The organism is Pelagibius litoralis (genome assembly GCF_011683915.1).
Lineage (GTDB): Bacteria > Pseudomonadota > Alphaproteobacteria > Kiloniellales > Kiloniellaceae > Pelagibius > Pelagibius litoralis.
The window spans coordinates 1-111931 of the sequence record NZ_JAAQPH010000008.1 but is presented as its reverse complement, the minus strand read 5'-3'; the positions used below and the strand labels follow the sequence as shown (position 1 = coordinate 111931).

Annotated in this window: 109 protein-coding genes and 1 riboswitch (1 of these 110 cut by a window edge); of the genes, 78 read left to right on the top strand and 31 right to left on the bottom strand. The window is 63.6% G+C overall.

The features are described 5' to 3' along the window. Positions 1–259, top strand: the end of a protein-coding gene (locus HBA54_RS12105) for an ABC transporter substrate-binding protein (protein ID WP_322096032.1). 539 nt of this gene lie to the left of the window's left edge; the window shows 259 of its 798 coding nt (coding positions 540–798); its start codon lies beyond the left edge, outside the window; the stop codon is at positions 257–259. On the opposite strand, the gene HBA54_RS12100 is transcribed toward HBA54_RS12105, so the two are convergent. Beyond that, positions 256–1164 (bottom strand): substrate-binding domain-containing protein, encoded by a 909-nt coding sequence (locus tag HBA54_RS12100; protein ID WP_167224817.1) that lies wholly within the window; start codon positions 1162–1164, stop codon positions 256–258. The two genes, HBA54_RS12105 and HBA54_RS12100, sit on opposite strands and share 4 nt — an antisense overlap. 253 nt (positions 1165–1417) lie before the next feature. Between HBA54_RS12100 and HBA54_RS12095 the strand changes: the two genes are divergently transcribed. Then, positions 1418–1603: a hypothetical protein gene (locus HBA54_RS12095; protein ID WP_167224815.1), complete on the top strand. Its 186-nt coding sequence runs from the start codon at positions 1418–1420 to the stop codon at positions 1601–1603. A gap of 11 nt (positions 1604–1614) precedes the next feature. On the opposite strand, the gene HBA54_RS12090 is transcribed toward HBA54_RS12095, so the two are convergent. Continuing rightward, positions 1615–2061: a carboxymuconolactone decarboxylase family protein gene (locus tag HBA54_RS12090; RefSeq protein ID WP_205944600.1), complete on the bottom strand. Its 447-nt coding sequence runs from the start codon at positions 2059–2061 to the stop codon at positions 1615–1617. A gap of 319 nt (positions 2062–2380) precedes the next feature. Continuing rightward, a riboswitch (guanidine-I (ykkC/yxkD leader) is annotated at positions 2381–2488 on the top strand. Positions 2489–2579: 91 nt separating this feature from the next. Between HBA54_RS12090 and HBA54_RS12085 the strand changes: the two genes are divergently transcribed. From HBA54_RS12085 to ureG, 17 genes are all read left to right on the top strand, one after another. Continuing rightward, entirely contained in the window at positions 2580–3668 is a 1089-nt protein-coding gene (locus HBA54_RS12085) for a putative urea ABC transporter substrate-binding protein (RefSeq protein ID WP_167224813.1), read from the top strand. 29 nt (positions 3669–3697) lie between these two features. After that, positions 3698–4519 (top strand): ABC transporter permease, encoded by an 822-nt coding sequence (locus HBA54_RS12080; RefSeq protein ID WP_167224811.1) that lies wholly within the window; start codon positions 3698–3700, stop codon positions 4517–4519. Beyond that, complete coding sequence (locus HBA54_RS12075; RefSeq protein ID WP_167224809.1) at positions 4516–5334, top strand: ABC transporter ATP-binding protein; 819 nt, start codon at positions 4516–4518, stop codon at positions 5332–5334. Before HBA54_RS12080 ends, HBA54_RS12075 begins: the two co-directional genes overlap by 4 nt. A gap of 34 nt (positions 5335–5368) precedes the next feature. Beyond that, positions 5369–6550, top strand: coding sequence for an agmatinase family protein (locus tag HBA54_RS12070; RefSeq protein WP_167224807.1), 1182 nt, complete (start codon positions 5369–5371; stop codon positions 6548–6550). Then, the gene (locus HBA54_RS12065; RefSeq protein ID WP_167224805.1) at positions 6550–6993 is read left to right on the top strand and encodes a hypothetical protein; all 444 of its coding nucleotides are present in this window, start codon (positions 6550–6552) and stop codon (positions 6991–6993) included. Before HBA54_RS12070 ends, HBA54_RS12065 begins: the two co-directional genes overlap by 1 nt. A gap of 395 nt (positions 6994–7388) precedes the next feature. Continuing rightward, a complete protein-coding gene (gene urtA / locus HBA54_RS12060; protein WP_167224803.1) occupies positions 7389–8678 on the top strand; it encodes an urea ABC transporter substrate-binding protein in 1290 nt (429 codons plus the stop codon). Between the two features lie 78 nt (positions 8679–8756). Further along, the gene (gene urtB / locus HBA54_RS12055) at positions 8757–10400 is read left to right on the top strand and encodes an urea ABC transporter permease subunit UrtB (protein WP_167224801.1); all 1644 of its coding nucleotides are present in this window, start codon (positions 8757–8759) and stop codon (positions 10398–10400) included. 3 nt (positions 10401–10403) lie between these two features. Continuing rightward, positions 10404–11549, top strand: coding sequence for an urea ABC transporter permease subunit UrtC (urtC, locus tag HBA54_RS12050; RefSeq protein WP_167224799.1), 1146 nt, complete (start codon positions 10404–10406; stop codon positions 11547–11549). An 85-nt stretch (positions 11550–11634) separates the two neighbouring features. Next, positions 11635–12354 carry an urea ABC transporter ATP-binding protein UrtD gene (urtD, locus tag HBA54_RS12045; RefSeq protein WP_167225012.1) on the top strand — a complete coding sequence of 240 codons (720 nt, stop codon included), beginning with the start codon at positions 11635–11637 and terminating at the stop codon, positions 12352–12354. Between the two features lie 7 nt (positions 12355–12361). Then, complete coding sequence (gene urtE / locus HBA54_RS12040; RefSeq protein WP_167224797.1) at positions 12362–13057, top strand: urea ABC transporter ATP-binding subunit UrtE; 696 nt, start codon at positions 12362–12364, stop codon at positions 13055–13057. Next, a complete protein-coding gene (locus HBA54_RS12035) occupies positions 13032–13925 on the top strand; it encodes an urease accessory protein UreD (RefSeq protein ID WP_167224795.1) in 894 nt (297 codons plus the stop codon). The genes urtE and HBA54_RS12035 overlap by 26 nt, the downstream gene beginning before the upstream one ends. Positions 13926–13959: 34 nt before the next feature. After that, complete coding sequence (locus HBA54_RS29035) at positions 13960–14262, top strand: urease subunit gamma (RefSeq protein ID WP_167224793.1); 303 nt, start codon at positions 13960–13962, stop codon at positions 14260–14262. 14 nt (positions 14263–14276) lie between these two features. After that, positions 14277–14588, top strand: a complete 312-nt coding sequence (locus tag HBA54_RS12025) for an urease subunit beta (protein ID WP_167224791.1) — start codon at positions 14277–14279, stop codon at positions 14586–14588. Positions 14589–14592: 4 nt separating this feature from the next. Next, positions 14593–16302, top strand: a complete 1710-nt coding sequence (gene ureC, locus HBA54_RS12020; protein WP_167224789.1) for an urease subunit alpha — start codon at positions 14593–14595, stop codon at positions 16300–16302. Between the two features lie 10 nt (positions 16303–16312). Continuing rightward, positions 16313–16777: an urease accessory protein UreE gene (locus tag HBA54_RS12015; RefSeq protein WP_167224787.1), complete on the top strand. Its 465-nt coding sequence runs from the start codon at positions 16313–16315 to the stop codon at positions 16775–16777. Further along, on the top strand, positions 16770–17456 hold the full coding sequence (locus HBA54_RS12010) for an urease accessory protein UreF (RefSeq protein ID WP_240932645.1): 687 nt from the start codon (positions 16770–16772) through the stop codon (positions 17454–17456). The genes HBA54_RS12015 and HBA54_RS12010 overlap by 8 nt, the downstream gene beginning before the upstream one ends. Continuing rightward, complete coding sequence (gene ureG / locus HBA54_RS12005) at positions 17453–18094, top strand: urease accessory protein UreG (RefSeq protein ID WP_167224785.1); 642 nt, start codon at positions 17453–17455, stop codon at positions 18092–18094. The genes HBA54_RS12010 and ureG overlap by 4 nt, the downstream gene beginning before the upstream one ends. Here ureG and recQ read toward each other — a convergent pair. The 6 genes from recQ to HBA54_RS11975 form a co-directional block, all read right to left on the bottom strand. Next, positions 18091–19896, bottom strand: coding sequence for a DNA helicase RecQ (gene recQ / locus HBA54_RS12000; protein ID WP_167224783.1), 1806 nt, complete (start codon positions 19894–19896; stop codon positions 18091–18093). The genes ureG and recQ overlap by 4 nt on opposite strands. A 190-nt stretch (positions 19897–20086) precedes the next feature. Then, complete coding sequence (locus HBA54_RS11995) at positions 20087–21292, bottom strand: HD domain-containing phosphohydrolase (protein ID WP_167224781.1); 1206 nt, start codon at positions 21290–21292, stop codon at positions 20087–20089. Then, complete coding sequence (locus HBA54_RS11990; protein ID WP_167224779.1) at positions 21289–22497, bottom strand: HDOD domain-containing protein; 1209 nt, start codon at positions 22495–22497, stop codon at positions 21289–21291. The genes HBA54_RS11995 and HBA54_RS11990 overlap by 4 nt, the downstream gene beginning before the upstream one ends. After that, positions 22498–23874: a two-component system sensor histidine kinase NtrB gene (locus HBA54_RS11985; protein ID WP_167224777.1), complete on the bottom strand. Its 1377-nt coding sequence runs from the start codon at positions 23872–23874 to the stop codon at positions 22498–22500. It abuts the gene before it with no gap. 4 nt (positions 23875–23878) lie between these two features. Further along, the gene (locus tag HBA54_RS11980) at positions 23879–24424 is read right to left on the bottom strand and encodes a heme NO-binding domain-containing protein (RefSeq protein ID WP_167224775.1); all 546 of its coding nucleotides are present in this window, start codon (positions 24422–24424) and stop codon (positions 23879–23881) included. Between the two features lie 271 nt (positions 24425–24695). Continuing rightward, positions 24696–25577, bottom strand: coding sequence for a LysR family transcriptional regulator (locus HBA54_RS11975; RefSeq protein ID WP_167224773.1), 882 nt, complete (start codon positions 25575–25577; stop codon positions 24696–24698). A gap of 126 nt (positions 25578–25703) precedes the next feature. Between HBA54_RS11975 and HBA54_RS11970 the strand changes: the two genes are divergently transcribed. From HBA54_RS11970 to HBA54_RS11935, 8 genes are read left to right on the top strand one after another with little or no spacing between them, the layout of a single operon-like run. Beyond that, positions 25704–27332, top strand: a complete 1629-nt coding sequence (locus tag HBA54_RS11970) for a thiamine pyrophosphate-binding protein (protein ID WP_167224771.1) — start codon at positions 25704–25706, stop codon at positions 27330–27332. Further along, on the top strand, positions 27329–28051 hold the full coding sequence (locus HBA54_RS11965) for a succinate dehydrogenase/fumarate reductase iron-sulfur subunit (protein ID WP_167224769.1): 723 nt from the start codon (positions 27329–27331) through the stop codon (positions 28049–28051). The genes HBA54_RS11970 and HBA54_RS11965 overlap by 4 nt, the downstream gene beginning before the upstream one ends. Continuing rightward, the gene (locus HBA54_RS11960) at positions 28048–28377 is read left to right on the top strand and encodes a succinate dehydrogenase/fumarate reductase transmembrane subunit (RefSeq protein WP_205944597.1); all 330 of its coding nucleotides are present in this window, start codon (positions 28048–28050) and stop codon (positions 28375–28377) included. Before HBA54_RS11965 ends, HBA54_RS11960 begins: the two co-directional genes overlap by 4 nt. Before the next feature lie 3 nt (positions 28378–28380). Next, positions 28381–28728, top strand: a complete 348-nt coding sequence (gene sdhC, locus HBA54_RS11955) for a succinate dehydrogenase, cytochrome b556 subunit (protein ID WP_205944596.1) — start codon at positions 28381–28383, stop codon at positions 28726–28728. Between the two features lie 3 nt (positions 28729–28731). Beyond that, positions 28732–30480, top strand: coding sequence for an L-aspartate oxidase (locus HBA54_RS11950; protein ID WP_167224767.1), 1749 nt, complete (start codon positions 28732–28734; stop codon positions 30478–30480). Positions 30481–30495: 15 nt separating this feature from the next. Further along, positions 30496–31461 (top strand): fumarate hydratase, encoded by a 966-nt coding sequence (locus HBA54_RS11945; protein ID WP_205944595.1) that lies wholly within the window; start codon positions 30496–30498, stop codon positions 31459–31461. Further along, positions 31422–32102, top strand: coding sequence for a fumarate hydratase C-terminal domain-containing protein (locus HBA54_RS11940; protein WP_167224765.1), 681 nt, complete (start codon positions 31422–31424; stop codon positions 32100–32102). Before HBA54_RS11945 ends, HBA54_RS11940 begins: the two co-directional genes overlap by 40 nt. 21 nt (positions 32103–32123) lie before the next feature. Further along, complete coding sequence (locus HBA54_RS11935) at positions 32124–32876, top strand: sulfite exporter TauE/SafE family protein (RefSeq protein ID WP_167224764.1); 753 nt, start codon at positions 32124–32126, stop codon at positions 32874–32876. 3 nt (positions 32877–32879) lie between these two features. On the opposite strand, the gene HBA54_RS11930 is transcribed toward HBA54_RS11935, so the two are convergent. The 5 genes from HBA54_RS11930 to HBA54_RS11910 form a co-directional block, all read right to left on the bottom strand. After that, a complete protein-coding gene (locus HBA54_RS11930; RefSeq protein WP_167224762.1) occupies positions 32880–33713 on the bottom strand; it encodes a nitroreductase family protein in 834 nt (277 codons plus the stop codon). A gap of 72 nt (positions 33714–33785) precedes the next feature. Further along, entirely contained in the window at positions 33786–35330 is a 1545-nt protein-coding gene (locus HBA54_RS11925) for an ABC transporter permease (protein WP_167224760.1), read from the bottom strand. Further along, positions 35327–36397, bottom strand: coding sequence for a quaternary amine ABC transporter ATP-binding protein (locus tag HBA54_RS11920; RefSeq protein ID WP_167224758.1), 1071 nt, complete (start codon positions 36395–36397; stop codon positions 35327–35329). The genes HBA54_RS11925 and HBA54_RS11920 overlap by 4 nt, the downstream gene beginning before the upstream one ends. A gap of 91 nt (positions 36398–36488) precedes the next feature. Next, positions 36489–37451, bottom strand: coding sequence for an ABC transporter substrate-binding protein (locus HBA54_RS11915; RefSeq protein ID WP_240932644.1), 963 nt, complete (start codon positions 37449–37451; stop codon positions 36489–36491). Positions 37452–37535: 84 nt separating this feature from the next. Then, on the bottom strand, positions 37536–39881 hold the full coding sequence (locus HBA54_RS11910) for a DUF1989 domain-containing protein (RefSeq protein ID WP_167224756.1): 2346 nt from the start codon (positions 39879–39881) through the stop codon (positions 37536–37538). A gap of 154 nt (positions 39882–40035) precedes the next feature. Here HBA54_RS11910 and HBA54_RS11905 point away from each other — a divergent pair, with 154 nt between their 5' ends. From HBA54_RS11905 to HBA54_RS11870, 8 genes are all read left to right on the top strand, one after another. Then, on the top strand, positions 40036–41067 hold the full coding sequence (locus tag HBA54_RS11905; RefSeq protein ID WP_167224754.1) for a LacI family DNA-binding transcriptional regulator: 1032 nt from the start codon (positions 40036–40038) through the stop codon (positions 41065–41067). Continuing rightward, a complete protein-coding gene (locus HBA54_RS11900) occupies positions 41064–42341 on the top strand; it encodes an NAD(P)/FAD-dependent oxidoreductase (RefSeq protein ID WP_167224752.1) in 1278 nt (425 codons plus the stop codon). Before HBA54_RS11905 ends, HBA54_RS11900 begins: the two co-directional genes overlap by 4 nt. Positions 42342–42392: 51 nt before the next feature. After that, positions 42393–43358, top strand: coding sequence for a 2-hydroxyacid dehydrogenase (locus HBA54_RS11895; protein WP_167224750.1), 966 nt, complete (start codon positions 42393–42395; stop codon positions 43356–43358). A 252-nt stretch (positions 43359–43610) separates the two neighbouring features. Further along, a complete protein-coding gene (locus tag HBA54_RS11890; protein ID WP_167224748.1) occupies positions 43611–44759 on the top strand; it encodes an ABC transporter substrate-binding protein in 1149 nt (382 codons plus the stop codon). 84 nt (positions 44760–44843) lie between these two features. Then, positions 44844–45764, top strand: coding sequence for a branched-chain amino acid ABC transporter permease (locus HBA54_RS11885; RefSeq protein WP_167224746.1), 921 nt, complete (start codon positions 44844–44846; stop codon positions 45762–45764). Further along, positions 45765–46769 (top strand): branched-chain amino acid ABC transporter permease, encoded by a 1005-nt coding sequence (locus HBA54_RS11880; RefSeq protein WP_167224744.1) that lies wholly within the window; start codon positions 45765–45767, stop codon positions 46767–46769. It abuts the gene before it with no gap. Beyond that, the gene (locus HBA54_RS11875; protein ID WP_167224742.1) at positions 46762–47514 is read left to right on the top strand and encodes an ABC transporter ATP-binding protein; all 753 of its coding nucleotides are present in this window, start codon (positions 46762–46764) and stop codon (positions 47512–47514) included. The genes HBA54_RS11880 and HBA54_RS11875 overlap by 8 nt, the downstream gene beginning before the upstream one ends. Next, positions 47508–48194, top strand: coding sequence for an ABC transporter ATP-binding protein (locus tag HBA54_RS11870; RefSeq protein ID WP_167224740.1), 687 nt, complete (start codon positions 47508–47510; stop codon positions 48192–48194). Before HBA54_RS11875 ends, HBA54_RS11870 begins: the two co-directional genes overlap by 7 nt. 2 nt (positions 48195–48196) lie before the next feature. Here the strand turns inward: HBA54_RS11870 and HBA54_RS11865 are convergent, their stop codons facing one another. The 4 genes from HBA54_RS11865 to HBA54_RS11850 all read right to left on the bottom strand — a co-directional run bounded on the left by HBA54_RS11865 (position 48197) and on the right by HBA54_RS11850 (position 51711). Further along, positions 48197–49513, bottom strand: coding sequence for a TRAP transporter large permease (locus HBA54_RS11865; protein WP_167224739.1), 1317 nt, complete (start codon positions 49511–49513; stop codon positions 48197–48199). A gap of 3 nt (positions 49514–49516) precedes the next feature. Continuing rightward, positions 49517–50008, bottom strand: a complete 492-nt coding sequence (locus HBA54_RS11860) for a TRAP transporter small permease (RefSeq protein WP_167224738.1) — start codon at positions 50006–50008, stop codon at positions 49517–49519. Positions 50009–50021: 13 nt separating this feature from the next. Further along, positions 50022–51074, bottom strand: coding sequence for a TRAP transporter substrate-binding protein (locus HBA54_RS11855; protein WP_167224736.1), 1053 nt, complete (start codon positions 51072–51074; stop codon positions 50022–50024). Positions 51075–51198: 124 nt separating this feature from the next. Continuing rightward, on the bottom strand, positions 51199–51711 hold the full coding sequence (locus HBA54_RS11850) for a MarR family winged helix-turn-helix transcriptional regulator (RefSeq protein ID WP_167224734.1): 513 nt from the start codon (positions 51709–51711) through the stop codon (positions 51199–51201). Positions 51712–51864: 153 nt separating this feature from the next. Here HBA54_RS11850 and hmgA point away from each other — a divergent pair, with 153 nt between their 5' ends. Together hmgA and HBA54_RS11840 are read left to right on the top strand one after the other, a co-directional pair. Further along, the gene (hmgA, locus tag HBA54_RS11845) at positions 51865–53163 is read left to right on the top strand and encodes a homogentisate 1,2-dioxygenase (RefSeq protein ID WP_167224732.1); all 1299 of its coding nucleotides are present in this window, start codon (positions 51865–51867) and stop codon (positions 53161–53163) included. A gap of 52 nt (positions 53164–53215) precedes the next feature. Beyond that, entirely contained in the window at positions 53216–54229 is a 1014-nt protein-coding gene (locus HBA54_RS11840) for a fumarylacetoacetate hydrolase family protein (RefSeq protein WP_167224730.1), read from the top strand. Between the two features lie 17 nt (positions 54230–54246). Here HBA54_RS11840 and HBA54_RS11835 read toward each other — a convergent pair whose 3' ends face one another. Further along, positions 54247–56439 (bottom strand): tetratricopeptide repeat protein, encoded by a 2193-nt coding sequence (locus HBA54_RS11835; protein ID WP_167224728.1) that lies wholly within the window; start codon positions 56437–56439, stop codon positions 54247–54249. Between the two features lie 206 nt (positions 56440–56645). Here HBA54_RS11835 and HBA54_RS11830 point away from each other — a divergent pair, with 206 nt between their 5' ends. Then, positions 56646–58214 carry an arylsulfatase gene (locus HBA54_RS11830; RefSeq protein WP_240932643.1) on the top strand — a complete coding sequence of 523 codons (1569 nt, stop codon included), beginning with the start codon at positions 56646–56648 and terminating at the stop codon, positions 58212–58214. Positions 58215–58245: 31 nt separating this feature from the next. Then, positions 58246–59232, top strand: coding sequence for an HAD family hydrolase (locus tag HBA54_RS11825; RefSeq protein ID WP_167224726.1), 987 nt, complete (start codon positions 58246–58248; stop codon positions 59230–59232). 15 nt (positions 59233–59247) lie between these two features. Here the strand turns inward: HBA54_RS11825 and HBA54_RS11820 are convergent, their stop codons facing one another. From HBA54_RS11820 to HBA54_RS11790, 7 genes are all read right to left on the bottom strand, one after another. Continuing rightward, complete coding sequence (locus HBA54_RS11820; RefSeq protein ID WP_167224724.1) at positions 59248–59982, bottom strand: gamma-glutamyl-gamma-aminobutyrate hydrolase family protein; 735 nt, start codon at positions 59980–59982, stop codon at positions 59248–59250. Then, positions 59979–60626: a cysteine hydrolase family protein gene (locus HBA54_RS11815; protein ID WP_167224722.1), complete on the bottom strand. Its 648-nt coding sequence runs from the start codon at positions 60624–60626 to the stop codon at positions 59979–59981. Before HBA54_RS11815 ends, HBA54_RS11820 begins: the two co-directional genes overlap by 4 nt. A gap of 2 nt (positions 60627–60628) precedes the next feature. Further along, positions 60629–61660, bottom strand: coding sequence for an isopenicillin N synthase family dioxygenase (locus tag HBA54_RS11810; protein WP_167224720.1), 1032 nt, complete (start codon positions 61658–61660; stop codon positions 60629–60631). Between the two features lie 20 nt (positions 61661–61680). Then, positions 61681–62487 (bottom strand): ABC transporter permease, encoded by an 807-nt coding sequence (locus HBA54_RS11805; RefSeq protein WP_167224718.1) that lies wholly within the window; start codon positions 62485–62487, stop codon positions 61681–61683. Next, complete coding sequence (locus tag HBA54_RS11800; RefSeq protein WP_167224717.1) at positions 62480–63397, bottom strand: ABC transporter permease; 918 nt, start codon at positions 63395–63397, stop codon at positions 62480–62482. Before HBA54_RS11800 ends, HBA54_RS11805 begins: the two co-directional genes overlap by 8 nt. Further along, entirely contained in the window at positions 63394–64452 is a 1059-nt protein-coding gene (locus HBA54_RS11795; RefSeq protein WP_322096031.1) for an ABC transporter ATP-binding protein, read from the bottom strand. The genes HBA54_RS11800 and HBA54_RS11795 overlap by 4 nt, the downstream gene beginning before the upstream one ends. 106 nt (positions 64453–64558) lie before the next feature. Further along, positions 64559–65701 (bottom strand): ABC transporter substrate-binding protein, encoded by a 1143-nt coding sequence (locus HBA54_RS11790; protein ID WP_205944593.1) that lies wholly within the window; start codon positions 65699–65701, stop codon positions 64559–64561. A gap of 241 nt (positions 65702–65942) precedes the next feature. Between HBA54_RS11790 and HBA54_RS11785 the strand changes: the two genes are divergently transcribed. After that, the gene (locus tag HBA54_RS11785; RefSeq protein WP_205944592.1) at positions 65943–66635 is read left to right on the top strand and encodes a beta/alpha barrel domain-containing protein; all 693 of its coding nucleotides are present in this window, start codon (positions 65943–65945) and stop codon (positions 66633–66635) included. Continuing rightward, complete coding sequence (locus tag HBA54_RS11780; protein ID WP_167224715.1) at positions 66632–67462, top strand: DeoR/GlpR family DNA-binding transcription regulator; 831 nt, start codon at positions 66632–66634, stop codon at positions 67460–67462. The genes HBA54_RS11785 and HBA54_RS11780 overlap by 4 nt, the downstream gene beginning before the upstream one ends. Positions 67463–67524: 62 nt before the next feature. On the opposite strand, the gene HBA54_RS11775 is transcribed toward HBA54_RS11780, so the two are convergent. Then, on the bottom strand, positions 67525–68346 hold the full coding sequence (locus tag HBA54_RS11775) for a sulfotransferase (RefSeq protein WP_205944591.1): 822 nt from the start codon (positions 68344–68346) through the stop codon (positions 67525–67527). Between the two features lie 127 nt (positions 68347–68473). Between HBA54_RS11775 and HBA54_RS11770 the strand changes: the two genes are divergently transcribed. Further along, on the top strand, positions 68474–68692 hold the full coding sequence (locus tag HBA54_RS11770; protein WP_167224713.1) for an SDR family oxidoreductase: 219 nt from the start codon (positions 68474–68476) through the stop codon (positions 68690–68692). Here the strand turns inward: HBA54_RS11770 and HBA54_RS11765 are convergent. Further along, positions 68652–69104, bottom strand: a complete 453-nt coding sequence (locus HBA54_RS11765) for a type I glutamate--ammonia ligase (RefSeq protein ID WP_167224711.1) — start codon at positions 69102–69104, stop codon at positions 68652–68654. The two genes, HBA54_RS11770 and HBA54_RS11765, sit on opposite strands and share 41 nt — an antisense overlap. Here HBA54_RS11765 and HBA54_RS11760 point away from each other — a divergent pair. Continuing rightward, complete coding sequence (locus tag HBA54_RS11760; protein ID WP_167224709.1) at positions 69075–69263, top strand: DeoR/GlpR family DNA-binding transcription regulator; 189 nt, start codon at positions 69075–69077, stop codon at positions 69261–69263. The genes HBA54_RS11765 and HBA54_RS11760 overlap by 30 nt on opposite strands. Before the next feature lie 6 nt (positions 69264–69269). Then, a complete protein-coding gene (locus tag HBA54_RS11755; RefSeq protein ID WP_167224990.1) occupies positions 69270–69548 on the top strand; it encodes a DeoR/GlpR family DNA-binding transcription regulator in 279 nt (92 codons plus the stop codon). A 10-nt stretch (positions 69549–69558) separates the two neighbouring features. Here the strand turns inward: HBA54_RS11755 and HBA54_RS11750 are convergent, their stop codons facing one another. From HBA54_RS11750 to HBA54_RS11740, 3 genes are all read right to left on the bottom strand, one after another. Next, on the bottom strand, positions 69559–70272 hold the full coding sequence (locus HBA54_RS11750; protein WP_167224707.1) for a hypothetical protein: 714 nt from the start codon (positions 70270–70272) through the stop codon (positions 69559–69561). A 12-nt stretch (positions 70273–70284) separates the two neighbouring features. Then, positions 70285–70869, bottom strand: a complete 585-nt coding sequence (locus tag HBA54_RS11745; protein ID WP_167224705.1) for a hypothetical protein — start codon at positions 70867–70869, stop codon at positions 70285–70287. 155 nt (positions 70870–71024) lie between these two features. Further along, a complete protein-coding gene (locus HBA54_RS11740; RefSeq protein ID WP_205944590.1) occupies positions 71025–71888 on the bottom strand; it encodes a LysR substrate-binding domain-containing protein in 864 nt (287 codons plus the stop codon). Positions 71889–72019: 131 nt separating this feature from the next. Between HBA54_RS11740 and HBA54_RS11735 the strand changes: the two genes are divergently transcribed. After that, entirely contained in the window at positions 72020–72724 is a 705-nt protein-coding gene (locus HBA54_RS11735; protein WP_167224703.1) for an SDR family oxidoreductase, read from the top strand. A 19-nt stretch (positions 72725–72743) separates the two neighbouring features. Here the strand turns inward: HBA54_RS11735 and HBA54_RS11730 are convergent, their stop codons facing one another. Next, positions 72744–74072, bottom strand: coding sequence for a glutamine synthetase family protein (locus HBA54_RS11730; protein ID WP_167224701.1), 1329 nt, complete (start codon positions 74070–74072; stop codon positions 72744–72746). Between the two features lie 199 nt (positions 74073–74271). Here HBA54_RS11730 and HBA54_RS11725 point away from each other — a divergent pair, with 199 nt between their 5' ends. From HBA54_RS11725 to HBA54_RS11565, 33 genes are all read left to right on the top strand, one after another. Further along, positions 74272–75063: an SDR family oxidoreductase gene (locus tag HBA54_RS11725; protein WP_167224699.1), complete on the top strand. Its 792-nt coding sequence runs from the start codon at positions 74272–74274 to the stop codon at positions 75061–75063. Further along, positions 75060–76577 (top strand): xylulokinase, encoded by a 1518-nt coding sequence (gene xylB, locus HBA54_RS11720; RefSeq protein ID WP_167224697.1) that lies wholly within the window; start codon positions 75060–75062, stop codon positions 76575–76577. The genes HBA54_RS11725 and xylB overlap by 4 nt, the downstream gene beginning before the upstream one ends. A 104-nt stretch (positions 76578–76681) precedes the next feature. Continuing rightward, positions 76682–78052, top strand: coding sequence for a glutamine synthetase family protein (locus HBA54_RS11715; RefSeq protein ID WP_167224695.1), 1371 nt, complete (start codon positions 76682–76684; stop codon positions 78050–78052). A gap of 100 nt (positions 78053–78152) precedes the next feature. Continuing rightward, complete coding sequence (locus tag HBA54_RS11710; protein WP_322096030.1) at positions 78153–79178, top strand: LacI family DNA-binding transcriptional regulator; 1026 nt, start codon at positions 78153–78155, stop codon at positions 79176–79178. Between the two features lie 84 nt (positions 79179–79262). After that, complete coding sequence (locus tag HBA54_RS11705; protein WP_167224691.1) at positions 79263–80318, top strand: sugar phosphate isomerase/epimerase family protein; 1056 nt, start codon at positions 79263–79265, stop codon at positions 80316–80318. 14 nt (positions 80319–80332) lie between these two features. Continuing rightward, positions 80333–81505: a Gfo/Idh/MocA family protein gene (locus tag HBA54_RS11700; protein WP_167224689.1), complete on the top strand. Its 1173-nt coding sequence runs from the start codon at positions 80333–80335 to the stop codon at positions 81503–81505. 240 nt (positions 81506–81745) lie between these two features. Continuing rightward, the gene (locus HBA54_RS11695) at positions 81746–83077 is read left to right on the top strand and encodes an ABC transporter substrate-binding protein (protein ID WP_167224687.1); all 1332 of its coding nucleotides are present in this window, start codon (positions 81746–81748) and stop codon (positions 83075–83077) included. A gap of 128 nt (positions 83078–83205) precedes the next feature. After that, complete coding sequence (locus HBA54_RS11690; RefSeq protein WP_167224685.1) at positions 83206–84174, top strand: carbohydrate ABC transporter permease; 969 nt, start codon at positions 83206–83208, stop codon at positions 84172–84174. Next, on the top strand, positions 84171–85121 hold the full coding sequence (locus HBA54_RS11685; protein WP_167224683.1) for a carbohydrate ABC transporter permease: 951 nt from the start codon (positions 84171–84173) through the stop codon (positions 85119–85121). The genes HBA54_RS11690 and HBA54_RS11685 overlap by 4 nt, the downstream gene beginning before the upstream one ends. Continuing rightward, entirely contained in the window at positions 85118–85330 is a 213-nt protein-coding gene (locus HBA54_RS11680; RefSeq protein ID WP_167224681.1) for a hypothetical protein, read from the top strand. The genes HBA54_RS11685 and HBA54_RS11680 overlap by 4 nt, the downstream gene beginning before the upstream one ends. 9 nt (positions 85331–85339) lie before the next feature. Further along, positions 85340–86437, top strand: a complete 1098-nt coding sequence (locus tag HBA54_RS11675; RefSeq protein ID WP_167224679.1) for an ABC transporter ATP-binding protein — start codon at positions 85340–85342, stop codon at positions 86435–86437. Further along, positions 86430–87452 carry an ABC transporter ATP-binding protein gene (locus HBA54_RS11670; RefSeq protein WP_167224677.1) on the top strand — a complete coding sequence of 341 codons (1023 nt, stop codon included), beginning with the start codon at positions 86430–86432 and terminating at the stop codon, positions 87450–87452. Before HBA54_RS11675 ends, HBA54_RS11670 begins: the two co-directional genes overlap by 8 nt. 7 nt (positions 87453–87459) lie before the next feature. Then, positions 87460–88074 carry a dihydroxyacetone kinase subunit DhaL gene (dhaL, locus tag HBA54_RS11665; RefSeq protein WP_167224675.1) on the top strand — a complete coding sequence of 205 codons (615 nt, stop codon included), beginning with the start codon at positions 87460–87462 and terminating at the stop codon, positions 88072–88074. Next, positions 88071–88466: a dihydroxyacetone kinase phosphoryl donor subunit DhaM gene (gene dhaM, locus HBA54_RS11660; protein WP_167224673.1), complete on the top strand. Its 396-nt coding sequence runs from the start codon at positions 88071–88073 to the stop codon at positions 88464–88466. Before dhaL ends, dhaM begins: the two co-directional genes overlap by 4 nt. A 41-nt stretch (positions 88467–88507) precedes the next feature. Then, positions 88508–88804 carry an HPr family phosphocarrier protein gene (locus tag HBA54_RS11655; RefSeq protein WP_167224671.1) on the top strand — a complete coding sequence of 99 codons (297 nt, stop codon included), beginning with the start codon at positions 88508–88510 and terminating at the stop codon, positions 88802–88804. Further along, entirely contained in the window at positions 88797–90431 is a 1635-nt protein-coding gene (ptsP, locus tag HBA54_RS11650; protein WP_167224669.1) for a phosphoenolpyruvate--protein phosphotransferase, read from the top strand. Before HBA54_RS11655 ends, ptsP begins: the two co-directional genes overlap by 8 nt. Further along, a complete protein-coding gene (locus HBA54_RS11645; RefSeq protein ID WP_167224667.1) occupies positions 90424–90849 on the top strand; it encodes a hypothetical protein in 426 nt (141 codons plus the stop codon). The genes ptsP and HBA54_RS11645 overlap by 8 nt, the downstream gene beginning before the upstream one ends. 57 nt (positions 90850–90906) lie before the next feature. Next, a complete protein-coding gene (dhaK, locus tag HBA54_RS11640; protein WP_167224665.1) occupies positions 90907–91896 on the top strand; it encodes a dihydroxyacetone kinase subunit DhaK in 990 nt (329 codons plus the stop codon). A 191-nt stretch (positions 91897–92087) separates the two neighbouring features. Then, the gene (locus HBA54_RS11635) at positions 92088–92777 is read left to right on the top strand and encodes a GntR family transcriptional regulator (RefSeq protein ID WP_167224663.1); all 690 of its coding nucleotides are present in this window, start codon (positions 92088–92090) and stop codon (positions 92775–92777) included. A 68-nt stretch (positions 92778–92845) separates the two neighbouring features. Beyond that, complete coding sequence (gene oxc, locus HBA54_RS11630; protein ID WP_167224661.1) at positions 92846–94588, top strand: oxalyl-CoA decarboxylase; 1743 nt, start codon at positions 92846–92848, stop codon at positions 94586–94588. A 43-nt stretch (positions 94589–94631) separates the two neighbouring features. Then, complete coding sequence (gene frc / locus HBA54_RS11625) at positions 94632–95909, top strand: formyl-CoA transferase (RefSeq protein WP_167224659.1); 1278 nt, start codon at positions 94632–94634, stop codon at positions 95907–95909. 97 nt (positions 95910–96006) lie between these two features. Beyond that, complete coding sequence (locus tag HBA54_RS11620; protein ID WP_167224657.1) at positions 96007–96921, top strand: methionyl-tRNA formyltransferase; 915 nt, start codon at positions 96007–96009, stop codon at positions 96919–96921. A 72-nt stretch (positions 96922–96993) separates the two neighbouring features. Further along, on the top strand, positions 96994–98667 hold the full coding sequence (locus HBA54_RS11615) for a formate--tetrahydrofolate ligase (protein ID WP_167224655.1): 1674 nt from the start codon (positions 96994–96996) through the stop codon (positions 98665–98667). A gap of 34 nt (positions 98668–98701) precedes the next feature. Continuing rightward, on the top strand, positions 98702–99562 hold the full coding sequence (locus tag HBA54_RS11610; RefSeq protein ID WP_167224653.1) for a universal stress protein: 861 nt from the start codon (positions 98702–98704) through the stop codon (positions 99560–99562). Positions 99563–100130: 568 nt separating this feature from the next. Beyond that, the gene (locus tag HBA54_RS11605; RefSeq protein WP_167224651.1) at positions 100131–101120 is read left to right on the top strand and encodes a Bug family tripartite tricarboxylate transporter substrate binding protein; all 990 of its coding nucleotides are present in this window, start codon (positions 100131–100133) and stop codon (positions 101118–101120) included. Between the two features lie 52 nt (positions 101121–101172). After that, complete coding sequence (locus tag HBA54_RS11600) at positions 101173–101670, top strand: tripartite tricarboxylate transporter TctB family protein (RefSeq protein ID WP_167224649.1); 498 nt, start codon at positions 101173–101175, stop codon at positions 101668–101670. Between the two features lie 91 nt (positions 101671–101761). Beyond that, a complete protein-coding gene (locus HBA54_RS11595; RefSeq protein WP_167224647.1) occupies positions 101762–103279 on the top strand; it encodes a tripartite tricarboxylate transporter permease in 1518 nt (505 codons plus the stop codon). A gap of 178 nt (positions 103280–103457) precedes the next feature. After that, complete coding sequence (gene sucC, locus HBA54_RS11590) at positions 103458–104633, top strand: ADP-forming succinate--CoA ligase subunit beta (protein ID WP_167224645.1); 1176 nt, start codon at positions 103458–103460, stop codon at positions 104631–104633. Continuing rightward, positions 104633–105511 (top strand): succinate--CoA ligase subunit alpha, encoded by an 879-nt coding sequence (gene sucD / locus HBA54_RS11585; protein WP_167224643.1) that lies wholly within the window; start codon positions 104633–104635, stop codon positions 105509–105511. Before sucC ends, sucD begins: the two co-directional genes overlap by 1 nt. Positions 105512–105746: 235 nt before the next feature. Beyond that, positions 105747–107450 carry an NAD(P)H-dependent oxidoreductase subunit E gene (locus tag HBA54_RS11580; RefSeq protein ID WP_167224641.1) on the top strand — a complete coding sequence of 568 codons (1704 nt, stop codon included), beginning with the start codon at positions 105747–105749 and terminating at the stop codon, positions 107448–107450. Then, positions 107447–110230, top strand: coding sequence for a formate dehydrogenase subunit alpha (fdhF, locus tag HBA54_RS11575; protein WP_167224639.1), 2784 nt, complete (start codon positions 107447–107449; stop codon positions 110228–110230). Before HBA54_RS11580 ends, fdhF begins: the two co-directional genes overlap by 4 nt. A gap of 103 nt (positions 110231–110333) precedes the next feature. Beyond that, a complete protein-coding gene (locus HBA54_RS11570; RefSeq protein ID WP_167224636.1) occupies positions 110334–111053 on the top strand; it encodes an alanyl-tRNA editing protein in 720 nt (239 codons plus the stop codon). Continuing rightward, a complete protein-coding gene (locus tag HBA54_RS11565) occupies positions 111050–111808 on the top strand; it encodes an SDR family NAD(P)-dependent oxidoreductase (protein ID WP_167224635.1) in 759 nt (252 codons plus the stop codon). The genes HBA54_RS11570 and HBA54_RS11565 overlap by 4 nt, the downstream gene beginning before the upstream one ends. Positions 111809–111931 lie beyond the last annotated feature (123 nt).

The following is a 111931-nucleotide window of genomic DNA, read 5'->3' as shown; positions in this document are numbered from 1 at the left end:
CGCCTATGCGATGACCGACCGGGCGACCTGGATCGCCTTCGCCAACAAGGGCGACCATAAGATCGCCGTTGAGGGCGATGAGCGGATGTTCAATCAGTACGGCGTGATCCTGGTCAATCCCGAGATCTGCGACAACGTGAAGGCGGATCTCGGCCAGCAGTTTATCGACTGGATCCTTTCCGACGACGGCCAGTCCGCCATCGCCGACTACACCCGCGACGGCCAGCAGCTTTTCTTCCCCAACGCCCGGATGAGCTAAGCCCCATTCCAGTGCACCTTGCCGAGCCCGGTAATGTCGTAGCCGCCTAATCCGGCTGCCTTCTCGGCGAAGGCGGTCGTACGACTGAACGCCAGCAGTTTCTGCAGGGGGGGGTCAAACCAGCTTCGCCGGTCGACAACCAGATCGAAGCGTTCTTCGATGGTCGCAACAAAGGGCAAGCCGAATTGCCGGGCCATGGACTGAAGGCCCAGGGCGGCATCGGCCTGGCCGCCGGCCACCGCGGCGGCGGCATCGGTTTCGGTGCGGGCCAGTTCGGGAAGCAGGGTAATCTCGTTCTCGCCGATGCCTGCGGTTTTCAGGAGATGGCGCATCAACAGGGCGGTGCCCGCCGTTGCCTGGCGCTGGACCAGACGGCGGCCACGCAGGTCTGCAACCTCGGAGATTTCCTGTGCCAGGCCGGGCGCAACGATCAGGCCGCGCTGGCGCTTTGCCCATTCCACCAGGACCACCGGACGGCCGGCGAGTTCCGAGGCAACGTGGTCGCGGTTCCAGCCGTCTCGTTCCGGTTCGAAGACATGAATGCCGGCGGCAGCAGCTTCGCCGGAGGCCACGCGCGCCAAGCCGTCGAGGGAGCCGTCAAAGAAGCTCGCCATGCCGGAGCCGGACTCCCGGATCGCCCAGTCCAACAGCGGATCGTGGCTGCCGGCGATGACATTGGCGGTGCCGGTGTTGGCACCGGTTATGGTTGTCTCGGGCTGGGGGGCGGGGGCGCCGGCCAGCCAGGCTTCCAGCTCAACCCTTGGAAAAAGCAGCTTGCCGGTCAGGCGGCGGCAGGGAATATCGCCCTCAGCCGCCATGTCGTAGACCTTGCGCTCCTTCACGCGCAGCAGTGCCGCCACTTCCTTGGTGGTCAGAAAAGCCGGGGAATCCTCAAGCTCGCTCATAAGAACACCATTAGACCGATCCACCCTGTAAGGGAAGGGGCCTGGGTAATGGAAGGAGGGACCTGGGCCGCTTCGTTTGAATGAAGCCGGATTCGGTGATAGGAAGCGGTGGCAAGTCACATTCAGCAGAGATTGCCGCCGTGATGACCCCTGCGACCGCCGAACCGCTTGATCGAAGCGCCGTCCCCATCGTCGACGTCGGCGACCTTCTCGCCTGCTGGACCAACGATGCTACCGTTCGACACCGCACCGGGTGATCAACACCTCAGGCCGTGAAAGGCTTTCGCTGGTGCTGGCTTACGATCCGGCGCCGCAGATCCTGGTCGATCCGCGACAGGTGTTCGGTACGGGGGTCGAAACCGACTATGAGCCGATCACCTGCGGCGACTATCTTACCTGGCGTTTCGGCAGGTCCTTTGCGTATCGCAACGAGGCCTGAATGGCGGGCCGCTAGGTTGTTTCCGGCTTTGCGTAATAACCGACGACATCACCCTCGGTCGTCACGCCAAGGCCGTTCAACAGTCGGTTGACGTAGTTGAAGTCGCCGACGATCTGGTTGACCTCGAGAATTTGGCCGTCGTCCAGACCGGTATCGCGCATGGCCGCGACATCGCTCTGGGCCATCTGTCCGGGCGTGCGGATCAGCTTTCTTGCATAGCGCATGATGGCCAGTTCTGCGCCGTCAAAGGCATTCTCCGGTGCGTCGCTTTTCAAGGCCGCTTCGATGACGTCGGCGCGTTGATCGTCGGCGATCAGGTGACGGGCATTGGCCCAATGGTTGGCAAGGGAATAGGGGCAGTCGTTGAGGATCGAGACATAGGACGAGACGGTTTCCTGCAGCCAGGTCGGCAGGCTGTTGATCTCGTCGTTGGAGCGCTGCGCGATAAAGCGCGACATGACCCCGCATGGTATTCGGGCGCAGGGAGTGAACCCGCATAACGTTGTCGACGGTGGGGGGGGGGGCGCCAAGGCCAGGTCCGTGAGCAGGTCCGCGCCGGCTTCTTCGTCCGCCAGCATCTTGATCCAGGCGGTCGCGGGATACCTGCCTGCCTAACGATTGGGCGTCGATGAACCTCTGCCCAATTTCTATGCATTCGTAATAATCGTTATATTACAAATGTTTGTAGGCATGCAGCTCATTACGCCAGCTTTTTCGTACTTTTCCAAGACCCCGGAGCTTAGCGCTGAACTGGCACGTTGTTTGCGGATGGTCCGGACGCAGGGCGTCTAGGGTTCCGACCGTCGAAAGCGACGGTGTCTGGTCCGAGAGATGCACTCCGGGAACATCAACCCGGAGCCACGGCGGGCCAAAATCCCGGGAGATCACTGCAAGAGGTCTGTGGCCGTCTTCAGGAATTCTCTTTGCCTGTTTTCGACCTCAGAACGGCGAAACGAGATCGAACAGGAGGTTTGGCGTGCTGCGAATCCTTTCCAGAAAGCTGCTATCCAGCAGATTGCTATTAGGGCTCTTTCTTCTCGCTCTTGCGGCGACACTGCAACCGGCCCAGGCCGCCAAGAAGGAGAGCTTTCGTATCGCCTGGTCGATCTACGTCGGCTGGATGCCCTGGGCCTACGCCGACGAGATGGGCATCGTGAAGAAATGGGCCGACAAGTACGGCATCGAGATCGAGGTCGTCCAGATCAACGACTATATCGAGTCCATCAACCAGTTCACCGCCGGTGCTTTCGACGGCACCGTCATGACCAACATGGATGCGCTCAGCATTCCGGCCGGCGGCGGGCTCGATTCCACGGCGCTGATCATCGGCGACTTCTCCAACGGCAACGACGGCCTTGTGGTGAAGGGCGAGGGCGACATTGCGGCGCTGAAGGGCAAAAACGTCAATCTGGTCGAACTTTCGGTTTCCCACTATCTGCTGGCCCGCGCGCTGGACAGCGCCAAGCTGACTGAGCGGGAACTGACCGTCGTCAACACATCCGACGCGGACATGGTGGCAGCCTATAAGACCGCCGATGTGGAAGCCGTGGTCACCTGGAATCCATTGCTGAGCGAAATCGCGGCGGAGCCCGGGGCGAAGCTGCTCTATACCTCCGCCGATATCCCCGGAGAGATCATCGACATGATGGTCGTGAATACCGAGGTACTGAACGACAACCCGGACTTCGGCAAAGCCCTGGTCGGCGCCTGGTACGAAACCATGGCCGTCATGTCTGCGGATGATGAAGCCGGCAAGGCGGCCCGCACCTTTATGGGTGAAAAGTCGGGCACCGATCTTGCCGGTTATGAGGCGCAGTTGGCGACGACCAGGATGTTCTATGAACCGGCTGAGGCCATCGCCTTTGCCAAGAGCGAAGACTTGATGAAGACCATGGATGTGGTGCGCAGGTTCCTCTTCGATCACGGCATCCTGGGCGAAGGTGCGCCAAGCCCCGACTACGTCGGCATGACCTTTCCGTCAGGCGCGACGCTGGGTGATCAGGCGAACACCAAGCTTCGCTTCGATGCGGATTTCATGGGCATGGCGGCAGAAGGCGCGCTCTAGGCAGGCAAGAAGGGACCGGCGACAGCACGATGGGGCGGGTGATCAACCGGCGGCCGGGACGCGGCCTGCAGCTTTTGCTCGGCGCCTTGCCGTTCGTCGTCCTGGCCGCGGTTTATCTTGCCGCTTCCGACGCCCGTCTTTCGATTAACCCTGCGGACAAGCTGCTGCCGTCGCTTCAGAGTTTCACTGAGGCCATCGACCGTCTGGCCTTCCAACCCGATTCACGCAAGGGAACCTACATCCTATGGGCAGATACAGCCGCGAGCTTGTTGCGTCTTTGCCTGGGTCTTGTGATCGCTACCGGCATCGGCCTCTCGGCCGGCGTGGCGATCGGACTTCTGCCAATGGTGCGGGCGGCCTTCGCGCCGCTGGTGGCGGCGTTGTCGATGGTCCCGCCCTTGGCGGTCCTGCCGATCCTGTTCATCGTCTTCGGCCTCGGCGAGCTGGCCAAGGTGACGCTCATCGTGATCGGTATTACGCCGTTCTTAATGCGCGATCTTTCCATGTCGGTGGCCGCGCTGCCGCGCGAGCAACTCGTCAAGGCCCAGACGCTTGGTGCCTCAACCTGGCAGATCGCCACCAGGGTGGTCCTGCCCCAAATCCTCCCGCGCCTCATCGGCGGGCTGCGGCTCTCACTCGGCCCGGCCTGGCTGTTCCTCATCTCGGGCGAAGCGATTGCCGCGACCGAGGGCCTGGGCTACCGGATTTTCCTGGTCAGGCGCTATCTCGCCATGGATGTGATCCTGCCCTACGTCGCCTGGATCACGTTGCTGGCCTTCATGCTCGACTTCCTGCTGCGGCGGCTGTCGCGCCGGGCTTTTGACTGGATGCCTGAGGAGCAGCGGCAATGAGCCTGATCGCCGTGCGCAACCTGAGCCAGACCTACGGTGATCATACTGTACTGGAGCGGATAAACCTGGAGGTGGCGGAGCAGGAGTTCTGCGCCATTGTGGGGGCCAGCGGCTGTGGCAAGTCGACGTTCCTGCGTTTGCTGTTGAGCGAGGAAAAGCCCAGTCGCGGTGAGATCCATTTGGATGGCGCGCCGCTGGCCGATGAGCCGACGGCGGACCGTGGTGTCGTTTTTCAGCGTTATTCGGTCTTTCCGCATTTGACGGTGATGGAGAACCTGATCCTGCCCTTGGAGATCAGGTCGTCCCGGCTCCTCGGGCGGCTCTTCGGGGCGCAGCGCCGGGCCACGAAAGACAAGGCAGAACATCTGCTGGAGCGGGTTGGCCTGTCCCACGTCAGGGATGCTTATCCCAAGACGCTTTCCGGCGGCATGCAGCAACGCCTCGCCATTGCCCAGGCGATCATTTCAAAACCCAAGGTGCTGCTGCTGGATGAGCCTTTCGGTGCGCTCGACCCGGGCACCCGTGCGCGTATGCACGAGATCATCCTGGCGCTCTGGCAGGAGGAGAAGATGACCGTCTTCATGGTCACCCATGACTTGAAAGAGGGTTTCAAGCTGGGCACCCGCCTTCTGGTTTTCGACAAGCTGCGCTGGGACCCCCATGCACCGGAAGCCTATGGCGCGACCATTACCTACGACCTGCCGCTCGACGACCGCCGCAGTTTGCCGCCCGAGTTGATCGAAGCGGCCTCCAACGAAGAACCACCCCATAAACCGATTTTCGGGAACGAAGGACCTAGAGATGTTTTGCACTGATCCCTGCCGGCGGACCACCGCCGTGGCGGGAACCATGACTTCCAGGGCGGAGGGCCGCCGATACCACCATCCTGACTTCGACAAAATGCAGCTGCAGGGTTGGCGTGCGGCGCAAAAAGAAGCGGATCTGCCGGAGGATGGTTGGCAGAAGGAGCGGCAGTGGGCGGTGAAGGTTGGCCTTGCCGCCGCGGAGAGCATCGATGACAGGGGCATCTCCACCTTTGCCCGGGGCGAACTGCCGCACTACGCCGGCATCAACACCTTCCTGAAGGCGCCCTATATCGAGGATGTCGCCAAGGTCGGCAACTACGATGCGGCAGCGCTGGGTGTTCCCTTTGACGGCGGCACGACCTACCGCCCGGGCACCCGCTTCGGGCCGCAGGGGATCCGGCGCATCTCGGCCCTCTACACCCCCTACAACTATGAAATGGGCGTCGACCTTCGTGAGCAGACGACGCTCTGCGACGTCGGCGACGTCTTCACCATTCCGGCGAACATTGAAAAGACCTTCGATCAGGTTTCGCGTGCCGTCGGACATGTTTTCTCTTCCGGCGCTCTGCCGATAATCATGGGCGGCGACCACTCCATCGGCTTTGCCACGGTGCGCGGCATTGCTCAGTGCACCTCGAAGAAAATCGGAATCATCCATTTCGACCGGCACGCCGATATCCAGGAGAAGGACCTGGATGAGCGGATGCACACGACGCCGTGGTTCCACGCCACCAACCTGGAAAATGTGCCGGCGACCAACCTCGTGCAGATCGGCATCGGCGGCTGGCAGGTGCCGCGTGAAGCTGTCGTTGAGGCGCGCAAGCGCGACACCACCATCATCACGATGTCGGACGTCGAAGAACTCGGCCTCGACAAGGTGGCGGAGATTGCGCTGGAGACGGCCTGGAAGGACGCCGATGCGGTTTACCTCAGCTTCGATATCGACTCTGTCGATTGCGGCTTCGTGCCGGGAACCGGCTGGCCGGAGCCCGGAGGTTTCCTGCCGCGCGAAGCGCTGAGCCTGGTCAGCAAGGTTGCCGCTGAAGGCATCTGCGGGATGGAGGTGGTCGAGGTCTCTCCGCCCTACGACACCTCCGATATTACCTCGCTCTTTGCCACCCGGGTGATGGTCGATGTGCTGGGGACCCTGGTATCCCACGGCAAGATGGGCGCGCATCGCGGGATCATCGACAAGCCGGTCGACTTTTCCGGGGAGGCGGCGTGATGGCGCGCCCAGTACGGACCGAGCCTGCGCAGGGCCACAACCATCCGCCTGATCACGAGCATCTGCATTCCCATCCCCACGAAGGTCCCAAGGGTGCATCGCCGAGCCGGCAGCGCGACGACGACTCTCTGCTCGCCGATGCCCTGATGGATGGCTTCGATGCGGCGGAAGATAAAGCAAGTTTTCTGCGCATGGCCCGTATTCCGCAGCACCTTCACGGCGCGGACGGGTCGACGCTCCGGCTGGTCGATGTGGAACTGCGCTACGCCTATCAGGTGGCGACGGCATCGCCGGCCTTCAGCGCGGAAGAACTGGTCTATCTGCCGTTCCCGGCGAACATGATCCGTGAGCGCGCCGACATGGTTTTTGCCTATGTCTCGCTGCGGGAGCGGCGCGACGTGGGTTTGGAAGAGATGGTGAAGATCATAAACGACAGGGAGTAGGGGGGAAGAGAGCTCGGGAACGCGAACCGGCGGTCGGATGACCTCCAGGAATCCTACAGAATCCCTGGAGGCCGAGAGGCCTCAAGTGTGCAACATCAGCCTCTAGCGGATCTCGCGATCCGTCCTCAGGGCAATAGGCGGTACCGGGCTGATCGTCAAGCTGACCGCTGAAGGTTCGGGTGAGAGGGAAATTCAAGGCCGCGCCTGAAAGTGATTGAAGAAGATAACGTAAAGGTGATTTCACTTTTGCGCTGGTTTTCTATTGTAAAGAACTAATAATAGAAAAGATAAATACTTACGAATGAAGAGTATTTTTTATCAATCAACTTGACAGACTGTGTCTTTGTTTAGCAATATTTTGCAGTGCAACATCAACTTCTAGCGGAGTCCAAGCAATGAAATCCGTAATCAGGGGGGCGATAGGCGCTGCAGCTTTGGCTGTCGCTGTCACCGGCGGTACGGCGGCCCAGGCGGCCGACGATGTCATCAAAGTCGGGGTGCTCCATTCTCTTTCAGGAACCATGGCGATCTCTGAGACCACACTGAAGGACACGGTCCTGATGATGGTCGATGAATTGAACAAGAACGGCGGTCTCTTGGGCAAAAGGGTCGAGGCGGTGGTGGTCGATCCGGCATCCGACTGGCCGCTTTTTGCCGAGAAGGCGCGTGAACTGCTTGAGGGCGAGGAGGTGGCCGCGGTCTTCGGGTGCTGGACCTCGGTGTCCCGCAAGTCGGTTCTGCCGGTCTTCGAGGAGCTGAACGGCCTGCTGTTCTATCCCGTGCAGTACGAGGGCGAAGAGAGTTCCCGCAACGTTTTCTACACCGGGGCGGCGCCGAACCAGCAGGCGATCCCGGCAGTCGAGTACCTGATGAGCGAGGACGGTGGCGGGGCCGAGCGTTTCGTTTTGTTGGGCACCGACTACGTCTATCCGCGCACGACCAACAAGATCCTGCGTGCTTTCCTGAACGACAAGGGCATCTCCGACGATGACATCATGGAGAACTACACGCCCTTCGGCCATTCCGACTGGCAGACCATTGTCTCAGATGTAAAGGGTTTTGCCTCGCAAGGTAAGAAGACCGCGGTGGTCTCCACCATCAACGGCGACGCCAACGTGCCGTTCTACAAGGAACTGGGCAACCAGGGCATCAAGGCCGAGGAAATCCCGGTGGTGGCCTTCTCTGTGGGCGAAGAGGAACTTGCCGGGCTCGATACGGGCCCGCTGGTTGGTCATCTGGCGGCTTGGAACTATTTCATGAGCGTCGAGTCCGATGTGAACGACGGCTTCATCGAGCAGTGGCACGCCTTCATCGGCAACGAAGACCGTGTCACCAACGACCCGATGGAGGCGACCTACATCGGCTTCAAGATGTGGGCCCAGGCCGTCAAGCAGGCCGGCAGTACAGACGTCGATGCGGTGCGTCAGGCCATGTACGGCCAGACGGTGCCGAACCTGACCGGCGGCACTGCGGTGATGAACGCGAACCATCATCTCTCCAAGCCGGTCTTGATCGGTGAAATCCAGGACGACGGCATGATCGAGACCGTCTGGTCGACCGACAAGGAAGTGGTCGGCGATGCCTGGAGCGATTTCATTCCGGAAAGCGCCAAGCTGACCGCCGACTGGACCTATCCCTGGGTCTGCGGCAACTGCGAAGCGCCGAAGTACGTAACGGCTAACTAGCATCTGACGGACTGGGGGCGGGCCCGTTCGCCGGGCCCGCCTGCCATCCACTTTAGTCACTTTAGGGAATGCCGATCGATGCCCGCCTTGTTCAAGGTATTCAGGTTGAGGCTGCTGGCGGCACTGATCGTCCTTCTGCTGCCGTCGGTCGCCTTGGCCGGCTTGGCGGAAGACCTTCAGGCGTTGACCGACAAGTCGAACGCCATCAAGGCGGCGGCGGTGGAGAGCCTGGCCGCTGATGGCCATGAGCGCGCGGTACCGATCCTCCAGGCTTTTCTGGCCGGTCGTCTTTTCGAAGTGAAAGAGGACGACCGCATCGTCATTGCCGAGGACCGCGCGGCGGGCTATCGCATTTTCGATGCGATGACCGGCGAGGCGCTGGGCGAAGTCGGCAAGCGCGCGCTGCGGAAAGTGAGAATCAACAACCGGCTGCGCCAGGCGGTGAAGGCCGGTCTCGGCGCTTTGACGCTGGCAAGTGCCGACCCGGCAGCACGCAGGCATGCCGCCGATGCGGTTTTCCGGTCGGCCCAGGCCGACATGATCGCCCCGCTGGAAGCGGCCCTGGTGCGCGAGAGCGATCCCAAGGTTGCAGCCCGCCTCGGCCGAGCGCTGGCTGCCACGGAGTTGGCGACGGCCGATGATAAAGTCACGCGGATTACCGCCCTGAAGGCACTGGAAGCCTTTGCCGACCCGGATGTCCGCGCCCTTGTTTCCGGGCTGCTGGTCACCGATGGCGAAGGGCAGCCGGCGGAGCGTGACGCCGATGTTCGCGCCGCTGCTGCCGAGACCCTTAAAGCCATCGAGGCGACGCTTGCCTTCAATGGCGTCATCGCCAGCATTTTTCAGGGTATCAGCCTGGGATCGGTCCTGCTGCTCGCCGCCATCGGCCTGGCCATCACCTTCGGTGTCATGGGCGTCATCAACATGGCCCATGGCGAGATGGTGATGATCGGCGCCTACACCACCTTTGCGGTGCAGGAGGTGTTTCGCGCCTCCTTTCCCGGCGCCTTCGACTACTCCCTCTTGGTGGCGATTCCCGCCGCCTTTCTCGTAACCGGACTTGTCGGCATCGGGATCGAGCGCGGCATCATCCGCTTCCTCTATGGCCGGCCGCTGGAGACCCTGCTGGCCACCTGGGGGCTCAGCCTCATTCTGCAGCAAATGGTGCGCAGCATTTTCGGGCCGACCAACCGCGAAGTCGGCAATCCGGCCTGGATGAGCGGGGCTTGGGAAGTCGCCGGCGGTCTCACCCTGACCTATAACCGACTCTGGATCATCCTCTTCGCCCTGATGGTCTTTGCGCTGCTGATGGCGCTGATCCGTTTCAGCGGCTACGGGCTGCAGATGCGCGCGGTTACCCAAAACCGCCCCATGGCATCCTCAATGGGCATTCGTACCGGCTGGGTCGATGCCATGACCTTCGGCCTGGGCTCCGGCATTGCCGGCATGGCGGGGGTCGCGCTCAGCCAGATCGACAACGTCAGCCCCAACCTGGGCCAGGGCTACATCATCGACAGTTTCATGGTGGTCGTTTTCGGCGGAGTCGGCAACCTCTGGGGCACGCTGGTCGGCGCCCTTTCCCTGGGGTTGGTGAACAAGTTCCTGGAACCCTACGCCGGTGCGGTGCTCGGCAAGATCATCGTGCTGGTGGTGATCATCCTGTTCATCCAAAAGCGCCCGCGCGGCCTCTTCGCCCTGCGCGGGCGCGCGGTGGAGAGCTAGATCATGTTGCTTTCCAACGATCACGGCCGCCTGCTGTCGCCGCTGGGCAGCAGGATTACCCTGGGCCTGCTGCTGACCGTTGCGGTTCTCGTTCCGCTGCTCAATCTCGCAGTGCCGCCGGGCTCGTTCTTTCATGTGCCGACCTATCTGGTCAGCTTGATGGGCAAATATCTCTGCTTTGCCCTGCTGGCGCTTTCTGTCGACCTGATATGGGGTTACTGCGGCATCTTAAGCCTTGGTCACGGCGCTTTTTTCGCGCTGGGCGGCTATGTCATGGGCATGCACCTGATGCGCCAGATCGGCGACCGCGGGGTCTACGGCAATCCGGACCTGCCGGATTTCATGGTGTTTCTCGATTGGAAGGAATTGCCCTGGTACTGGTACGGCTTCGACTCTTTTCCCTTCGCCCTGCTGATGGTGGTGCTGGTGCCCGGCCTGCTGGCCCTGGTCTTCGGCTGGCTGGCCTTCCGCTCCCGGGTGACCGGGGTCTACCTCTCGATCATCACCCAGGCGATGACCTTCGCGCTGCTGCTCGCCTTCTTCCGCAACGATATGGGTTTCGGTGGCAACAACGGCCTGACGGATTTCAAGGAGCTGCTGGGTTTCAACCTGCAGGCCGACGGCACCCGTGCGGCGCTCTTTGCCACCTCTGCGGTCACCCTGGCGCTTGGCTATCTGCTCTGCCGCTGGATCATCTGCTCAAAGGTCGGGCGCGTCCTGATTGCGATCCGCGATGCCGAGAGCCGCGTGCGCTTCCTGGGCTACAGAGTGGAGTTCTACAAACTCTTCGTCTTTGTGCTTTCGGCCATGCTGGCGGGTCTCGCCGGGGCGCTCTACGTTCCCCAGGTGGGGATCATCAATCCCAGCGAGTTCTCCCCGGCGCAGTCCATCGAGATCGTGATCTGGGTCGCGGTCGGCGGTCGCGGCTACCTGCATGGCGCAATTCTGGGCGCTGTGTTGGTGAACTACGCCAAGACCTATCTGACCGGCGCGCTGCCGGAGATCTGGCTGTTCTTCCTCGGTGGGTTGTTTATCGCGGTGACCGTTTTCCTGCCCAAGGGAATCATCGGGTCCCTGTCGAGTCTCCGGGACCGCCTGCCGGTAGCGATAATGCGAAACCCTTTCCAGAGGGAGGTGCCGGGTGAGTGAGGCCGTCTCACCATTACCCGACACGGAAGCTGTGCCCGTGGAACAGCGGGCAGCGTCTCAAGCGGCGGCGGATACGATCCTCTATATGGACGGCGTATCAGTCAGCTTCGATGGCTTCAAGGCGCTGAATAACCTCAGCCTTTATGTTGTGGCGGGGGAGTTGCGCGCGATCATCGGCCCAAACGGCGCCGGCAAGACCACGATGATGGATGTCATCACCGGCAAGACCAGGCCTGACAGCGGGCAACTCTTCTTCAATGGCTCGGTCGATCTCACCAAGCTCGACGAAGCCGCCATCGCCAATCTGGGGATCGGCCGCAAATTCCAGAAACCGACGGTTTTCGAGAGCCAGAGCGTCCTCGATAACCTGGATCTGGCCCTGAAAGGCAACCGCCGCGTCTTCGCCGGCCTCTTTGCGCGCTTGGGCAAAGCGCAGCTTGAGCGGATCGACGAAGTTTTAGAGCGTATCGCCCTGACGGACTTTCGCGGCCAACGCGCCGGCAACCTGTCCCACGGGCAAAAACAGTGGCTGGAGATCGGCATGCTGCTGATGCAGGACCCGGAACTGCTGCTGGTGGACGAACCGGCGGCAGGGATGACCGACGCGGAAACCGAGAAGACGGCTGTCATGCTGCAGGAGATCGCACGCTCCCACTCCGTCGTGGTGGTGGAGCACGATATGGAATTTATCCGCGCGCTGGACTGTCATGTGACGGTGCTGCACGAAGGCTCGGTCCTGGCCGAAGGCTCTCTCGACAGCCTGCAGAACAATCGCGACGTTATCGAAGTCTATCTCGGGCGCTGACGGAAAGATGCTGCAGGTTCAGGACATCGATCTCTTCTACGGCGCCAGCCAGGCGCTGCGAAAGATCAGCCTCAACGCGGTTAAAGGCGAGGTGACCTGCGTTCTCGGCCGTAACGGTGTCGGCAAGACCAGCCTGCTGCGTGCCATCGCCGGCCAGCAGGCGGTAAAGGCCGGGTCCATCCTTTGGGAAGATGAGACTCTAAATGGCGTACCGCCGCATCAGCGCGCCAGACGCGGCATCGCCTTCGTGCCTCAGGGGCGAGAGATCTTTCCGCTGCTGTCGGTCGAGGAGAACCTGCGGACAGGCTATGCCGCGCTGCCCCGGGGACAACGCCGGGTGGAGGCGGAGATCTTCGAGCTTTTTCCGGTGTTGAAGGAGATGTTGGGTCGGCGCGGAGGCGACCTCTCCGGCGGGCAGCAGCAGCAACTCGCCATCGCCCGCGCACTGGTCATGCGGCCCCGCCTGCTGGTGCTGGACGAGCCGACCGAGGGCATCCAGCCCTCCATCATCAAGGACATCGAGCGGGTGATCCGTCTGCTGGCCAGCCGGGGCGATATGGCCATCGTTCTGGTCGAACAGTATTTCGACTTCGCCAGAGACCTGGCAGACAGCTATGCTGTCATGGACCGGGGCGAGATCGTTTTGTCCGGGCGGGGAGATGAAATGGTCGAGGCCGATGTCCGTCGCTACATCGCCGTCTGATTTTTTACCGGTCGAGCCGGCCGCTGCTCCCGTGGTGGCACTGCGCCGGGCCGCGGTTCGCGGCGAGGCGGCGCTTTCGGTCCGCGCCGAGGCGGGCGTAACGCGGCTGGTCGATCTGCATCAGCGTGATCCCCTGTCGCTGCGTCTGCCGCGGCCGGCACGCGGCGACATTTTCGAAGCCAGTCTCATCACAACCTCCGGCGGGATCGTCGGCGGTGACTGTTTAGATGTCGCTGTAACGGCAGATGCTGATGCACAGCTGCGCGTCTATCCCCAGGCGGCGGAGAAGGTCTATCGCTCGATCGGCGCCGACAGCCGCATCGGCGTCAGCCTGAGAGCGTCGCCGGGCGCCTGGCTGGAGTGGCTGCCCCAGGAAACGATCCTTTTCGAGGGCGCGCGCCTGCGGCGCGAGACGCGGTTGGAGGTCGAGGCGGGCAGCCGGGTGCTGGCCGGCGAGTTCCTGGTCTTCGGCCGCAGCGCCTCGGGCGAAACGCTCACCCGCGGTCTGATTCGCGATGCCTGGCAGTTGCATTCCGGGGGGCGGCTCGTCTGGGCCGACGCCCTGCACTTGGAGGGCGATCTGCAGCGGCCGCTGGTTTCCAGCGCCTGTCTTGGCGGTGTCACGGCCTTTGCCAGCGTGATCTTCGTGGCCGACGATGCGGCCGAACAGCTGGCGGCGCTTCGGGATCTGCTGCCGGAGGAAGACGAGGGTTCCCGGCACGCCCTGACCGCCGTCAACGGGGTGATCGTCGGGCGTTTTCTGGGGGAGGCCCGGGCTGTTCGCGGGAGTTATGGCGGTTTTTGGGCGGCGGCACGGGCGTATCTGGCCGGTTTGCCGGCAGAGCTGCCGCGCCTCTGGCATCTGTAAGCGAACAGGAAATCAAAGCAAGGAGGAGGAAAGGGTGAACCTGACACCACGGGAAAAAGACAAGCTGCTTGTCTCGGTCGCCGCCATGGTCGCGCGCAACCGGCTGGGCCGGGGTTGCAAGCTGAACTACCCGGAGGCTATTGCCCTGATCTCCGACTACGTTGTGGAGGGTGCGCGCGACGGCCGCTCCGTCGCCGAGCTGATGCGCGACGGCGGCACGGTTATCTCCCGCGATCAGGTCATGGACGGCATTGCCGAAATGATCCACGAGATCCAGGTCGAGGCAACCTTTCCCGACGGCACCAAGCTGGTGACCGTCCATCAGCCGATCCGTTAGGGAGGGTACTCGAAATGATACCCGGAGAAATCATGGTTGCCGAGGGCGACATCCTGCTGAATGAGGGGCGGGAGACCATCACCCTGCTGGTTGCCAACAGCGGCGACCGCCCGGTGCAGGTCGGATCCCACTACCACTTCTATGAAACCAACGAGGCCCTGGTCTTCGACCGCGACAGGGCGCTGGGTTGCCGGCTCGACATCGCCGCCGGCACGGCGGTGCGCTTCGAGCCCGGCCAGAGCCGTGAGGTGACCCTCATTGCCTATGCCGGTGCGCGCGAAGTCCACGGCTTCAACGCCAAGGTCAACGGGCCGCTGGAGGACTAGAGACATGCCGCAGAAGATCGACCGCGCGGCCTATGCCGCCATGTTCGGCCCGACAACCGGCGACCGCGTTCGTCTGGCCGACACAGACCTTGTTATCGAAGTTGAGGAAGACCGCACAACCTACGGAGAAGAAGTGAAGTTCGGCGGCGGAAAGGTGATCCGCGACGGCATGGGCCAGTCCCAGGCCAGCCGCGCCCAGGGGGCTGTCGACACGGTGATTACCAATGCCCTGATCGTCGATTACTGGGGCGTCGTCAAAGCCGACGTGGGTCTGAAGGACGGGCGGATCGCCGCCATCGGCAAGGCCGGCAATCCCGACGTGCAGCCCGGCGTCGATATCGTCATTGGCCCGGGGACGGAAGCCATCGCCGGTGAGGGGCGCATCCTCACCGCCGGTGGCATCGACGCGCACATCCACTGGATCTGCCCGCAGCAGATGGAAGACGCGCTCTATTCCGGCATCACCACCATGCTGGGCGGTGGGACGGGGCCGGCGGAGGGCACCAACGCCACGACGGCGACGCCGGGTCCCTGGCATCTCAGCCGCATGCTGCAGGCGGCAGAGGGCTTTCCCATGAACCTCGGGTTCTTCGGCAAGGGCAATGCCTCCAAACCGGACGCCCTGATCGAACAGATCCAGGCCGGTGCCTGTGCCTTGAAGCTGCATGAGGACTGGGGCACCACGCCCTCGGCCATCGACACCTGTCTTTCGGTAGCCGACGAGATGGATATCGGCGTGGCCATCCACACCGACACTTTGAACGAGTCCGGTTTCGTCGAGAACACCATCGCCGCCTTCAAGGGCCGGACGATTCACGCCTTCCATACCGAAGGGGCGGGTGGCGGCCACGCGCCCGACATCATCAAGGTCTGCGGAGAGTTGAACGTCCTGCCGTCCTCGACCAACCCGACACGGCCCTTCACGGTGAACACGGTGGACGAGCATCTCGACATGCTGATGGTCTGCCATCACCTGGACCCGAAGATCCCGGAGGATCTTGCCTTCGCCGAAAGCCGTATCCGGCGGGAGACCATTGCGGCGGAAGATATCCTCCACGACCTCGGTGCCTTTTCGATGATCGCCTCCGACAGTCAGGCCATGGGCCGCGTCGGGGAGGTGGTCATCCGCACCTGGCAAACCGCCGACAAAATGAAGAAGCAGCGCGGTGCCCTGCCCGAAGAAAAGGGCGACAACGACAACTTCCGGGTCAGGCGATACATCGCCAAGTACACCATCAATCCGGCGCTGACCCATGGCATTGCCGATGCAGTGGGGTCCATCGAGGTCGGCAAGCTTGCCGACCTGGTGCTCTGGAAGCCCATGTTCTTCGGTGTGAAGCCCGATATCGTGTTGAAGTGCGGCACTATTGCCGCAGCGGCCATGGGTGATCCCAATGCCTCGATCCCGACCCCGCAGCCGGTTCACTATCGCCCGATGTTCGCCGGCTTCGGCCGGGCGATGACCGAGAGCGCCGTCACTTTCGTCTCCCAGGCGGCCGCCGAAGCGGATCTCGGGCGCCAGCTCGGTCTTGCGCGCAAGGTGCTCGCGGTTTCCGGCATCCGTAAGGTAACCAAAAAGGATATGGTCCTGAACGACTACACGCCTGAGGTCGAGGTCGATCCGGAGACTTATGAGGTGCGCGCCGACGGTCAGTTGCTGACCTGTGAGCCCGCGGAAGCGTTGCCCATGGCGCAACGCTATTTCCTGTTCTAGGCTTATGCTCATGTTACGGGCGACATCGGTGAAAGCGGCGGGAACCTGGCCCTTGGTGGAGGCCTGCGATTCCGTGATTCTGGATTTCGATGCGCGCCACCGCCGGCGCATCGCCATGCACGGTCAGACCGGTGTGGCGTTTCTGCTCGACCTGCCGAAGGCCGTTGCCCTTGCGGACGGCGACGGACTGGTACTGGAGGAGGGCGGTATCGTCGCTGTGGTGGCGGCGTCGGAACGCCTGATAGAGGTGCGGGCCGGCGCCGGTATCGATCTGGTCCGCATTGCCTGGCATCTCGGCAATCGTCACCTGCCGACCCAGATTCTCGGCGATTGCCTCAGAATTCGCGAGGATCATGTCATTCTCGAGATGCTCACCAAACTGGGTGCGCGCGCCGAACTGATCGAGGCACCCTTCGATCCGGAAGGGGGCGCCTATGGGCATGGCTCTGTGCAGGGGCACGAACACCATGACTGAGGGGCTGAACGCCGCCGGGCTCTATCGCCTTATGACATGGCTGTCGCCGTCCTATCCTGTGGGCGCTTTCAGTTACTCTCACGGCCTGGAGTTCGTGGTCGAGCAGGAAACTGTGACCGATGCCGCCGGGCTGCGGAGCTGGCTCACCGATCTTCTGATGCTTGGTTCCGGGCGCAACGATGCCATCCTCTTCCGCCATGCCTTCGAGGCGGCTGAAGACCCGGCGGCGCTGGCGCAAGTCGCCGCGCTGGCGGCGGCCTTTGCTGCGTCGTCTGAGCGGCAGCTTGAAACGGCGGCTCAGGGTCGCGCCTTTGCGATGGCGACGGCGGACGCCTGGCCTTGTCCGGCCCTGGATTGCCTGAAGGCCGCTTGGCAGGGCCCTCTGGTCTATCCCGTCGTTGTCGGCGTGGCCGCTGCCGGCCATGGGCTGCCGCTGCGGGCGAGTCTCCATGCCTTTCTCCACGGCTTCGCGGCCAATCTGGTCTCGGCCGGGGTTCGTCTCGTTCCTTTGGGACAGAGCGACGGCCAGCGGGTAACGGCGGCTTTGGAGCCGGCGATTGCCGAAACAGTTGAGGCGGCGCTGGATGCTTCTTTGGAAGACCTGGGCGGCGCGGCGGTTCTCGCCGATCTCGCCGCCATGAAACACGAAACCCAATACACGAGGTTGTTCCGCTCATGACTGTTTCCGCAACAGGCCCTCTCAGGGTCGGCATCGGCGGGCCCGTCGGTTCCGGCAAGACGGCGCTGATGGATGCGCTCTGCAAGGCCCTGGCGCCGCGCTACGACATCGCCGCCATCACCAACGACATCTATACGCGCGAGGATGCGGAGTTCCTGACCCGCTCCGGCGCGTTGCCGCCGGAACGGATCATGGGCGTCGAGACCGGTGGCTGCCCCCACACCGCGATCCGCGAGGACGCCTCGATCAACCTGGCCGCCGTTGCCGACATGTCGGCGCGCTTTCCGGGGCTCGACCTGGTGCTCATTGAATCCGGCGGGGATAACCTGGCGGCGACCTTCAGCCCGGAACTGGCGGATATCACGATCTACGTGATCGACGTGTCGGCGGGCGATAAGATTCCGCGCAAAGGCGGGCCGGGCATCACCCGCTCCGATCTGCTGGTCATCAACAAAACCGATCTTGCGCCTCTGGTCGGTGCCAGCCTGGAGGTCATGGACCGGGACGCCAGGAAGATGCGGGGCGAACGGCCTTTCGTTTTTGCCCAGGTGAAGGCGGGACAGGGTGTGAGTGAGATCGCCGCCTTCGTCGAAAAACTTGGCGGTCTGAGCAGCGAGGCCGAAAGTTCGGTCGCCTAACCGGCGCCGGCGATTTCGCCCAGGAAGATATCGGCGAAGTCGCGTAGTTTGGCTGCGCCTACGCCGTTTACCTCGGCGAACTCATCATGTGTCTGCGGCTGCCGCCGCGCCATGTCGATCAGGGTCCGGTCGGGGAAGATGACATAGGCGGGAACACCGCGGTCCTTGGCCAGGCGCAGGCGAAGCTCCTTCAGCTTGTGAAGAAGGTCCGACTGCACGGTTGTCATATCCTGTTCCGGCGCTTTTGATCGGCTGCGGACGGCTTTTCCGCCGCCGGTTGCGATACGGTCGAGGCGATAGTGGAACGGCACCTCGCCGCGCAGCAGGGCTTGCCCCTTTGAGGTGATCCCCAGGCCGCCATAGCCCGCGATATCCAGACGCAGGAACCCGGCGGCGACGAGCTGACGCAGGAAGGAGCGCCAGGCCTCTTTCTTGCCCTCGGCGCCGGCGCCGAAGCCGGGCAGCCTGTCGTGGCCAGCCTTGGTGACTTTCTCCGTCGTTGTCCCACGCAGGATGTCGACGATGTGGCCGACGCCGAAGCGCTGGCCGGTCTGGTCTATCACGGCCAGGATTTTCTGCCCCTCCGCCGTGCCGTCGCTGAGTTCCACCGGGTTGCGGCAGAGGTCGCAGTTCCCGCAGTTCTCCATGGTTTCGCCGAAGTATTCGAGAAGCAGCCGCCGCCGGCAGCTCGGCGACTCGCAGTATCCGATCAGCGCGTCGAGGCGCTGGTGCTCGCGCCGCCGGCGGTCGTCGCCGCCGTCTTCCTGTTCGATGAAGACGCGGCGCATGCGGATATCGTCCAGCCCATAGAGCATCTGCACCTCCGCCGGCTGGCCGTCGCGCCCGGCGCGGCCGATCTCCTGATAGTAGGCTTCGACGGAGGCGGGCAGATCGCAGTGAAAGACGAAACGCACGTCCGGTTTGTCGATGCCCATGCCGAAGGCGATCGTCGCCACCATGACCACACCGTCATCGGTCATGAAGGCATTCTGGTTGGCATCGCGCAGCTGTTTATCCATGCCGGCGTGATAGGCCAGCGCCTTCACGCCGTTTTCGGCCAGGAAGGCCGCAGCCTCTTCGGTCTTGCGGCGCGACAGGCAGTAGACGATCCCGCTCGCACTCTCGTAGCGTTGGACGAAGGCGAGCAGCTGGTTTTTCCAGGTGCGCTTTACCTCGACACCAAGCTGCAGGTTCGGCCGGTCGAAGCCCAGGACGAAACTCTCCGCCTGATTGCCAAAGAGCCGTTCGACCACATCCTTGCGGGTGGTGGCGTCGGCGGTGGCGGTGAGCGCTGCAATCGGTACGCCGGGGAAGATTTCCCGCAATCGCGCAAGATCCTCGTATTCCGGTCGGAAGGCCGGGCCCCACTGAGAGATACAATGCGCCTCGTCGACCGCAATCAGCCTGACGTCCAGGCGCTCCAGGGCGGTGAGCATACGCTCCGTCATCAGGCGTTCCGGCGCCAGGTAAAGCAGGCGCGTTTCCCCCGCCGCGACACGCCGCCAGGAAGCGATGTTGTCTTCGCGTGAACGCGAGGAATTGATGGTTTCCGCTTCAACCCCGGCCAGGCGCAGCGCCGCGACCTGATCCTGCATCAGGGCGACGAGGGGGGAAACCACGATTGTGAGGCCTCCCAGCACCAGGGCGGGAACCTGGAAGCACAGCGACTTGCCGGCCCCGGTGGGCATGACGGCAAGGGCGGAACGGCCCGCCAGCAGGGTGTCGATGATATCGGCCTGGCCCGGCCGAAAGTCGTCGAAGCCGAAAACCTCTTTCAGGACCTGCTGCTTGGCATCGGTCATCTGTTGCTGAGCGCTACCATGAGGTTTTCGGTCAATTTGGCCCCCTGAACCGGTGTCCGCGACTCGAAAAAGCGGTCGCAGCTTGGCTGAAAAGGTCATGCCATTCCGCCGGGCGGACGACAACCCCTTTCCACCACTGCAGGCGTCAAGGTTATGAACAAAAACGGAAAAAGCAGCGCTGCCGGGAGGGTCAGGCCTGCGGCTGGTCGGCGGCGGCCTCTTCTTCGTCTTCAGGGGCGATCTGGACGACGGAGAGCGGCATCTTCAGGGTTCGTAACTTGTGGTACTGCTGAAGCTTCTGGATCATCGGGCGCGACAGGCGATGTCCCGCGGCGAGCACAAGGACGTCGGTTTCGGTTACCGCGTCCTCCACCAGCTTGTGATCGGATGTCAGCTGATGAAGCTGAACCTTCAGAACCTCCGGTTCGGGCGGCGCTTCGGTGCCCGCGCTTTCCTCGGGCGTCAGGCAGGCCCTTGCCGCCTTCAGGATCTCGGGGTCGTAGGCGTTTCCGGTCTTGGCCAGCCTGTCGAAGATCTCGGGTCCGGGTTTGTCGCGCGTTGAGGTGCAGGCAAGGTCGATCAGGATGCGCAGGATGCGGGCTTCGATGGGCAGGTCTGCGCCCTTGGTACCGTCGCCCGGGAAACCGCTGCCGTCATAGCCGGCGGACTGGTAGTAGACCGCCTGGGCAACGCCTTCCAGCCGGGGGATGTTCTTGATGAGATCCCGCGCGGTTTCCGGCGTGCGGGCCACCATATCGGCCTCGACCTCGTTCAGGTCGCCGCCACTGCGCAGCTTCGCGGTCACGTCGTCGGGCAGGGTGATGCGCCCGATCCCGTGCAGCATCGTCGCCATGTTCAGCGCCCAGGCATCATCAAGCTTTATGGCCTTGGCGAGAGCCTGTCCCCAGCGCTGCAGGCGGGCGATTTCCTTGAAGGCATCGGGGTCGCTTAGCGAGAGAACGTCGACCAGAACCTTCACGCTGCCGGCCAGGGTCTTCTCCAGAAGCTCCCGCTCGGCAGAGACAAGCCGGTACTGCTGCTGCGCCGCTTCGACGGCGACGGCCAGGTCTTCCGGTGCGCAGGGTTTCGTCAGAAAGCGGAAGATGTGCCCTTCGTTGACGGCATCCATCGCCGTCTGTTGATCGGCGTTGCCGGTCAGCATCATGCGAACCGTCAAAGGCGATTTCTGCTTCACCTGCCGCAGGAAGGAGATCCCGTCCATTTCGGGCATCTGCTGATCGCTGACGACCACGGCAAAAGGGCCGTCCTGCTTCAGGGTATCAAGGCCCGCAGCGCCGCCCTCGGCGGTTTTAAGGTCGAAGCGTTTTCGAAGCCCTCTTTTGAACCCGTTCAGGATTTGAGGATCATCGTCAACGAAGAGCACTTTTTCCGTCATGCGGCGGTTCCACGATTGATCCAGCCGTCGACCCAGGCATCGACCTTCGCTTCGCAACCTTGTCGGGCCACGAAGTCGGCGTCCAATTGAGCCGAGGCGGCCGCTTTGGGGTCGACGGCGTGCTGGCTTGTAACGATACCCAGCGCGGCATGGGCGGCGAGCAGCGGTATGCCCCGGTCTTCGTCGGCTGCAAGGTTGCTTGGCTCGTGGAGGTGCTGGATCGCGTCGACGACCGCGGGCGGCAATGCCCAGGCTTGCGCGAGATAGGCCCCCAGCGCGGCGTGATGGCTTCCGAAGACCTGATGCTCCGCTTCGTCCACCATCTGGCCGGCGGTTACCAGGGCGGGGACCTTGGCGTAGTCCTCCGGCGCCTGGTGGCACAACAGCAGTCGGCCAAGGCAGTGCAGCAGGCCGGCAAGCTGGGCCTGCGCAACATCGGCTGCGGCGGCACCTTCCTGCTTGGCGATCCAGGCGGCAAGCTCGGCCGTTTCCTGGGCCTGGGCGATGGTGCGCTCGTAGAGCGCCTTGCAGGCATCTGCGGGGTAGGGAAGGGCGAGTTCGTGGTTCAGCAAAAGGGTACGAAGAACATCCCAGCCAAGACGGGTCGCCGCCGCTTTGGGGCTGACAGCCGGGTCCCCGATACCGAAGTAGGCCGAATTTGCCAGCTGCATTACCTTGGCGGCGAGGGCCGGCTCCACTGAGAATATATCAGCGGCCAGATCCAGCGAGGCGGTTTCCTCGTCGAGCAGGTCGGTGAGTTGCTGGTGGGTCGCCTGGGAAACGGGAAGGCAGCCGACGCTGGTCACCAGTGCTTGAAGCTTGGCATTGCCAACAGCGTCGCGGCGGCGCAGGGCGGAGCGGATGATCTCGACCAGACGCTCGCTGTTGGAGGGTTTGGGCAGAAACTGATGACTGGTCGTGACGGTGCGGAAGGTTGCTTCGGTATCGGCTTCGCCGGAGAGTATGAGACGCAGTGTGTGCGGGTAGAGCCCGGATATCCGGTCGAGAAGCTCTGCGCCGTTCATGCCCGGCATTTTCATATCGGTCACGACGACGTCGACGGTCTGCTCCGATAGCTTCGCCAGAGCCGCTTCGCCGCCCTCGGCGAAGTCCATGTCCCATTCGTCGCGTAGACCGCGCAGCATACGCCGAAGCCCCTGGAGGATGTTCTTCTCGTCGTCGACGAAGAGAATGCTGGGTTTCATCTAACCGGCCTCCTTCATGGCAGCGGCTTCTTCCAGGGGGATGCGCACGATGAAGGTCGTGCCGGCGCCGAGTTTGGACTCTACCGAGATCGTGCCGTTGTGCTTTTGGGTGATGCTGCTATAGGCGATCGAGAGGCCCTGGCCGGTCCCCTTGCCGACGCCTTTGGTGGTGAAGAACGGATCGAAGATCTGTTTCAGGTTTTCCTCGGAGATACCGCAGCCGCTATCCGATACACGGATTTCCGCCATGCCGTTTTGCCGCGATGTCTTGATCGTGATCTCACCAAGTTCCTCGCCCTCCCTGCTGCTTTCGATGGCATGGGCGGCGTTGACGACCATGTTCAGGATGACCTGATTGAACTCACCCGGCAGGCAGGGCACCTGCGGCAGGCTGTCGTCGAAGATCGTTTCGACCTTGGCCAGATATTTCCATTCGTTACGGGCCACGGTAAGGGTCGTTTCGATGGCGCTGTTCAGGTCGACGAGGGTTTTTTCGGTGGTGCCGGGGTGGGAGAATTCCTTGACTGCAGTGACGATCTTGCTGATGCGGGAAACGCCGTCCAGGGTCTGGTCGATCGATCCGGGAACTTCTTCCTTCAGAAAGTCGATGTCGGCGTCTTCCTGGGATTTGCGCACCTCGGCGGCCTGATCACCCAGCACTCCGGCTTCCTCTGCGGCCTGCAGCAAAGCATCCTGGGCAGTCAGAACCTTCATCAGGTCTGCGAAGGCGTCCTTCAGAAAGTGGCCGTTGTCGCTGACGTACTGGACCGGCGTGTTGATCTCGTGGGCGATGCCGCTGGCCAGGGTGCCGAGGGATTCAAGCTTCTGCGCCTGGCCCAGTTCCTGCTCCAGCTTTGCCCTTTTCTCCTCTGCTTCCTTGCGCGAAGAAATATCTCTGCAGATCCAAACGGTAAAGCTGTTGCCGTCCAGATCGAGTTGGGTGATCGAGAGTTCCATCGGGAAGGTGGTGCCGTTCTTGCGCAGGCCGATGGACTCGATTGCGGCATCAGACGTATCGGTCGCCTGGTTCAGTTCCGAGACGGCATCGTATTTTCGTGCGGCTTCCTTGGCATCCGCGCTAAAGAGGTCGAAGAGGTTGCTGTTCAGCAGGTCTTCCTTCGACATCTCGAAGGTCAGCTCGGCGACGCGATTGGCGCGCACGATCTTGTCGGTTTCGTCGACCAGGAAGATGGCTGCCATAGCGTGATCGAGAACCGCCTGCAGCTGCTGCGACTGGGCCTTGATGAGCTGTGCCGACTTGGAAACCTGTTCGCTGGCGAGGAAGAGGTCGCGGCTCTTGGATTCAAGAATCGATTCCGCCTGGCGGCGGGCGATTTTTTCCCGGGACAGGCGTTTTTTGAGGACGTCGATATCCATGCGGTTAGCTTTTCCTGGTCAGGAGAAAACGAACCCTCTTACCGGACTCATCATCCAGATTGCTGCGCTCGAGCTCGACGTTTTCCCCATAGTAGTCAATACAACCCAGGATCAGGCCGTGGGCGGCGTCAGCAAGGCAGCGCTCCGACTCGTAGATGACCTCGAGCCGTTCGCCGCTCTCGCGGGTGCAGAGAATCCGTGGTGGGTTGGCCGCTTCGTCGAGCTTGCGCACCTCGGTGTGAACGATGCTCTCCACCCCCTCCATGAAGGTGAAGGCGTCTCTTATGCCGGAGAAAAACCGCGGGTAGGTGCGGACGAAGCGTTCGAAAAGGTAGAAACCGTAAGCACGAACCAGATCGGTGACCTCGGCCTTGGTTTCCTTGCTCAGGGCGACGACGAGCTGAATCAGCTCGGTATGGTCATAGGTTCCGATCGCGGTATAGGCACAGCCTGAAGGGACATCGACCATGTCGATGATTCTCTCCGTTGTTTCCGGATCGAACTTTGCATCGACCATCTCAAGAAACTCGGTGAAGATGATGCCCTTCATACTCAATGCCCTCCTGAGGCGGCGTTGCCCAGCAACCATGCCCAGATGAAACAGTGCTCAGCCCGTGAAATCGCGGGGCCGCGCCCGTTTGGTCCCGAGGAGCAGGAATTAGGCTAAAATACCCATCTAACTCAACAGAACGGCCAACTATGGAAGGCAAATCTACACAAAATGTTAATGCTCAAAGGTTGTGAATCTTATCAACCTGGTGGTTTGGACGGCCATAATGTGATGCAAGGCGCAGCTTGGGAAAACGGCGGCGCTGTGCCGCTTATGCCGCCGCCCGGTTCGCGTAGACGCTGCGGAGCGCCTCCACCAACAACGACACCAGATGCGCCTTGGGGCTGTCTTTGCGAGCCGCCACGGCCAGGTGACGCAGGATGGGCGGGGAGCCGAGGGGCAGGCTGCGGAGGTCCTTCGGTAAGGGATCGCCCCCGGCATTCAGCGGGACGATGGAGACACCGAGTTGGTTTCTTACCAGAGACACCACCGCGTCGAGCGTGTCGATCTCCATGCGCGACGCCACGGCAATCCCGCGGCGTTGGAGTTCGCTCTCTATAAGGCGCGCGACCCGCGCCTGGCGGCTGAAACGAACATAGGGTTGGGATTCGAGGATCTTGCGGATATCGCGCCCCTTGATCGAGCGGTGGGCGATGAGCGCCAGTGGCTCGCTGCCGATCCGGTGGCTGGTCAGTTCCTCCGACTGCGCTTCGGCCTCGGTCACCACCGCGCAGTCGATGATCCGGCGCTTCAACTGTTCTTCCAGGTCGTGGGACAGTCCGGTGGCGAGGCGCACCGAAAGCTCGGGGCGGCTGCCTTGCAGCTGCAGCAATGCCGCCGGCAGCGCCGCAGCGACAGCGGTGTGTACGGCGCCAACCCGGAGCACGCCGCCCGCCGGATCGCGCGAAAGGCCGTCGCTCAGCGTTTCCCAGTGGGCAAGGACTTCGCGGGCGCGGGCCACGAAGTCGCGGCCTTCGTCCGTCAACTGCGGGGGGCGGGTCCGGCGGTCGAACAGCGCGAGACCGGTTTCTTCCTCAAGCGCGCGAAGCTGAAGGCTGACGGCGGAGATCGAGACCCCCAGTCTGAGGCCTGCTTCCGCAAAACTGCCGCAGTCGGCGGCGGCGATCAGCGTATAGAGCGACTTGACGTCCATAGAGTTCGGCGCTGCATAATTGATCCCGAATACGTAAACTTACATAAATCTTGATTGAGAAAAATAAAAGATTAAACTTGCCTTCCGACGGGCCGAAACGGCTGACAATCTTCGGAGCAGAGATTTATGCGTGGTGCGGATCACTTGGCGGGCGCCATGGCGGATGCCGGCGTTGACGTGGTCTTTTCCCTTTCCGGCAACCAGATCATGCCGCTCTACGATGCCTTGATCGAGCCGGGTATTCGTATCGTCCACAGCCGCCACGAAGCGGCGGCGGTTTTCATGGCCGATGCCTATGCCCAGGTGTCGGGCCGTACCGGGGTTGCCCTGGTGACTGCTGCGCCCGGCTTCGGCAATGCACTGGGTGCGCTCTATACCGCCGCCATGTCGGAGAGCCCGGTGGTGCTCCTGTCCGGCGATTCACCCACGTCGCTGGATGGTCAGGGGGCCTTTCAGGAGTTTCCGCAGGTTGCGGCCGCGAAGCCTTTCGTAAAGGCGAGTGAGCGGGTGACCGCGGCGGTTGACCTCTCCGCGGCCTTTGCCCGCGCGGTGCGCCTCGCGCATGCCGGCCGTCCGGGCCCGGTCCATCTGGCCTTGCCTTTCGATGTGCTGAATGACGATGCCGGGCCCCTGTTGCCGCTGGCCGCTGATGCGTTCGCACCGTCCGTCAGGCAACCAGAGCAAGCCGTTATCGATGCGGTGGTGACGCGCCTGACGGGCTACAAACGGCCCTTGCTGTTGGCCGGGCCGTGCCTCAGCCCATCACGGGGGCGCGACCGCCTGGCACAACTGGCTGCGGCCCTGAATCTGCCGGCGATCAGCCTGGAAAGTCCCCGCGGGCTCCGGGATCCGGCGCTGGGTGCTTTTGCCGAAGTACTGGCCCAGGCCGACGGCCTGCTTTTCATTGGAAAGGCCGTGGATTTCATGTCCGGCTTTGCCGGCAAAAGCCAATCCCCGGGTGCCGAAGTGATGATACTGGACCCGGACCCGGCGGTGATCGCAAGGGCGGTGGAGGCCCTTGGCCGGCGCTTGGTTTTCTCGGCTGAGGCCGACATCCTTCCTGCCGCCGAGGCCTTGGCGGCTGCCGGTTCCGGCGGCGCGGTGCGCACTGCCTGGCGCGACGATGTTGCCGCGGCCCTGGCCTGCCGGGTCACGGCTCAAGGTGGTGGCGGTGTCCTGGCAGAACAGGTGGGCGGTGCCGTGCAGGCCGCGCTCAAGGGGCGGGATGATGCCATCCTGATCTGTGACGGCGGCGAGTTCGGCCAGTGGGTTCAGGCGACGGCAAACGCCGCAACCCGGATCATAAACGGCCCCTCCGGCGCTATCGGTGCCGCCTTGCCCTACGCCATCGGTGCCCGCCTGGCCCGGCCCGGGGCACGGATCATCACCCTGATGGGCGACGGTACCGCCGGCTTTCATCTGAGCGAGTTTGAGACGGCGGCGCGCGAAGAGACGGACTTCGTCGCCATCGTCGGCAACGACGCGCGCTGGAACGCCGAGCAGGTCATCCAGATCCGCGACTATGGCAAGGAGCGCCAGATCGGCTGCGACCTGAGCCCCGGCGCGCGCTATGATCAGGCCGCGGTCGCCCTCGGTTGTCAGGGTTTTCATGTTACCGAAGCGGACGCGTTGCCGGGTACCCTCGCAGAGGCACTGGGCTGCAAGGGCCCCGTCTGTATCGACGTTGCCATTGAAGCCCGGGCGGCACCTCAGGTCAGCCGCGCCCCGGCAATAGCGGTGAAGGCGCCGGGATGACGGAAACGTTGACGGTTCGCATCTGGCGCGGCAAGGCGGAGGGTCGCTTCGAAAGCTATGAGGTGCCGGCGCGCGCCAATCAGACCGTCCTCGACGTGGTCACCGAGGTGCAGCGCAGCCTGGAACCGGCGCTGGCCTATCGTTTCGCCTGTCGCGTCGGCGTCTGCGGCTCCTGTGCCATGACGGTGAACGGGCGCCCGCGCTGGACCTGCCGCACCCATGTCCGTCGTCTTGGCGGCGAGGGAACCCTGACGCTGGAGCCGCTGCGTAACCTGCCGCACATCAAAGACCTGGTGAGCGACCTGACACCCTTCTTCGAGAAGTGGCACAAGGCTGGCGGGCGCTTTGCCGGCACCGCAGGCCGGCAGGATCCGCCGCAGCGTGTCGATCCCCAGTCTGCGTCGCGGCTGGCGGCCTCTGCTGCCATCGAGTGCATCAACTGCGCGGTCTGCTACAGCGCCTGTGATGTGGTGGCCTGGGACCAGGATTACCTGGGTCCGGCGGCCCTGAACCGTGCCTGGACCCTGGTGAACGATGCCCGTCATGGCGCCCGCGAGGAAACGCTGGACCGGGCCTTCGCGGCGGGTGGCTGCGCCTCCTGCCACAGCCAGGGCAACTGCACGCGTCACTGCCCCGTCGAGCTTAGTCCTTCGCAATCCATTGCCGGCCTGAAGCGCAGCACCCTCTTCGGGCCGCCCAAGGTCGGGGAGCCGGGATGATGGAGCGCCGCCTGTTCATTCTGCAACGTCTCAGCGCGATGGTCCTGGCGCCTCTGGTGCTGGTCCACCTGGGTCTCATCCTCTATGCCGTGCGCGACGGCCTGACGGCGGCGGAAATCCTGGGGCGCACTCAGGGCAGTTTGGGTTGGGCGTTGTTCTACGGCGCCTTCGTTCTCGCCGCGGCTGTTCATGCGCCGCTCGGTCTGCGCAACATCCTGCGCGAGTGGACCGGCGTGGGGCTGAGGCTGATAAACCTGCTCTCCCTGGTTTTCGGCCTCCTGCTTGCCGGTCTCGGTTTGCGGGCCGTCGTTGCGGTGGTCGCCTAGATCATGCAACCGCTGCGCAGCCACGAAAGCTACCTCGCCTTTCTCGGTCATCGCTTGTCGGGGCTGGCCTTGGCGGTTTTCCTGCCGTTTCATTTTCTTGCCCTGGGTCTTGCGCTGGAGGGGGCCGAGCGGCTCGATGGCTTCCTGGCCTTTGCCGAACTGCCGCTGGTGAAGGTTGCGGAATGGGGGCTGGTCACCCTGCTGACTTTGCATCTGTGTTTCGGTATCAGGGTGCTGGCGTTGGAATTCCTGCGCTGGCCGTTCCCTAGCGATCCGCGTCTGCGGTGGATTTTCCCGGGCGCGGCGGCGGCCTTTGTCGTCGGTCTCGTCTTCTTTGTTCAGATTGCCTGAAGCATGCGGATCGAACACCACAAGACCGACATCCTGATCCTCGGCACCGGGGGCGCCGGGCTGTTCGCCGCGCTGCACGCCAAACAGGCCAATCCGGACCTTGACGTGACCATTGCCGCCAAGGGGCTGCTGGGCAAATGCGGCTGCACGCGCATGGTGCAGGGCGGTTACAACGTCGCCCTGGCGCCCGGCGACTCAGTCGAGCGGCATTTCATGGACACCATCGTCGGCGGCAAATGGCTGCCGCGCCAGGATCTCGCCTGGGAACTCTGCGTGAAGGCGGTGGAACGTGTTCGCGAACTGGAGAACGAGGTCGGCTGCTTCTTCGACCGCAACGCCGACGGGTCGATGCATCAAAAAGCCTTTGCCGGCCAGAGCTTCGACCGCACGGTGCACAAGGGCGACCTGACCGGTATCGAGATCATCAACCGCCTGATGGAGCAGGTCTGGGCGCTCGACGTCACCAGGCTCGAGGAGCACCGGGCCATCGAATTGATCCCGGCCCGCGACGGCTCCGGTATCGCCGGGGTGTTGATGATCGATATGCGCGAGGGCACATACCGCCTGGTTCAGGCCAAGGCGGTGCTGCTCGGCACCGGTGCCGGGCCGACCATGTATCTCTACCACACGCCCTCCGGCGACAAGAGCTGCGACGGCCTGGCGATGGCACTGCGCTATGGCCTCAGTCTTCGGGACATGGAGATGGTGCAGTTCCATCCCACCGGGCTGCTCGGCGGCCCCGACACGCGGATGACCGGCACGGTGCTGGAGGAGGGGTTGCGCGGCGCCGGCGGCTATCTGCTGAACGGGGCCGGAGAACGTTTCATGGAAGGCTATCACCCCGCCGGTGAGCGGGCGACCCGTGACATCGTCTCCCGCGCCATCTATTCGGAGATGCGCGCCGGTCGGACAACGCCGATGGGCGGCGTCTTCATCGAGATGGCGCACCTGGGCCCCGAGACGGTCAGCGAGCGGTTTCCGGGCATGGTGAAACGCTGTGCCGACTGCGGTTTCGATCTTGCGGCGGGCCGTGTCGAGGTGGTGCCCACCGCTCACTACATGATGGGCGGCGTGGAATTCGACATTGATTGTTCCACGGCTGTCCCGGGCCTCTTTGCGGCCGGGGAAGACTGCGGCGGCGTTCACGGCGCCAACCGGCTGGGTGGCAACGGCGTCGCCAATTCCACCGTCTTCGGCGGTATCGCCGGCGATGCCATGGCGGCCTATGTGGCGGTTGAGGCCGGCTGGCGCGACGCGGATGAAGCGGCGGTCGATGCAGGTGTCGCCCGGGCGGAGCGGCCTTTCGCCCTGCCGGCGGGTGATCTGGGTGGGCTGCGCGAGCGGCTCTGGCAGGACATGTGGGATCACGTCGGCGTTATGCGAACGGCACAGAGTCTTCAGACCGGCAGCGCGGCGATTGAGCGTTTGGCGGCTGCGCTTCAGGAAACGGGTCTTGCGGATGGCGACAGGGCCTTTAACCTCACCTGGCATGACTGGCTCAATCTGGACAGTCTGCTGACGACCAGCAGCGTCATCGCCGGGGCAGCTTTGGCGCGGGAGGATTCCCGGGGCGCGCATTTCCGCGAGGACCATCCGGAAACCGGCGATCTGGTGAGCAGCGCCTACACGCGCTGCAGGCTGCGGAACGATACGGTTGAAACCGAGATGGTGCCCGTCACTTTCGATCTGGTGAAGCCCGGAGAGTCGCTGATCGATGGCGAGGCCGGTGCACCGCCGGCAGCAACGGCCTGAACGAGGGAGGATCTGATGATCGAGAACCAAGCGATCGAAGCGGCCGGCTATGAGATCATGAAAAAGGCCGCTATCGACATCCCGGAAGACTACCTTCAGGGCATCAAAGGTATGATCGATGTCGAAAGCGGCGATCTTTCGACCTTCGTGCTGCAGTCCATGGTGGAGAACTGGGAAGCCGCCAGCGAAGACCGGCGGCCGATGTGCGCCGACACGGGCCTGCCGCGCTACTACGTGAAGCTGGGTGACAAGGCCAGGTTCGGCGGCGGTTTCACCGGGATAGAGCGGGCGCTCCGAAGCGCCACGGCGCGGGCGACCCAGGATGTGCCGCTGCGCCCCAACCGGGTTCATCCGCTCTGGCGAACCGAGCACAACAACAATGTCGGCATCAATGCCCCGGAAATCGAGTGGAGTTTCGAGCCGGAGGCGGACTGGATCGACGTCACCACGGTGCACAAGGGCGGGCTTTTCGGCTCCGACTATCGGATGCTCTTTCCCGGTGACGGGATCGACGGCATCAAGCGCTTTCTGCTGGATACCCTGATTGCCTTCGGCAAGCGGGGGTTGGCCTGTCAGCCGGCCATCGTCGGCATCGGTATCGGCGGTTCCAAGGACACCTGCATGGTCCTGGGCAAACAGGCGGCCTGCCTGCGCGTCGTCGGCGACCGCAACCCCGACCCCAAGATCGCTGCTCTAGAGCAGGAATTGAAGGAACTGGGCAACAACATCGGCATGGGGGCCATGGGTTTCGTCGGTTCGTCCATGGTGGTCGACTGTCATATCGAGGTGGGCTACACACACACCGGCGGGATGCCGGTCTCGGTTCACACCTTCTGCCTGTCATCGCGCCGTGCCACGGCGCGCCTCATGGCGGATGGTTCCGTGACCTATCGGACAGACCCGCTCTGGTTCACCCCTTACATGCGCAGGGAGACGGTGGAATGGCCAAGCCAGGACACAAGCTTAAACAGGTCCGCCTGACCCTGCCGGCCAGGCCGGAGGATATTGCGGCGCTGGAAATCGGCTCCGTCGTTTTCCTCAGCGGCTTGGTCTATACCGCGCGTGAAGGCGTCTACAACCGGGTGCTGGTCGAGGGGCAGGCCCTGCCGGAGGGGCTGATCGAAGCCAGTAACGTGAACTTCCACTGCTCGCCCGCCGCCGCGCCCCAGCCGGATGGCGGCTACGTGATCGGTGGCGTGACGGCGACCGCGAGTTTCCGCTTTTCCAAGTACCTGGGCGACTGGCTCGATCTCACCGGCACCAAGATCGTCATCGGCAAGGGCGGCATGCCGCGCGACGATTACAAGAAGGTCCTGGCGTCGCGCGCTGCGGTCTACCTGACGACCGTCGGCTACGGTACCGGCGCGTTGCTTGGCCGCGGAGTCAAGGCGGTGCGCGCGGTTCATTGGCTGGACGAACTGGGTATCGCCCAGGCGCTCTGGCTGTTCGAGGTGGAGAACTTCGGCCCCTTCATCGTCGACAGCGACCTGCAGGGAAATTCGCTCTTCGCGCAGCAGGGCGACATCGTCAATCAGGGCATCGCCAAACTCTATGAGGGCCTGAAGCCGCCGGCATTGCATCGCTATGGTGAAACCGACGACCGCGAAGACGAGGTTATGTGACTGCGCTAGAGGCCGGCGAGAGTGGTTGAGGCTCTAGACCTCATTGTCTGGTTGGCGGTGCTGGGCATTTTCTTCCTCGGCGGGCTGATCAAGGGTGCCCTCGGCTTCGGGCTGCCGCTGGTCACCATTGCGCTGCTGCCGCTGGTGATCCCGACCGGTCTTGCGCTGGCGGTCAATGTCGTGGTCTTCCCGATCATGAACGTCTTCCAGTTCGTTCAGGCCGGGATGATGCGGGAAACGTTGGGCCGCTTCCCCATGATGCTGCTGGGCATTCTGCTGGGGGTGCCGATGGGCGCGCTGCTGCTCAGCGGGCTTGATGAGGAGCTGTTGATTTTCTGCCTGGGACTCTTCGTCGCGGTCTTCGCGATCTTCAATGGCATCAATCCAAGGCTGCGGATTCCAGAATCCCGGCGGCCGCTGGCCGAAGGATTGTCGGGCGTCGCGGCGGGTATTCTCGGAACCCTGACAAGTACCAACGGCCCGGTCTTCGTTACCTATCTGACCGGCATCGGCGCCGAACGCCGGGTCATGATCTCCGCCCTCGGCCTGTTTTTCCTGTTCTCCGGATTCCTGATCGCCGGATCTTTCTGGTTCATCGGCATCATGAACGGTCCCCGCCTCTTGATGGCGCTGACCTGCACGCTGCCGGCCGGCCTCGGGATGTGGGTCGGCAACCGGCTGGCCGGGCGGCTGCCGGCGGAGAGCTTTCGCAAGCTCATCCTGCTGGTGCTGTTCTGTCTCGGCATCAACATGATGCTGCGCGTTCTGCTTTAAGGTTCAGTCCAGGCGGAAACCTTTGCGGCGCAGGAAAGCGCCGAAGCCTGCTCTTTCCGGTTTCGAGTACTGGCGGGCCTTGTCTTCCGACCAGCCGTAGGCGGTATCCTCACCATAGTCTTCGACGAAGCGTTGCGTCGCATAGCGGCGCAGGGGGTCGTAGTCTGCGATGGCCTTTTCGATTCCCTCCTCGCTGAAGCGGTTCTCATGCAGTGTCACGGATAGGGGCAGGCGTGGGCTGATTTCCGGCGCTGCCGCCGGCCAGCCCACCGCCAGGCCGGCGACGGGAAACACATGCTCCGGCAAGTCCAGAAGGTCGCTGACGGCTTGGGCTTCGTTGCGGATCGCTGATATCGGGCAGCAGCCGAGGCCCAAGGCCTCCGCCGCCATCACAAAGGCGGAGAGGGCGATCCCTCCGTCGACTGCGGCGTTGAAGAAGGCGTCCAGGTGGTCGTTGACGAAGGGACGGCCGCGCAGCGCATGAACCTGACGCTGGCGCCGGTTGTTGCCGCAGAAGACCAGCAGCGCCGGCGCTTCGCCGGTCCAGGGCTGATCGCCGATCAACGCGTTGATCCGCTGCCGCAGCGCCGGCTCCGTGATCAGCACGATATCTCTCTGCTGCAGGTCGCTCTTTGTCGGTGACGACAGGGCGAGGGCGGAGAGAAGACGCAAGAGGGCCGGGGCGACGGGGGCGGACCTGAAGTGCCGGACCGATCCGCGGGCGGCCAGGGCCGTCAATGGCTCCGCCGCTGCGCCGGCAAGGTCGCTGTCGACGGCGCTGCCATCGCAGAAGCGGGCGGCCAGGGCTTCGCCCAGGGCCTGTGTTTTTTCCGTCATGTCCGTTGTTCCCTCGGTTCTGTCGCAGCCGGCGGCAGGGTAAGGCGAACGGGCTGCCTAGGCCAAGGCTTGCTAGGCGCGATTGCCGGCGACGATGCGGTCCAGGATCAAAGCGCAGAACAGAATTGCCAGACCGGCCAGTATGCCCTGGCCTTCGGAGGCGTATTGCAGCGCTTCCAGCACGTCCTCACCCAGGCCCTTGGCGCCGATCAGGGAGGCGACGACGACCATGGCGAGGGAGAGCAGAATGGTCTGGTTCACCCCGGCCATGATGGTGCGCGCGGCCAGCGGCAGGTCGACTTTGAACAGCAGATAGCTGTTGGTCGCGCCGAAGGCCATGGCGGCTTCCCGTGCCGCATGGGGAACCTGCTGCAGGCCCAGCACGGTGAAGCGGATGACCGGCGGGCTGCCGAAGATCAGGGTGGCGACGATAGCCGCCGGCTTGCCGGCGCCGAAGAAGGCGATCACCGGAATCAGATAGACGAAGGAGGGCATGGACTGCATGAAGTCAAGCACAGGCCGTACGAAGGCGTAGACCTTGGGCCGCCGGGCGCAGTAAATCCCCAGGGGGATGCCCAGGGTGATGGAGACCATCGCTGCCGCGCCAAGCAGCGAGATGGTGGTCATGGCCTTCTCCCAGAAGCCCAGCACCCCGAGATAGGCCAGGGCGGCGAGGGTGAAGACGGCGACGCGGGGCCCGGCGGAAAGCCAGGCCAGCATGCCGACGACGAGAATGATCACCGGCCAGGGGGTTCCGACAAAGACGGTTTCCAGGCCGTCGAGCAGTGAGCGCACGGCCAGATTGATGGTGTTGAAAAAGTCAGCGCCGGCGGTTTTGGCCCAACTGAAACCATCCTTGATCCAGTCCCCGACGCCGATGCGCCAGGCCTTGTCGGTCGGAAAGTCCAGCAGGACCGGGACCTGGTCGGGTTGGGCGAAGCGCAGGGCGGAGAGGCCGGCGACCAGGACGAAGACCGCAAGGGCGACGCCCGCGCGCGGCCAGGAAAGGCCGGCGTTAAGGTTCCGATCGGCGCGCCATCGGGTGAAATGGCGTTCCAGCGCCCAGTTGGCGCTGCAGGCCGCGAAGACTTTCGCCGCGATCAGCAGCACCAGACCGAAAACTATGAAAGTCAGGGTGTCGGCTGCCGCCGCCTCAGATTGCTGCAAGGCATTGGCCAAAGCCGTCTCCAGGGACTCCGTCGCGCGTTTCAAGGCGTCAAGACTGCCGGAGTTGTTGCGTGTCGCCTCTTCGATCTGCTGGCGGCGGGTTTCCAGTGTTATGGCGATGCTCTCGGCGCGCTCACGCTGGTCGCGCCCCAGGTCGCCGATCAGGCCGCGGGCCAGTTGGATATAGGCGAAAGTCTCGACGATCAAAAAGGTGAGGAACCAGGACCAGAGGCCGCGGGCGCCAAACCACACCGGGCTCAGCAGGCCGGCCAGGGGGTTGATTGTCAGGCGATAGCCCGGCGCCTCGGTGATGTAGGCAAAGACACGCTGGTAGTAGCCTGCGTTGGCGCCGGCGAAATCTGCGATCAGCGCCGCGAGCTTGCCGCCGGCCGCACTATGATTCGTATTCTGGTTTGCGGACAAGGCCTGTCCCTGGCTCTGATCGTTCATTCTTCGCCCCCCCGGCTGCCTTGAATTGCGCGCATCAGATCGACCCGGTCGACCACGCCGACTTCCGCCCCCGCATCGGTGGTGATGACGATGGGGCCGTCGCGTTCCACCGACAGATCGATCAGGTGATTCAGGTCCGCGTTGTGAGGCGCGCGCGGGGCGCCGTCGGGTATCGGCCCTCTTTCCCTGACATGCTGTTCTATCGGAATCATGATGGAGTGGGCGTAGACGAGCCCCAGTTTCGAAATACCGGCGACGAAATCCGAGACATAGTCGTCGGCCGGGTTCATCACGATATCCTCCGGCGTTCCGGTCTGGACGATGCGGCCGTCCTTCATGATGGCGATGCGGTCGCCGATACGGATCGCCTCGTCCAGGTCATGGGTGATGAAGATCGTGGTCTTGTGCAACTCCGACGCCAGCTCCATGAACTGATCCTGCAGTTGCCGCCGGATCAGCGGGTCGAGGGCCGAGAAGGGCTCGTCCATCAACAGGATCGAAGGGTCGGAGGCGATGGCACGCGCCAGGCCGACGCGCTGCTGCATGCCACCGGAAAGTTCGTGGGCGTATTTGTCTTCCCAGCCGGTCAGGTTGACCATCTCCAAAACCCGGTCGGCTTCCTCCCAGCGCTTGCCTTTGCCGGTGCCCCGGATTTCCAGGGGCATGGCGACGTTGTCCCGCACGGTACGGTGCGGCATCAGCCCGAAGTTCTGGAACACCATGGCGACGCCGCGGTTGCGCAGGTCGCGCAGGGCGGCAGGGCCCATATCCATTACATCCTCGCCCTCGATCAGGATCTTGCCGGCGCTGGGTTCCAACAGGCGGTTGATGTGGCGCACCAGCGTCGATTTCCCGGATCCGGAGAGACCCATGACACAGAAGATTTCTCCCTGGTCGACCGAGAAGCTGGCGTCGGCGACGCCGACGACACAGCCGAACCGCTCCAGCACTTCGGCCTTCTCCAGTCCCTGGTTCTTGATCGCAGCCAGTGCTTCGGTTTCGCGGTCGCCGAAAATCTTCCAGACGTTCTGGATCTCAATGGAGGCCCTTTGGGCTTGGCTGTTCATGATCTGCGCTTCCGGTACGGTTGGGGCAGGGATGTCGCCGGGGGAAGAACGCGGCTGATCTTCCCCCGGCTGTGCCTTGGCGACTGACTTGTCAGTTGATCCCCAGCCAGCGGTCGACGGTGGCGCCATTGGCGGCGACCCACTCTTTCACGACCTCTGCCGGTTCGCGGTCGTTCACCACCACTTCGTAGGTCAACTGGGAAACGGTATCGCTATCCAGGTCGATGGCGCTGAGGAACTCAGCGACGCTTGGCGCGCGTGTCTCCAGCGACTTGGAATGGGCGATCCGGACCGTTTTTACCGCATCGCCGGTGGTGATCTTCGATTTGTCGAACCAGTCGGCATCTTCGTTCGGCTGGACTATCTTGTAGTTCGCTTCTTCATAGGCCGGTTCTTCCAACATGGTGACGTCATAGAGTGCATGGACGTAGTGCGGCTTGTAGCAATAGAAGACCGCGCCCTTTTTTTGCGAGATCAGGTTCTGAAGCTTGGCATAGAAGACGGTCTCATCCTCCGTACCGGGCTCCAGGAAGGTTTCGATGCCGTAGTCCCGTGTTTTAACTTTTTGGATGTTGGTCGAAGCCCAGCCGGAGGCGCCGACCCATACCTCGCCCTTGCCGTCGCCGTCGGAATCGAAAAGTGTTTGGGCGTCGGGCGTACCGAGGTCATAGATCGACTTGATGTTATGCTGCTCTGCGATATAGGTCGGTACGCAGAAGCCGGTGCGCCCCTGGTAGGCCCCCTTGGATAGAGCGACGGTGCCCTTGCCGTCGACATACTCGTCGGTGAGGCTCTGCTGATTCGGCAGCCAGACATCGGGGTGAACGTCGATGTCGCCACGTCCGCCGTCCATGGCGGCGAAAATTACCGCATTGGCGCCGGGCACGAGGTCGGCTTCACCCCCCAGTTTCGTTGTGATCACCTCCTTGATCAGGTTGGCGATGATTTTGGCGCCGGGCCAGGAGGGCTCGCCGATCATGACGGTCTCGGCCTGGGCTGCGCTGCCTCCGGCGACCAGCGCCGCAGTGGCGACGCCAAGCATCCATTTTCTCATTTCCCTACTCCTTCACTTAGGTCTTTCCTGTTGCTTGTATCGAACGATTCTCTTGTCCCTCTGACCTTCTGTCGCTGCGTGTCGTCAGGCGCGGGCGCGCTCACGCTTCGGGTCGACAAAGGGGATTTCGCAGACCCTCGCCGAGAGGCGTTTCATCTGGCCGTCCAGCTGCCCCACCTCCAAGGCCGTGCCCGGTTCCGCGAACTCCACCGCAAGGCGGGCCATGGCGATTGCCCGCTGCAGCGAGGGCGAGCGGGTGGCGCTGGTGACCTGACCGATCTGCCGGCGGCCATGGAACACACCGTCGCCGTGCGCCGGCACTTCGTCGCCATCGAACAGCAGCCCCGTCAGCCGCTTGCTTGGCGCCGTGCCGTTGCGGAGCAGCGCCTCGCTGCCGACGAAACCGGTCTTACCTTTGCTGATCGCAAAACCCAGACCGGCTTCAAGAGCGTCGACACCGGGCAGGAACTCGGCGCCGGCGACCATCAGGCCGGCTTCGATACGCAGTGTCTCCAGGGCTTCCAGGCCCATGGGAAGGATGCCGAAGCCGCGCCCCTTTTCCATCAGCGCGTCCCAGATTTCCAGGGCATGGCGGTGGTCGCAGAATATCTCGTATCCCAGCTCGCCGGTGAAGCCGCTGCGGGTCAGCATGAAGGGCGCGCCGTCCCGGTCGTTCAGGCGGGCGACGGTGAAGCCGAACCATTTCAGGTTATCGAGCGAGGGTTGGGTTGGTTGGGTGAAAACGACCTCCCTGAGCAGGTCGCGGCTGTGCGGGCCCTGAAGGGCCAGGTTGGGCATCGACGACCACAGCGACTTGATCCAGACCTTGTCGCCGCGTGCCCGGGCAAGGTCCTTCAATTGCCGGGCGCTCTCATCCGAGCCGCAGCACCAGCGAAATATCTGCGGCGCCATGCGGAACAAGGTGCCGTCGTCGATCACCGCCCCGGTCTCGTCGCAGAGCAGCGAATAGATTCCGCGATTGAGCGAAAGCTTGGCCACATCGCGGGTCATGGCATGTTGCAGCAGGGCCTCGGCGTCGGGGCCCATGATGTCCAGTTTGCGCAGGGACGACATATCCTGCAGGGTCACCGCAGAGCGGCAGGCCCAGTATTCGTCAAGCGCCCGTGTCGCTTCGTAGCTGGATGGCAGCCAGAGGTCGCGGGCCACCTGAAAGGCGCGCGTCAGCTTGCTTGTCCGGGGATGAAAGGCGGACTCTGCGGTCAAGATTGCCTCCGAATCGGGCGTAGGACGATAGGCAACGGCCCGGCGGATGGGCTGGTCGGGCCGGTAGATGCGGACATGGATGTCTGTCGGGTTCCAGCCGTTGATCGGGTCCACGTCGTCGGGGCAGGCGGTTGAGACGCAGACCAGGTCGCTCAAAGCCTGCATCACCACGTAGTCGCCGGCGCGCGACCAGGCCTCGTCGACGCGAAGCCTGTTGTCATGCTGCGGGATCCAGGAATTGAAGAAGAAATTTATCGCCGGCCAGGCGGAACGGTGGCCGACCCCAAAGGGCTCCAGGGCCTCCGAGATGTTGTCCGAGCAGTTGACATGGCCGGGAAAGCCCCGTTCCTCATAGCCGCGTGCCGTGCAGGCCAGGGCAAAGGTATCGTGCCGCCCGACGGTATCGCGGGTTACCCGCAGCAGGGGGCTCATATCCTGGTCGAAGAACTTGTCGAACAGTCCCGGTGCAGGATAGGCCCCGCCGACCAGTGTGCGGGTGACGGTGGAATCGATATGCCGTTCAAGGCCCCGGTCCAGGGCCGCTGCGCTGAGCGCCGTGAAGTCGGAGCACTGCCGTCCTTCGACATCGATGATCTGGACGTAATCGCCCTTGCGCAGTTCGTAGGCCCGTGCCGTCGCGCGGTCGATGCGCAGTTCCTCACGAAGATCGCCCAATAGCGGCGGTAGGGCCGGGGCGCTGATGCCGGCACGTTGGACCGAAACCTCAAGGGAACCGCCAGCGCCGCCGGCGATAACCCGCTCCAGCAGGCAGGGCAGGGCGATCCAGAGGTCGCAGTCGGCTGAGACCCGCAGGGTCAGACGCGTGCCCGCCGGGCTGTCCTCCTCGAACGGCGTCAGGCAGGTCAACCGCTGTGGGTTGCCGCCCCGGGCGGCAACCCAGGCGGTGAGGGCGCCGGAATCGAAGGCTGCGAGATCAAGAACCTCGGTAGCGAGGCTTGCAAGGCCCAGGGCCGCGAAGGCGGGTTCTCCCCGCCCGTCGACCGCAAACAGGCGGGCGGGCGTGGCGCCTTCCTCGTCGACCAGATCGACCAGGTCGCCTTCCTTCAGGCCGAGGTGCAGGGCTGTACCGGCGCGCAGAAAACGCTGCTCAGAGCCGGTTTTTTCAAGGCTGTCTGCTATCCGATGGCCCGGATAGCGGGCGCCCCTCGATGTTAAGCCCTGGCGTGCAGGCGCATGGATCTGCATCACCAACTCCCTTCCGGTTTTGTTTGTGTAACCGGTTACATTTCAGTAATTCAATTGTAACTTGGGACGAGCGTCAAGTACTTTCGTTCAGGCAGGCGCCGGGCCTTGGTTTGCTGCCCGCTCGGAGACCAAAGGAATCGACCATGGAAACACCGTGACGAAGCAGCGCAGGACAACCGAGAAGAAGCCGGGCGTGCGGACGGTGGCTGCGGCGACCGGCCTTTCGGTGGCCACCGTATCGCGGGTGTTGAATGGCTCGACTTTGGTGCGCGAAGAAACCCGTGCACAGGTGATCGCTTCGATGCGTGAGCTGGACTACGCGCCGAACGCGGCGGCGCGTGCCCTTGCGACCCGTCGTACCCGTACCATCGCCGCGGTGATCCCCACCTTGTCTCATTCGATCTTCGCCCGCTTCCTGAACGCTGTCGAACTGGCTTTGGCGGAGCGTGGTTACGCCCTGGTGATCGCTACGACTGACGGCGATCCCCAGCAGGAAATGGTAAGGGTCGGCGAGGTTTTGAACATGGGGGCGGAGGGGTTGATCCTCTCCGGCGCCACGCATCCGCCGGAACTGCTCCGCCTGATCGAACAGCGCGGCCTGCCGACGGTCTGTACCAGCATCCACGATCCGCGCTACGTGTTGCCGACCATCGGATATGACAATGCCGCCCTGGGGCGGGAGGCTTTGCGATACCTGATCGGGCTGGGGCATCGCCGGGTTGCAGTTGTCCATGGGCCGCTGGAGAACAACGACCGCACGGTGCTGCGGCTGAAGGGCGTCAAGCGCGGCGCGGGGAAAGACTGCGTGTTGGACCTTGTCGAAACCAGCCTGGATTCCGAAGGCGGAGCCTTGAGCACGCGCCGGCTGCTGGAAGGGCCGGAGCGGCCAACGGCTATTCTATGTCTTTCCGACGTACTGGCTCTCGGCGTTCTCTTTGAGGCACGGCGCAGTGGTTTTTCGGTTCCCGCCGACCTGTCGATCATGGGCTTCGACGATCTGGATTGGGCGGCGGTCTGTGAGCCACCGCTGACGACACTGCGCCTGCCGACGGCGCGCATGGGCCGCTGCACCGCCGATGCGCTGGTCGACTATCTGGACAATGACAGCGAACTGCCGCACGTGAAACTGAAGGCCGCCCTCGTTGAACGCGCCTCCACCGCGAAGGCGAATGGCCCTCGGCAATGAACGATGTTCCAACCGACCGCAACCTTTGGCGCAGCACCGCGGGCGACCTTCTTGAGGCGCCGCCGCTGAACGACAGGGTGCAGGCCGATGTGGTCATCGTCGGCGGCGGTTTTACCGGCTGCTCGGCGGCCTTGCATCTGGCGGAAGCCGGCATGACGGTCCGGCTGCTGGAGGCAAAGACCGTCGGCTTCGGCGGCTCGGGCCGCAACGCCGGTCTGGTGAATGCCGGGCTCTGGCTGGAACCGGAGAAGGTCGAGGCTGCGCTGGGCCCGGCACTTGGCGGGCAGCTCAACGAGGCGCTGGCGGCCGGCCCCGACCTGGTTTTCAGCCTTATCGATCGCCTGGGTATCGACTGTGAGGCGGTCCGCAACGGCACGCTGCACTGCGCCCATTCGGCAGCGGCGGTTGCCGGGTTGCGCGAGCGGCTGCGGCAATTCAAGGCCCAGGGTGCTCCGGTCGAGCTGTTGAGCGCGGCGGAGACGGCCAGCCGTACAGGCACGAGTGCCTTTCACGGCGCGCTGTTGGATCGCCGGGCCGGGAGCATCCAGCCCCTGGCTTACTGTCGCGGCCTGGCACGGGCGGCGCTCTCCCGTGGTGCGGTGGTTCACGAAGAAACGCCCGCGCTTCAGGTGACCCGGGAGAAAGACCGCTGGTCTGTCGAGACGCCCGGCGGCTCCGTCACCGCCCCCGCGCTGCTGGTGGCGGTCAACGCCTATGGCAGCCCCGTGGCAGGGGTGCCGGCGCCTGCCTATGCACCGCTGCATTACTTTCAACTCGCCAGCCGGCCTTTGAGCGACAACCTGCGCAAATCCATTCTGCCCGAACGCCAGGGCTGCTGGGATACCGCCACGGTCATGTCGTCCTTTCGCCTGGACGCCGCCGGGCGTCTTCTGATCGGCGCGGTGGGGTCGCTGGAAAGCGTCGGCGGAGCGGTCCACCGCGCCTGGGCCGCGCGCAAGCTGGCGGCGCTGTTTCCGGCTCTCGCCGGCATCGGCCTGGAGCATGCCTGGTTCGGCCGTATTGCCGTGACCGGTGACCACATGCCCAAGGTGGTGAGGCTCGGCGAGCGCGGCGTTTCGGTCTTCGGTTACAGCGGGCGTGGCATCGCCCCGGGCACGGTTTTCGGCAAGGCGGTTGCCGACTATTTCGCCGGGGGTGACGAGACGGTGTTGCCGGGCGGGCTGCTGCCTGATTACCGCGAAAGCCTGGCGGGCGCCAAACAGGCCTACTATGAACTGGGTGCCGCGCTCACCCATGCGGTCGGCAACCGCTGACGGCTGCTGCCGCGTGTTTCCCTTTTCCTACAACATGCAGAGAAAACCGATATGAGCGATAAGCCCCGCCTTTGGATTGCCCGCAAACTTTCAGCCGCGACGGAGGCACGGGCGGCCCGGGACTATGACGTCGTCCTCAACCCTGAAGACAGGCTCTTCAGCCGTGAGGAACTGATCGCCATGAGCGGTGAGGTCGATGCCATCCTGCCCTGCCATTCAGAAGTTTTCTCCGCGGAGGTTACCGGCCAGCTGTCGGATCGCCTGAAGATCATCGCCAACCACTCTGTCGGCGTCGATCACTGCGACCTTGCCGCCCTTAAAGCGCGCGGCATTGTGGTGACCAACACGCCCGATGTGCTGTCCGACGCGACGGCGGAGATCGCCTTTTTGCTGTTGCTCGGTGCCGCCCGGCGCGCGCCCGAGGGCGACCGCATGCTGCGTGCCGGCAATTGGAATTCCTGGAGCCCCAGCTTCATGGTCGGACAGCAGGTGACGGGCAAGCGCCTGGGCATCGTCGGCATGGGCCGGGTCGGGCAGGTGATGGCGCGGCGGGCCCGCGGTTTCGACATGGAGGTTCACTACTACAACCGCAAACGCCTCGCCCCGGAGCTGGAGGCGGGGGCGGTTTTCCATGAGGATCTGGATGACCTGCTGGCGGTATCAGAGTTTCTGTCGCTGCACTGCCCGGCAACGCCTGAAACCACTGGGCTGATGAACCGGGAGCGCTTGGCCAAGTTGCCGGAGGGCGCCATTCTGGTGAACACCGCCCGCGGCGCCCTTGTGGATGAAGAGGCCCTGGTCGAAGCCCTGCAATCCGGGCGGCTGGCGGCGGCGGGTCTCGATGTTTTCCGGACCGAGCCGGGCGGCAACCCCGCCTTTGCCGCCCTCGACAACATTTTCATGCTGCCCCACATCGGCTCGGCGACTCGGGATACCCGCGATGCCATGGGCTTTCGGGCCCTGGACAACCTGGATGCCTTCTTTGCGGGGCGGGAGCCGGGCGACCGGGTCGCTTAGAACCCACTAATAAAGCTGTATTCCAATACCTTAGCGGGTCTATGGCGGAACCGTCCGGAACGCGGTATATCCTTGGTCAAGCAAGATGGGCCTGAAGGCCCGGCAGGCCAGGGGGAGGGGCTTCCTCTACGATGCGGCTGAGATCCCGATGTTCCTGCGATGTCGCAGGGATAGGGGCTCGGCGGTGCCTTTGGCAGCTAGGAAAGCGCGGTCGCCCTTGGGCGGCCACAGGGGAGAACAGGAGGTAAGATAATGAAAAAGGGATTACAACGCTTGGCGCTCGGTACCCTCGGCCTTTTGGCCGGTTTGGGGGCGGCGCAGGCGGAAGATCTGAAAATCGGCATGATCACCACCCTTTCCGGGGGCGGGTCGAGCCTGGGTATCGACGTGCGCGATGGTTTCCTGCTGGCGGTGAAACAGTCGGGCGCCCAGGATGTCGAGGTGATGGTCGAGGACGATGCGCGCAAGCCCGATCTCGCCAAGCAGATCGCCGACAAGTTCATCCAGCGCGATAAAGTGGACATCCTGACCGGCATCATCTGGTCGAACCTGGCCATGGCCGTCGTGCCGTCCACTGTCCGTCAGGACATCTTCTATATCAGCCCCAATGCCGGGCCCTCGGCGCTGGCGGGCAAGGGCTGTCACGAGAATTACTTCAACGTTGCCTGGCAGAACGATAACCTGCATGAGGCGATGGGCGGCTACGTGCAGGCCAACGGCTTCAAGAAGCCCTATATCCTGGCGCCGAACTACCCGGCCGGAAAAGACGCGCTGACTGGTTTCAAGCGCTACTACCAGGGCGACCTTGCCGGGGAAACCTATACCAAGCTGGGGCAGAAAGACTACGCGGCAGAGATCGCCCAGATCCGCGAAGCCAAGCCGGACTCGATCTTCTTCTTCCTGCCCGGCGGCATGGGCATCGCCTTCATGAAACAGTACGCCCAGGCCGGTATCGATGCGCCGGTCTTCGGGCCTGCCTTCTCTTTCGATCAGGGCATTCTGAAAGCGGTCGGCGATGCGGCGCTGGGGGTGAAGAACACCTCGCAGTGGTCGAAGGACATCGACAACCCGGCCAACAAGGCCTTTGTCGCGGCCTTCCAGGCCGAGTATGACCGTCTGCCGTCGCTCTATGCCAGCCAGGGCTATGACGCGGCCAATCTGATTCTGGCGGCCAAGGCCAAGGCCGGCGGCACCGGCGATAAGGCGGCCTTCCGCGCGGCGCTGGAACAGGCCGATTTCGCTTCGGTACGCGGCGCTTTCAAGTTCGCCAGCAACCATCATCCGGTTCAGGACATTTATGTCCGCGAAGTGGTGAAAGAGGGTGATGTGCTGACCAACAAGATCGTCGGCGTTGGGCTGGCCGGTCATGCCAATGCCTATGTCGGCGACTGCAAGATGTAATGCCGTCCGGCAGCATCCTATCGGGGGCCATCTTCGGGTGGCCCCCTTTTCCTTTCTGATAACTCTGTATTTGATCGTCTGACCGTGTCCGTCGCCTTCCTGATCGAACAACTGCTGAATGGTGTGCAGTTCGGCGTGATGCTTTTCCTCATGGCCGCCGGATTGACGCTGGTCTTCGGGGTTATGGGCCTGATCAACCTCGCCCACGGTTCGCTCTTCATGCTCGGCGCGTTTTTCTGCTCCTGGATTGCCGAGATCAGCGGGTCGTTCTGGCTGGGTCTCGGCGGTGGTTTCCTGGCCGCCGCGGCAGCCGGGGCGCTGATCGAGATCGCCGTGATTCGCCGCCTCTACGACCGTGACCATCTGGATCAGGTCCTGGCGACCTTCGCCCTGATCCTGATCTTTTCCGAGGTGGTGCGCTGGGTCTTCGGCGATCAGCCGCTTTATCTGGACATCCCGCCGCTGTTGTCCGGGGCGCTGCCCCTGCCGGGCGGGGGCGGCTATCCGGTCTATCGCATGGCCATCATCTTTGCCGGGCTGGTAACGGCGCTGGGCCTCTACCTGCTGATCGCCAAGACGCGGCTCGGCATGCGTATCCGCGCCGGGGAGTCCGACCGCGAGATGATCGGGGCGCTCGGCGTCGATATCCGTACGCTCTATACCGCCGTCTTCGCCCTCGGTGCCGCCTTGGCCGGTCTTGCCGGCGGCCTGGTCGGCGCGCTGCAGTCGGTGCAGGTCGGCATGGGCGAACCGGTGCTGATCCTGGCCTTCGTAGTTATCGTGATCGGCGGGATCGGCTCGGTGAAAGGGGCGCTCGTGGGCTCGGTTCTCGTCGGGCTTACCGACACCCTGGGCCGCGTCTTCCTGCCCCAGGCCTTCAAGCTGCTGCTGCCGGCTTCGGAAGCGGCCACCGTCGGCTCGGCCCTGGCCTCGGTGGCGATCTACCTGCTGATGGCGGTGGTTCTCGCCTGGCGCCCCAAGGGGCTGTTTCCGGTGAACGCCTAGATGTCCACCGCCGCCATAAGGGCGCTGCCGCGCGAGACCCTGGTGAATGCCGTTCTGGCCTTGGCACTCCTGGCCGCGCCGCTGATTGCCCAGATGCTGGACGAACCCTTCTACGTCTCGCTCGCCACCCGCGTCGCCATCCTGGCGCTGGCCGGGGTCGGCCTCAATCTCGCCCTCGGCTATGGGGGCATGGTCAGCTTCGGTCACGCCGCCTTCTTCGGCCTCGGCGGCTACGTCGCCGGGATCACCGCGCTCCACGCCTTCGAAGGCAGCGACTTCATGACCTGGCCCTGGTCGGTCGGAGGCAGCGACCAACTGCTCGTCGTCTGGTCTGTCGCGGCGGTGGTCGTGGCCCTGGTTGCCCTGGCCATCGGCGCGATCTCGCTGCGTACCTCCGGTGTCTACTTCATCATGATCACCCTGGCCTTTGCCCAGATGATCTACTACCTGGCGATCTCGCTGCCGACCTACGGCGGTGAGGACGGGTTGTCGATTTATCTGCGCAACCAGTTGCCGCTGGGCGACAGCAACGATCCGCTGACGTTCTTCTTCGTCTGCTATGGGCTGCTGCTGGCGGCGCTCTTCCTGTCCGCGCGTCTGGTTGCCGCGCCCTTCGGCGTCGCGCTGCAATGCGCCCGCATGAACGAAACGCGTCTTGCGACATCGGGCATCGCGCCATTCCCGGTGAAGCTGACGGCCTTTGTCATCTCCGCCGTCATCACCGGTATCGCCGGCGCGCTCTTTGCTGACCTGAACGGCTTCGTCGGTCCCTCCATGCTGTCCTGGCACCGTTCCGGCGAGATCATGATCTTCGTCATTCTGGGCGGGGTCGGTCGGCTCTTTGCCCCTCTGGCCGGCGCCGCGCTGTTCATCCTCCTGGAAAGCCTGATCGGCGGCATGACCGACCGCTGGCAGTTGTTCCTGGGGATCATGCTGCTGGCCGTCGTGCTCTTCGCGCGCGGCGGCCTGATCGGTCTTCTGGCCGGCAAGGTGCGTCATGACTGAGGCTCTGCTGGAACTGAAAGGGCTGAGCAAAGCCTTTGGCGCGCTGAAGGCCAGCGACGCGGTCGATCTGACCCTCATGCCCGGCGAGATTCATGCCCTGATCGGGCCGAACGGGGCCGGCAAGTCCACCCTGATCGCCCAGGTCGCGGGCTGGCTGCACTCCGATGCCGGCGAGGTTCACCTGCTTGGCCGGAACGTTTCCCATTGGTCGGTCGCCGCGCGGGCGGGCCTGGGCCTGGGCCGCAGTTTTCAGGTCTCCTCCCTGGCTTCGGAGTTCTCGGCCCTCGGTAACGTCCTGCTGGCGCTTCAGGCGCGCGAGGGCGGCGCTTTCCGGTTCTGGTCGCCGCTGCGTGGGAATGCGCGGTTGCGTGACGAAGCCATGGCGGTGCTGGCGCGGGTCGGTTTGGAAGACCGCGCCGAACTGCCGGTCGCTTCCCTGTCCCATGGCGAGCGCCGTTTGTTGGAAGTGGCGTTGGCCCTGGCGATTCAGCCCAAGCTGCTGCTGCTCGACGAACCCATGGCCGGCCTCGGGCCGGAAGGCACCCGCAATCTGACGGCCTTTTTACGAGGTTTGAAAGAGGAAGCGGCGATTTTGCTGGTCGAACACGACATGGATGCGGTTTTTGCGCTGGCCGACCGCATCTCCGTGCTGGTCTACGGCCGGGTGATCGCTTCCGGACCGCCCGAGGAAATCCGTCAGTCCGCCGCGGTGCGCGAAGCCTACCTGGGGGACTCCCTATGCTAGAGCTGCAGGCTGTCCAAACCTTCTATGGCTCCTCCCAGGCGCTCTTCGGGGTCGACCTGGCGCTGGCGGAGGGGGAGATGCTGGCGCTGCTCGGCCGCAACGGCATGGGCAAGACCACGACCATCCGCAGCATCTGCGGCCTGACCCCGGCGCGCGCCGGGACGCTCAGGTTTATGGGCCGGGATCTGCGCGATCTTCCGGCTTTCCGCATCGCGCGGCTGGGCCTGGGTCTGGTGCCGGAGGGGCGGCGCTGCTTTCCCAACCTTACGGTGCGTGAGAACCTGCTGGCGACGGCGCGCGGCAAGGGCTGGGACCTCACTTCCGTGGCCAAGCTTTTTCCGCGCCTCGAGGAACGCGCCGAGCAGTCGGCTCGCACCCTCTCCGGCGGCGAACAGCAGATGCTGGCCATTGCCAGGGCCTTGATGACCAATCCGCGCCTGTTGATCCTCGACGAGGCGACAGAGGGCCTGGCGCCGGTGATCCGTCAGGAGATCTGGGCAGCGATCCGCGATGTGAAGGGCGGGGGGCAATCCATCCTTGTGGTCGACAAGAATCTGAAGGACCTGTTGCCGCTCTCCGACGCCTGCGTGATCCTGGAGAAGGGCAGCACGGTCTGGCAGGGCAGGCCCGCAGATCTGGCGGCCGATGCCGAACTGCAGGACCGTTATCTCGGCGTCTGAATCTACATCGCGCCGACCAGCCACAGCGAGAGGCCGGGAACGGCGACGATCAGCGCGAGGCGCAGAATGTCGACGATCCAGAAGGGCGTGACCCCCAGGAAGATGGTCTTCAACGGCACATCGCGCAGGACGGCGCGCAGAACGAAGACATTCAGGCCCACCGGCGGGGTGATCAGGCTGATCTCGGTCACCACCACCACCAGGATGGCGAACCAGATGAGGGCCGCTTCCGGGTCGGCCAGCATCTCGATACCGAAGTCCAGTTCGTACATCAGCGGGTAGAAGATCGGTACGGTGAGCAGGATCATCGAGAGACTCTCAAGCACGCAGCCGAGGATCAGGTAGATGACGATGATGGCGGCAATCACCACAAAGGCATGGACGTCGAGATCGGTGATCCAGGCGGCCAGGCCATCGGGCAGGCCGGCGAAGTTGATGAAGTTGGTGAAGATCTCGGCGCCGATGATAATGGCGAAGATCATCGCCGTGGTGCGGGCGCTTTCCAGCACTGCCTGGTAGAGATCCCGCCGGGTCATTCCGCCGAGGCCGAAGGACAGCAGCAAGGCGGCCCCGGCGCCCATGCCGGCGGCCTCGGTCGGGGTGAAGAAGCCGCCGTAGATGCCGCCCATGATGAAGGCGAAGAGCGCCAGCATGCCGATGACGCCCAGGCGTTCGCGCTGCGTCATGGCTTCGCGCCGTGTTGCTTTCGGCGCCAGTTGCGGATAGAGCCGGACCGTCACCCAGACCGCGAGGAGATAGAGCCCGATGCCCAGCAGGCCGGGCAGGATGCCGGCGATGAACAGCTTGCCGATGTCGGTTTCGGTGAGCAGGCCGTAGATGATCAGGATGACGCTGGGCGGGATCAGGATGCCCAGGGTGCCGCCGGCGGCAATCGATCCCGCGGCCAGGCTGTCGGCGTAGCCGTAGCGGCGCATGGAGGGCATGGCCACTTTCGACATGGTGGCCGCCGTGGCGAGGGAGGAGCCGGAGACGGCGCTGAAACCGCCGCAGGCCAGGATGGAGGCCATGGCGAGGCCGCCGGGCGCCCGCCCGATCAGGCGGTCGGCTGCCGCAAAGAGGCCGTGGGAGATACCGGAACGCGACAGCAGGTTGCCCATGAAGATGAACAGCGGCACCACGGAAAGGGTGTAGGAAAGCCCGCTGTCGAAGGCGACCTGACCCACCATCGACCAACTCGCATGCCAGTCGCGCAGCAGGGCGAAACCGACCATGCCGACCAGCGCCATGGCAAAGGCGATGGGCACGCGCAGGAAAATCAGCGTAAGCAGCACGGCAAAGCCGAGCAGGGATTCAAGCATGCGTCAGGCCTTGTCGGCCGGCAGGGCGCCGCGCAGCAGCGCGATCAGGCCGGAGGCGGCGCAGGACAAGGCTGCCAGCCAGGCGACGGGTGCCAGCGGCAGGGCAAGGGAGTTGGTCACCGCGCCATCTTCGGAGAGGCGCAGGCCCTGTAGTGCCAGGCGCCAGGCAAGGATGAAAAGCACCACCCCGGCGACCACCGCCGCGAGCCATCGCATCGCCCGTTGCAGCCGGGGCCCGGAAAGCCCCGCCAGCAGGTCGACCTCGACATGTTGCCCGGCGCCGGTGGTAAGCGGCAGGGCGGCGAAGATCAGCGCGGCGAGCAGCAGTTCGGTCAGCTCGAAGGCGCCGTTCACCGGCGCGTTGAACCAGTAGCGGGTGACCACGTCGACGCAGGTCAGGCCGATCAGGCCGAACAGCAGCAGTCCGCAGAGCAGGCCGAGCGCCGCTGTGAGGCGGCTTTGGCGGTTGGGCTCCTGATCGTGATGCGAGGCCAAGTCCGCAACCGCGTCAGTAAGCGACGCCGGTCATGCTGCGAAAGGCGGTGAGGGCGGCCTTGCCGTCGAAACCCTGGGCGGCAACCGCCTCGGCCCAGGCGCCCTCGCGCTTCTCGGCAACCGCCTTGATCGCCGCGATCACTTCCGCCGGTGCGTCATAGACCTCAACCCCGGTGGTGGCGACGAACTCGGCGCCGCTGGTGTCGGCCTTGTCCCAGACGCCGCCGGCCAGGGCGGCAAAGGCGCTGCCGGAGACTCCCTCGATCGCGGCCTTGTCGGCGTCGGAAAGGGCGTCCCACTTCGCCTGGTTCATGACCAGGAACCAGGAGGTGTTGTAGATCCCGCCCGGCACGCGCATGGAGTATTTCAGATGATCGGTCAGCTTGAAGGCCTTCAGTGCCTCCATCGGGAAGGTGACACCGTCGATCACCCCGCGGGAGAGCTTCTCGAAAACCTGACCCGGCCCCATGAACTGGGTGGTGATACCGAGGTCCCCGGCGAGGCCGGCGACATAGCCGCCGGGGGTGCGGATTTTCAGGCCGTCGAAGTCGGCCGCTGCGGCGATCTTGCGCTGGTTGTTGTGGAACATGCCGGGTCCGTGGACAAAGAGGCCGAGCAATTTCACGCCCTGATGTTCCTCCTGGGCCTTCAGGGTATCGCCATAGATCTGCCAGTAGGCGGCGGAGGCATCGGTTGCGTTGTCGCCGAGGAAGGAGAACTGACCGATGCGCGAACGCAGAAAGCGGTCGTCCTTGGTGAAGGAATGCAGGCCGTAGGTGATATCGGCGACCCCGTCCTTGGCCATGTCGTAATGCGCGGGCGGCGGGCCCAGGGGTTTGGCCAGTACCCGGACCTTCACGCGACCCTCTGTCACTTCCTCCACCTGCTTGGCCCAGGGGCGCATCACGCCGGTGACGACGGGATGCTTGGGCGGCAGCCAGGACGACAGCGCCAGTGTGGTCTCTGCGCTTGCGGGCAGAGGGCCGGCAAGGGCGCCGGTCAGCAGCAGCGCCGCCCCGCTGGCCAGGGTGATGAAAGTCTGCCTTGAGAACATCGTCGCGGTCATGCGGCCCCCCTGAATTTCGGATCACCATGGCTTTCGGCGGTGCCGGGCCAGTTGTTATTCTTGGCGCAGAGCTTGGATTTCGTTTTTGTAACCTTCAAGCCATGGCGCGACGTAGCGGCGGCGGTCAGGCGACTCTTCGCCGCCGATCCCGGAGGTCATCTTCGCCCGGTGTTTCATTCTCGCTGCGCTGCGAGAGCAGGGAGGTCTTGCGGTCGATCCCCAGCGCCCGCTCCAGGGCCACGAGCCCCTTGGCCAGGGCTTCCTGATCTTCCGGGTCGAGTTTGCGGATCATTGCGTCTTCGAAGGCCAGCATCTTGGGCGCCAGCTTGGCGTAGGCGCTGCGCCCGGCGGCGGAAAGCGACAGGTGCTCGATCCGGCGGTCCTGTTCGTTGGTGTGGCGCACCAGCCAGCGGCGGCGCTGCAGCGCTGCGACCGCGCGGCTTACTTTCGTCTTGTGCATGGCCGAGTGTTCACCGATCTCCGTCGCCGTGGCGGCGCCGAACTGACCCAGGGTGGCCAGGGTGCGCCACTCCGGTACCGTCAGGTTGAAGTCGTTGCGGTAGATCGCTGAGAATTGACGGCTGGCGATTGCCGCTGCACGGTTCAGCCGGTAAGGCAGAAACGATTCGAGTTTCATTCTTGGTTCCCAGTTCCCAGTTCGGCTGGCCAGCGCCGCTCAGGCGGTCTTTTGCAGGCCTTGCTTGATAGTTACGTTTGCAACTATCACAAAGGGGCCGGGGATCGCAAGGGTCCTGCGTTAAGGTGCTGTAGGATGAAGAAGGAGTGTTTCATGGCGCTGAGCTATCTCTCGGGCTTTGGCAACGAGTTCCAGACAGAGGCTCTGCCCGGCGCCCTGCCGGTCGGCCAGAACTCGCCGCAGCGCTGCCCCTACGGCCTCTATGCGGAGCAATTGAGCGGCACGGCTTTCACCGCGCCGCGCGCCGACAATGCGCGTTCCTGGCTCTACCGCATCCGGCCGTCGGTGAAGCACCAGGGCCGCTTCAGCCGGATCGACCTGCCCCTGTGGCGCTCCGCGCCGACCCCGATGGTGGAGGGCCTGGCGCTCGGCCCGCTGCGCTGGGGCCCACCGCCGATGCCTTCCGAGGCGCTGACCTTCGTCACCGGCATGCGGACCATCACCACGGCCGGCGATGCCCGGGTGCAGAGCGGGATGGCGGCCCATCTCTACTTCGTCACGCAGTCGATGGCGCAGGACTATTTCTACAACGCCGACGGCGAGCTGCTGGTGGTGCCGCAGCAAGGATCCCTGCGGTTTGCCACCGAACTGGGCGTTCTGGAGGTCGCGCCGGGTGATATCTGCGTTCTGCCGCGCGGGATGAAGTTTCGGGTGGAACTCATTGATAAATCAGCCAGAGGCTATGTCTGCGAGAACTACGGGGCCGCTTTCAATCTGCCCGACCTCGGTCCCATCGGGGCGAACGGTCTGGCCAACGCGCGGGACTTCCAGACCCCGGCGGCGGCCTTCGAAGATCGCGCAGAGGAGGCGCGCCTGACGGTGAAGTGGGGCGGCGCCTTTCATGCCTGCGACATCGGCCAGTCGCCCCTCGACGTGGTCGCCTGGCATGGTAACTACGCGCCCTATAAGTATGACCTGAAACGATTTTCTCCCGTTAACGCGGTACTCTTCGACCATCCGGACCCGTCGATCTTCACGGTCCTCACCGCGCCCTCCGATACCCCCGGCACCGCCAATGTGGACTTCGCCATTTTCCCGGAACGCTGGATGGTGGCGGAGGGGACCTTCCGCCCGCCCTGGTACCACATGAACGTCATGTCGGAATTCATGGGGCTGATCTATGGCATCTATGACGCCAAGCCGGACGGCTTTCAGCCGGGCGGCATGAGCCTCCACAACGCCATGCTGCCCCACGGCCCCGATCAGGCGGCTTTTGATCAAGCCAGCCGGGAAGCGCTGCAGCCGATGAAACAGAGCGGCACCTTGGCTTTCATGTTCGAAACGAGATTTCCTCAGCAGGTCACGGATTTCGCGGCCAAACTTGAGACTCTGGACAAAGATTATGTCGACTGCTGGTCGGGCCTGGAGAAGCTCTTCGACGGGACGCCGTGACGGCCGCGAGTGCGGTGGATAACAGTTGTGAGAAACGGGGACGGACGGGGTTATGAAATTCGCGAGCTTGAAGGACGGCAGCCGCGACGGCCGCTTGCTGATCGTGTCCCGGGACCTCAGCCGCGCGGTGGAGGCGGAAACAGCGGCCACGTTGCAGGCCGCCTTGGACGACTGGGCGCAGTCGCTCCCCGGCCTGCAGGGGGAGGCTGAGGCCCTGGAAGCCGGAGAGCGTGCTGACGGTTTTGCCTTTGACCCGACGCTCTGCCACTCGCCGCTGCCACGGGCCTATCAGTGGGCCGACGGCTCGGCCTATGTGAACCACGTGGCGCTGGTCCGCCAGGCCCGCGGGGCGGAGATGCCGGAAAGCTTCTGGACCGATCCGCTGATGTACCAGGGCGGTTCCGACTCCTTCCTGGGACCCTGCGATCCCATTCCCTTCGTCGATCCGGCCTGGGGGTTGGATCTGGAGGCGGAGGTAGCGGTGGTTGTCGATGATGTCCCGCCCGGTGCCTCCCTCGATCAGGCGGCGGCGGCGATCCGGCTGATCATGCTGGTCAACGACGTCAGCCTGCGCGGCCTGATCCCTGGCGAACTGGCCAAGGGCTTCGGCTTCTTCCAGGCCAAACCCTCCTCGGCCTTTTCACCCGTCGCCGTGACACCGGAGGAACTGGGCGAGGCCTGGGACGGCGCGAAGCTCAGCCTGCCGCTTCTGGTGCAGATGAACGGCCAGCCTTTCGGCAAGGCCGAGGCGGGGGAGGACATGACCTTCGACTTTCCCCAGCTGATTGCCCATGCCGCCAGGTCGCGGCCCTTGGCTGCCGGAACCATCATCGGTTCCGGCACGGTTTCCAACCGCGATGCTTCGGGTGGCCCCGGCAAGCCGATCGCCGACGGCGGCCGTGGCTACTCCTGCATCGCCGAGGTCCGCATGGTGGAAACCATCCTGAATGGCGAAGCGAAGACGGGTTTTCTGAAAGAGGGCGACAGCGTCAGCATTGAGATGCTGGATGCAGAAGGAAAGTCGATCTTCGGCGCCATCGAGCAGCGGGTTGCAAAGCCTCGATAGCGAAAGGTGCAAGGCGGCTAAGGCGAACGGCGTCGCCCGATTTCGTCCACAAGGGCTGGTCCTTCGAGGCGTTGCGGATGGAGGCGGCGGAGCTGGCGGGCGATTTCCGATGCTTCGCCGGTCCGGCCCTGTTCGACCAGAAGAAAACCGAGGCCATAGAGCATCTCGGGATCGTCGGGCGCGAGGGAGAGCGCCTCGCGCATGCGTTTTTCAGCGGCCTGGGGCTGGTTCGACCGGGAAAGGGCCAGGGCAAGGTTGTAGCGCAGGCGTGCATCGCCGGGTCGGAGATCCGCCGCTGTCTTCAGTTCGCTAATGCCTTCTGCCAGAGCGCCGCGTTCGATCTGCAGCAGCCCGAGGGCGGCGTGCAGACGACCGGAGTCGGGGAGGGCGGTCAGCCCGCTGCGGAAGGTTTCGACCGCGGCGGCGCCGCGAGACCGGCTGTGCTGCAGTTCGCCAAGGCGTAGCCAGGCATCTTCGAAATGGCCGTTGAGCGCAAGGGCCCGCTTCACCGCCGCTTCGGCCGCCTGGGGGTAGCCGGTGCGCAGGGCAAGCGCTGCCAGGTTCATCTGGGTTTCCGGCAGGTCGGCGCTGGCCAGCAGGCTGGTGCGGTACTCCGCCGCTGCCTTTTCGAAGGGCAGCACGGCCTGGGCGGGAAAAGCCAGGTCGGGGACGTCGATCAGAAGGCGCGCTGCCGCGATCCGCACCGCGCGGATGGGATCTTCAAGAAGGGGAGCAAGACGGTCGATCCTCCGCTCGCCTGCGGCGCTTTCCTGAAGCAGGGCGGCACCGCGCCGCAGGAGCGGTGCCTTGTGACTCAACAAGGCCGCCGCCGCTTCGGCAGGGGACGGGCCGTAGCCGCGTAGAAGGTCGAGCGCAGTCGCCCTTGCGATCACCGGCTGGGCTTCGTCCAAAGCCAGAGACAGAAGGGTGCTTTCCGCCCCGCCTTCGCTGCGGCGTCCTGCCGCCAAGGCTTTGCCGAAATGCGGCTCACCGCTGCGCCCGGTCGGGAAGCGGCGTTCCAGTTCCGCGGCGGCCCAGGCTGGATCTTTGTCCATATGACAGTCGGTACAGGTATTGGGCGTACCCAAGGCTGCGGAAAGGTCGGGCCGGGGCACGCGGAAACTGTGATCACGGCGCGGATCGACGATCATGTAGGTGCGCTCGGCCATGTGGCAGTTCACGCAGGCGGCTCCGTCGCTGCCGGCTTCATGGAAGTGATGATCAGGGGAGTCGTAGAGCGCGTTCCTGAGGCTCGGAAAGGCATCGTTGCCGGTGGGGCTGTGACAGGCCGTGCAGAGCGCATTGCCCTCGGCCTTCAGCCGTGCCGTGTGGGGGGCGTGGCAGTTGCTGCAGGTAACGCCCTTGGCATACATGCGGCTCTGCAGGAAGGAGCCGTAGACATAGACTTCGTCGAGGATCTGGCCGTCGGCATGATAGAGCCCCTCGCGCAGCAGGGCCGGGACGAAGTGATCGAGGAAGGGCGCGCCCGCCGGCCGGCTTTCCGCGCCCAGTGCCTGACGGCGGGCATGACAGGCGGCGCAGACTTCGATCTCATTGCCGGGTTTGGCGGTGAAACCCCGCCCGGTTGTGTCGTCCGGTTTCTGCGCCCAGGCAACATGGGCTTCGCCGGGGCCGTGACAGGACTCGCAACCGACGTTCAGGTCGCTCCAACGGCTGTCGAAGGTGCCGCCGCGCGGATCCAGGCCTTTGATGTAGCCGGTTGAATGGCAGTCGGCGCAGCGGCTGTTCCAGTTGTTGAAGGTCCGGGTCCAATGCAGGCCGTCGCCCTCTGCGACCTTCGGGCCGGGATAGAGATGGAACCAGCGCTCTGCCTGAACATCCCAGGCGACCGTCAGGGCCTGCAGGCGGCCGCCGTCCAGCATCACCAGATACTGCTGCAGAGGCGCGACGCCGACGCTGTAGAGTACTTTGTGCTCGACCCAGGTGCCGTCATCGCCGTGGGACTCGGCGATGAAGTTGTCGCCACGCCGGGAGAATCGCCAGACCTCGCCCTGTTGTTCGAAGCTGCCGCCGTTGAAGTCGCCGAGCACCGTTTTTTCCGTTGCTTCCTTCAGTGCCCAGTCGTGATGGGAGTCTTGCCACTCGGCATGTTCCTCAACGTGACAGCCGGCACAGACGGCCGTCGTCACATAGCCCGGCGCGTTTGCCGCTGGCGGATTGTTTTGCGCGGCAGTGTTGGATGATGGCATCGCCAGCCACGCCCATAAGGAGAAGATGATGAAAGACAGGCCCGCCAGCGGCACGGTCAGCCAGGGTCTTTTTTCAGGGTTTTCTAATGGTCGCGCCACAAAAGGATCACTTCTTTAGGTAGAAATATTTCCTAGTGACTGTAGCCTTATTGATCAGATTGTCCTACGCTTCGGATAAGCAAAAACGAAAAGTGTGGAGTTACGAGATGCTGATGCAGATCCCGCACCGCCGTTCCACGGCCTTCTTCGCCGCCGCTTCGGCACTTTTCATCGTCGGTTCCGCTCTGCCGGCCCAGGCCCAGAGCGACAAGCCGAACATCGTCGTAATTTGGGGCGACGACATCGGCATCACCAACGTCAGCGCCTACGGTTTCGGTGTCGTCGGCTACCGCACGCCGAACATCGACCGCATTGCGGCCGAAGGGATGATGTTCACGGACTACTATGGGGAACAGTCCTGCACGGCGGGGCGCTCTTCCTTCATCACGGGTCAAAGCGTTTACAGAACCGGTCTTTCGAAAGTCGGCTTGCCCGGCGCCGCGCTCGGCATGCAGGTGGAAGACCCGACCATTGCCGGGCTCTTGAAGGCGCAGGGTTATGTGACGGGGCAGTTCGGCAAGAACCACCTGGGCGACCAGAACAAACACCTGCCCACCAATCACGGCTTCGACGAGTTCTTCGGCAACCTCTATCATCTGAATGCAGAAGAAGAGCCGGAAAACGAGGATTATCCCAAGGATCCGCGCTTCCGGGAGCGCTTCGGCCCACGGGGCGTGATCAAGTCCTTTGCTGAGGGTGCGATCGAGGATACTGGCCCGCTGACCAAGAAGCGCATGGAGACCGTCGACGATGAGACCGTGGCCGGCGCCCTCGACTTCATGGAGCGTCAGGCTGAGACGGATGCGCCCTTTTTCCTCTGGTGGAATGGCACCCGCATGCACTTCCGCACCCATGTGAAGGAAGAACTGCGTGGCATCTCCGGCCAGGACGAATATGCCGACGGGATGGTCGAGCATGACCGCCATGTCGGGCAGCTGCTGGACAAAATCGACGAGTTGGGGATCGCCGACAACACCATCGTCTTCTATTCCACTGACAACGGGCCGCACATGAACACCTGGCCCGACGCCGCTATGACGCCCTTCAGAGGCGAAAAGAATACGAACTGGGAAGGCGGCTGGCGCGTGCCTGCCATGGTGCGTTGGCCCGGGCGTATCGAGCCGGGACAGGTCTCCAACGACATCATGCATCACATGGACTGGCTGCCGACCTTTTTGGCGGCGGCTGGCGCACCCAACATCAAGCAGCAGCTTCTCGACGGTGACGTTGAGGCCATCGGGCGACGCTACCGGACCCACCTCGATGGTTACAACTTCCTGCCTTATCTGACCGGCGAGAATGAAGAGTCACCGCGCAACGAGGTGTTCTACTTCTCTGACGATGGCGATCTGACGGCGCTGCGGTTTCAGGATTGGAAGCTCATTTTCATGGAGCAGCGGGTGGAAGCGACGCTGCAGGCTTGGCAGGAGCCCTTCATACCACTGCGTTTCCCGTTGCTCTTCAATCTTCGGCGCGATCCCTATGAGCGATCCCAGGTCACCTCCAACACCTACTACGATTGGGTCATAGATCGTGTTTATCTGATGATCCCCGCGCAGGTCTATGTCGGCAACTTCCTCTCGACCTTCCAGGAGTTTCCGCCCCGGCAGAAAGCCGCCAGCTTCAGTATCGATCAGGTGATGGAAAAGCTGCAGGCGGGAGCGGGATCGCAATAGGGCCGAATGCTTGGCAACCGGAAGAACATCCATGATGTATCTTCGCAGTTTGCTTCTGGCTGTCGCAGTCTCGCAGCTTTCCGGGGTTGCGGTGGCCGACCCTTTGCCGTCATGGAATACCGGCCTTACCAAATCGGCCATCCTTTCTTTTGTTGAGCGGGTGACCGATGCCGACGGCGGAAACTACGTGCCGCCGAGCGAACGCATTGCTGTTTTCGACAACGACGGGACGCTGTGGTCGGAACAACCGATGTACTTCCAACTCATCTATGCTCTCGACCGGGTGAGGGCGCTGGCCCCGCAGCATCCCGAATGGGTCGACAACCCGGTTCTCAAGGCCGCCATGGACGGCGACGTCGAAGGCGTTCTGAGCAACGGCAAGGCCGGGCTGATGGAGGTTGTCATGGTCAGCCATGCGGGCATGACGGTCGAGGATTTCAAGGCTGCGGTGCGGGACTGGCTCGCAAAGGCGCGCCATCCGCGAAGCGGCAGGGCCTATGACGAGATGGTTTACCAGCCCATGCTGGAGTTGCTGAGCTATTTGCGCGCCGAGGGTTTCAAGACCTTCATCGTCTCCGGCGGTGGGGTCGACTTCATCCGCGTCTTCGCGGAAGAGGTTTACGGCATTCCGCCGGAGCGGGTGGTCGGCTCAAGCATCAAAGCCGCATTCGAGCAGGCTTCCGGCGCAGCATCCCTCCGCAAGATGCCGGCGCTGGATTTCATCGACGACAAGGCCGGTAAGCCGATTGCCATCAATCTTCACATCGGACGGCGCCCGCTTGCGGCCTTCGGCAACTCGGACGGCGACCTGCAGATGTTGCAGTACACCACGACCGGGACCGGGCTTCGTTTCGGCCTGATTGTGCGCCACAGTGACGCCGAGCGGGAGTGGATCTACGATCGCGACAGTCACATCGGCCGCCTCGACAAGGCACTCGACCAGGCCGAAGCCGCCGGCTGGACCGTCGTCGACATGAAACGCGACTGGCGGGTCGTCTATCCCTTCGAGCTTGAATAGGGCCGGCAGGCGGCGCTAGCCGCGCACGGCCTCTGAAAATGCACGAAACAGGCGGGTGGAGAAGTCGTTTTCCAGGGCTTTGTATTCCGGGTGCCACTGGACGCCGAGGGCGAAGGCCTTGGCGCCGGTGACCGAGACAGCTTCCGGTGTGCCGTCGGGGGCATGGCCCTCGATCTCCAGGCCGGGCGCCACGACGTCGATGCCCTGGCTGTGGAGGGAGTTCACCTCGATCTCGCTGGCGCCGGCGATCCCGGCGAAGAGGCTGCCGGGCGTAAAGTTCATGGCATGGCGCGGGCCGTAGCGCACGTCCGGGTCGTCGTGTTTGGGCATGCGGTGGTCCATGCGGCCCTCCACCTCGTGAACGCAGGCATGAAGGGTGCCGCCGAGGGCCGCATTTAACTCCTGGAAGCCACGACAGACAAAGAGGCTGGGCAGGCCCTTCTCCAGGGCCCGGTCGATCAGGCCGAAGGTCATTGCGTCACGCGCCTCGTCGTAGGGCTCGGCCTTTTCGTCGGCGTCGCGGCCATAGCGGGTCGGGTGGACGTTCGATGGGCTGCCGGTGAACATCAGGCCGTCCAGAGAATCCAACATGTCGGAGACCTCCTGGCTCTCGGCCATGGCCGGGATGATCAGCGGGGTACAGCCAGCGGCTTCCCAGATCGCGCGGGCATACTTGTCGCCGACAACGTGATAGGGCGCGGAATCGTGGGTGCGGAAATCGGCGGTGATGCCGACGAGGGGGCGCTTCATGCGGCGGAGGCTCCCCGTGGCCGCATCTCGTCCAGCAGGGCGGCCGTCTCGGCGATCCGCGCATAGCCCTGCATCACCGCCAGGCTCGCCGCTTCCTGCTCCGGCGTCTTGGTGGCACAGGCGTCGGCCACCAGGGTGACCAGGAAGCCGCGGTCGGCGGCATCGCGCACGGCCGATTCAACGCACTGGTTGGTGTAAACGCCGAAGATGGCCAGGCGCTCGACCCCCAGGTTGCGCAGCAGGTATTCGATGTTGGTGGCGTTGAAGATGCCGGAGGCGGACTTGGGCAGCAGGATTTCGTCACCCTGTGGTGCGAGGGCCGGCATCACCCGGCCGCCTTCGGATCCCTTGGGAACCAGAAAGTCGCAGCGCTTGTGATCCAGGCTGCGGTCGCGCCCGTCCAGGGTCAGCGCTTCGATAACGGTGTAGATGACTTCCACACCCGCCTTGCGCGCCTGATCGATCAGCCGTGCGGCGTTCGGCAGCACGGCGCCGTCCACCCGGTCCCAGTAGTGTTGGCTGGCAGAGAAACCCAGTTTCTCGGCCAGCGGGCGCTCGCAGAAGCCGCGCTGCAGGTCGACCACCAGCAGGGCTGAGTTCCCTGCCGTCAGGGTGAAATCGCAGGCCTCGGCCGTCTTGGGCATGGTTACGTGCTCTCCGCCTTCTCCCGGTGATAGTCGAAGGTCGCGTTGATCATGTCCAGCAGGTGTTGGCCGGACGTGGTCGGCGCGAACTTGGCCGGGCGGTCAGGGCCGCTGCAGCTCGGCAGCGCCTCGACCCTGGCTTGGAAGTTGGGATCGAAGAAGAAGGGGATGGAATAGCGTTCGGCGCCGGAGACGTTCACCACCCGGTGCTGGGTAGAGGCGAAGAGGTCGTTGGTCCAGCGCGCCATCATGTCGCCGATGTTGATGACAAAGGCGCCTGATAGTGGCGGGGCGTCGATCCAGACGCCCGCCGCGTTGCGCACCTGAAGCCCGCCGTTCATGTCCTGCGCCAGGATGGTCAGGCAACCGAAGTCGGTATGGGCGCCCGCGCCGATCTGCGCTTCGGTGATGGCGCCCCGCTGCGGCGGGTAGTGCAGCGGTCCCAGGGTCGCCATGGGGTCGCTCAGATCCCGGTCGAAGTGGCACTCGTCGAGGTCCAGGGAGAGCGCGAAGGCATGCATGATCTGGCGGCCGAGGCCGCTCAGCGCATCGAAGTAGGACTGCATCGCGCCCTGCCAGCCCGGCAGATTTTGGGGCCAGAGATTAGGTCCGTGCAGCGGCAGGCCGGCCTGCACCATGGGATGGTCGGCGGCCAGGTCGCGCCCGATCTTGACGCCTTCTTTCAGGTCGCCGGCCTCTTTCTGTTTCTTCGGGTCCAGGTTCTCGCCGCCCATCTTGAAGTAGCCGCGATGGCAGGGCGACTTCTCGATGTCGATAGACATTTTCGCATCGAGGGGCTGGTCGAAAAAGCGCTTGGCCTCGGCAAAGGTCCGGGTCATCAGGGCCGGTGCGATGCCGTGGTTGACGAGATAGAAGAAGCCGATATCGCGGCAGGCCGTGCCGATCCGCCGCGCCACCGCCCGGCGCTGCGCCAGATCGCCGGTCAGGAAGTCGGCGAAGTCGATCACCGGAATCTCTTCCAGCGCGATGCGCGCGCCCTTCAGGCTGTCGTCCAGTTCAACACTGCTGCTCATGGCTTACCTCTGCTCACGGCTTATCTGGCCTGTCTGTGCCGCATGAAAACCCAGCCGCCGTAACCGAGCACCAGAATCAGCGCCGCGCTGGCGGTGGTGAGGGCGCCGAGGGTCGGCACCAGCGGCGTGTAGCCCGACACCATCTTGGCGTAGAGCCATTCCGGAACGGTCTGGTCGGCGCCGGTGGTGAAGAGCGACAGGGGGAAATTGCCCCAGGACAGCAAAAAGGCGAACAGCCCGCCGGAGACAACCCCCGGCCAGAGCACCGGCAGGGTGACCTCTTTCAAGGTCTGCCAGCGGGTTGCGCCCAGATCAAAGGCGGCCTCCTCCAAAGCGGGGTCAAACGAGTATGCCTGGATAGAGATGACAAGGGTCACGATCGGCACAATCCATACCAAGTGCGCGATCACCGCCGTCCGCCAGTCGGGGATGATCCCGACGGAAGAAAACCAAATCAGCAGGGCCAGACCGAGCACGGCCTGGGGAAAGAAAATCGGCAGCAGGACCAGGCGCTGATAGAGGCGCCGGCCGCGCCAGTCGAAGCGGGCAAAAGCCAGCGCCCCAAAGAAGCCGAGCACCACCGATACCAGGGCCACGATGAGCGCTATGGAGAGCGAGGTGGAAACCAGATCCCGCACGGTGAGGGAGGTGAAGGCCCTCTCGTACCACTGGGTGTCGAAGGCCGGGATCGGAAAGCGGAAGTAGCGCTGCTTGGAGAAGGAAGCCAGGGCGACGCAGAAGATCGGCAGATAGAGAAAGAGGATCAGCGATCCCGACCAGACCGCGATCAGATTGTGGGTAACGCGCTTTTTGCGGCCGTCAGTCATTGCCGCCACGCCCCAGGATGCGGTCCAGGTCGACCCAGCTCAGCAGGGTCAGGACCAAGGTACCGGAGAACAGAATCAGGATGACCGAAAGGGCCGAGCCCAGCGGCCAGTTCTGGCCGAAGGTGAAGGCGGTTTCGATTTCGTCGGCGATCATGATGACGGCCTGTCCGCCCAGGATCTTTGATTCGGCCAGCGATCCCAGGGAAAGGATAAAAGTCAGCAGCCCGCCGATCAGGATGCCCGGCGTGGCCAGCGGCAGTTCGATTTCGCGAAACACCTGCCAGCGCGACGCGCCCATATCGAAGGCCGCTTCGGTGACCTCGCGCGAGACCATCGAGATGCCAAGCACCATGGGGAACAGGGTGAAGGGCAGGTAGACGTAAACCAACCCCAGCACGATGGCCGGCACGTCATAGAGAATGCTTTCGCCGTCGAAGCCCAGCCAGGCCTTCAGGCCGCCCAGGAAGACGCCGCCCTTGATGAGGAAAAGCATCCAGCCGAAGAGCCGGATGTTTTCGGAGACGAAGAGCGGAATGATGATCGCCAGGGTCATCAGGTTGGCCCAGCGCCCGAACAGCTTGGCCATGCCGTAGGCGATCGGCCAGCAGATCACCATAAGCAGCACCACGGTAACCAGCGCCAGCCCGAGGGACTTGGCAAAGGAGATGTAGTAGCTGCCGGAAAAGACGGCGAGATAGTTCTCGAAGGTCGGCGGAAAGGTGAAGTCGAAGGTTCCTTCTGGCATGAAGGAATAACCGAACACCGCCAGCAACGGCGCGGCGAAGGCCAGCGCCAGGAAGATCAGGACGGGCAGGGCGGCCAGCAGACCGGGACTGACGCGGAGGCTTCGTCCCCGGCGTAGCCTTGGCTTGGCGGCCTCCGTGGTTCTGACCTCCGTTGTTGCGGTCATTCCGTTGCCAGCACGCTGTCTCGTGCCTCCCAACCGATGATGACCTCGTCGTCCAGGTTGCCGCCGTAGCGCTGCTCACGCAGTTTCTCGACCAGGAAGACCTGTTCCCCGACGCGGACCTGATACTGGATGCGGCTGCCCAGGGCGTATTCGTTGTAGAGCACGCCGGTGACGGTGTTTTCCGCCGTCTCGCCCGGCCCGATGAAGCGCAGGTATTCGGGGCGGATGACGAGATAGCCGCTCGCGAAGTCCGCCTTGGCGTCCGGGCCCTGAAGGGTCGAACCCAGGACCGGGCAGTGCAGGCCGGCGCCGTTGGGTTGTACCTCCAGCACATTGACCTCGCCCATGAACTCGGAGACGAAGCGGTTGGCCGGGCGCGAATAGATTTCATCCGGCGCGCCGACCTGAACCAGTTCGCCCATCCGCATGATGCCGATGCGGTCGGACATCACCATGGCCTCTTCCAGACTGTGGGTGATGTAGACGAAGGTCTTGCCGGTTTCCCGATGCAGGTCCTTCAGTTCCTTTTCCAGGGTTTTGCGCAGGCGATAGTCGATGGCTGAAAGCGGCTCGTCGAAGAACAGAATTTCGGGATCGAAGGCGAGGGCGCGGGCCAGCGCGATACGCTGGCGCTCACCACCGGAGCACTGGCTGACCTGCTTTTTATAGTAATCCTCCGGCAGGCGCAGCAGGCGCAACAGCTCGTCGGCGCGGTTCTTCCGCTCGGCCGGTGGCACGCCGCGCATCTTCAGCGGGAACTCGATGTTCTGGCCGACGCTTCGGTGCGGGAACAGGGCGAGCGACTGAAAGACCATACAGGTCGGACGGCGGTTCGCCGGGGTTTCGTTGATGCGTTCTCCGCGCAGCAGGATCTCTCCGCCGCTGGGCTCTTCCAGGCCGGCCAGCATGCGGATGAGCGTGGTCTTGCCGGAGCCCGATGGGCCGACAATGGTGAAGAACTCGCCCTCCTGGATGGCGAGATCGATTTCCTTCACCGCTTCGAACTGTCCAAAACGCTTGGACAGTTGTGACAACCTCAGAATTGGGTCGGCCACAATAACTCCCTATTTTCGGCCCGCAGATCCCGCGGCATGCGGTGCCCGGGCAGGCCCCGGTGATCCCTCAGAAAAGGATACCCGGGCCGCCCGCTCTCGGTACCGTTTAAGCCTCGCGCTTGGCCGCATTATAGATCTTATCCATGACGTCGTAGTCCGGATTGATCTGGTAGTCGACGGTGTTCGACAGTTCTTCTTCCAGGCTATCCCACTGGATGGCGTCCAGCTCTTCAGAGCTGAACTTCTCAAAGACTTGCGGGTTGGCCATCTGGGTGACCGGATTGTAGGTGCCCTCGGCGAAAGCCACGGCGTGACAGACCTCCGGGTCCTGAACGTACTCCAGGAAGTCGAGGGCCAGGGGCGAACCGTTGGGATTGTTAACCACCGAGGTGATCTCCACCCAGGTAATGCCGCCCTTGCCACCGGCCAGCGGGCCCTTCTTGGGGGTGATGCCGCGGATGTTGGTGGCGCCGTCCAGGCGGGCCGGGCTGGCGGTGTAGGTGCCGCCGGTCAGGTAGAAGTCGATCTCGCCGTTGATCAGCGCCAGGTTCATCGCCACCAGATCGTCGGTCAGCAGCTTGGCGCCCTTGAACCAGGCGCGGGCCACTTTCTCGAAGGCCGCAATCTCGGCCTCGCTGTGCTTGACGAAGGGGTCGAGCCCGGCGCCGATGCACATGTGGTAGATGTTCCAGTTGTCGTAGGTGAGGATACCGTAGCGACCGGCATTGGAGGCCTCGTTGAAAAGGTTGAAGCCTTCGTCCTCCGCCGTGGCGCGGCTCACCTTGTCGGTGTTCACGACGAAATTGAAGGGGCCGAAGCGCTGTACCATGCCCAGCAGTTCTTTGCCGTCGGGTGAATAGCACCAGGGATATTCCTTGCCGTAGGGCGCCATCATGTTGGCGAAGTAGGGCTCGAAGCGTTCCTGCGGCAGCGGCTTGATGAGACCTTCCGGCCACATCTGGTCGCGCGCCCAGGGCTGGTTCAGGTTGATGACATCCCAGACGTTCACCTCGCCGGCGCGCAGCTTGTTGATCATGTCCGGGTCGGAGGTGCCGCTCTCGGCTTTGACCGATGCGCTGGTTTTGCGGCGGAAGGGGTCGAGCACCTCGTCGGAGTTGTAGCCCTCCCAACAGAGGATGTTCAGCTCCTTCTCTCGTGCGGCGAAGGCTGTGCCCGCCATGGGCCCGGCAAGCCCGAGCGCGCCGGCGGCGGCGGTGTACCTCAACAAACTGCGACGGTCGAACTGCATGATCACGCTCCCCGTTTTTTTGTTTTGCCCCGGACCATCCGAAGGGCAGCCAGCGGCGTGGGGTCTGATCTTCGTCGATCGCCCGGCCGATGGTTCCCTAAAAGATCCATTTGATGAAAGTACCACGCAAAATTTGGTAATTCCAACATGATTTGTTGTACTCACCACGAAGTTGGGGCATAACCGAAGCAAGGCGTTTGCCGGAAACAGCGGACAGACTGCGAAGAGGGAAAGCCCCGAGATGACGCGACCCATAGCGCGACCGGCGATTGACTTTATTTTCATGTTCACCCGCGCGGACCAGACCGTGCAGGACTGCCTGGAGGTCTTTGACGTTGTTGTCTCCGCCGGCGTAAAGCACATGGGCTTCAAGGACGTGGGGGTGAGTTTCGATACCCTGGTGGAGTTGAATCGCCGCATCAAGGATGCCGGGGCGACCAGCTACCTTGAGGTTGTATCCACCACGCCGGAGGCTTGTCTGAATTCGGCCCGCGCGGCCCGCGATATCGGCGTCGACTGCGTGATGGGCGGTACCGATGCGGCGGGCATTTTGAGCGTACTGGACGGCAGCGGAATCGGGTATCTGCCATTCCCCGGCCGGCCGATCGGCCATCCCACGGCGCTGGGCGGCACGGCCACCGACGTTGAAGCGGACTGCCGCAAGTTCGAATCCCTGGGCTGTTCGGGCGTTGACCTTCTGGCCTACCGCGCGACGGAGGCCGATCCGCTGGAATTGGTAAAGGCCGCACGGCGGGCGACCCAGGGCACACTTGTGGTGGCCGGCAGCGTCGACTCGCCGGATCGTATCCGCGCGCTGGCGGAGGCCGGGGCCAACGCCTTCACCGTGGGTTCCGCCGCCTTCGACGGCTCCTTTTCGCCGCGCAAGGGCGCCCTGGCCTCGCAGTTGGGGGACATTCTGGAAGCGGCCGCATGAGCGCGTCGGTCAAGAGTCTGGCGGCCGCGAAAGCCGGTGCGGACAGGGCCGCTGCCAAGGCCGGCGATCGGCTGGACCGCGACGAGCGCCACCGCCGCATCATCGGCGAGCTGAAGTCGAACCCCACAGTCCGTATCTCCCACCTTGCCGAGGCCTTCGGTGTTTCCACCGAAACCGTACGCCGCGACATCGACAGCCTGTCGTCGCGCGGCCTGGTGGAGCGCACCTACGGCGGTGCCGCCGCCCCTATGGGGCGCGAGCCCACGGTGCGTGAGCGTACGGCCTCCATGGTCGCAGAGCGCCAGCGCATCGCCGCGGTCGCCATCCAGGCCATCGCACCGGGCGACGTGGTGATGATCGATTCCGGCGCCACCACCCATCACCTGGCTCAGGCCATCGCCGCTGCAGGTGTCGAGGCCACGGTGATCACCAACGGCCTGGAAATCGCCGAGGAGGTCGGGGCTTCCTCAGCCGTGCGGGTGATCCTTTGTCCGGGTGCCTATTCGGCCCACGAGAAAGGCGTCTACGGGCAGGACACCTGCGACTTCCTGGCACGGTTCCACGCCAACGTCGCCTTCACCTCCGCCGGCGGCATCACCGAGGGCGGGGTGACGGACGTGGACTCCAATGCCTGCTGGATCAAACGTTCCATGTTCCAGCGGGCTGAGCGGCGCCTCTTCATGATGGACAACGCCAAGTTCAACGTGCGCCTGTTGGAGATCGTCATGCCGCTCACCGATCTCACCGACCTGGTGGTCGACAAACCCCTGCCGGAGAAGCTCGCCGAGGCCGCCAAGGCGGCCGGCATCACGACGGTGGTGGCCTAGGGTACTTTGGGTCGCGTAGGGTCGGCAGTTCTATGTTGAAGCGCAATCGACTTTTCGCATGATCAGCGCGTTCGATTGAGGTGTGGTAGAAGGCCTTCGAAGTTTGACAGTCCCAGAAAAGTACCAAGTCGGCATTCTGCTTGTTCGTCACTCAGATTGACAACCAAGAGATCGTCGGGCCGCTGTCGAAAATGTTCGATGACCTGTTCATTGTGCTGATCATAGTGCTGCTTGTAGATCCGCTCATCGTACAGAGTATTTTCGTCAATCCCATAGACAAGCTTCATGTTGTTCCATATCCATCCTCTATGCCGGTAACCGAAGTTCTTTAGGTCCTCCGGCGTTGGAACTCTGCCCTTACCGACGATTTTCGTGTGGAACCGAATGACAGAGCCGTACCATTCATCGGCGTTTTTGCGCACTGAAAGTATGAATCTGGATCCGGGAAACGAAGCATCAAGTACTTCGAAGGTCTTGGGGAGACTAAAGGGAATATCCTGGAATGCCTGTGCCGATTTGCAAAGGTCAACGATGCGGTCGAACCTTCCTGCTCCCCAATCGTATATGAGGCTCTCTCCGGCAGCCTGATTTCCAAGGAGAAAACCAGCTTTTTTTAGAACCGCGCCGAGCGAAGTTGTGCCGGTCTTGTTTCGACCGATACAGAATACCTTTGCATCATGACGAGTACTCATTTCTTGCCCGTTCATTGTCAGGTTCGGTCGTCGATAGGCTGCGTGCGGATACACACTTCGTTCTACGGCGTTGCCGTTGTAAAGTATTTCACCAAAGCACAATTGAAAAGCCGACCGCGATTGATAGGTTTGTGGACTTTCGTCGCGATGATTCCATTCTCGCGACAGCTTCAGATATGCGGTGGGTTCCAATCCGAAGTGGGACTGCGCAACATGGCATTCGCCAAGCCAATTTACTCTTGTCCACCCGGCAGGCAACCTCGGAGAGCATCCAGGCGATCACCGCATCCCTTGCAGCGTACGCTTTCTGGGAGAGCGGATGAACGAAGTAATAGCCGCTTTGGTCCGCATCCCCGTGGGCCGCTGCGGCAAAACGGGGGAGGTCTCCTCGCTGATTGCCAATGTGCTTTCAGATGACACCACCTACATGGCCGGCCAGAACCTGCGCATCGACGGCGGCCTGACCCACGCGGCGTTGCGCGGCTGGCGGACGTTCCTCAATAAAGCTCCAGATACTCGTCGCGTTCCCAGTCGGTGACGTGGCTGCGGAAGCGGGCCAGCTCGGCCTCCTTCACGGTAACGAAGAGCTTCACGAAGTCGGCGCCCAGCATTTCCTGCATGGCCTTGTCCTTCTTCAGGGCGATGAGGGCATCTTCCAGGCTGCCGGCCAGCTTCTGGTGCTTGGGGTCATCCTCCGACGGGCCCTTTGAAGGGGTCGGCAGCTCACCTTTTTCGTTCAGGCCCAGCAGGCCCGCGGCCAGTACCCCGGCGGCGGCGAGGTAGGGGTTGGCGAGGCCGGAGGCGGCCCGCATCTCGATGTGGCAGTTCTCTTCGCCGACGTCCTTCATGCGCACCATGGCCGTGTGGTCCTCCACTCCCCAGGAAATGTTCGAGGGCGCGAAGGTGTGCGGCTTCAGGCGGTGATAACAGTTCGGCGTCGGGCCGATCACCTGGCTCAGGCCATTGCCGCTGCAGGTGTCGAGGCCACGGTGATCACCAACGGTCTGGAAATCGCCGAGGAGGTCGGGGCCTCCTCAGCCGTGCGCGTGATCCTCTGTCCCGGCGCCTATTCGGCCCACGAGAAGGGGGGCTACGGCCAGGACACCTGAGATTTCCTGGCACGGTTCCACGCCAACGTCGCTTTCACCTCCGCCGGCGGCATTACCGAGGGCGGGGTGACGGACGTCGACTCCAATGCCTGCTGGATCAAACGTTCCATGTTCCAGCGGGCTGAGCGGCGCCTCTTCATGATGGACAACGCCAAGTTCAACGTGCGCCTGTTGGAGATCGTCATGCCGCTCACCGACCTCACCGATCTGGTGGTCGACAAGCCCCTGCCGGCGAAGCTGGCCGAGGCGGCTAAAGCAGCCGGCATCACGACGGTCGTGGCCTGATCCAGTACCCTTAGAATAGATAGCGAACGGAGATCGGGTAACCCCGCAACTCCGGATGCGCGTAATAGCTGGCGTGCAGCACGGTGCTGTTGTCGAGGATTGCGACTTCGCCAACGCCTTCCGCCGCGCGCCAGGGAATCTCCACCAGCACTTTGTTGACAAGCTCTGCGACCGGCTCCTTCTCAAAAAGCCGATAGCTCTTCTTGAACTCGCTGCCGCCGTGGCCTTCCTTCTGGGCCTGCAGACAGGCGGCAGCATTAGCCAAGACCAGAGTGGAGGAGCTGCGCGGTTGGCGTTGAATGGCATCGAAAGGATCGCGCCAGAATAGCGTATAGTGATCCGCTTGGGTGGGACCTCTGTCGATGTGAAATTCCAGGTTGGCGAAGACATTGCGCTGATCCGCGCATCTTGCCTCATCGGAAAGGTGAACGTTGCGGAGGATGACCGGGCCGAAGGTGTGAACCAGCCTGCGCAGTTCTGCGTGAAGGGTTTTGGTCCGGTCGTGAAGGGGTAACTCGACCGGGCTGCTGAAGGCCGCCAGCAAACCGAAATGACGGAACGGCGGGGCGGTCACCGGGCTGCCGCAGTCCGGTTCGTAATGCTCTACCAGACGGCGCCGGTATTCGGGAATCATGACGCTGATCTCGAAGTCGGCGCCGCCGGCACGGCCCCGCAAAGGCTCCGTCGGCTGTTCCTGCAAGCTTTGCAGGAGCGCTGGGCTCAATCCGATGCACATTTAGTCGATTGCCTTGACCAGGCCGCCGGCGATCTTGGCCATCATATCGTGAAGCCGGGTGGCGATTGTGGTGATGTCCGCGTGAAGCTCGTTCAACGCGGTTTCCGGTTTTACCGGGCCCGGTTCGAGCGAGAAGCAGCAGTCCGGGTCCGTCTGGTCCAAGGACACCAGCACCACCTGCCAGGATGCATGAAGGCTGTGGGTCAACTCCAACTGCCTTATGGCACCGGCAAGTGCGCGAACATGGATCAGACCGTCACAGTAGAACCATACACGCGGGATCTTCCAAAGCGCGCCGTCGGGACCGTTGTGTCCTTCGCAGGACCAACAGGGCTGAAAGACCTTGAGCCGCTGCAATTCGTAAACCAGAGGGGCGATCAAAGGCTCAAGCGGATGTTTCTCCGGATCCGAAGACAACCTGCGGGGAACATCCGGGCAGGAAGGCGAGCAATTGGGACTAAAGGCATTGGGGCAGTTGGCCGCGCAGGGCGGTGGCGCATCGACACCGGCGTCGAGCAGTTTCGACAGGTCGTCACGCGCACGATCTTTCTGGCCTTGATCGTTGGTTCGGTGTTCGATTTTCATCTCAGCCCAAGATGGTCACTCTTTAGAGAAAGCTTAAGCGCCACCAGTTTCGGTGAGAGAGGTTGAGTTTGCCTTAAGTGGCGTCGTGGAACTCACGCCACGGAAATTCAACTGCCGGTTCCGGCGGCTCGCTGCGCCGCGCCTCCCGGCCCGGGTCAGGCGACCTCGGAGAGAACCCAGGCGATCACCGCATCTCTCGCGGGGTTCGGTCTCTGCGTGAGGGGATGAACGATATGGTAGCCGCCCTGGTCTTCGCCTGTGTCCTGCCAGAGGGCGACGAGTTTGCCCTTTGAAATCTCGTCATCCAGAAGAAGGCGCGGTGCCAGTGCGATACCTTGTCCATTCGCCGCCGCGTCCATCGCCAAGGCCGTTTGATTGAACTGCATCATCCGATGCCGCGCCTTTGTGCCGTTGTTCTCGAACAGCTTTTCCCAGAAGGCATGGCTGTCCTGAATGAGTCGCTGGCCGGCAAAATCCTCGAAGCGATTGATCGGCATTGCGTCCTTCGCGTAACCGGGGCTGCAGACCGCGCAGAGTTCGAGGGGGGCGAGCAGGGCGGTCTGCATTCCCTTTTCGAAGGGCGGACGCCCCAGGCGGATGGCGATGTCGACGCCATCGGACTGAAAGTCGGCGAGCCGTTCGCTGGCGACGGTCTGCAGGTCGATGTCGGGATGCGCCCGCGCGAAGTTGCCCAAGCGCGGCACCAGCCATTTCGTGGCGAACGACGGCGTCACGCTGAGGGTTATGCGCGCGCCCTCCGGCCGCAGTTTCTGCGTGGCGTCATCGATCATTGCCAACGCCTGTCGGATCGGGCCGTGATAGCTGTGCCCGAGCCCGGTCAGGGCAAGACCGCGCGCCTTGCGATGAAAAAGCTGGAGTCCCAGGTCGCTCTCAAGCCGCCGCACCTGTTGTGCCACGGCCCCCTGGGTCAGGTTCAGTTCTTCCGCCGCCTGCCGAAAGGTCAGATGCCGGGCGGCGGCATCGAACATCCGCAAGGCGTTCAGGTTCGGCGTTCGCAAGGATTTCTTCTTTCACAAGGCAGTAGAATTTCTACAGTCTCGCGCGACGAGACATGATTGGTCAAGGGGCCGTTGGAGGTCCATGTTTGGGCCAGATAACGAAACCGAATACCGACAATGGAGAAACGGTCATGGCTTCCCCCAAAGTAGCAGTTATCACCGCCGGCGGCAGCGGCATGGGCGCAGACGCGGCACGGCGCCTGGCCGCAGAGGGCTATGAAGTTGCGATCCTGTCGTCGTCGGGCAAGGGGGAGGCCCTGGCTAAGGAGCTTGGCGGTGTCGGCGTCACGGGGTCGAACCAGTCGCCGGCCGACCTGCAGAAGCTGATTGACGCCGCAATGGAGCGTTGGGGCCGTATCGACGTGCTGGTCAATTCCGCCGGGCACGGGCCCAAGGGGCCGGTGCTGGAGATCAGCGACGAGGACTGGCACAGCGGGATGGATGTCTACCTGCTGAACGTGATCAGGCCCGCCCGCCTGGTCGCACCGATCATGGCCGCCCAGGGCGGTGGCGCCATCGTGAACATCTCCACCTTCGCCGCCTTTGAGCCGGACCCGCTGTTCCCGACCTCGGGCGTTTTCCGTGCTGCCCTGGCCAGCTTCACCAAACTCTTTGCCGACAAATATGCCGCTGACAACATTCGCATGAATAACGTTCTGCCGGGCTTCATCGACAGCCTGCCGGAAACCGAAGACCGCCGTGCCCGCATCCCCATGGGCCGCTATGGCAAGGCCGGAGAGGTTTCCTCCCTGATTGCCTATCTGGTCTCCGACGATGCCGCTTACATGACCGGACAGAACCTTCGCGTGGACGGCGGATTGACCCATTCGGTGTGAGGCCGTTGCCGCATCTTCCTTAGTAAACCTCCAGGTACTCGTCGCGCTCCCAGTCGGTGACGTGGCTGCGGAAGCGGGCCAGTTCGGCTTCCTTCACGGTGGTGAAGAGCTTCACGAAGTCGGCGCCCAACATGTCCTGCAGGGCCTTGTCCTTCTTCAGCGCGGCAAGTGCGTCTTCCAGGCTGCCGGCCAGCTTCGGATGTTTGGGATCGTCCTCCGACGGGCCCGTTGAAGGGGTCGGCAGCTCACCCTTTTCCCTGAGGCCCAGCAGGCCCGCGGCCAGTACGCCGGCGGCGGCGAGGTAAGGGTTGGCGAGGCCGGAGGCGGCGCGCATTTCGATGTGGCAGTTCTCTTGGCCGACGTCCTTCATGCGCACCATGGCCGTGCGGTCCTCGACGCCCCAGGAGATGTTGGAGGGGGCGAAGGTGTGCGGCTTCAGGCGGTGATAACAGTTCGGCGTCGGGCCGATCACCGGCTGCATCGCCTTGGCATGGGTCAGCAGGCCGGCGGCGAACTTGCGGATCAGCGGGTTCATGCCTTCTTTGGCGCCCTTGGTGTAGAAGGCGTTCTTGCCGGTCTTGCGGTCGATCAGGCTGATGTGGACGTGGCAGCCGCAACCGCCCATGTCGCTCGCCGGCTTGGACATGAAGGTCGCCAGATAGCCGTCGCGGTGGGCCAGTTCCTTGATCGCATTCTTGAAGGTGAAAGCCTTGTCCGCCCCCTCCAGGCCGACGCCGGGGCCGTAGTTGATCTCGAACTGCGACGGCGAGTACTCGCAGTTGTGGGTGATGACGTCGATGCCCGCCGCCTGCAGCGTGTCCAGCAGATCGTCGAGGAAGGGCACGTAGTGATTGCGCGTCGCGTTGAAGATATGGACGCCGCCGAAGAGGGGGGCCTTGGTCTCCGGGTCCAACAGATAAAACTCGTATTCCAGGCCGAACATCACGTCGTAGCCCATCTTCCGGGCCTGCTGCAGCAGGCCCGCCAGCACGGTCCGCGGGGTGGCGGCGATGGGCTCGCCCGGCGCCCAGAGGGCATCGCAGATCACCTTCGCCGTATCTTCCACCCAGGGCACGGCGCGCAGGGTCGCCGGGTCGGGGATCAGCATCTGGTCGCGGTAGTTCACTTCCTCATGGACGCCGCTGCCGCCGATGACGTTGGAGGCGGTGTCGAGGCCGATGGTGCCGCCGTAGAAGTTCAGGCCCTTGCGGGCGTAGCTCTCCACCTTGGCAATGGGGATCACCTTGGTGCGGCTGGTGCCGTGCAGATCCGGCAGCTCGAAACGGACGTAGCGCGCGCCCATTTTTTTCAGCGCCGCCATCATTTCCTTTACTGAATCCCCCGCCATGCTCTGCCTCCTCAAGACCTTTGTTTGTTATTCGGCTGCTTCGAAAGTTGGTACTTGCCAACAATATGTTGCAGTTGCCAAGTGACGCAAGCTACCTTCGCTTTTTTGGTGCCGAGAGCGCCGGCCAATCGGTGAGCCTATCATGGGCGCCCGGATTCCCGGCGGTTTGGCGGATCGATGGTTCAGGCGGGGGAAGACGATGAGCGGACAGCAGATGGCGGGGCGGCATGCCGTGATCACCGGCGCCGGGGCGGGTATCGGCCGTGAGGCCGCATTGCTTTTCGCCCGCGAAGGGGCGACTGTCGCCGTTGCCGATTTGAATCTGGCGGCGGCCGAGGAAACCGTGGCGGCGATCACGGCCGATGGCGGCAAGGCGCTGGCGCTGGCTGTCGATGTCGCCCAGGCGGATTCGGTGGAGGCCATGATATCCGCCGCCGAGGCCGGTCTCGGGCGGGTCGACACCCTGTTCAACAACGCCGGGGTGATGCTGTCGGCGGACCGTGGGCCTGAAGATACCGAGATGGCGATCTGGGACCGGACTATCGCCATCAACCTGACCGGGGTCTTCCACTGTTGCCGTTTCGGCCTTCCGGCGCTGCGCCGGGCCGGCGGCGGCGCGATCCTCAACATGTCCTCGTTGGTCGCGGTCATGGGCTCTGCCGTGCCGCAGCTTGCCTACACCGCGTCCAAGGGCGGGGTTATGGCAATGACGCGGGAGATCGCCGTGCAGTATGGCCGCCAGGGCATTCGCGCCAACGCGCTGCTGCCCGGCCCGATCGGCACGCCGCTGACGGCGGAACTGTTCGACACCGAGGAAAAGCTGGAACGGCGGCGCGTGCACATGCCCCTCGGCCGTTTCGGTGAGGCGGGGGAGGTGGCGGCGGTCGCCTGCTTCCTCTGTTCCGATGCGGCAAGCTATGTGACCGGCGCCGGCTGGCTGGTGGACGGCGGCATCACGGCGGCCTACGTGACGCCTGAGGACCCGGCATGAACACCGCTGCAAACAGGCGGGTTACTCTAGGTATCGATCTCGGTGCCGGCAGCCTGAAGGCCGCCCTGGTCGACGAGACCGGCGAAACACTGGGCGAGGCGGCGGCGCCTATTGCAACCTCTGCCCCTCAACCCGGTTGGTCGGAACAGGATCCGGCGGGCTGGTGGTCCGCGCTCTGTGCGGCGGTTCCCGCCGTCATCCGGAAAGCCGGTATCTCTGCCGAACAGATCGCCGCCGTCGGTCTGTCCGGCGGCGCCCATATCGCGGTACTGGAAGACGCCGCCGGGCAGGTGATCCGCCCGGCCATCATGTGGAACGACCAACGCAGCGCCGCCGAGGCGGAAGAACTCCACAACCGGGCCGGCGACCAGATCATCGAAAAGGGTCTGAACCGGGCCAACCCGACCTGGACGCTCTGCCAGCTTGCCTGGTTGCATAAGCATGAGCCCGAGGCCATTGAACGCACGGCAAGGCTCTATATCTCCAAGGACTGGCTGCGCAGCCGCCTTACCGGGGACTGGACCACGGACTACTCCGATGCCCTGGGCGCGCTGATGTCCGACGTCGACAGCCGCGGCTGGTCGCCGGAACTCTGCGCCCTGATCGGCTGGGACATGCAGCGCCTGCCGCCGGTCCGTGAGCCCAGCGACATCGCCGGGACCGTTCACGGCGAGGCCGCGGCGGCCACCGGCCTGAAAGAAGGCACGCCGGTCGTTGTCGGCTCCAACGACACGACGGTGGAGCTGTACGGCGCCGGGGCTGTCGCGCCGGGCCAGGGGGCGATCAAGCTGGCCACCGCTGGGGTCGTCTTCCTGACGACCGGCAAGCCAGAGGTGCATCCGCCGGTGTCCTGCTACCCCCATATCATGCCCGGCCAGTGGTACATGGCCTCCGGCATCAATGCCTGTGCCACGGCGCACCGCTGGGTCCGCGATACCTTCTTTTCGGACTTGCCGGAGGAAGGGGCCTTTGCCGAGATGGACCGGCTCGCCGCTGCTGTGGCGCCGGGCTGCGACGGCCTGATCTTCCATCCCTACCTGATGGGCGAGCGCGCGCCCCATTGGGACCCCAAGCTGCGCGGCGACTTCATCGGGTTGACCCTGGCGCACAACCGCGCCCACTTCGCCCGCGCCTGCTACGAGGGGATCGCCTTTGCCCTGAACGACGTGCTGCAGACCGCCAAGTCCCTGTCGGGGGCGACCTTCGGTGACATGCGCCTGCTCGGCGGCGGCGCGCGCAGCGCCACCTGGCGCCAGATCATCGCCGACGTCACCGGCCTGACCGTGAAGGTGCCGGTGAACGGCGATGCCTCCTTCGGCGCCGCCCTGGTGGCCGCCGTGGGCGCCGGGATCTTCGCCTCGCCGGCCGAAGCAGTCGCCCACTGCGTGCGTATAAGAGAGGAAAACACGCCCGACCCTGAGCGCCATGCCGCCTATGCACGGGCCTTTGCGCTCTACGATGAAGCACGGCGCGGCCTCACCGATATCAATCACCGCCTGCACGATGGTGCCTAGCGCCTCGACCTGGGGCCTCGCCCGGTACTATGCTGGCGGCCCCATCGATTCCCGCGGCAGGGAAGTCCTTCCCCGCTGATCCAGCCAAACTCGGAGTTCCGGCCATGTCAGGCAAATTGACCCTCGCCCAGTTGAAAGAAGCCGTCGCCCAGGGCGCCATCGATACGGTGCTTGTCTGCATGGTCGATATGCAGGGGCGTTTGGTCGGCAAGCGCTTCCAGGCCGAGTTCTTCGTCGATACCGCCGGGGGCGAGACCCACGCCTGCAACTACCTGCTGGCCAACGACATCGATATGGAGCCGGTGCCGGGCTACAAGGCGGCCAATTGGGCCCAGGGCTACGGCGACTTCGTTCTGATGCCGGATCTCTCCACCCTACGCGTCACGCCCTGGCTGGAGGGGACCGCGCTGGTGCTCTGCGACGTTCTGAACCATCACGGCCATGCGCCGGTTGAGCATTCTCCGCGCGCCATGCTGAAACGCCAGGTCGCGCGTCTGGCGGCCAAGGGCTACAAGCCCTACCTGGCCTCCGAACTGGAGTTCTACCTCTTCGACGAAACTTTCGAGAGCGCTCACCGGAAGCACTACCAGGATCTGAAAACCGAGGGCTATTACATCGAGGACTATCACATCTTCCAGACCTCCAAGGAGGAGGATGTGATGCGGGCCATCCGCAAGGGCCTGCAGGGCACCGGCATCCCGGTGGAGAATTCCAAGGGCGAGTGGGGCCCGGGTCAGGCGGAGGTGAACGTGCGCTACGACGAGGCGCTGACCATGGCCGACCATCATGTCATCCTGAAGAACGCCTGCAAGGAGATCGCGCACCAGAAGGGCAAGGCGCTCAGCTTCATGGCCAAGTGGAACTACGAACTGGCGGGCAACTCCTGCCATATCCACGCCTCGCTGTGGGACAAGGCCGGCAAGAAGCCTTTGTTCTTGGATCCCAAGGCCCCGCACGGCATGTCGAAGCTGATGCGCCAGTTCGTTGCCGGGCAGCTGAAGTATGCCGACGACATCACCTATTTCCTGGCGCCCTACATCAATTCCTATAAGCGCTTCCAGGCCGGCACCTTCGCCCCGACCAAGGCGGTCTGGAGCCTGGACAACCGCACCGCGGGCTTTCGTCTCTGCGGCGAGGCCAGCAAGGCTATCCGCATTGAATGCCGGGTCGGCGGCGGCGACCTCAATCCCTACCTGGCGTTTTCGGCGCTTCTGGCGGCGGGGCTGGCGGGCATCGAAGAGAAGCTCGACCTGTCGGAGCCCTTTGTCGGCGACGCCTATGGCGGCAAGAAGCTGCGCGATATCCCGAAGACCCTGCGCGAGGCGATCACGGCCTTGGAAAAGTCAAAGATGCTGCGCACCGCGCTGGGCGACGAGGTCGTCGATCACTACGTCCATACCGCCAAGTGGGAGCAGCTTGAGTACGACCGCCGGGTCACGGATTGGGAGCTGAAGCGCGGCTTCGAGCGCTCTTAAGCCGGCCTTGCCGCTAGCGTAAGAAGGTATAGCATCACGATCTGAGTTGCGCCCATCATTTCCCTGTGCGATGTTTCCGCATCAGGGAGGAATGGTCCCCGTGACGCGGATAACAATACAAGATGTCGCGCGCGAGGCAGGCGTTAGCGTCGCTACCGTCGACCGCGTGCTCAATCGCAGGGCCGGGGTTCGCTCAGACACCGTGAAGCGGGTCGAAGCGGCTGCCGACAAGCTGGCCTATCAGCCGGACCGCCTGGCCGCCCGCCTTGCGCGGGCGCGCGATTATCGCTTCTGCTTCGTCCTTCCCACCGGCACCAACACCTTCATGCAGTCGCTGCACAGCGAGGTGGAGGCGACAGCGGCCCGCCTGACGGCCGAGCGCATCCGCATCTCCGTTCGCCTGGTCGATGTCTTCGATGGCCTGGCCCTGGCTGAGGAACTGGAGCGGCTGGGCGAGGACTTCGACGGGGTTGCCGTCGTCGCGCTCGATCATCCGGCGGTGCGTGAGGCGATCAACGGCTTGGCCGATGCAGGCGTAAAGGTCGTCACCCTGGTGTCGGACGCGCCGGGGTCAAAGCGCGTCCACTATGTCGGGATCGACAACACCGCCGCGGGCCGCACGGCGGCCATGCTGCTGGGCCGTTTTGTCGGCCCGCGCAAGGGTAAGGTCGGCCTGATCGCCGGCTCCTTGGCGCTGCGCGACCATGTCGAGCGCCAGTTCGGCTTTGAGCAGGTGATGGCCCGGGAGTTTCCCCAGCTGGAGGTGCTGCCGGTTCGCGAAGGCCGCGACGATTTCGAGAAAGTCGAGACGGTAACCGCCGCCCTGCTGGCCGAGACCCCGGACCTTGTGGGCATCTACAACGTCGGGGCCGGCAACCGCGGTATCGTCGCGGCGCTGGAGGCCACGGAGCGCAGTGGCGAGGTGATTTTCCTTGCCCACGACCTGACGCCTTTCACGCGCAAGCATCTGGTGCGCGGCACCATCGACGCCATCGTCAATCAGGACCCGGGTCATCAGGCCCGCAGCGCGGCGCGGGTTTTGCTTTCGGCCTGCGAAGACACCCCGATCGTGCCGGATCAGGAGCGGATCCGGATCGACGTCTTTCTGCGCGATAACATTCCCTAACGATCTGACGCCACAGAAACCGGAGCGGCCGCGACGACACATGAAGGCGCAACAACCGGACGGCAGAAACAGAGGAGATGCTTGATGAAGACCATCAAAGGACCGGCGATTTTCCTGGCCCAGTTCGCCGGCGATGAGGCGCCTTTCAATTCCCTGGATGCCATTGCCGGCTGGGCCGCCGGGCTCGGCTACAAGGGCGTGCAGATGCCGAGTTGGGATGCCCGCCTGTTCGATCTGACCAAGGCCTCCGAGAGCAAGGACTACTGCGACGAAGTGAAGGGCACGCTGGCGGCGCATGGCCTGGAGCTGACCGAGCTTTCGACCCACCTGCAAGGTCAGTTGGTGGCGGTTCACCCGGCCTACGACGACGCTTTCGACGGTTTTGCGGCGCCGGAGGTGCGCGGCGATCCCAAGGCCCGCCAGGCCTGGGCGGTCGACCAGATGATGCGCGCCGCCAAGGCGTCAGCGAACCTCGGCCTTACCGCCCACGCGACTTTTTCCGGGGCGCTGGCCTGGCCCTATCTCTATCCCTGGCCGCAACGCCCGGCCGGCCTTGTCGAAACGGCCTTCGACGAACTGGCCAAGCGCTGGCGGCCGATCCTGGATGCCTTCGATAGCGCGGGGGTGGACGTCTGCTACGAGATCCATCCGGGCGAAGACCTGCACGACGGGGTGACCTTCGAGATGTTCCTGGAGCGGGTCGGCAATCACCCGCGCTGCAACATGCTCTACGATCCCAGCCACTATGTGCTGCAGGCGCTCGACTATCTGGACCACATCGACATCTATCACGAGCGCATCAAGATCTTTCACGTGAAAGACGCGGAGCTGAACCCCACGGGGCGCCAGGGCGTTTATGGCGGCTATCAGTCCTGGGTGGACCGGGCGGGGCGCTTCCGCTCCCTCGGCGACGGCCAGGTCGATTTCAGCAGCATCTTCTCCAAGCTCACCGGTTACGACTACGACGGCTGGGCGGTGCTGGAGTGGGAGTGCTGCCTGAAGCATCCGGAAGACGGCGCGCGCGAAGGCGCGATGTTCATCGAGGACCACATCATCCGGGTGACGGAAAAAGCCTTCGATGATTTTGCCGACGGCGGCACCGACGAAGCCGCCAACCGGCGCATGCTTGGTATCGGTTAAGGAGTGACGACGGAATGGCTATTAAAGGACGCAGCGAAGACCTGAGCAGCGGGCGCGTCCGCCTGGGCATGGTGGGCGGCGGGCAGGGCGCCTTCATCGGATCGGTGCACCGCCTGGCGGCGCGCATGGACGATCATTACAGCCTGGTTGCCGGGGCGCTGTCTTCCCAGAAGAAACGGGCCGTTGCTTCAGCCCTGGAACTGGGCATCGCAAAGGACAGGGCCTACGGCAGTTATGAGGAAATGGCGGCGAAGGAGGCGGCGCGCCCCGACGGTATCGAGGCGGTTTCCATCGTCACGCCCAACCACATGCACTTCCCGATCGCCAAGGCCTTCCTCAAGGCCGGCATACACGTGATCTGCGACAAGCCGCTTACGACAACGACAAAGGACGCCAGGGAGCTTGTGGCGCTGACGAAGAAGAGCAAACGCATCTTCGCCGTCACCCACAACTACGCGGGCTATCCCATGGTGCGTCAGGCCCGCGCCATGGTCGCCGCCGGAGACCTGGGCAAGCTGCGTGTGGTGCAGGTCGAGTACCCGCAGGACTGGCTGACCGAACGCCTGGAGGCCAGTGGACACAAGCAGGCGGCCTGGCGCACCGATCCGAAGCAGTCCGGCGCCGGTGGCTCGGTCGGTGACATCGGCACCCATGCCCATCAGCTTGCCAGCTTTGTTTCCGGCCTGACGCTGGACTCCATCTGCGCCGACCTCACCTCTTTCGTGAAAGGGCGCAAGCTGGACGACAACGTGAATATCCTGATGCGCTACAAGGGCGGCGCCAAGGGCATGCTCTGGGCCAGCCAGGTCGCGCCGGGCAACGAGAATGCGCTGCGCCTGCGCGTCTATGGCGACAAGGGTGGCTTGGAGTGGAGTCAGGAAAGCCCCAACGAGCTTTGGCATGCGCCCTACGGCGAGGCGCGCCGGCTTCTGACCCGCGCCGGCAACGGCGCCGATGAAGCGGCCGGCCGCGTCACCCGCGTACCGCCGGGACACCCCGAAGGCTATCTGGAGGGCTTTGCCAACATCTACACCGAGGTCGCCGCGGCAATCCGTGCGGCGCGCGCCGGCAAGAAGCCGGATGCGGCGGTCTACTTTCCGACGGTGGAGGAGGGCTTGAACGGCGTCGCCTTCGTCGAAGCTGCGGTGCGTTCCTCTGCCAAGGGCGCGGTTTGGGTGAAGCTGTAGGGCAGGATTTCGCTGGGCCAACAAAAAACTTGCGATGTTTAGTGAATTGCAGTTTACTAAACTTAATAAATAAACAAATGCCGAGGGCCGAAGCAGCCCCGGCCGGGAGGAAACGAGGCGCAGAAGACCTCAAAACTCAAAACAAGAGGTTCACTGAATTCAGTTCGCCGGCGCGGTGACTGAATGGCGTTGCGGCAGTTTTTCTGCCGGCGCCGCACTAACCCTTAGGGAGGAATAATAATGAAAAAGGTTCTCGCCTTAGCGACTGCGGTTTCCGCCGCAGCCTTCGCTTTTGCCGGACCGGCCGACGAGGCGCAGGCGCAGTCGAAAGAACTGACCCTGTGCTGGGCGGCCTGGGATCCGGCGAATGCGCTGGTCGAGCTTTCGAAGGATTTCACGGCGCAGTCGGGTATCGGCATGAAGTTCGAGTTCGTGCCCTGGCCGAATTTTGCCGACCGCATGCTGAACGAGCTGAATTCCGGTGGTAAGCTCTGCGACCTGCTGATCGGTGACTCGCAGTGGATCGGCGGCTCCGCCGAGAACGGCCACTATGTGAAGCTGAACGAGTTCTTCGACAAGGAAGCCATTTCGATGGACAACTTCCTGCCGGCGACCGTCTATGCCTACTCGACCTGGCCGAAGGGCTCGCCGAATTACTGGGCGCTGCCGGCCATGGGCGATGCGCTCGGTTGGGTTTACCGCAAGGACTGGTTCTCCAGGCCCGAGCTGCAGGCGGATTTCAAGGCCAAGCACGGCCGCGATCTGGCGCCGCCGACGACCTGGAGCGAGTTGAAGGAAGTCTCGGAGTTCTTTCAGGGGCGCGAGATCGACGGCAAAAAGATCTACGGCGCGGCCATCTTTACCGAGCGCGGTTCGGAAGGCATCACCATGGGTGCCACGGCGGCCCTCTATTCCTGGGGCTTTGAGTATCAGAATCCCGACAAGCCCTACGACATGGAAGGCTTTGTGAACTCTGCGGCAGCGGTCGAAGCGCTCGACTTCTACAAGGGGCTCTACAAGTGCTGCACCCCACCGGGCTACACCGATTCCTACATGCAGGAAGGTCTCGATGCCTTCAAGTCCGGCCAGGTCGCGATGATGATGAACTGGTTCGCCTTCTTCCCCGGCCTCCACAAGGACCCGGTTGTCGGCGGTGACCGGATCGGCTTCTTCGTGAACCCGGGCCAGAAGGTCGAAGCCTCGACCCTCGGCGGCCAGGGTATTTCGGTCGTTGCCTACTCCGATAAACAGGAAGAGGCCCTGCAGTACATCAAGTGGTTCGCCGGCGCTGACGTGCAGAAGAAGTGGTGGTCGCTTGGCGGCTATGCGGTGCACAACGCGGTGGTTCAGGACCCGGGCTTTGAGGCTTCGGCACCCTTTGCTGCGGACTTCCTGAAAGCTATGTCCGGCGTGCAGGATTTCTGGCAGGAGCCGGCTTACGCCGAGCTGATGCTGGCCATGCAGAAGCGCTTCCATGACTTTGTTGTTGCCGACCAGGGCACGGCACAGGAAGCCATGGACAAGCTGAAGGAAGACTGGGTCGAAGTCTTTGAAGACGAAGGCAAGCTCTAGCTTCTGACCGCGGGCTGTTCGCGTTCCCCTGTCCCGCTTCTTTTGGGGCAGGGGGGCGACCCCGCCACGCCCAAACCTTTTCCAACAGGCCTGCTGCTGCTTGGCAGGGGCGATGTTGAGTGGATCTCATGGCTGAATCGACGACACGCGGATTAGAGAAGGTGGCGGAGCGGGCCGCCCGGGCAACGCCGCCCGGTCTGGCACGGCGCTTCAGCGGCCTGTCGGACAAGGCGGTCGCCTGGCTCTTTGTCGGCCCGACCCTGGTCCTGCTGCTGGCGATCAACATCTTTCCGTTGATCTGGACGGTCTACCTGTCGTTCACGAACTACAAGGCCAACCGCTCGGCACGGGGCTACGAGTTCATCGGACTGCGCAACTATGAGCGGGTGCTGACCGACAGCGATATCTGGCAGACCCTGCAGGTCACTGCTCATTTCCTGATCTGGACCATGACGCTGCAGGTGATCCTCGGCTTCACCCTGGCCTGGCTGATCAACAAGCAGTTCAAGGGCCACGGCTTCTGGACCACGATCATCCTGCTGCCGATGATGCTGTCACCGGCGGTAGTGGGTAACTTCTGGACCTTCCTCTATCAGCCGCAGATCGGCCTCTTCAACTACGTCATCGCCTTCTTCGGCGGCATCGACCCTTCGTCGTTTTCAATGTTGGGCGACGTGAACCTGGCGCCCTGGGCCATCGTCATCGTCGATACCTGGATGTGGACGCCCTACATCATGCTGATCTGCCTGGCGGGGCTGAGGTCGATCCCCGACTATATCTACGAGGCGGCAGAGGTCGACCGTGCCTCGAAATGGCGGCAGTTCTGGTCGATCACCCTGCCCATGGTACTGCCGTTCCTCATGCTGGCAGTACTGTTCCGGGTCATCGAGAACTTCAAGATGTTCGACCTGGTGGTCGAGCTGACCTCCGGCGGGCCCGGGTCGATCACCGAACTGGCCTCCATCAACCTGAAGCGCGAAGCCTTCGAGAAGTGGCGCACCGGCTATTCCTCGGCCTTTGCGATCATCCTTTTCGTGACCGTCTTCGGGGTCGCAAACATTTACGTAAAGGCCCTCAACAAGGTGAAGCAGCGATGAGCGCCAGCACAGCCCACTCCGTCGTTGACGCCAAGCCCTGGACCCGGCATCTGTCCAGCGCGCTGGTCATCCTCTATGCGCTGATCACCATCCTGCCGCTGGTCTGGATCTTCATGACCGGCTTCAAGACGCCGCAGGATTCCATATCCTATCCGCCGAAAGTGGTCTTCGAGCCGTCGCTGGAGGGTTACGTGAACCTTTTCACCACGCGCTCCCGCCAGACGCCGGAGTACATGGCAACCCTGCCGCCGCCGGACAACTGGGCAGAGGCCCTGGTGCGCGACCGCAACATGGTCATCGCCGGTCCCTCGAAGTTCGGTGAGCGTTTTCTGAACTCGGTCATTATCGGTTTCGGATCTACGTTCCTGTCGGTCTTCCTGGGCACCCTGGCGGCCTATGCCTTTTCGCGCTTCAAGATACCGCTGAAGGACGATCTCATGTTCTTCATTCTGAGTACGCGCATGATGCCGCCGATTGCGGTGGCAATCCCGATCTTCCTGATGTACCGCAGCGTCGGCCTGTCGGATACGCATCTCGGCATGATCCTGCTCTATACGGCAGTGAATATTTCGCTGGCGGTCTGGCTGCTGAAGGGCTTCATCGACGAGATCCCGCTGGAGTATGAGGAAGCTGCACTGATTGACGGCTATTCCCGTCTCCAAGCTTTCATCAAGGTGGTTCTGCCGCAGGCCGCAACCGGTATCGCCGCGACGGCGATCTTCTGCCTGATTTTCTCCTGGAACGAATACGCCTTCGCGCTGCTCTTGACCTCCGGTACCGCGCAGACGGCGCCGCCTTTCATCCCCACCATCATCGGCGAGGGAGGGCTGGACTGGCCGGCGGTGGCCGCCGGGGCGACGCTGTTCCTCATCCCCATCGTGGCCTTCACCATCCTGCTGCGGAAGCATCTGCTGCGCGGCATCACCTTCGGAGCGGTGAGAAAATGAGCCTGGAACAAGACACGGAAGCCCAGAGTCTGCTGACCCGTTTTCTGCGGCTGCGCCGGGGGCCCTGGGAGAATCTGGCGACGGTGATCATAGCGATCGGTGTTTTCATGCTGATGCAGCCCTTCGCGCTCTCGCTGTTTACCTATTCCTTCGTAACCATCCTGACCGGCACGGTGATGTTCATCATCGTCAGCCACTTTCCGGAGTGAGGCGGGCGCATGGCTGAAATTCGTGTCGAGAACCTGCGCAAGACCTTCGGCGATTTCGTCGCGGTGGCCGATTCCTCCTTCACCATCGACGACGGCGACTTCTTCGTCATGCTGGGGCCGTCGGGCTGCGGCAAGACGACCACGCTCAGGATGATTGCAGGGCTGGAATTGCCCAGTTCCGGCGCGATCTATCTGGGCGGCGAGGATGTGACCTTCAACCGGGCCTCGCAGCGCGACATCGCCTTCGTCTTCCAGCTCTTTGCGCTCTATCCCCATATGAACGTGCGCCAGAACATCGGCTTCCCGTTGAAGTGCATCGGGCGGCCGCGCAGCGAGATCCGCGAAAGGGTCGAGGAGACGGCGCGCCTGCTGCGCATCGACCATCTGCTGAACAAGTCGGTCTCCGGCCTTGCCGGCGGCGACCGCCAGCGGGTCGCCCTGGGCCGCGCCATTGTACGCCGCCCCATGGCTTTTCTGATGGACGAGCCGCTGGGCACGCTGGATGCCGAGTTCCGCGATCTGATGTGCGAGGAGCTGCGCCTGCTGCACGACCGTATCGACGCGACCACGGTCTATGTCACCCACGATCAGCTGGAGGCCATGTCGATGGCCGACAAGATCGCGGTGATGAACAAGGGCTATGTCGAGCAGTTCGGTGCGCCGCAGGAAATCTACGACCGCCCGGCCACGATGTTCGTTGCCGAGTTCATCGGCTCCCCGCCGATGAACTTCCTGAGATTCCATGGCGCTGTGGCCAAGGGCGCTGCCGCCGTTCGCATGGACGCGACCGAGGTGATCCTGCCGGTCCTGCGTGAGGATCGGCCAGAGGGTGAACTGGCGCTGGGTGTCCGTCCGGAGCACATCCGTTTCGACGATGCCTCGGGCCTGCGCGGAGAGGTCTTCGAGGCCGAATATCTGGGCACCAACCAGATCGTTACGGTGGAAACCGGCCAGGGCATGGTGAAGGCGCGCTTGCGCGCCGATACCCGGGTATCGGCGGGGGAAACCGTCGGCCTCAGTTTCCTGTCCGAGCGTCTGTCGCTCTTTGACGTTTCCAGCGGCCGGGCGATCCAGACCGCGCTTTATGACGGAGGCCGTCATGGCTGAGGTTTGCCTGAGCGGCGTCACCAAGCGCTTCGATGAGACAACAGCGGTCGACCGAATGGACCTGACCGTGGCCGACGGCGAGTTCGTCGTTCTGCTGGGCCCGACCGGGGCGGGCAAGACCACGACCCTGCGCCTGGTGGCGGGCCTGGAAAAGGCCGATCAGGGCCGTATCGAGATTGCCGGCCGGGACGTCACCACGGCCTCGCCGACGGTGCGCGATGTCAGCTTCGTGTTTCAGCAGTACTCGCTCTATCCCCATCTGACGGTCTTCGACAACCTGGCCTTTCCGCTGCGCTCTCCGGCGCGCCGGGTGCCGGAGCCGGAGATCCGCGAGCGGGTCAACGCCATCGCCGAGATGCTGCGTATTCCGGACAAGCTGCAGAATAAGGCGACCCAGCTTTCCGGCGGCGAGATGCAGCGCGTGGCGATTGGCCGGGCGCTGGTGCGCGCGCCGCAGATCTATCTGATGGACGAGCCGCTGTCGTCGCTGGATGCCAAGCTGCGCGCCGACATGCGCATCGAGCTGAAGCGCATCCAAAAGGACCTGGGGGCGACCCTGCTCTACGTTACCCACGACCAGATCGAGGCCATGACCATGGCCAACCGCATCGGCGTGATCGACCAGGGCAAGTTGATCCAGGTCGGGGCGCCGCGAGAGATTTATGAAGATCCGCACAACGTCTATGTCGCGACCCGCCTGGGCCAGCCGGCGATCAATCTGATCCCCCGTGATCTCATTCCGGCCGGGGTGGCGCCCGCGGGGACGGCGACCATCGGCGCCCGGACCGAGCATATCCGAATTCGAAAGGTGGCGGAAAACACCGCCCAGGGAAAGGTTCAGTGGATCGAACACCTTGGGGATCAGAACCATCTTCATATCACCGTCGGCGACCGCAAGGTCACCACGTTGGTGGAGCCGGACACCGACCTGTCGGTGGACGACGGCGTGTCCCTGGAATTGATCAAGCCGCTCTACTTCGATGGCGCCGGCGAGCGTCTGAGGGCCGGAACGTGAGGATGCCATGTTAGACGATGCAGCAAGCCGCCGGGACCTGATAAAAGCGGTCGCGCAGGAAGTGATCGATCATGCGGAGGAACTGACGGCGCTGGATCAGGCCATCGGCGACGGCGATCACGGCGTGAACATGAAGCGCGGGGCCGAGGCGGTGCTGGCCGATATCGACAATCTGGCCGAGAAGACCCTGCCGGAGGGCCTGAAGGCGATCGGCATGGCCCTGGTGATGAAGGTCGGGGGGGCATCGGGTCCGCTCTACGGCACCTTCTTCATGACTCTCGGTAAAAGCCTTCCGGAGGAACCGGCTCCCGCCGACACGGTGGCGGCCTTCGAGGCTGCATTTCAGGCCGTGATGGCGCGCGGCAAGTCTCACCCCGGCCAGAAAACCATGCTGGATGTGCTGGCGCCGGCGCTGGAATGCCTGCAAGCGGACCCCAGCGCCTCGGCAGCGCTCTGCACAAAGGTTGCGGAGGCGGCGGAGGCCACCATCCCGATGTTGGCCGAAAAGGGCCGGGCCTCCTTTCTGGGCGAGCGCTCCATCGGTCACATGGACCCCGGCGCCCGCTCTTCGGCGCTGATCATCACCACCGTTTGCAAGACCCTGGGAGCAGCCGGTAAATGACCAAAGGGAATGTAGGGATCGTTATCGTATCGCACTCGGCCGATGTGGCCCGGGGCACCGCCGACATGGTACGTCAGATGGTGGGCGACGAGGTGCCCCTGGCCTGGTGTGGCGGCGATCCGGACGGCGGTCTGGGCACCTCGGTCGAAAGCATCCTGGGGGCCATAGACCAGGCCTGGTCCGAGGCCGGCGTGGCGATCCTGGTCGATCTTGGCGGCGCGGAGACCAACAGCGAGATGGCCATTGAGATGCAGCCTGAGGAACGCCAGTCCCTGATTGCGATCTGCAACGCCCCCATCGTCGAGGGTGCGGTGATCGCGGCGACGGAGGCCTCGGGCGGCGCGCCGCTGGCGGTCGTCTGCGGTACGGCGGAAGAACTCTCGCCGGCCTGACCAAGGGCGGCGCGACGGTGAAGAGGTAAGGCACGGCGGAGATGATGGAAGAAGCTTCAGTATTCATGACCCATGCGATCGGTCTTCATGCCCGGCCTTCGGTGAAGCTGACCAAGCTCGCCAAGACCTTCACGGCAAAGATCGAGCTGTCTGTCAGCGGCGAGGGGCCCTGGATCGACGCCAAGAGCATCGTCAAGGTCATGGCCGCGAAGGCACCACAGGACACGACGCTTTTCTTTCGTGCCGAAGGCGAAGATGCGGGCGCAGCTCTGGAAGCCTTGAAGGCCCTGGTGGAGCGCGACTTCGACGAGGGCGCGGCCGATGCGGCCAATGCCTGAAGCAGGCACACGCGAATTCAGGGGCAAGCCCGCGGCGCCGGGCTTGGCGACGGGAACCCTGGTGTTTCTGGACGAAGCCACGAACCGGCAAGCCGAAACCTCCGACGCTGCGCCTGGCAGCCCGGACGAGGAGGCCCGCCGTCTGCGTGAGGCCATCGCGGCCTCTGGCGAGGACCTGACCGCTTTGATGAGCAGCCTTGACGAGCAAAGCGCCGGGATCATCGAATTCCAGATCGCCATGCTGGAGGACGACGTCCTTGTGGAACCGGCACTGGCATCGATCGGCGCAGGGCAGGGGGCCGGCGTTGCCTGGCGTGGGGCGCTGGATGAACAGATCGCCGACTATGAAGCGGCGGAGGATGAGTACTTCCGCGCCCGCTCGGCGGATCTCAGGGATTTGCGGGACCGGGTTCTGCGGCATCTGGGCGGCGGTTTGCAGGCGCAAGCCATCCTTGGCGGTGTGGTGCTGGCCGGGCGCGACGTAACGCCCAGCCGGTTTTTGGAAACCGATTGGAGCCGGGGCGGCGGTCTCGCGCTGCGCCAGGGCAGCCCCTCCAGCCATGTCGCCATGTTGGCGCGGGCGCGCGGCGTTCCCATGGTGGTCGGTCTCGGGGATATCGAGCTGTCCGATGAGAGCGAGGTTCTGTTGGACGGCGATAGCGGCCTTCTGATCGTCGATCCGGATGCCGGGGCGCGGGCAGCCTTTGCCGAACGCCAGGAAGCGGCGCGGAACACGCGTGAGAGTGAAGATGAATTTCGCAGCAAACCGGCGGTGACCCGCGACGGCACACCGGTATCGGTCATGATAAACGTGGCGGACCCGGATGAGCTGGACGCTCTGGACCCGTCGCACTGCGACGGCATCGGCCTGGTGCGCAGCGAGTTCCTGTTTCACGGCGCCGGCGGACTGCCGGATGAAGAGCGGCAGTATCTCGCCTATCGGCGGATCCTGACCTGGGCGGCGGGCAAGCCGGTAATCATCCGCACCCTGGATGCCGGTGGCGACAAGCCGATTGCCGGGCTGACGGCGCCCGATGAATCCAATCCCTTCCTCGGCCTGCGGGGCCTGCGCCTCTCGCTCGCCCGTCCCGAGGTGTTCCGCGTTCAGTTGCGGGCGCTGGGGCGGGTCGCGTTGCAAGGCAACCTGAAGATCATGCTGCCCATGGTCACCCGGCCTGAGGAGATTGCCCAAGCGAAGAGGCTCTATGCGGAAGCGCTGGCGAGCCTGCGTGCCGAGGGGACTGACTGCGCCGAGGCGCCCCTGGGGATGATGGTCGAGGTGCCGGCCGCGGCCATCGCACCGGAACTTTTCGGCGAGGCGGCGTTCTTTTCCGTCGGCTCCAACGACCTGACCCAGTATGTCACCGCGGCGGGCCGCGATATTGCGGCGGTGGCCGACCTCAATGATACTCTGCATCCGGCGGTGCTGAAGCTGATCCGTTCGTTGGTCGAGGGGGCGGCTGCAATGGGCAGGGAGGTCAGTCTCTGCGGCGATGCGGGCGGCGAGCCGGCACAGATTCCAGCGCTGCTGCGCTGCGGACTGCGCAGCCTTTCCGTTGCACCCCGGGCGCTGGGCCGCACGAAGGCGACCATCGCCACGACCGACCTGGGGGACGCCGATGGCTAAGGTGCCCGCGGTCGCCTCGGGCGACGATGTCGCGGCCTACAAGGCCGTTCTCCAGGCGGTTCTCGACAAACGGCCGTCAGGCACGCGCCAGCGCCTGGCCACGGCTCTGGGTAAGAACCGCAGTTTCATCTCGCAGATTTCCAATCCCTCCTATGCCGTGCCCATTCCGGCGCGCCATCTGGATATCATCTTCGAGATCTGTCACCTGTCGGTCGACGAGCGTCAGGCTTTTTTGGAGGCTTACGGGCGCGCGCATCCCCGGCGCTTGAAGCTGATCAAGGACGCCGCCCCGACGCGCGAGCTTCGCATACAACTGCCCGACCTGGGCGACGAGGTCCGCAACCGCGAGCTCGAGCGCGTGGTCGAAGAGTTCGTCCAAAAGGTCGCGCGGCTTTTTGAGCAGAACAAAGATCGCTGACGGAAAACAGACGCGCGCCCGGGCCCTTCGGACCGGGTGCTTGCAAGGGAGGACGCCATGAAAAAGCTGATCAACGCCACCGAAACGATCCTGACCGAGAGCCTGGACGGCTTCGTCTCCGCCCATCGCGACATTCTCGTTGTCGGTGACGAGCACAAGTTTGTGCGCCGGGCATCGCTTAAGCCGGGCAAGGTGGCGCTGATCTCCGGTGGCGGGTCGGGCCATGAACCTTTGCATGGGGGCTTTGTCGGCCTGGGCATGCTGGATGCGGCCTGCCCCGGCCAGGTCTTTACCTCGCCGACCCCCGACCAGATGCTGGCTGCCGCCGAGGCGGTGGACAGCGGTGCGGGCACGCTCTTCATCGTGAAGAACTACGAGGGCGATGTGATGAACTTCGAGATGGCCGCGGAGATGGCGACCGGCGAGGTCATGACCGTCCTGACCGATGACGACGTCGCGGTGGAAACCTCGACCTTCTCGACCGGCCGCCGCGGCGTCGCCGGCACCCTCTTCGTCGAGAAGGTGCTAGGCGCGGCAGCGGAGGAGGGGCTGGACCTAGCCGCCCTGAAGGCGCTGGGTGACCGCGCCAATGCGGCGACCCGTTCGATGGGGGTTGCTCTCACGTCCTGCACCGTGCCCGCCGCCGGTACGCCGACCTTCGAACTGGGCGAAGGCGAAATGGAGATGGGCGTTGGCATTCATGGCGAGCCGGGACGCCGCCGCGTGCCCCTGACCTCGGCCAGTGAGATCGCCGAGGAGATGGTGACGGCGATCGCCGATGACTTCGGGGACAAGGCCCGGGGCGAAGCCTTCGTCCTGCTGAACGGCTTCGGCGGCACCCCGCTGATGGAGCTGTACCTGATGTTCAACGCGGCGCAGCAGTTGCTGGGGCGCCGCGGCATCACCGTGTCGCGCTGCCTCGTGGGTAACTATGTGACCTCGCTGGAAATGGCCGGCTGCTCGCTGACCGTCACCCTGCTGGACGACGAATTGACCCGCCTCTGGGATGCGCCCGTGCATACCCCCGCACTACGATGGGGTGTTTAGGTCAATATTTATAATAAGTTACTTTCGAAATATGAGAATTAATGTGAAGTAAGCCCGGCGATGCGGGGCCGGGCGACGGCGGGATTTTAGTTGTCGGTCTGTGGTTCCTGGGCTATTGTATACCAAGAACCAGACGCCGCTTCCGCGCGGCGGCGTTCCACCCGACCGAAACAACCAAACGATCCCCGCCGATGTTGCCCAACAAGCTCCAAGTGAAGCCGATCGAGAGCACCTTCAGTCTGAAGGAGCACATCTATGAAACGCTGCACAACGGCATTACCTCGATGAATATCTATGCCGACGACGCCCAGCTGAAGCTGGACGAGCGGCAGCTGTCGGAGCAGCTTGGGATCAGCCGGACGCCGATCCGCGAGGCCCTGGCGCGGTTGGAGCAGGAAGGCCTGGTGACGGTCATCCCGCGGCGCGGCGTTTTCATCGTGCGCAAGTCGCGCAAGGAAATCCTGGAAATGATCACGGTCTGGGCTGCGCTGGAAAGCATGGCGGCGCGGCTGATCACACTGAACGCTTCCGACGAGGGGATCGCTTCGCTGCGCAAGCTCTTTACGAGCTTTGAGAACGGGCAGGTCCAGGCGCATATCGACGAGTACTCGGACCGCAACATCGAGTTTCACCAGTCGATCCTGGAGTTGAGCGGCTGCGCCCTGTTGAAGGAAACCGCCGACCGGCTTTTCATTCACATGAAAGGGATTCGGGCGCGGACCATCTCGGAACAGGACCGGGCAAAGCGCTCGATCATCGATCACCTCCACATCATCGAAGCGCTGGAAGCCCGGGACACCGAACTGGCCGAACGCCTGGCGCGCGAGCACACCCTGAATCTGGCGGCGCACATCGAAGCGCACGTCGACTACCTCGATTAAGGACACAGCGGAAGCCGCAGAGAGTAGTGCTGCGCTTTGGGAGACAACATGAAACGATGGAGACAGGTATGAGCGATACGCTCGTTCAGGAAGATCGACCGGATGAAGCCGCCGCCCCGCAGGCTTTGACAGACGGCTTTCACCTCGTCATCGATGCGCTGAAGCTCAACGATATCGAAACGATCTACAATGTGCCCGGCATTCCGATCACGGATCTGGGCCGTTACATGCAGGCCGAAGGTCTGCGCGTTCTGTCGTTCCGGCATGAACAGCATGCGGGCTACGCGGCCGCCATTGCCGGCTTTCTGACGAAAAAGCCCGGCGTCTGCATGACGGTGTCGGCGCCCGGTTTCCTCAACGGACTGACGGCGCTGGCCCATGCGACCACCAACTGCTTCCCGATGATCCTGATCAGCGGCTCCTCCGAGCGGGAGATCGTCGATCTGCAGCAGGGCGACTATGAGGAGATGGACCAGCTCGCCATCGCCAAGCCGCTCTGCAAGGCGGCCTACCGCGTGCTGCACGCCGAAGACATCGGCATCGGCATTGCGCGCGCCATCCGCGCGGCGGTTTCCGGCCGCCCCGGCGGCGTCTATCTGGACCTGCCGGCGAAGCTGTTGGGGCAGACCATGGATGCGGCGGCCGGCGCAAAGTCGCTCCTCAAGGTCATCGATGCCGCGCCGCGCCAGCTGCCCGCCCCGGAGGCGGTCCAGCGGGCGCTTGCGGTGATGAAGAGCGCCAAGCGCCCTCTGATCATCCTGGGCAAGGGCGCGGCCTACGCGCAGGCCGACGACGAGATCCGCGCCCTCGTGGAAAAGAGCGGCTTTCCCTATCTGCCGATGAGCATGGCCAAGGGCCTGTTGCCGGATACGCACCCGCAGTCGGCCGGCCCGGCGCGCTCGCTGGTACTGAAAGAGGCCGACGTCGTGTTGATGATCGGCGCCCGCCTCAACTGGCTGCTCTCGCACGGTAAGGGCAAGACCTGGGGCAGCCAACCCAAGAAGTTCGTACAGATCGACATCGAGCCCAAGGAGATGGACAGCAACGTCGAGATCGCGGCCCCCGTGGTCGGCGATATCGGCTCCTGCGTCTCCGCCCTGCTTGACGGCATGGGGGACGGCTGGACCCCGCCGCCTGCCGCCTGGACCGAGACGGTCACGGCGAAGAAAGATGCCAATATCGAGCGGATGGCGCCGCGGCTGCGCAACAACAACGTGCCGATGGATTTTCACGGCGCGCTGGGTGTGCTGCGGACCATTATCGCCGAGCGGCCCGATGCCATGCTCGTGAACGAAGGCGCCAACACGCTCGATTTTGCCCGCGGCATCATCGATATGTACAAGCCCAGGAAACGCCTGGACGTCGGCACCTGGGGCGTCATGGGTATCGGCATGGGCCAGGCCATTGCGGCGGCCGTTGAGACGGGGCACCCGGTGCTGGCCGTCGAAGGCGACAGCGCTTTCGGTTTCTCGGGCATGGAGATCGAGACGATCTGCCGCTACAACCTGCCGATCTGCGTGGTGGTCTTCAACAACGGCGGCATCTATCGGGGCACCGACGTCAATCCCACCGGTGGATCGGACGCGGCGACGACGGTCTTTGTCAAGGACGCCCGCTACGACAAGATGATGGAAGCCTTCGGCGGCGCCGGCTACTACGTGACCTCTCCCGATGAGTTGCAGCGTGCCGTGAACGAGGCCATGGACTCCGGAAAGCCGGCCCTGGTAAATGCGGTGATCGACGAAAACGCCGGCACCGAGAGCGGGCGCATCGGCAATCTCAATCCGCAGTCTGTGGTTTCCAAGAAGTAATCCAGCGCCAGCGAGTCAACTGATTAAGAATTAGGAGCAAACAATGAAAGCTCTAGAAGGCGTCCGCATTCTCGATTTCACCCACGTGCAGTCAGGCCCCACCTGTACCCAGCTGCTGGGCTGGTTCGGTGCAGATGTGATCAAGGTTGAGCGACCCGGCGTCGGCGACGCCACCCGTGGGCAGCTGCGCGACATCCCGGATGTCGACAGCCTCTATTTCACCATGCTGAATCACAACAAGCGCTCGATCACGCTCAATACCAAGAGCGACAAGGGCAAGGAGATTCTGACCAAGCTGGTAAAGTCCTGCGACGTCTTGGTCGAGAATTTCGCCCCCGGTGCGCTCGACCGCATGGGCTTTGGCTGGGATCAGGTCCACAAGCTGAACCCGCGCATGATCTACGCCTCGGTAAAGGGCTTCGGGCCCGGTCCCTACGAGGACTGCAAGGTCTACGAGAACGTCGCTCAGTGCACCGGCGGCGCGGCCTCGACCACCGGTTTCCTCGATGGTCCGCCGACGGTGACCGGCGCTCAGATCGGCGACTCCGGTACCGGCCTGCATCTGGCGCTGGGTATCGTGACGGCGCTCTTCCATCGCGAGAAGTCCGGCGAGGGGCAGCGCGTTCTGGCCTCCATGCAGGACGGCGTTCTCAACCTCTGCCGGGTGAAGCTGCGCGACCAGCAGCGTCTGGAGCACGGCCCCCTGAGGGAATACAGCCAGTTCGGCCAGGGCATCCCCTTCGGCGATGCGACACCGCGGGCCGGCAATGATTCCGGCGGCGGTCAGCCGGGCTGGATCGTGAAGTGCAAGGGCTGGGAGACCGACCCCAACGCCTATGTCTACTTCATTACCCAGGCGGCGGTCTGGGGCAATATCTGCGATCTGATCGGCAAGCCGGAGTGGAAAGAAGACCCGGCCTATGCCAAGCCCGAGGCGCGGCTGGACAAGATCCCGCAGATCTTCGATACCATCGAGGACTGGACCAAGACCAAGACCAAACTGGAGGTGATGGAAGCCTGCAACCCGCTGAACATTCCCTGTGGGCCGATCCTCTCCATGAAGGAATTGGCCGAGGAGCCGAGCCTTCGCGAGACCGGTACCATCGTTGAGGTCGATCATCCCGAACGCGGCAAGTACCTCACCGTGGGCAACCCGGTGAAGCTCTCGGCTTCCCCGTCGGATGTGACGCGTTCGCCGCTTTTGGGTGAGCACACCAACGAGATCCTGTCGCAGGTTCTGGGCCTTTCGGAGGAGGAGATCCAGGAGACCTGGAGCAGCGGGGCGCTTGGCGATATGCCGGAGCAGGCCGCCGCAGAGTGAACGATTGATGTCGCCGCCGGATCAGCAGGTCCGGCGGGAATCGCAGTTGATCAAGCCGTCCTTTCGAGGCACGGCAAAACACGGGGGAAATGCAGGAATGCGGATCGTCGTCCATGGCCAAGAGGCCTTTGGCAAGGCTGTGCTTGAAAAGCTTCTGGAACGTGGTGAAAACGTCGTCGGGGTGTTCTGCGCGCCCGACAAGGAGGGGCGGCCGACCGATCCCCTGAAGGAGCTAGCTCTTGAAAAAGGCCTGCCGCTGCATCAGCCGGCCTCCTGGAAAACGCCGGAAGCCGAGGAACTGATGCGGTCGTTCTCGCCGGATCTCTGCGTCATGGCCTATGTGACGCTCTTCGTGCCCCAGCCGGTGCTGGATATCCCGGAGAAGGGGACGATCCAGTACCATCCCTCTTTGCTGCCGCTGCACCGCGGCCCCAGCTCCATCAACTGGCCGATCATCATGGGACGCAAGGAAACCGGCCTGACGATCTTCTGGCCGGACGAGGGCCTCGACGAAGGGCCGGTGCTGTTGCAGAAGACGGTGGCGATCGGCCTGGACGATACCCTGGGGACGCTCTATTTCAATCAGCTCTTCCCCATGGGCGTCGATGCGATGGTCGAGGCGGTTGACATGGTGCGCGACAACAAGGCGCCTGCGATCGCCCAGGACCACAGCAAAAAGACCTACGAAAGCTGGTGCCGCAAGGCCGATGCGCAGATCGACTGGTCGAAGCCGGTGGATGAGGTCTACAACCTGATCCGCGGAACCAATCCCGCGCCGGGCGCCTGGACCACCTTCAACGGAAACGAAGTGAAGATCTTCGATTCCGCCAAGGTGGAGGGCAGCGGCGAGGCGGGCAGCGTCATTGCCGTCGATGGCGAGAGCTTCACGGTCGCCGCCGGCGGAGGCGCCATTCGGATCAAACGGGTGCGCCCGCATGACGACAAGAAGATCGCCGCCGGCGATTTCGCGGCCAAGGCGGGTCTCAGCGAAGGATCAAAGCTCGGCGGTTGAGCCGGGAGGCGTTTCGGCCGTAGAACGACCGGGACAGACAGCAATCAATAGATAAACAGGCAGAGAACCAAGATGCCCAAGTCCGATATCGAAATTGCCCGCGAAGCCAATGTGAAGCCGATCACCGAGATCGGTGCGAAACTCGACATGCCCGCCGATGCGCTTATGCAGTACGGGCCGAGCAAGGCGAAGGTCAGCTTCGAATACCTTGAGTCCCTCAAGTCCAAGTCGGACGGCAAGCTGATCCTGGTCACCGCCATCTCGCCGACGCCGGCGGGCGAGGGTAAGACCACCACCACGGTGGGCCTCGGCGACGGGCTCAACCGGATCGGCAAGAAGGCGATGATCTGCCTGCGCGAACCTTCCCTGGGTCCCTGCTTCGGCATGAAGGGTGGCGCGGCCGGCGGCGGCTATGCCCAGGTGGTGCCGATGGAGGACATCAACCTCCATTTCACCGGTGACTTCCATGCCATCACATCGGCGCACAACCTTTTGTCCGCGCTGATCGACAATCACATCTACTGGGGCAACGAACTGGGGATCGACGAGCGCCGAGTTTCCTGGCGCCGCGTGCTCGACATGAACGACCGCGCCTTGCGCGACACGGTGACCTCGCTGGGCGGTGTGGCCAACGGCTTCCCGCGTCAGACCGGTTTCGACATCACCGTGGCTTCGGAGGTCATGGCGATCTTTTGTCTGGCCGACGGCCTGGAAGACCTGCAGAAACGCCTGGGTGACATCGTGGTGGCCTACACCCGCGAGCGCAAACCGATCTACTGCCGCGACCTGAAGGCCGAGGGGCCGATGACGGTGCTGCTGAAGGACGCGCTGATGCCGAACTTCGTGCAGACGCTGGAGAACAACCCGGCCTTTATCCATGGCGGTCCCTTCGCGAACATCGCCCATGGCTGTAACTCGGTTTCCGCCACCAAGTCAGCCCTGAAGCTGGCCGACTATGTCGTGACCGAGGCCGGCTTCGGGGCTGACCTGGGCGCCGAGAAGTTCTTCGACATCAAATGCCGCAAGGCGGGCCTGAAGCCCGAGGCGGTGGTCATCGTCGCGACGGTGCGGGCGCTCAAGATGCATGGCGGCGTTGCCAAGGATGCCCTTGGTGACGAGAACGTCGATGCCGTGAAGAAGGGTCTGGAGAATCTGGGCCGCCACATCGCCAACATCGCCAAGTTCGGCGTCCCCGCGGTGGTCGGTATCAACCGCTTCATCAAGGATAGCGAGGCCGAACTGGCGGCGATCCAGGCGTTCACCCAGACCCTCGGCGTCGATGCGGTGGTCTGCGAGCACTGGGGCAAGGGCTCGGAAGGCACGGAAGAACTGGCAAACAAGGTCGTCGGGCTGATTGACAGCGGTAAGGCCGACTTCAAGCCGCTCTACGACGATGCCCTTCCGCTCTACGACAAAATCAACACCGTTGCGCAGCAGATTTACGGTGCAGAGGAAGCGGTTGCGGACAAGAAGGTACGCGATCAGCTGAAGCAGTGGGAAGATGCAGGCTATGGCCATCTGCCGGTCTGCATGGCCAAGACCCAGTATAGCTTCTCGACCGATCCGAACCTGCGCGGTGCCCCCTCCGGGCACAAAGTGCCGGTGCGTGAGGTCCGGCTCTCCGCGGGCGCCGGCTTCATCGTGGCGATCTGCGGTGAGATCATGACCATGCCCGGTCTGCCGCGGGTGCCGGCGGCCAACTCCATTCATCTCGATGAGGCCGGCTTGATCCAAGGCCTCTTCTAGGCCTGATACAGAGGACGCGGAAAGGAGCCCCCCGATGACTGTGCGCACGATTCTGGTTCCGGTACGCGGCGACGGCAAGGGCGAGGGGGTTCTGGACTATGCCCTCAGTCTCGCCCGCCGCCACCAGGCGCATCTTGAGGTCCTGCACTGCAGGCCCCGGCCGGACGATATGATCCCCTTCGGGGTTTTCGTTCCGGCGCGCCTGCGTAAGGAAATCGTCACCTCCGCGGGCACTCTGGCGAACGAGGAGGAGAGCAAGGTCCGCGACCTCTTCGACCGCTACTGCGCCAAGCATGACATTCCCGAGATCGACGCTGCGCCTTGGCCGCGGGACCGGGTTTCGGCCACCTGGCGGGAGGAGACCGGCAAGCAGGCCAAGATCATCGGACTGCGGGGCCGCCTGGCCGATCTGATCGCCGTGGCGAAACCCGATCATGCGCAGAACCTCGGCCTCAACACGCTTGAGGCGGCGCTGCTCGAAACCGGCAAGCTGGTCTTGATGTGCCCGCCGCGGCCCGTCGATTCGGTCGGCGCGAAGGTCGCCATCGCCTGGAACGGCAGCGGTGAAGCCGCCCGTGCCGTGACCGCCGCCCTGCCGCTGTTGACGAAGGCCGATTCGGTGATCCTTCTGGCCGGGAAGGGGGCCGAAATGCCGGTTTCAGCCGAGGAGGCGAAGGCTTATCTCGCCGTCCACGACATCGATTCGGCGCTGCACAGCTTTTCCGCGACGCCCGCGGCTATCGGCCAGGCGCTGCTGTCCAATGCCAAGGAGGCCGGGGCCGATTGCCTGTTGATGGGCGCCTACGGGCAGAGTCGCCGGCGGGAGCTGGTCATGGGCGGCGTCACCCAACACGTCATCGATCATGCGGACATGCCGATCCTTCTGATGCACTGAAGCAGGGCCACTTGTCTTTGGCGCAGGGCCTGATTGACGGTAACTACGCCTCATGTGTGGCCGTGCGGTCCGTTTCAGCCAACAGGGCTTAGCAAATCCACCTCCTGATACGGTGCACGTGTAGATTGTGTGTCGGGCGGGCGGCAGATTGGTCGTCATTCGGGCAAACCGCGGCTGTGCCTAGCCTCAAGGTTGCTCCTGCACGACCCTTTCGCACTTGCAAGAACCTTACCTTCTCTCGTCACAATTGCATGCTATCGTAATGCTGACGAAATCCTCTAACATGCTGCCAAATAACGATTTAGTCGAAGCGAGTAGGAATCTTGCGGAAACATCCGCAAATGTTGCGGTGCGGTATCTTTAACGAAATTTCAATTCGCCGATAAGAATAGTAGACCTCGGTCAGCTATGGCGGTATTTTGTATACCACATGCCATGGTTAAAGTCCGAAGAGCCGTGGAGATGCAAGAAGAATAACGGGATATGCTGTCAAGCTGACTTTATGCTGGGTTTTCAACTTAATGGAGAATACCCTCAAAGCCTATCCAGAAAACCGGGAGGTTAGGACATGTACGTATCGAGAAGAATGCTTTTGGGTTGCGCTGTTGTCGCAGGCCTGGGGGCTGCGCTTTCCACCGTTGCTTCGACGGCGGCGCAGGCCTGGGAGCCGAAGAAGCCCGTTGAGTTCGTCATCATGGCCGGTCAGGGCGGTGGTGCCGACAAAATGGCGCGCCTGTTGCAAACCGTTATCGAGAAGAACGGCTGGGCGTCCAAGCCCCTGACACCGATCAACAAGCCGGGTGGTTCAGGTGCCGAAGCGCTGATTCATCTGAACGGGAAGGCCTCGTCCGACCCCGATCACACCATCATGGTGACGCTGAACAGCTTCTACACGACACCGCTGCGTCAGCCCAACCTGAAGGTCGATATCGCGACCTTCACGCCGATCGCCCGTATGGCGGAAGACACCTTCCTGCTGTGGGTCCACAAGGACTCCGGCATCAAGAATGTCGACGATTTCGTCGCCAAGGCGAAAGCCGCCGGCAGCGACTGGATCATGGCCGGTACCGGCAAGCTGCAGGAAGACCAGTTGCTCACCGACTTCCTCAATGCGGCCTACGACCTTGAGATGAAGTACGTTCCCTACAAGGGTGGCGGCGCGGTGGCCAAGCAGCTGGCCGGTCAGCATGCCAACTCGACGGTGAACAATCCCTCCGAGCAGGAAGGCTTCTACAAGTCCGGCGACACCGTGCCGCTTGCAGCCTTCACCACCGAGCGGATCAACATCTTTCCGGATGCACCGACCTTCAAGGAGTTGGGCAAGGACTTCGTCTACCTGATGCAGCGTTCCGTCGTCGGCGCGCCGGGCATGAGCGACGAAGCGGCCTCTTACTACCAGGCTCTTTTCCAGAAAGTCTTTGAATCACCGGAATGGCAGGACTACCGCAACAAGAGGGCGCTGCAGGGTGCCTTCATGTCGGGTGATGAGCTGAAAGCCTACTGGATGACCGAGCGGGAGAATCACCGCCAGATGCTGGAGAAGATGGGGGCGCTCTAAGCCAACCCATCTGATTCAGACGATCATCCGAGGATAGGGGAGGGCCGCCATCATGCGCCGTGCTGAAATCACGACGGCTGTTTTGCTGGCGGCCTTTTCCATCTACCTGATGTGGAAGTCTGCGGAGCTTCCCATCGGCTGGTTGCCCGAGGAAGGACCGGGCGGCGGCGCCTTTCCCTTCTGGCTCGCGGTCATCATGCTGGGCTCCTGCATCTGGATCATCGTGAACTGGTTCCGTCGGTCCAGCCCGCCCTCGCAATCCAGCGAACCTTTTATGGACAACTATGCGGTAAAGAGATTCGCCCTGGTTGGCGGCGGGGTCACGGCGATGATCGGGCTCATCCACATCCTGGGCGTTTTCGGTTCCTTGCCGCTTTTCCTGATCTACTACATACGGTTCCTTGGGCGGCATTCTTGGGCGACGACCCTGGCGATCGCACTTTCAGCGCCGGTCGTCGTGTTCTTCTTCTTCGACGTCGCTTTGAGAATCATCATGCCGAAGGGTTATCTCGAGCCGCTGTTCCTTCCGCTATACGACATCTTTCTTTAAGCCCCCCGGGGTGAGAGCACGTTTGCCGCTTCTGCCACAGGGCCGGAGCAAGAGGATCTGACACCAATTTTGAGGTAGAGAGCGAGTCCCCGTGGAGATTCTTCAACACCTGTTCGACGGATTCCTGATTGCTTTCCAGCCGCTGAACATCGGCCTTGTGGTGCTGGGTGTGATCGTCGGTCTTTTCATCGGTGCCATGCCGGGCCTGGGCTCGGTGAATGGTGTGGCGATCCTGGTTCCCATGACTTTCCTGGTGCCGCCGACCTCGGCGATTATCTTTCTGGCGGCGATTTACTACGGCGCCATGTACGGCGGGGCGATCAGTTCCATCATGCTGGGCATTCCCGGCGCATCGACCGCGGTCGCCACCACCTTCGACGGCAGACCGCTGGCCCTGAAAGGTCTGGCCGACAAGGCACTGGTGGCCGCTGCCGTCGCCTCGTTCTTCGGTGGAACCCTTTCGGTCATCCTCTTCACCGGCTTCGCGCCGCCCTTGGCCGCCGTCGCCCTCAGTTTCGGCGATCAGGAAATATTCGCCCTGATGCTGCTGGCCTTCGCCACCTTTGTCGGTCTCAGCGGCGACGATATCCCGAAGACCATTTTCTCCATTGCAATCGGTTTGGTGCTGAGCACGGTCGGCTTCGACATCATCAGCGGCGAACCCCGCCTGGTCCTCTTCGAAATCTCCGGTTTTCTCAGTCAGATCAACTTCCTGGTCCTGGCAATCGGCATCTACGGGATCGGCGAGATGCTCTGGACCATCGAGGTCAGCCGCGGCAACAGCATGATGTCGAAGGCGGTTATTACGGTAGACCGGATGCTCGCCAACATGAAGGAGGTGATGGGCACCTGGAAGATAGCGACCACATCCTCGTTGCTCGGCTATTTCGTCGGCATTCTTCCGGCGGCCGGGGCGACGCCCGGATCGCTCATGGCTTACGGCGTCGCCAAGATGACCCACAAGAACGGGGAGAACTTCGGCAAGGGCGAGGTCGCCGGTGTGGTCGCGCCGGAGGCGGCGAACAATGCGGCCTCCACCGGCTCCATGCTGCCGATGCTGACCCTGGGTATTCCCGGCTCGCCGACCACGGCGATCCTGCTCGGCGCCATGGTTATCTGGGGCATTACCCCGGGGCCGACCCTTTTCATAGATGAGCCGGAGTTGGTTTGGGGTCTGACCGCCAGCCTCTATGTCGCGAACTTTTTTGCCCTGTTGGCCAACATTTTCCTGATCCCGGTGTTCCTCTGGGTGCTGCGGATGCCCTTTACCATCCTGGCGCCGGTCATCTTTGCCCTGAGTATCATTGGCGGCTACGCGGCCACGCAAAGACTGCACGATGTGTGGCTGATGCTGGTCTTCGGGGTGGTCGGCTACCTTCTGCGCAAACTGGATTACCCTCTGGCGCCGGCGGTGCTGGCCATCGTGCTGGGCCCCATTGCCGAGCAGAAGCTGCGCCAGTCGCTGATCATCTCCGACGGGGACCTGACGACCTTCGTGACCCGGCCGATTTCCGGCACCATCACGGTGATCGCCATCTTCCTGATCCTCATGCCGGTCTTCAAAATGATCCGGGACCGCCTGCGCCGGGGCACCGACAGCGCCGCCTGACAGACGGTATCGGCCGGGCGCTTTGGGCCCGGCGCCGGGGTCGGTCTCAGAGAAAGAGATTGCCGTTTTGGCCCTGGTGGTATACCATATGCCACGAAGCTGAGGATTGGGATGTAGAGGCCGGACGGTAGTTTTAGGCCTTGTTTTCCAACAACAACGGCAATGGGGCGGGCGGACCATGAATCTTCACGAATATCAGGCCAAAGAGCTGTTGAGCCGCTACGGCGTGCCCAGCCCGAAAGCGCGGCTGGTGCGCAGTGTCGAAGAGGCCGCCGGCGCGGCGCGTGATCTCGGCGGCGCGAGCTGGGCTGTGAAAGCTCAGATCCATGCCGGCCTGCGGCACGATGCGGGCGGCGTCCGGATGGTTTCCAGCCCCGAGGCGGCGCGTGCCGCGGCTGAGGATCTGCTGGACCGTCCGCTGGTGACGCCGCAAACCGGTCCGAAAGGCAAGCTGGTCCGCTCAGTCTACATCGAACAGGCCGTGGGGGCCGCGCGGGAACTTTATCTCGCGGTTCTGGTGGACCGCAGCCGCGGCCGGGTTTCCCTGATCGCCGCCAGGGAAGGCGGCAACGACATCGAGGGCCGCATGGCGGCGGCGCCCGGAGAGATGCTGCGCCTCGTGGCCGATCCCGAGGCCGGCCTGGACGAAGCGGCGGCGGGGGACCTGGCGGCCCGGCTGGGGCTGGACGGCGCCGCACGCGGACAGGCCGTGGATATCATGAAAGCCATCGTGAAGGCTTTCGGGGACCTGGACGCCAGCCTTATCGAAATCAACCCGCTGGCGCTGACCAATGACGGTCAACTGACCGCCCTCGACGTCAAAATGGTGCTCGATGACAATGCCCTGTTCCGCCACCAGGACCTTGCGGTGTTGCGCGACGAGGAGGAACTGGACCCGACGGAGCTGGAGGCCCAGCGTTTCGCGCTGAACTACGTGCATCTCGACGGCAACATCGGCGTCATGGTGAACGGTGCGGGCCTGGCGCTTGCGACGGTCGACCTGTTGAAGCAGCAGGGTGGGGAACCGGCGGACTTCATGGACATCCGCCCGGAGGCGACCCGCGGCCAGGTGGACGAGGGTTTCCGGCTGCTGCTGCGCAACCGCAAGATCAACGCAATCCTGGTGAACATCTACGGCGGCGGCATTCTGCGCTGCGACACGGTGGCCGAGGGCATCGCCGCGGCCTGCAAGGCGGAGGGCCTGCGTGTGCCGCTGATCGTCAGGGCCGCGGGCACCAATGGCGAGCTTGCCCGCAAGATCCTGAAGGCCCAGGGCATTCCGGTCAATTTCGCGGACAGCATCGGGCAGGCGGCAAGCATGGTTGTCGCCGCTGCGGGGCGGGAGGCAGCCTGATGGCCATACTCATCGACAGCGACACCAAGGTTATCTGCCAGGGCTTTACCGGTAAGCAGGCGAGCTACCACATGGAGCGGGCGATTGCTTACGGCACCAAGGTCGTCGGCGGCGTGGTTCCGGGCAAGGGTGGGCGCCGGCATCTCGGTTTGCCGGTTTTCGACAGCGTTGCCGAGGCGGTAGCCGCGACGGGCGCCAATGCCTCTGCGGTTTTCGTGCCGCCGGCATCTGCGGGCGACGCCCTCATCGAAGCGATCGATGCCGGGCTGCCTCTGGTGGTTTGCGTGACCGAGCGGATACCGGTGCTCGATATGGTCAGGGTGAAGCGCCGGCTCGAAGGCTCGGCGACGCGCCTCATCGGGCCGAACTCACAAGGTATTCTCAGCCCGGGCCGCTGCAAGATCGGGGTCATGCCCGCGCATTTGGAACGCCCCGGCAAGGTTGGTATCGCATCGCGTTCCGCCTCGCTCACCTCGGAGGTGATCGAACAGATCTCGGCCCAACGCCTGGGCCAGTCGACCTCCATCGGTATTGGTGGCGACCCGGTTCACGGTGTCGGATTCGTGGACTGCCTGGAGCTGTTCTTCCAGGACCCCGGCACCGACTGCGTTGTGCTGCTGGGCGAGATCGGCGGCAGCGATGAGGAAGAGGCGGCTGCCTACCTGAAGGCCAACAAGGCCCGCAAGCCGGTTGTCGCCTATGTCGCCGGCCTGCATGCCCCGACGGAGCGCCGCATGGGGCATGCCGGGACAGTCAATGTCTTTGGCCAGGGCGGTGCCGCCGAGAAGATCGAGGCCCTGCGGTCGGCGGGGGTGAGCGTTGCCACATCGGCGGCGGAAATCGGCCAGACCGTCCGCCAGGCCCTAAGGGCCGCTTGAGGCCGCTGGTGGCAGGGCGCCCGACAGCAAAGCCGCTGCCCGGCGCGCCTTACGCAGGTCTGCGCCGGATCTGTCTCAAAGACGTCGAAAACGTCGGTTTCAATCAAGTTTTGACCGACAGGCTGTCTACAAATCCCCTTATGAATTGCCGAATTTCCGTCTATGGTCGGCCCCGGACGACAGAGGCCTCGCCAAGGGCCCAAGCACAATACTCGTAGGATCGGAGACAAGATCGATGCCAGAGGGAACGCCGCCCCCATTCGAGCGGCAGATACATCCGGGCTCCGGCCGGCGCAAGGCGCCCACGACACCCAAGGGCCGCCAGCTCGATCTTGAAGCCTTGGCGGACGTCCAGGGGCTTTTGGGCGAGCAGCCACGGCGCGCCGATCTGTTGATCGAGTATCTGCATCTGATTCAAGACAGCCAGGGGCATCTCTCGGCGCGACATCTGCGCGCCCTGTCCGAAGAAATGAAGCTGCCCATGGCGGCGGTCTACGAAGTGGCCTCCTTCTACGCACACTTCGATATCGTGCTGGAGGGGGAGACCCCGCCGCCGCCGCTGACCATCCGCGTCTGCGATTCCATCACCTGCGAGATGATGGGCGCCCAGGATCTTCTGAAGGCGCTGCCGAAGGCGGTTGGCGACCAGGTTCGCGTTGTGCCCGCGCCCTGCATGGGGCGTTGCCACTGCGCGCCGGTGGCGGAGGTCGGCCATCGCCATATCGACAACGCCACGGTGGAGAATCTCTCGGCGGCGGTTGGCGAAGACCATCATCCCGAGATCCCTTCCTACAAAGACCTGGATGCCTATAGCAGCGACGACGGCTACGCCCTGCTCCGGTCTTGTCTGGCGGGCGAACGGACGCCGGAGTCTCTCGTCGAGGCCTTGTCCCATGCGGGCCTGCGCGGCCTGGGCGGTGCCGGTTTTCCGACCGGTAAGAAGTGGGAAATCGTGCGCGGTTTCCCCGGCCCACGACTGATGACCATCAACGGCGACGAGGGCGAGCCCGGCACTTTCAAGGACCGGCACTATCTGGAAAGCGATCCGCATCGTTTCCTGGAAGGCGCCCTGATCGCCGCCTGGGCGGTGGGCTGCGAACGCTGCTACATCTACATGCGCGATGAGTACCCGGCGGTCCTGGAGATTCTGCGCCGCGAGATCGCCAAGCTGGAGGCCGCCGGCCTGACCAAACACTGCCCGCTGGAACTGCGGCGCGGCGCCGGGGCCTATATCTGCGGCGAAGAGTCGGCCATGCTGGAATCCATCGAGGGCAAACGCGGCCTGCCGCGCCACCGTCCGCCCTACATCGCCGAGGTCGGCCTGTTCGGAAAACCGACCCTGAACCAGAACGTCGAGACCGTGTACTGGGTGCGCGACATCGTCGAGAAGGGCGCCGAGTGGTTCGCCGCCGAGGGGCGCAACGGCGGCAAGGGCCTGCGTTCCTATTCGGTTTCCGGGCGGGTGAAATCCCCCGGCGTGAAGCTGGCCCCGGCAGGGATCACGGTGCAGGAACTGATCGACGAATTCTGCGACGGCATGGCCGAGGGGCACGCGTTTCATGCCTATCTGCCCGGCGGTGCCTCCGGCGGTATCCTGCCGGCTGCCATGGGCGACCTGCCGCTGGAGTTCGGGGCGCTCGACAAGTTCGGTTGTTTCGTCGGTTCCCACGCCGTGGTGATCCTGTCCGACAAGGACGATGTGAAAGCAGCGGCGCTGAACCTCATGCGCTTCTTCGAAGAAGAGTCCTGCGGCCAGTGTACGCCCTGTCGCAACGGCACGGAAAAGGCGGTGAAGCTGATGAGCGAGAAGTCCTGGGATGCGCCCCTGCTGGAAGAACTCTGCCATGTCATGCGTGACGCGTCCATCTGCGGCCTCGGCCAGGCCGCGCCCAATCCGCTCACTTCTGTCCTCAAGTATTTTCCGGAGGCGCTGAAATGACCGCCTTGCCGCAACAGGAAGCCGTGCGCTTCACCCTCGACGGTCACGATATCGAGGCGGCGCCGGGTGAGACCATCTGGGCGGCCGCGGCGCGCTATGGCACCAAGCTGCCGCACCTCTGCTACAGCCCGGAGCCGGGCTACCGCGCCGACGGCAACTGCCGCGCCTGCATGGTGGAGATTGAGGGCGAGCGCGTGCTGGCCGCTTCCTGCATCCGCGAACCGCGCGAAGGCATGGTGGTGAAGTCGGCGAGCGAGCGGGCGGAGAAGGCCCGCGCCTTGGTTTTCGAACTGCTGGTCGCTGATCAGCCCAAGCGTGAAACCTCCCACGACCCGGCCAGCAAGTTCTGGAACTGGGCGTCGGATATCGGTGTGACCGAAAGCCGTTTTCCGGCCCGCGAGGTCTGGGCACCGGATGTCAGCCATCCGGCCATGGCGGTGAACCTGGATGCCTGCATCAACTGCAATCTCTGCGTCCGTGCCTGCCGTGAAGTGCAGGTGAATGATGTTATCGGCATGGCTTTCCGCGGCCATGGCTCGAAGGTGATTTTTGACTTCGACGATCCCATGGGCGAGTCGACCTGCGTTGCCTGCGGCGAATGCGTGCAGGCCTGTCCGACTGGCGCTCTGATGGAATCCAGCCTGCTGGACGAGCAGGGCACCCGCGTGCATTTCGAGGACCGTTCTGTCGACACCCTCTGTCCCTACTGCGGCGTCGGCTGCCAGACCACGGTCCATGTGAAGGACGACAAGATCCTCTACATCGACGGCCGCGACGGCCCGGCCAACCAGAACCGGCTCTGCGTGAAAGGCCGCTTCGGCTGGGACTATATCTATAATCCGCAGCGCCTGACCAAGCCGCTGATTCGCCGCGACGACGCGCCCAAGCGCTGGGACGATCAGGTCGATCCGATGAATCCCTCGACCCATTTCCGCGAAGCGACCTGGGAAGAGGCGCTCGATCGCGCCGCCGGCGGCCTGAAAAAGGTCTACGAGGAAACCGGTCCCGCCGGCCTTGCCGGTTTCGGTTCGGCCAAGGGCTCCAACGAGGAAGCCTATCTCTTCCAGAAGCTGATCCGCACCGCCTTCCACACCAACAACGTCGATCACTGCACGCGGCTTTGCCATGCGTCTTCCGTGGCGGCGCTGATGGAGGGCATCGGCTCCGGCGCGGTGACCGCGCCTTTCACGGCGGCCAAAGACAGCGACTGCATGATCATCATCGGCGCCCGGCCGGCGCAGAACCATCCGGTCGCGGCGACCTTCCTGAAGAACGCCGCCAAGCGCGGTGCGAAGATCGTGGTCATGGACCCACGCGGGCAGCAGATGAACCGCTATGCCTACAAGCATCTGCAGTTCAAGCCGGGCCGCGACGTCGCGCTGTTGAACGCGATGATCCATACCATCATCGAAGAGGGCCTGACCGACCAGCAGTACATCCAGGCCCATACCAGCGGCTTCGAAGAGCTGAAGACCATGGTGCAGGACTTCTCGCCGGAGGCGATGGAGGAAGTCTGCGGCATCGACGCGGCAAGCATTCGCGATGTGGCGCGGCTCTATGCCCGCTCAGAGCGCTCCATCATCTTCTGGGGTATGGGCATTTCCCAGCATGTTCATGGCACCGACAATGCGCGCTGCCTCATCGCGCTCACCATGATCACCGGCCAGATCGGCCGCCCGGGCACCGGCCTGCATCCGCTGCGCGGCCAGAACAACGTTCAGGGCGCCTCCGACGCGGGGCTGATCCCAATGGTCTTTCCAGACTACAAGTCTGTCGAGACGGAGGAGGTGCGCAAGGGCTACGAGGAATTCTGGGGCACCGAGCTTGATCCCAAGCGCGGCCTGACGGTGGTCGAGATCGTCGATGCGATCATCGCCGGGCAGATCAAGGGCATGTACATCATGGGCGAGAACCCGGCCATGTCCGACCCGGACCAGGCCCATGCCCGCAAAGCCCTGGCGAAGCTGGAGCATCTGGTGGTGCAGGATATCTTCATGACGGAAACCGCCTGGCATGCCGATGTCATCCTGCCGGCCTCGGCCCATGCCGAGAAGTGGGGCAGTTTCACCAACACCAACCGGGAGGTCCAGGTGGCGCGGCCGGTGGCGCCGCCGCCGGGCGAGGCGCGCCAGGATTGGGAATTGATCCAGGACCTGGCCAATCGGTTGGGCCTCAACTGGACCTACAGCCATCCCAGTGACGTCTTCACCGAGATGGTCGAGGTCATGCCCTCGCTGAAGAACATCTCCTGGGCGCGGCTGGTGCGCGAGGACGCGGTGACTTATCCGGTCGACGGGCCCGATATACCCGGCAACGAGATCCTCTTCGCCGAAGGTTTCCCGACCAGCGACGGCCGCGCGAAGATCGTTCCGGCCGGCCTGGTGCCGCCGGACGAGTTGCCGGACGACAACTATCCGCTGGTGCTGACCACGGGCCGCATGCTGGAGCACTGGCACACCGGCGCCATGACGCGGCGCGCCTCGGTGCTCGACACCCTGGAGCCGGAAGCCATTGCCAGCCTGAACCCCCGTCAGCTTTCCATGATGGGGCTGGTGGCCGGCGATTCGGTGAAGGTCAGTACCCGGCGCGGCGAGATCGCGCTGGCAGTGCGGGCCGACCGCGACGTGCCGGAGGGCATGGTCTTCATTCCCTTCTGCTTCAACGAAGCGGCGGCCAATATGCTGACCAATCCGCAGCTCGACCCCTTCGGCAAGATCCCGGAGTTCAAGTTCTGTGCCGCCAAGGTCGAGAAGATCGAGGCCTTCGTCGCGGCGGAGTAGGGGCGGCGCGTTTGGTCTGATGGCAAGAATCGCCAATACCGCCTGATCCTTCCTGTGGTTCGCTGGGAGCCTGTTGTTCCCGGCGATCCGAAGAGGAGGGCCTATGGCCGCCTATCTCTGTCACGAAGCCCCCGACCTGCTGACCTACGAGGCGGCTGTCCTTGAGAGCCATCCGGGCGCGGTGGCGCTCGACCGTTCGGCATTCTATCCCGGCGGCGGCGGTCAGCCAGCGGACCAAGGCATTCTCGCCTGGCAGGGCGGCGCGGTAGCGGTGACCGGCCTGGAGCAGAAGGGCGGTAAGCTGTGGCACCTGCTGGCTGAGCCGGTCAAAGTCCATGGCATCGTCGAAGCGCGCATCGACCCGGATTTCCGTTTCCTCATGCAGCAGCTTCACACCGGCCTTCATATTGTGAATGCCCTGGCCTTCAAAGAGTTCGACGGCGCCCTGGTCACCGGGGCCAACATGTCGGCGGATGGCACGGCGCGCATCGATCTCGACCTGCCCGGCGCCGACAATCAGCGCCTGCGCGACCTGGAAGTGGTAATGAACGATGTCATCGACCAGGACCTTCCGGTCCGCACCTTCGCCATGCCTCTGGCCGAGGCGGCGCGCGAGCCGGGCACCCTGCGGTCCAAGGCGGTGACGCCGCCGCCGCAGACGGATGGGTCGGTACGTATCGTGGAGATCACCGGGCTCGACCGCCAGGCCTGCGGCGGGACCCATCTCACCTCGACCGGTGAATCCCGGCACCTGCGGATTCTGAAGGTCGAGAACAAGGGCCGGCACAACCGCCGCATCAAGATCGGGCTGGCCGAGTTATGACGGCGGGCCGGTTTCAAGGCAAACGTGTGCTGGTGACAGGCGGCACCTCCGGCATCGGCCGGGCCACGGCCCTGGCTTTTGCCGAGGCGGGCGCTGATGTCGTTCTCTCCGGCCGGGATGAGGCGCGTGGCGCCGAGGTTGTCGCCGCCGGGGCGGCCATGGCCGGCAAGCTGTTCTTCCTGGCCGCTGACCTTAGCGACAGTAAGGCCGTCGCGCCCCTGGTCGAGGCGGCGGCCGAACGTCTCGGCGGACTCGACATCGCTTTTAACAACGCCGGTTTTCAGGAGCGCCGGGCCTCTCTGGCGGAGCAGAGCCCGGAAACCTATGATCAGGTATTCAATATGAACCTCCGGGCGGTCTTCCTGGCCATGCAGGCGGAGATCAAGATCATGCTGGCGAACGGCGGCGGGGTGATCGTCAACAACGGCTCGGTCAGCGGACTGCGCAACCCCAACCCCGGGCTGGCGCTTTACTGTGCCTCCAAGGCGGCGCTGCTGTCGCTCACCCGCTCGGCGGCGATGGAGTATGCCGGGCAAGGCGTCCGCATCAACGCCGTCTCGCCGGGCCGGGTGGAAACGCCGATGATGATGGCCGCCGGTGTCGGCGACCGGGCGGCTGTGGCGGCGAGCCTGCCCGCCAGGCGCCTGGGAAGGCCGGAGGAGGTATCCGCCGCAGTGCTCTGGCTGGCTTCGGAGGAGGCAAGCTTCGTCTTCGGCCACAATCTCTGCGTCGACGGCGGCTTTCTTTCCGCTTAGCAGGCTGCTGAAAAAGGGCTCGCCGAAGTCTTTTGGTCGTGATTCTCTATGGCGTTTGGTTTGCGATCATGGAGGGCGCGATGCGGGGCGAGGATCGGGAGAGCGGAGCACTATTTTCGTATG

Excerpts from the sequence above, each read along its gene's own strand:
- ureC (WP_167224789.1), top strand. The coding sequence starts at position 14,593 with ATGCCGCAGAAGATCGACCGCGCGGCCTATGCCGCCATGTTCGGCCCG.
- HBA54_RS11780 (WP_167224715.1), top strand. The coding sequence starts at position 66,632 with ATGAGCGCGTCGGTCAAGAGTCTGGCGGCCGCGAAAGCCGGTGCGGAC.
- sucD (WP_167224643.1), top strand. The coding sequence starts at position 104,633 with ATGGCCATACTCATCGACAGCGACACCAAGGTTATCTGCCAGGGCTTT.
- HBA54_RS11670 (WP_167224677.1), top strand. The coding sequence starts at position 86,430 with ATGGCTGAGGTTTGCCTGAGCGGCGTCACCAAGCGCTTCGATGAGACA.
- HBA54_RS11810 (WP_167224720.1), bottom strand. The coding sequence starts at position 61,660 with ATGAGCAGCAGTGTTGAACTGGACGACAGCCTGAAGGGCGCGCGCATC.
- HBA54_RS12070 (WP_167224807.1), top strand. The coding sequence starts at position 5,369 with ATGACTTCCAGGGCGGAGGGCCGCCGATACCACCATCCTGACTTCGAC.
- HBA54_RS11920 (WP_167224758.1), bottom strand. The coding sequence starts at position 36,397 with ATGAACAGCCAAGCCCAAAGGGCCTCCATTGAGATCCAGAACGTCTGG.
- HBA54_RS11735 (WP_167224703.1), top strand. The coding sequence starts at position 72,020 with ATGGCTTCCCCCAAAGTAGCAGTTATCACCGCCGGCGGCAGCGGCATG.
- HBA54_RS11835 (WP_167224728.1), bottom strand. The coding sequence starts at position 56,439 with ATGCCATCATCCAACACTGCCGCGCAAAACAATCCGCCAGCGGCAAAC.
- HBA54_RS11600 (WP_167224649.1), top strand. The coding sequence starts at position 101,173 with ATGCGCCGTGCTGAAATCACGACGGCTGTTTTGCTGGCGGCCTTTTCC.
- HBA54_RS12065 (WP_167224805.1), top strand. The coding sequence starts at position 6,550 with ATGGCGCGCCCAGTACGGACCGAGCCTGCGCAGGGCCACAACCATCCG.
- HBA54_RS11700 (WP_167224689.1), top strand. The coding sequence starts at position 80,333 with ATGGCTATTAAAGGACGCAGCGAAGACCTGAGCAGCGGGCGCGTCCGC.
- HBA54_RS11655 (WP_167224671.1), top strand. The coding sequence starts at position 88,508 with ATGATGGAAGAAGCTTCAGTATTCATGACCCATGCGATCGGTCTTCAT.
- HBA54_RS11565 (WP_167224635.1), top strand. The coding sequence starts at position 111,050 with ATGACGGCGGGCCGGTTTCAAGGCAAACGTGTGCTGGTGACAGGCGGC.
- HBA54_RS11675 (WP_167224679.1), top strand. The coding sequence starts at position 85,340 with ATGGCTGAAATTCGTGTCGAGAACCTGCGCAAGACCTTCGGCGATTTC.
- HBA54_RS11815 (WP_167224722.1), bottom strand. The coding sequence starts at position 60,626 with ATGCCCAAGACGGCCGAGGCCTGCGATTTCACCCTGACGGCAGGGAAC.
- HBA54_RS12025 (WP_167224791.1), top strand. The coding sequence starts at position 14,277 with ATGATACCCGGAGAAATCATGGTTGCCGAGGGCGACATCCTGCTGAAT.
- HBA54_RS11725 (WP_167224699.1), top strand. The coding sequence starts at position 74,272 with ATGAGCGGACAGCAGATGGCGGGGCGGCATGCCGTGATCACCGGCGCC.
- sdhC (WP_205944596.1), top strand. The coding sequence starts at position 28,381 with ATGCAACCGCTGCGCAGCCACGAAAGCTACCTCGCCTTTCTCGGTCAT.
- HBA54_RS12080 (WP_167224811.1), top strand. The coding sequence starts at position 3,698 with ATGGGGCGGGTGATCAACCGGCGGCCGGGACGCGGCCTGCAGCTTTTG.
- HBA54_RS11895 (WP_167224750.1), top strand. The coding sequence starts at position 42,393 with ATGAGCGATAAGCCCCGCCTTTGGATTGCCCGCAAACTTTCAGCCGCG.
- HBA54_RS11705 (WP_167224691.1), top strand. The coding sequence starts at position 79,263 with ATGAAGACCATCAAAGGACCGGCGATTTTCCTGGCCCAGTTCGCCGGC.
- HBA54_RS11855 (WP_167224736.1), bottom strand. The coding sequence starts at position 51,074 with ATGACCGCGACGATGTTCTCAAGGCAGACTTTCATCACCCTGGCCAGC.
- fdhF (WP_167224639.1), top strand. The coding sequence starts at position 107,447 with ATGACCGCCTTGCCGCAACAGGAAGCCGTGCGCTTCACCCTCGACGGT.
- urtC (WP_167224799.1), top strand. The coding sequence starts at position 10,404 with ATGTTGCTTTCCAACGATCACGGCCGCCTGCTGTCGCCGCTGGGCAGC.
- oxc (WP_167224661.1), top strand. The coding sequence starts at position 92,846 with ATGAGCGATACGCTCGTTCAGGAAGATCGACCGGATGAAGCCGCCGCC.
- HBA54_RS11615 (WP_167224655.1), top strand. The coding sequence starts at position 96,994 with ATGCCCAAGTCCGATATCGAAATTGCCCGCGAAGCCAATGTGAAGCCG.
- HBA54_RS11570 (WP_167224636.1), top strand. The coding sequence starts at position 110,334 with ATGGCCGCCTATCTCTGTCACGAAGCCCCCGACCTGCTGACCTACGAG.
- HBA54_RS11790 (WP_205944593.1), bottom strand. The coding sequence starts at position 65,701 with ATGCAGTTCGACCGTCGCAGTTTGTTGAGGTACACCGCCGCCGCCGGC.
- HBA54_RS12010 (WP_240932645.1), top strand. The coding sequence starts at position 16,770 with ATGACTGAGGGGCTGAACGCCGCCGGGCTCTATCGCCTTATGACATGG.
- HBA54_RS11870 (WP_167224740.1), top strand. The coding sequence starts at position 47,508 with ATGCTAGAGCTGCAGGCTGTCCAAACCTTCTATGGCTCCTCCCAGGCG.
- HBA54_RS11605 (WP_167224651.1), top strand. The coding sequence starts at position 100,131 with ATGTACGTATCGAGAAGAATGCTTTTGGGTTGCGCTGTTGTCGCAGGC.
- HBA54_RS11680 (WP_167224681.1), top strand. The coding sequence starts at position 85,118 with ATGAGCCTGGAACAAGACACGGAAGCCCAGAGTCTGCTGACCCGTTTT.
- ureG (WP_167224785.1), top strand. The coding sequence starts at position 17,453 with ATGACTGTTTCCGCAACAGGCCCTCTCAGGGTCGGCATCGGCGGGCCC.
- dhaL (WP_167224675.1), top strand. The coding sequence starts at position 87,460 with ATGTTAGACGATGCAGCAAGCCGCCGGGACCTGATAAAAGCGGTCGCG.
- HBA54_RS11995 (WP_167224781.1), bottom strand. The coding sequence starts at position 21,292 with ATGACGGAAAAAGTGCTCTTCGTTGACGATGATCCTCAAATCCTGAAC.
- HBA54_RS11695 (WP_167224687.1), top strand. The coding sequence starts at position 81,746 with ATGAAAAAGGTTCTCGCCTTAGCGACTGCGGTTTCCGCCGCAGCCTTC.
- HBA54_RS11685 (WP_167224683.1), top strand. The coding sequence starts at position 84,171 with ATGAGCGCCAGCACAGCCCACTCCGTCGTTGACGCCAAGCCCTGGACC.
- HBA54_RS11880 (WP_167224744.1), top strand. The coding sequence starts at position 45,765 with ATGTCCACCGCCGCCATAAGGGCGCTGCCGCGCGAGACCCTGGTGAAT.
- HBA54_RS11580 (WP_167224641.1), top strand. The coding sequence starts at position 105,747 with ATGCCAGAGGGAACGCCGCCCCCATTCGAGCGGCAGATACATCCGGGC.
- HBA54_RS12015 (WP_167224787.1), top strand. The coding sequence starts at position 16,313 with ATGTTACGGGCGACATCGGTGAAAGCGGCGGGAACCTGGCCCTTGGTG.
- urtD (WP_167225012.1), top strand. The coding sequence starts at position 11,635 with ATGGACGGCGTATCAGTCAGCTTCGATGGCTTCAAGGCGCTGAATAAC.
- xylB (WP_167224697.1), top strand. The coding sequence starts at position 75,060 with ATGAACACCGCTGCAAACAGGCGGGTTACTCTAGGTATCGATCTCGGT.
- HBA54_RS11945 (WP_205944595.1), top strand. The coding sequence starts at position 30,496 with ATGATCGAGAACCAAGCGATCGAAGCGGCCGGCTATGAGATCATGAAA.
- HBA54_RS11635 (WP_167224663.1), top strand. The coding sequence starts at position 92,088 with ATGTTGCCCAACAAGCTCCAAGTGAAGCCGATCGAGAGCACCTTCAGT.
- HBA54_RS11940 (WP_167224765.1), top strand. The coding sequence starts at position 31,422 with ATGGCCAAGCCAGGACACAAGCTTAAACAGGTCCGCCTGACCCTGCCG.
- HBA54_RS11820 (WP_167224724.1), bottom strand. The coding sequence starts at position 59,982 with ATGAAGCGCCCCCTCGTCGGCATCACCGCCGATTTCCGCACCCACGAT.
- HBA54_RS11745 (WP_167224705.1), bottom strand. The coding sequence starts at position 70,869 with ATGAAAATCGAACACCGAACCAACGATCAAGGCCAGAAAGATCGTGCG.
- urtA (WP_167224803.1), top strand. The coding sequence starts at position 7,389 with ATGAAATCCGTAATCAGGGGGGCGATAGGCGCTGCAGCTTTGGCTGTC.
- HBA54_RS11770 (WP_167224713.1), top strand. The coding sequence starts at position 68,474 with ATGAACGAAGTAATAGCCGCTTTGGTCCGCATCCCCGTGGGCCGCTGC.
- dhaK (WP_167224665.1), top strand. The coding sequence starts at position 90,907 with ATGAAAAAGCTGATCAACGCCACCGAAACGATCCTGACCGAGAGCCTG.
- HBA54_RS11960 (WP_205944597.1), top strand. The coding sequence starts at position 28,048 with ATGATGGAGCGCCGCCTGTTCATTCTGCAACGTCTCAGCGCGATGGTC.
- HBA54_RS11990 (WP_167224779.1), bottom strand. The coding sequence starts at position 22,497 with ATGAAACCCAGCATTCTCTTCGTCGACGACGAGAAGAACATCCTCCAG.
- HBA54_RS11900 (WP_167224752.1), top strand. The coding sequence starts at position 41,064 with ATGAACGATGTTCCAACCGACCGCAACCTTTGGCGCAGCACCGCGGGC.
- HBA54_RS11805 (WP_167224718.1), bottom strand. The coding sequence starts at position 62,487 with ATGACTGACGGCCGCAAAAAGCGCGTTACCCACAATCTGATCGCGGTC.
- HBA54_RS11910 (WP_167224756.1), bottom strand. The coding sequence starts at position 39,881 with ATGCAGATCCATGCGCCTGCACGCCAGGGCTTAACATCGAGGGGCGCC.
- HBA54_RS12100 (WP_167224817.1), bottom strand. The coding sequence starts at position 1,164 with ATGAGCGAGCTTGAGGATTCCCCGGCTTTTCTGACCACCAAGGAAGTG.
- HBA54_RS11730 (WP_167224701.1), bottom strand. The coding sequence starts at position 74,072 with ATGGCGGGGGATTCAGTAAAGGAAATGATGGCGGCGCTGAAAAAAATG.
- recQ (WP_167224783.1), bottom strand. The coding sequence starts at position 19,896 with ATGACCGATGCCAAGCAGCAGGTCCTGAAAGAGGTTTTCGGCTTCGAC.
- HBA54_RS11890 (WP_167224748.1), top strand. The coding sequence starts at position 43,611 with ATGAAAAAGGGATTACAACGCTTGGCGCTCGGTACCCTCGGCCTTTTG.
- HBA54_RS12035 (WP_167224795.1), top strand. The coding sequence starts at position 13,032 with ATGTCCGTCGCTACATCGCCGTCTGATTTTTTACCGGTCGAGCCGGCC.
- HBA54_RS11925 (WP_167224760.1), bottom strand. The coding sequence starts at position 35,330 with ATGAACGATCAGAGCCAGGGACAGGCCTTGTCCGCAAACCAGAATACG.
- ptsP (WP_167224669.1), top strand. The coding sequence starts at position 88,797 with ATGCCTGAAGCAGGCACACGCGAATTCAGGGGCAAGCCCGCGGCGCCG.
- HBA54_RS11610 (WP_167224653.1), top strand. The coding sequence starts at position 98,702 with ATGACTGTGCGCACGATTCTGGTTCCGGTACGCGGCGACGGCAAGGGC.
- urtB (WP_167224801.1), top strand. The coding sequence starts at position 8,757 with ATGCCCGCCTTGTTCAAGGTATTCAGGTTGAGGCTGCTGGCGGCACTG.
- HBA54_RS11950 (WP_167224767.1), top strand. The coding sequence starts at position 28,732 with ATGCGGATCGAACACCACAAGACCGACATCCTGATCCTCGGCACCGGG.
- HBA54_RS11840 (WP_167224730.1), top strand. The coding sequence starts at position 53,216 with ATGAAATTCGCGAGCTTGAAGGACGGCAGCCGCGACGGCCGCTTGCTG.
- HBA54_RS11830 (WP_240932643.1), top strand. The coding sequence starts at position 56,646 with ATGCTGATGCAGATCCCGCACCGCCGTTCCACGGCCTTCTTCGCCGCC.
- HBA54_RS11800 (WP_167224717.1), bottom strand. The coding sequence starts at position 63,397 with ATGACCGCAACAACGGAGGTCAGAACCACGGAGGCCGCCAAGCCAAGG.
- frc (WP_167224659.1), top strand. The coding sequence starts at position 94,632 with ATGAAAGCTCTAGAAGGCGTCCGCATTCTCGATTTCACCCACGTGCAG.
- HBA54_RS11785 (WP_205944592.1), top strand. The coding sequence starts at position 65,943 with ATGACGCGACCCATAGCGCGACCGGCGATTGACTTTATTTTCATGTTC.
- HBA54_RS12090 (WP_205944600.1), bottom strand. The coding sequence starts at position 2,061 with ATGTCGCGCTTTATCGCGCAGCGCTCCAACGACGAGATCAACAGCCTG.
- HBA54_RS11980 (WP_167224775.1), bottom strand. The coding sequence starts at position 24,424 with ATGAAGGGCATCATCTTCACCGAGTTTCTTGAGATGGTCGATGCAAAG.
- HBA54_RS11965 (WP_167224769.1), top strand. The coding sequence starts at position 27,329 with ATGACGGAAACGTTGACGGTTCGCATCTGGCGCGGCAAGGCGGAGGGT.
- HBA54_RS11850 (WP_167224734.1), bottom strand. The coding sequence starts at position 51,711 with ATGAAACTCGAATCGTTTCTGCCTTACCGGCTGAACCGTGCAGCGGCA.
- sucC (WP_167224645.1), top strand. The coding sequence starts at position 103,458 with ATGAATCTTCACGAATATCAGGCCAAAGAGCTGTTGAGCCGCTACGGC.
- HBA54_RS11915 (WP_240932644.1), bottom strand. The coding sequence starts at position 37,451 with ATGAGAAAATGGATGCTTGGCGTCGCCACTGCGGCGCTGGTCGCCGGA.
- HBA54_RS11975 (WP_167224773.1), bottom strand. The coding sequence starts at position 25,577 with ATGGACGTCAAGTCGCTCTATACGCTGATCGCCGCCGCCGACTGCGGC.
- urtE (WP_167224797.1), top strand. The coding sequence starts at position 12,362 with ATGCTGCAGGTTCAGGACATCGATCTCTTCTACGGCGCCAGCCAGGCG.
- HBA54_RS11620 (WP_167224657.1), top strand. The coding sequence starts at position 96,007 with ATGCGGATCGTCGTCCATGGCCAAGAGGCCTTTGGCAAGGCTGTGCTT.
- dhaM (WP_167224673.1), top strand. The coding sequence starts at position 88,071 with ATGACCAAAGGGAATGTAGGGATCGTTATCGTATCGCACTCGGCCGAT.
- HBA54_RS11715 (WP_167224695.1), top strand. The coding sequence starts at position 76,682 with ATGTCAGGCAAATTGACCCTCGCCCAGTTGAAAGAAGCCGTCGCCCAG.
- HBA54_RS11865 (WP_167224739.1), bottom strand. The coding sequence starts at position 49,513 with ATGCTTGAATCCCTGCTCGGCTTTGCCGTGCTGCTTACGCTGATTTTC.
- HBA54_RS11970 (WP_167224771.1), top strand. The coding sequence starts at position 25,704 with ATGCGTGGTGCGGATCACTTGGCGGGCGCCATGGCGGATGCCGGCGTT.
- HBA54_RS11825 (WP_167224726.1), top strand. The coding sequence starts at position 58,246 with ATGATGTATCTTCGCAGTTTGCTTCTGGCTGTCGCAGTCTCGCAGCTT.
- HBA54_RS11930 (WP_167224762.1), bottom strand. The coding sequence starts at position 33,713 with ATGACGGAAAAAACACAGGCCCTGGGCGAAGCCCTGGCCGCCCGCTTC.
- hmgA (WP_167224732.1), top strand. The coding sequence starts at position 51,865 with ATGGCGCTGAGCTATCTCTCGGGCTTTGGCAACGAGTTCCAGACAGAG.
- HBA54_RS11875 (WP_167224742.1), top strand. The coding sequence starts at position 46,762 with ATGACTGAGGCTCTGCTGGAACTGAAAGGGCTGAGCAAAGCCTTTGGC.
- HBA54_RS11690 (WP_167224685.1), top strand. The coding sequence starts at position 83,206 with ATGGCTGAATCGACGACACGCGGATTAGAGAAGGTGGCGGAGCGGGCC.
- HBA54_RS12075 (WP_167224809.1), top strand. The coding sequence starts at position 4,516 with ATGAGCCTGATCGCCGTGCGCAACCTGAGCCAGACCTACGGTGATCAT.
- HBA54_RS11645 (WP_167224667.1), top strand. The coding sequence starts at position 90,424 with ATGGCTAAGGTGCCCGCGGTCGCCTCGGGCGACGATGTCGCGGCCTAC.
- HBA54_RS11985 (WP_167224777.1), bottom strand. The coding sequence starts at position 23,874 with ATGGATATCGACGTCCTCAAAAAACGCCTGTCCCGGGAAAAAATCGCC.